75 protein-coding genes (1 of these 75 running past the window's edge) are annotated in these 85,748 nt (G+C 65.2%); 39 read left to right on the forward strand and 36 right to left on the reverse strand.

Going from position 1 to position 85,748, the window contains the following annotated elements; translation table 11 throughout:
* On the forward strand, window positions 1-683 hold the final stretch of the coding sequence (locus N826_RS02575; RefSeq protein WP_044425709.1) for a sigma-54-dependent Fis family transcriptional regulator. It extends 1,273 nt beyond the left edge of the window; 683 of the gene's 1,956 nt are visible here — the last part of the coding sequence; its start codon lies beyond the left edge, outside the window; its stop codon occupies window positions 681-683.
* Here N826_RS02575 and N826_RS02580 read toward each other — a convergent pair whose 3' ends face one another.
* Complete coding sequence (locus N826_RS02580) at window positions 684-1,817, reverse strand: serine hydrolase domain-containing protein (protein WP_044425710.1); 1,134 nt, start codon at window positions 1,815-1,817, stop codon at window positions 684-686.
* A 20-nt stretch (window positions 1,818-1,837) separates the two neighbouring features.
* Window positions 1,838-3,118: an adenylate/guanylate cyclase domain-containing protein gene (locus N826_RS39615; protein ID WP_052830773.1), complete on the reverse strand. Its 1,281-nt coding sequence runs from the start codon at window positions 3,116-3,118 to the stop codon at window positions 1,838-1,840.
* A gap of 280 nt (window positions 3,119-3,398) precedes the next feature.
* On the opposite strand from N826_RS39615, the gene N826_RS02590 reads away from it, so the two are divergent.
* Genes N826_RS02590 through N826_RS02615 form a run of 6 tightly spaced genes read left to right on the forward strand, consistent with a single transcriptional unit; the run spans window position 3,399 to window position 8,287 of the window.
* Window positions 3,399-3,884, forward strand: coding sequence for a YHS domain-containing (seleno)protein (locus N826_RS02590; RefSeq protein ID WP_211099188.1), 486 nt, complete (start codon window positions 3,399-3,401; stop codon window positions 3,882-3,884).
* 16 nt (window positions 3,885-3,900) lie between these two features.
* Window positions 3,901-4,401, forward strand: coding sequence for a DoxX family membrane protein (locus tag N826_RS02595; RefSeq protein WP_044425711.1), 501 nt, complete (start codon window positions 3,901-3,903; stop codon window positions 4,399-4,401).
* A 4-nt stretch (window positions 4,402-4,405) separates the two neighbouring features.
* Complete coding sequence (locus tag N826_RS02600) at window positions 4,406-5,659, forward strand: tetratricopeptide repeat protein (protein WP_044425712.1); 1,254 nt, start codon at window positions 4,406-4,408, stop codon at window positions 5,657-5,659.
* Entirely contained in the window at window positions 5,656-6,498 is an 843-nt protein-coding gene (locus N826_RS02605) for an alpha/beta fold hydrolase (RefSeq protein ID WP_044425713.1), read from the forward strand. Before N826_RS02600 ends, N826_RS02605 begins: the two co-directional genes overlap by 4 nt.
* On the forward strand, window positions 6,492-7,130 hold the full coding sequence (locus N826_RS39620; protein ID WP_052830774.1) for a DedA family protein: 639 nt from the start codon (window positions 6,492-6,494) through the stop codon (window positions 7,128-7,130). The genes N826_RS02605 and N826_RS39620 overlap by 7 nt, the downstream gene beginning before the upstream one ends.
* Entirely contained in the window at window positions 7,127-8,287 is a 1,161-nt protein-coding gene (locus N826_RS02615) for a D-alanine--D-alanine ligase (RefSeq protein WP_247870460.1), read from the forward strand. The genes N826_RS39620 and N826_RS02615 overlap by 4 nt, the downstream gene beginning before the upstream one ends.
* 10 nt (window positions 8,288-8,297) lie before the next feature.
* Here the strand turns inward: N826_RS02615 and N826_RS02620 are convergent, their stop codons facing one another.
* The gene (locus N826_RS02620; protein WP_044425714.1) at window positions 8,298-9,827 is read right to left on the reverse strand and encodes a helicase HerA domain-containing protein; all 1,530 of its coding nucleotides are present in this window, start codon (window positions 9,825-9,827) and stop codon (window positions 8,298-8,300) included.
* 263 nt (window positions 9,828-10,090) lie between these two features.
* Here N826_RS02620 and N826_RS02625 point away from each other — a divergent pair, with 263 nt between their 5' ends.
* On the forward strand, window positions 10,091-10,933 hold the full coding sequence (locus N826_RS02625) for an Hpt domain-containing protein (protein ID WP_084720434.1): 843 nt from the start codon (window positions 10,091-10,093) through the stop codon (window positions 10,931-10,933).
* A gap of 84 nt (window positions 10,934-11,017) precedes the next feature.
* Window positions 11,018-11,803: an enoyl-CoA hydratase gene (locus tag N826_RS02630; RefSeq protein ID WP_044425716.1), complete on the forward strand. Its 786-nt coding sequence runs from the start codon at window positions 11,018-11,020 to the stop codon at window positions 11,801-11,803.
* Window positions 11,804-11,839: 36 nt separating this feature from the next.
* Here N826_RS02630 and N826_RS02635 read toward each other — a convergent pair whose 3' ends face one another.
* Both N826_RS02635 and N826_RS02640 read right to left on the reverse strand, forming a co-directional pair.
* The gene (locus tag N826_RS02635) at window positions 11,840-13,294 is read right to left on the reverse strand and encodes a hypothetical protein (RefSeq protein WP_147039985.1); all 1,455 of its coding nucleotides are present in this window, start codon (window positions 13,292-13,294) and stop codon (window positions 11,840-11,842) included.
* A gap of 134 nt (window positions 13,295-13,428) precedes the next feature.
* Complete coding sequence (locus N826_RS02640; RefSeq protein ID WP_147039982.1) at window positions 13,429-14,616, reverse strand: DUF2336 domain-containing protein; 1,188 nt, start codon at window positions 14,614-14,616, stop codon at window positions 13,429-13,431.
* Between the two features lie 282 nt (window positions 14,617-14,898).
* On the opposite strand from N826_RS02640, the gene N826_RS02645 reads away from it, so the two are divergent.
* From N826_RS02645 to N826_RS02685, 9 genes are all read left to right on the forward strand, one after another.
* Complete coding sequence (locus tag N826_RS02645; protein WP_052830775.1) at window positions 14,899-15,993, forward strand: AbrB family transcriptional regulator; 1,095 nt, start codon at window positions 14,899-14,901, stop codon at window positions 15,991-15,993.
* A 6-nt stretch (window positions 15,994-15,999) separates the two neighbouring features.
* On the forward strand, window positions 16,000-16,407 hold the full coding sequence (locus tag N826_RS02650) for an acyl-CoA thioesterase (RefSeq protein ID WP_044425719.1): 408 nt from the start codon (window positions 16,000-16,002) through the stop codon (window positions 16,405-16,407).
* A 21-nt stretch (window positions 16,408-16,428) separates the two neighbouring features.
* Complete coding sequence (locus N826_RS02655; RefSeq protein WP_044425721.1) at window positions 16,429-17,103, forward strand: response regulator transcription factor; 675 nt, start codon at window positions 16,429-16,431, stop codon at window positions 17,101-17,103.
* Complete coding sequence (locus N826_RS02660; RefSeq protein ID WP_244619374.1) at window positions 17,090-19,618, forward strand: sensor histidine kinase; 2,529 nt, start codon at window positions 17,090-17,092, stop codon at window positions 19,616-19,618. Before N826_RS02655 ends, N826_RS02660 begins: the two co-directional genes overlap by 14 nt.
* A 117-nt stretch (window positions 19,619-19,735) precedes the next feature.
* Window positions 19,736-20,281, forward strand: coding sequence for a thioredoxin family protein (locus tag N826_RS02665; RefSeq protein ID WP_044425723.1), 546 nt, complete (start codon window positions 19,736-19,738; stop codon window positions 20,279-20,281).
* 147 nt (window positions 20,282-20,428) lie between these two features.
* Window positions 20,429-21,118 carry a tetratricopeptide repeat protein gene (locus tag N826_RS02670; protein ID WP_044425724.1) on the forward strand — a complete coding sequence of 230 codons (690 nt, stop codon included), beginning with the start codon at window positions 20,429-20,431 and terminating at the stop codon, window positions 21,116-21,118.
* Between the two features lie 53 nt (window positions 21,119-21,171).
* On the forward strand, window positions 21,172-22,479 hold the full coding sequence (locus N826_RS02675; protein WP_063772181.1) for an outer membrane protein assembly factor BamB family protein: 1,308 nt from the start codon (window positions 21,172-21,174) through the stop codon (window positions 22,477-22,479).
* A gap of 51 nt (window positions 22,480-22,530) precedes the next feature.
* Window positions 22,531-23,901, forward strand: coding sequence for a ribosome biogenesis GTPase Der (der, locus tag N826_RS02680; protein ID WP_044425725.1), 1,371 nt, complete (start codon window positions 22,531-22,533; stop codon window positions 23,899-23,901).
* Window positions 23,902-24,064: 163 nt separating this feature from the next.
* Window positions 24,065-25,753: a methyl-accepting chemotaxis protein gene (locus N826_RS02685; RefSeq protein WP_044425726.1), complete on the forward strand. Its 1,689-nt coding sequence runs from the start codon at window positions 24,065-24,067 to the stop codon at window positions 25,751-25,753.
* A gap of 46 nt (window positions 25,754-25,799) precedes the next feature.
* On the opposite strand, the gene N826_RS02690 is transcribed toward N826_RS02685, so the two are convergent.
* From N826_RS02690 to N826_RS02725, 8 genes are all read right to left on the reverse strand, one after another.
* On the reverse strand, window positions 25,800-26,306 hold the full coding sequence (locus N826_RS02690) for an arsinothricin resistance N-acetyltransferase ArsN1 family A (RefSeq protein WP_044425727.1): 507 nt from the start codon (window positions 26,304-26,306) through the stop codon (window positions 25,800-25,802).
* A gap of 34 nt (window positions 26,307-26,340) precedes the next feature.
* Complete coding sequence (locus N826_RS02695) at window positions 26,341-27,048, reverse strand: SDR family NAD(P)-dependent oxidoreductase (protein ID WP_044425728.1); 708 nt, start codon at window positions 27,046-27,048, stop codon at window positions 26,341-26,343.
* A gap of 58 nt (window positions 27,049-27,106) precedes the next feature.
* Window positions 27,107-28,567, reverse strand: a complete 1,461-nt coding sequence (gene purF / locus N826_RS02700; RefSeq protein ID WP_044425729.1) for an amidophosphoribosyltransferase — start codon at window positions 28,565-28,567, stop codon at window positions 27,107-27,109.
* Between the two features lie 37 nt (window positions 28,568-28,604).
* Entirely contained in the window at window positions 28,605-29,315 is a 711-nt protein-coding gene (locus N826_RS02705; protein WP_044425730.1) for a CvpA family protein, read from the reverse strand.
* 30 nt (window positions 29,316-29,345) lie between these two features.
* Window positions 29,346-30,755 carry a DNA repair protein RadA gene (gene radA, locus N826_RS02710; protein ID WP_044425731.1) on the reverse strand — a complete coding sequence of 470 codons (1,410 nt, stop codon included), beginning with the start codon at window positions 30,753-30,755 and terminating at the stop codon, window positions 29,346-29,348.
* Window positions 30,756-30,994: 239 nt separating this feature from the next.
* Complete coding sequence (locus N826_RS02715; RefSeq protein WP_044425905.1) at window positions 30,995-31,804, reverse strand: ABC transporter ATP-binding protein; 810 nt, start codon at window positions 31,802-31,804, stop codon at window positions 30,995-30,997.
* Between the two features lie 8 nt (window positions 31,805-31,812).
* Window positions 31,813-32,583 (reverse strand): MlaE family ABC transporter permease, encoded by a 771-nt coding sequence (locus tag N826_RS02720; RefSeq protein WP_044425733.1) that lies wholly within the window; start codon window positions 32,581-32,583, stop codon window positions 31,813-31,815.
* A 257-nt stretch (window positions 32,584-32,840) separates the two neighbouring features.
* Window positions 32,841-34,358: a replicative DNA helicase gene (locus tag N826_RS02725; protein WP_044425734.1), complete on the reverse strand. Its 1,518-nt coding sequence runs from the start codon at window positions 34,356-34,358 to the stop codon at window positions 32,841-32,843.
* Between the two features lie 219 nt (window positions 34,359-34,577).
* Here N826_RS02725 and N826_RS02730 point away from each other — a divergent pair, with 219 nt between their 5' ends.
* Both N826_RS02730 and N826_RS02735 read left to right on the forward strand, forming a co-directional pair.
* The gene (locus N826_RS02730) at window positions 34,578-34,985 is read left to right on the forward strand and encodes a hypothetical protein (protein ID WP_147039980.1); all 408 of its coding nucleotides are present in this window, start codon (window positions 34,578-34,580) and stop codon (window positions 34,983-34,985) included.
* Window positions 34,986-35,057: 72 nt separating this feature from the next.
* The gene (locus N826_RS02735; protein WP_044425736.1) at window positions 35,058-35,243 is read left to right on the forward strand and encodes a hypothetical protein; all 186 of its coding nucleotides are present in this window, start codon (window positions 35,058-35,060) and stop codon (window positions 35,241-35,243) included.
* 117 nt (window positions 35,244-35,360) lie between these two features.
* On the opposite strand, the gene rplI is transcribed toward N826_RS02735, so the two are convergent.
* From rplI to rpsF, 4 genes are read right to left on the reverse strand one after another with little or no spacing between them, the layout of a single operon-like run.
* Complete coding sequence (gene rplI / locus N826_RS02740; protein WP_044425737.1) at window positions 35,361-35,936, reverse strand: 50S ribosomal protein L9; 576 nt, start codon at window positions 35,934-35,936, stop codon at window positions 35,361-35,363.
* A gap of 2 nt (window positions 35,937-35,938) precedes the next feature.
* Window positions 35,939-36,889 carry a DUF2232 domain-containing protein gene (locus tag N826_RS02745; RefSeq protein WP_044425738.1) on the reverse strand — a complete coding sequence of 317 codons (951 nt, stop codon included), beginning with the start codon at window positions 36,887-36,889 and terminating at the stop codon, window positions 35,939-35,941.
* Window positions 36,890-36,941: 52 nt separating this feature from the next.
* Window positions 36,942-37,208, reverse strand: a complete 267-nt coding sequence (gene rpsR / locus N826_RS02750) for a 30S ribosomal protein S18 (RefSeq protein WP_044425739.1) — start codon at window positions 37,206-37,208, stop codon at window positions 36,942-36,944.
* On the reverse strand, window positions 37,205-37,672 hold the full coding sequence (gene rpsF / locus N826_RS02755) for a 30S ribosomal protein S6 (RefSeq protein ID WP_044425740.1): 468 nt from the start codon (window positions 37,670-37,672) through the stop codon (window positions 37,205-37,207). The genes rpsR and rpsF overlap by 4 nt, the downstream gene beginning before the upstream one ends.
* A gap of 392 nt (window positions 37,673-38,064) precedes the next feature.
* Between rpsF and fabD the strand changes: the two genes are divergently transcribed.
* The 5 genes from fabD (at window position 38,065) to mltG (ending at window position 42,589) form a co-directional block, all read left to right on the forward strand.
* Window positions 38,065-39,006 (forward strand): ACP S-malonyltransferase, encoded by a 942-nt coding sequence (fabD, locus tag N826_RS02760; RefSeq protein ID WP_044425741.1) that lies wholly within the window; start codon window positions 38,065-38,067, stop codon window positions 39,004-39,006.
* 66 nt (window positions 39,007-39,072) lie between these two features.
* Window positions 39,073-39,810: a 3-oxoacyl-[acyl-carrier-protein] reductase gene (gene fabG, locus N826_RS02765; RefSeq protein ID WP_044425742.1), complete on the forward strand. Its 738-nt coding sequence runs from the start codon at window positions 39,073-39,075 to the stop codon at window positions 39,808-39,810.
* A 180-nt stretch (window positions 39,811-39,990) separates the two neighbouring features.
* On the forward strand, window positions 39,991-40,230 hold the full coding sequence (locus N826_RS02770) for an acyl carrier protein (protein WP_044425744.1): 240 nt from the start codon (window positions 39,991-39,993) through the stop codon (window positions 40,228-40,230).
* 93 nt (window positions 40,231-40,323) lie between these two features.
* Complete coding sequence (gene fabF, locus N826_RS02775; RefSeq protein ID WP_044425745.1) at window positions 40,324-41,589, forward strand: beta-ketoacyl-ACP synthase II; 1,266 nt, start codon at window positions 40,324-40,326, stop codon at window positions 41,587-41,589.
* Window positions 41,590-41,596: 7 nt separating this feature from the next.
* Window positions 41,597-42,589 (forward strand): endolytic transglycosylase MltG, encoded by a 993-nt coding sequence (gene mltG / locus N826_RS02780; RefSeq protein WP_044425746.1) that lies wholly within the window; start codon window positions 41,597-41,599, stop codon window positions 42,587-42,589.
* A 24-nt stretch (window positions 42,590-42,613) separates the two neighbouring features.
* Here mltG and N826_RS02785 read toward each other — a convergent pair whose 3' ends face one another.
* The 4 genes from N826_RS02785 to N826_RS02800 are packed head-to-tail and all read right to left on the reverse strand — an operon-like array spanning window position 42,614 to window position 46,248.
* Window positions 42,614-43,315, reverse strand: coding sequence for an HdaA/DnaA family protein (locus tag N826_RS02785; protein ID WP_308518057.1), 702 nt, complete (start codon window positions 43,313-43,315; stop codon window positions 42,614-42,616).
* Window positions 43,312-44,400, reverse strand: coding sequence for an AI-2E family transporter (locus N826_RS02790; protein WP_044425748.1), 1,089 nt, complete (start codon window positions 44,398-44,400; stop codon window positions 43,312-43,314). The genes N826_RS02785 and N826_RS02790 overlap by 4 nt, the downstream gene beginning before the upstream one ends.
* Window positions 44,397-44,957 carry a CDP-alcohol phosphatidyltransferase family protein gene (locus tag N826_RS02795; RefSeq protein WP_044425749.1) on the reverse strand — a complete coding sequence of 187 codons (561 nt, stop codon included), beginning with the start codon at window positions 44,955-44,957 and terminating at the stop codon, window positions 44,397-44,399. The genes N826_RS02790 and N826_RS02795 overlap by 4 nt, the downstream gene beginning before the upstream one ends.
* Window positions 44,958-44,976: 19 nt before the next feature.
* Window positions 44,977-46,248, reverse strand: a complete 1,272-nt coding sequence (locus N826_RS02800) for a DUF2066 domain-containing protein (protein WP_052830777.1) — start codon at window positions 46,246-46,248, stop codon at window positions 44,977-44,979.
* A gap of 49 nt (window positions 46,249-46,297) precedes the next feature.
* Between N826_RS02800 and purM the strand changes: the two genes are divergently transcribed.
* From purM to N826_RS02815, 4 genes are all read left to right on the forward strand, one after another.
* Window positions 46,298-47,449: a phosphoribosylformylglycinamidine cyclo-ligase gene (gene purM, locus N826_RS02805; RefSeq protein ID WP_373866618.1), complete on the forward strand. Its 1,152-nt coding sequence runs from the start codon at window positions 46,298-46,300 to the stop codon at window positions 47,447-47,449.
* The gene (purN, locus tag N826_RS02810) at window positions 47,437-48,090 is read left to right on the forward strand and encodes a phosphoribosylglycinamide formyltransferase (protein ID WP_044425750.1); all 654 of its coding nucleotides are present in this window, start codon (window positions 47,437-47,439) and stop codon (window positions 48,088-48,090) included. Before purM ends, purN begins: the two co-directional genes overlap by 13 nt.
* Before the next feature lie 107 nt (window positions 48,091-48,197).
* Window positions 48,198-48,338: an aa3-type cytochrome c oxidase subunit IV gene (locus tag N826_RS41480; RefSeq protein WP_211099189.1), complete on the forward strand. Its 141-nt coding sequence runs from the start codon at window positions 48,198-48,200 to the stop codon at window positions 48,336-48,338.
* Window positions 48,339-48,405: 67 nt separating this feature from the next.
* On the forward strand, window positions 48,406-49,359 hold the full coding sequence (locus N826_RS02815) for a lipid II:glycine glycyltransferase FemX (protein WP_044425751.1): 954 nt from the start codon (window positions 48,406-48,408) through the stop codon (window positions 49,357-49,359).
* Between the two features lie 24 nt (window positions 49,360-49,383).
* On the opposite strand, the gene ndk is transcribed toward N826_RS02815, so the two are convergent.
* The gene (gene ndk, locus N826_RS02820) at window positions 49,384-49,806 is read right to left on the reverse strand and encodes a nucleoside-diphosphate kinase (protein ID WP_044425752.1); all 423 of its coding nucleotides are present in this window, start codon (window positions 49,804-49,806) and stop codon (window positions 49,384-49,386) included.
* A 196-nt stretch (window positions 49,807-50,002) separates the two neighbouring features.
* Here ndk and N826_RS02825 point away from each other — a divergent pair, with 196 nt between their 5' ends.
* Window positions 50,003-51,895 (forward strand): ABC-F family ATP-binding cassette domain-containing protein, encoded by a 1,893-nt coding sequence (locus tag N826_RS02825; RefSeq protein ID WP_044425753.1) that lies wholly within the window; start codon window positions 50,003-50,005, stop codon window positions 51,893-51,895.
* A 28-nt stretch (window positions 51,896-51,923) separates the two neighbouring features.
* On the opposite strand, the gene N826_RS02830 is transcribed toward N826_RS02825, so the two are convergent.
* Complete coding sequence (locus N826_RS02830; protein WP_044425755.1) at window positions 51,924-52,685, reverse strand: SDR family NAD(P)-dependent oxidoreductase; 762 nt, start codon at window positions 52,683-52,685, stop codon at window positions 51,924-51,926.
* Window positions 52,686-52,806: 121 nt separating this feature from the next.
* Here N826_RS02830 and N826_RS02835 point away from each other — a divergent pair, with 121 nt between their 5' ends.
* Together N826_RS02835 and gmk are read left to right on the forward strand one after the other, a co-directional pair.
* Window positions 52,807-53,673 carry a YicC/YloC family endoribonuclease gene (locus tag N826_RS02835; protein ID WP_044425756.1) on the forward strand — a complete coding sequence of 289 codons (867 nt, stop codon included), beginning with the start codon at window positions 52,807-52,809 and terminating at the stop codon, window positions 53,671-53,673.
* A 14-nt stretch (window positions 53,674-53,687) separates the two neighbouring features.
* On the forward strand, window positions 53,688-54,341 hold the full coding sequence (gene gmk, locus N826_RS02840) for a guanylate kinase (RefSeq protein WP_373866617.1): 654 nt from the start codon (window positions 53,688-53,690) through the stop codon (window positions 54,339-54,341).
* A 141-nt stretch (window positions 54,342-54,482) separates the two neighbouring features.
* Here gmk and rsmA read toward each other — a convergent pair whose 3' ends face one another.
* The 5 genes from rsmA to lptF all read right to left on the reverse strand — a co-directional run bounded on the left by rsmA (window position 54,483) and on the right by lptF (window position 59,871).
* Window positions 54,483-55,316, reverse strand: coding sequence for a 16S rRNA (adenine(1518)-N(6)/adenine(1519)-N(6))-dimethyltransferase RsmA (rsmA, locus tag N826_RS02845; RefSeq protein ID WP_044425758.1), 834 nt, complete (start codon window positions 55,314-55,316; stop codon window positions 54,483-54,485).
* Window positions 55,313-56,350 carry a 4-hydroxythreonine-4-phosphate dehydrogenase PdxA gene (gene pdxA / locus N826_RS02850; RefSeq protein WP_044425759.1) on the reverse strand — a complete coding sequence of 346 codons (1,038 nt, stop codon included), beginning with the start codon at window positions 56,348-56,350 and terminating at the stop codon, window positions 55,313-55,315. The genes rsmA and pdxA overlap by 4 nt, the downstream gene beginning before the upstream one ends.
* Window positions 56,347-57,522: a peptidylprolyl isomerase gene (locus N826_RS02855; protein WP_147039974.1), complete on the reverse strand. Its 1,176-nt coding sequence runs from the start codon at window positions 57,520-57,522 to the stop codon at window positions 56,347-56,349. Before N826_RS02855 ends, pdxA begins: the two co-directional genes overlap by 4 nt.
* A 122-nt stretch (window positions 57,523-57,644) precedes the next feature.
* On the reverse strand, window positions 57,645-58,739 hold the full coding sequence (gene lptG / locus N826_RS02860; protein WP_044425760.1) for an LPS export ABC transporter permease LptG: 1,095 nt from the start codon (window positions 58,737-58,739) through the stop codon (window positions 57,645-57,647).
* Window positions 58,740-58,749: 10 nt separating this feature from the next.
* On the reverse strand, window positions 58,750-59,871 hold the full coding sequence (lptF, locus tag N826_RS02865; protein ID WP_044425761.1) for an LPS export ABC transporter permease LptF: 1,122 nt from the start codon (window positions 59,869-59,871) through the stop codon (window positions 58,750-58,752).
* A 209-nt stretch (window positions 59,872-60,080) separates the two neighbouring features.
* Here lptF and N826_RS02870 point away from each other — a divergent pair, with 209 nt between their 5' ends.
* Window positions 60,081-61,577, forward strand: a complete 1,497-nt coding sequence (locus N826_RS02870) for a leucyl aminopeptidase (protein WP_044425762.1) — start codon at window positions 60,081-60,083, stop codon at window positions 61,575-61,577.
* Between the two features lie 72 nt (window positions 61,578-61,649).
* On the forward strand, window positions 61,650-62,099 hold the full coding sequence (locus N826_RS02875) for a DNA polymerase III subunit chi (RefSeq protein WP_044425763.1): 450 nt from the start codon (window positions 61,650-61,652) through the stop codon (window positions 62,097-62,099).
* Between the two features lie 13 nt (window positions 62,100-62,112).
* Here N826_RS02875 and N826_RS02880 read toward each other — a convergent pair whose 3' ends face one another.
* The 3 genes from N826_RS02880 to N826_RS02890 all read right to left on the reverse strand — a co-directional run bounded on the left by N826_RS02880 (window position 62,113) and on the right by N826_RS02890 (window position 66,326).
* Window positions 62,113-64,086 (reverse strand): M1 family metallopeptidase, encoded by a 1,974-nt coding sequence (locus N826_RS02880; RefSeq protein WP_044425764.1) that lies wholly within the window; start codon window positions 64,084-64,086, stop codon window positions 62,113-62,115.
* Between the two features lie 24 nt (window positions 64,087-64,110).
* Window positions 64,111-65,736 (reverse strand): CYTH and CHAD domain-containing protein, encoded by a 1,626-nt coding sequence (locus tag N826_RS02885; protein ID WP_147039972.1) that lies wholly within the window; start codon window positions 65,734-65,736, stop codon window positions 64,111-64,113.
* A gap of 65 nt (window positions 65,737-65,801) precedes the next feature.
* Complete coding sequence (locus N826_RS02890) at window positions 65,802-66,326, reverse strand: SixA phosphatase family protein (RefSeq protein WP_044425765.1); 525 nt, start codon at window positions 66,324-66,326, stop codon at window positions 65,802-65,804.
* Between the two features lie 163 nt (window positions 66,327-66,489).
* Between N826_RS02890 and N826_RS02895 the strand changes: the two genes are divergently transcribed.
* A complete protein-coding gene (locus N826_RS02895; RefSeq protein WP_044425766.1) occupies window positions 66,490-68,640 on the forward strand; it encodes an RNA degradosome polyphosphate kinase in 2,151 nt (716 codons plus the stop codon).
* A gap of 45 nt (window positions 68,641-68,685) precedes the next feature.
* Entirely contained in the window at window positions 68,686-70,194 is a 1,509-nt protein-coding gene (locus tag N826_RS02900) for a Ppx/GppA family phosphatase (RefSeq protein ID WP_044425767.1), read from the forward strand.
* A 148-nt stretch (window positions 70,195-70,342) separates the two neighbouring features.
* On the opposite strand, the gene rnd is transcribed toward N826_RS02900, so the two are convergent.
* Complete coding sequence (rnd, locus tag N826_RS02905; RefSeq protein WP_044425768.1) at window positions 70,343-71,512, reverse strand: ribonuclease D; 1,170 nt, start codon at window positions 71,510-71,512, stop codon at window positions 70,343-70,345.
* 179 nt (window positions 71,513-71,691) lie between these two features.
* Between rnd and aspS the strand changes: the two genes are divergently transcribed.
* A complete protein-coding gene (gene aspS, locus N826_RS02910; RefSeq protein ID WP_044425769.1) occupies window positions 71,692-73,551 on the forward strand; it encodes an aspartate--tRNA ligase in 1,860 nt (619 codons plus the stop codon).
* A 93-nt stretch (window positions 73,552-73,644) separates the two neighbouring features.
* Here the strand turns inward: aspS and N826_RS02915 are convergent, their stop codons facing one another.
* The 4 genes from N826_RS02915 to N826_RS02930 form a co-directional block, all read right to left on the reverse strand.
* Window positions 73,645-74,883: an OmpA family protein gene (locus tag N826_RS02915; protein ID WP_044425770.1), complete on the reverse strand. Its 1,239-nt coding sequence runs from the start codon at window positions 74,881-74,883 to the stop codon at window positions 73,645-73,647.
* Between the two features lie 58 nt (window positions 74,884-74,941).
* Window positions 74,942-76,225 (reverse strand): caspase family protein, encoded by a 1,284-nt coding sequence (locus N826_RS02920; RefSeq protein ID WP_169789277.1) that lies wholly within the window; start codon window positions 76,223-76,225, stop codon window positions 74,942-74,944.
* Between the two features lie 83 nt (window positions 76,226-76,308).
* Window positions 76,309-77,862 carry a GTPase family protein gene (locus N826_RS02925; protein ID WP_044425771.1) on the reverse strand — a complete coding sequence of 518 codons (1,554 nt, stop codon included), beginning with the start codon at window positions 77,860-77,862 and terminating at the stop codon, window positions 76,309-76,311.
* Window positions 77,859-79,100 carry a YcjF family protein gene (locus N826_RS02930; protein ID WP_044425772.1) on the reverse strand — a complete coding sequence of 414 codons (1,242 nt, stop codon included), beginning with the start codon at window positions 79,098-79,100 and terminating at the stop codon, window positions 77,859-77,861. The genes N826_RS02925 and N826_RS02930 overlap by 4 nt, the downstream gene beginning before the upstream one ends.
* 386 nt (window positions 79,101-79,486) lie before the next feature.
* On the opposite strand from N826_RS02930, the gene treS reads away from it, so the two are divergent.
* Together treS and glgB are read left to right on the forward strand one after the other, a co-directional pair.
* Window positions 79,487-82,801, forward strand: a complete 3,315-nt coding sequence (gene treS, locus N826_RS02935; protein ID WP_044425773.1) for a maltose alpha-D-glucosyltransferase — start codon at window positions 79,487-79,489, stop codon at window positions 82,799-82,801.
* Between the two features lie 50 nt (window positions 82,802-82,851).
* Window positions 82,852-85,056 (forward strand): 1,4-alpha-glucan branching protein GlgB, encoded by a 2,205-nt coding sequence (glgB, locus tag N826_RS02940; RefSeq protein WP_044425912.1) that lies wholly within the window; start codon window positions 82,852-82,854, stop codon window positions 85,054-85,056.
* Window positions 85,057-85,748 lie beyond the last annotated feature (692 nt).

The raw sequence follows: 85,748 nt of genomic DNA on the forward strand, positions 1-85,748 counted from the left end.
TCGACGGCGCCTTCACGGGAGCGCGGCGCGGCGGCGTGCGCGGCAAGGTGCAACTGGCCGACGGCGGGACCCTGTTCCTGGATGAGATCGGCGACATGCCGCTGATGGCCCAGACCCGGCTCCTGCGCGTGCTGGCGGAACGGGAGATCCTGCCGCTCGGCCACGACCGGCCGATCGCGGTGGACCTGGACGTCATCTGCGCCACCCATCAGGACCTTCAGCAACTTGTAGCCGAAGGCCGGTTCCGCGAGGACCTGTATTACCGTCTCAACAACCTGTCGCTGACGCTGCCGCCGCTTCGCGACCGCACCGACAAGGCCGACCTGATCCGGTCGTTCTGCGCGCCGGCCCGGATCGACCCGCCGGCGCTGGCCGCTCTGCTCGCCTGCCGCTGGCCGGGCAACATCCGCCAGCTTCAGAACGTGATGCGCGTCGCCCGAGCGCTGTCGGACGATGGCGTCATCCGTCTTGCGGATCTGCCGCCCGAGGTGACGAAACCAACCGAAACGCCGCACCGGCACGAGACGCTACCCGCCGGCGAAGCCGGTATCCTGCTGTCGGTCCTGCGCCGGCATCAGTGGTGCGTGACCCACGCCGCGGAGGAACTGCACATCAGCCGCTCGACGCTCCACCGCAAGATCAACCGCTACGGTCTGGTGTCGCCGGCGCACATGGATGGGTGATCACCGGACGACGCCATAGACGGCGTCGCGAATGCCGTCCGGGTACGGTCCGTTCATGCCGGCGATGGCGGTGTTGGTCAGCGCGACCATCGACAGCCGGCGGACGGGATCGACGAACCAGGAGTGACCATAGGCGCCGCCCCAGCGCCAAGTTCCCGGCGACTCCGGTGTTTCCGCCAGCACCGGGTCCTTCAATACGGCGACGCCCAGCCCGAAGCCCCAGCCGGGTCCGACCGCATTGACCCGAAGGTCGCCAATCGCATTCGTGGTCAGCGCCAGGACGCTTTCCGGCTTCAGGACCGGTGCGCCACCCGTCCGCAACACTTCCAGGAACGCCAGGAAGTCGGGAGCCGTGCCGACCATGCCGCCGCCTCCCGACGGAAACGAAGCCGCATCGAACGCCCGGGCGGGCGAATACAGGACGGCGCTGCGTCCGAACAGGATTCGGTGCGGCTCCGCCATCGGTACCGGCCGCGGATCACCGTCGCCATAAGGGTTCGCCAGCGCAACGCCGTCTCCGACACGGAAGCTGGTATTCCGCATGCCCAGCGGTCCGGTGACAAGCCGCTCGACCAGATCGGGAAGGGGGATGCCGGCGCACCGGGCGATCACCTCTCCCAGCACGTCGGTAGCGACTGAGTAGTTCCAGCGCCGGCCCGGAGTATGGTTGAGCGGCACCGAAGAGATCCTCCGCAGGTTTTCCTCCATCGACAGGCCCGGCTGGTCGAGACCGTCCGAGACGCCCGCCTGGTGGAACCTGCTGTCGGGCAGTTCCATGAAGCCGTAGGTCAGCCCCGACGTATGCGTCATCAGGTGGCGCACGGTGATGACGGACTCTTCTTCATCGCCGAACCGGGGCCGGAACGACGGGATCCAGTCCGTCACCGGTCCGTCGAGCCGCAAATCGCCCCGCTCGATCAGCGCCAGGGCCGCTACCGACACGATGGCCTTGGTGAGGGAGGCGAAGCGGAAGACCGTATCCTCCCGCACCGGCACCCCATCCTCCCGGTCGGCAAAGCCCGCCGCGCGCCGGTAGACGACCTGTCCATCCTCGGCCACCAGGACGACCGTACCGACGATGCGCTCCTCCTCGATGGCCCGGTCGATCACGGTGTCCAGGCGCTCATTCATCATTGGCTTGCTCAATTATCAAATTATCCCACCGGTCCGGAGCCGAGCCGCCATATATCGACCGATCCTATGCCCTTCAACTCCGCCGTTCCCACCGACTCCACGGAGAAGCGTCCGCCGAGCGCATTCAGTGTGCTGGCGGAGATCGCAATGGTGCCGGGAACCGCCCTCGATTCCAGCCGGCTCGCCAGATTGACGGTATCGCCCCAGACGTCGTAGGCGAACTTGTGCGTCCCGATCACGCCCGCAACCACCGGCCCGGTGTTCAACCCGACCCGCAGGCCCAATTCCGGATGTTCGCGCACCGTCTCCGCCATCGCCGCCATCATGCCGAGCGCCACCCTGGCCGCCGCCCCGGCATGGTCGGGCAGGCCGGACGGAGCACCCGCCACCGCCATGTAGCCGTCGCCGATGGTCTTCAACTTCTCCACGCCATGCTCGGCGCACAGCGCGTCGAAGCGGGAGAACAGGCCTCCCAGTACATCGACCACCTCGGCGGCATTGCGGTCCGCCGCAAAGGCGGTGAAACCGGCGATGTCGGCGAACAGCACCGTAACGTCCTCCAACCGGTCGGCGATCCTGATCTCGCCGGCCTTGAGGCGCCCGGCCACGCTTGCGGGAAGGACGTTCAGCAGCAGCGCATCGGACCGCGCGGCTTCGCGAGCCGCCGTTCCCCGCGCGATCTCAGCCGACCAGTAAAGATAGACAACCAGTACACCGACACAGGCGGCCACGAACACCACGCCGGTCCGGACCTCCGCAAGGTTGGATGCGGTGGCGGGAGCGATGGGGGGATGGCCCTGGCGGATCCAGATCTGCATGAAGGCGATGACGCCGAGACACAAGGCGCCGCCGATTGCCAGCGCCAGCTTCTCGGAGCGGGCGAACAGCAGCGCCGGTCCCGCCAGCAGGCAGGTCGCGGCAAGCACGTCGATCCCCGTGCCCGGTCCCAGGATCACGGTCATCGCCGAGACCACACCGCAGCCGTACAGAACGATTCCCATTCGTCCGGCCAGCATCCAGCCGGACCTGACGCAGACCAGCGAGCCGACGGCAAGCGCCAGCAATCCGCTGGCGATCCAAGCCGACAGTCGGTTGAAAACGGCGTACTCTTCGCCTGGCCAGGGAAACCCTATGGTGTCCACGGCCATGAAGACCGCCAGCACGGTAATCAGCCAGGCGAAGATCCGCGCGTTGCGTATTGGGCCGGGAGGCGTCTTCCGGCGAGAAGCGGTGGCAGCAGCCGGTGCCTGCACCTGCGGCGTCAGAACAGCCGGGAAATGCGATTGCTCATGCGTGGTCACGGACGGAACACTCCCAACTGGATGATCGGAACCGCCCGTGTCGAGCGACGACCCTGCGGATCATACAGTTTTTTCAGCGTTCCGGCAGTTCATGCCTATGAAAACAGAAAGTTCTGTTTCCAATGATTCGATTGTAAACAATTCCACCTCTTCACGAATTGGCAACGCAATAATCACGATCATGTGAACACGTTCACGCTTTAGTGAGCCGAATTGAGTTCTCTAGATCCATCAACAGGAACATCGTGGATGAATGTTCAGAACTTGAAAGAGGTTCGCGGTGTTTGAAAGATTGGTGCTTAACCGCCTGCTGCGCCCGTTGATCATCGCACTGGCGGTCTTCATGGGCTTCGTGTCCCTCGCCGCGCCTGCCTCGGCGAAGGAGTCCGCCATCTACACGGGCTTCTTCAGCCGTCTCGCGGTCGGCGGCTACGATCCCGTCGCGTATTTCACCAAAGGTCAGCCGGTCGAGGGGAAGAAGGAGTTCCAGACGCGCTGGAGAGATGCCGAATGGCGCTTCGCCTCCGCCGAAAACCGGGACCTCTTCATCGCTTCGCCGGAGAAATACGCTCCCCAGTACGGCGGCTACTGCGCCTGGGCCGTGGCGCAGGGCTACACGGCGTCCGGCGATCCGCAGCGCTGGAAGGTCGTCGGCGGCAAGCTGTACCTGAACTACGACGATGAGGTCCAGCGGAAGTGGGAGAAGGATATTCCCGGCTTCATCGCCAGTGCCGACCGCAACTGGCCCACTGTCCTGGACAAGTGATAAAGGAGCCGCCGCGATGACCGACCGCAAACGCCGGTTCCTTGCCGGAACCCTGTCCCTCTACATTGCCTTCGTCTTCATCCAATCGCTGTTCTTCAAGTTTACCGACAGTCCGGAAACCCAGTACATCTTCGGCACTCTGGACGCCTGGGCCGCCAACCTCGGCTTCGCCGGCCTCTTCGCGCCCAATGGTCCGTTCAGCCAGTACGTCGTCGGCTCCGCCGAACTCGTAGCGTCGCTTCTGCTGCTGGCCGGGCTGTTCACCGGCCGGGTGCCGTTCCAGGCCGCCGGGGCCTTGCTGGCGCTTGGTGTCATCAGCGGCGCCATTTTCTTCCACCTGTTCACGCCGCTCGGAGTGCAGGTGGTCAACACCGACGGCAGCCTGGACGGCGGACAGCTTTTCGCGCTTGCCTGCGGCGTCTGGATCGCTTCGGCCGGAATCCTGGCGCTTCGCCGGTCCCATGTCCTGGCGCTGTTGCCCTTCGGGCGCTCCCATACCGGCTTGAGAAGGAGTTGAGACGATGCCCATCCGGCACGACCGCTTCGGGCATCCCGTGACGACGGCGACATCCGCCACCGTCGAAGCGATCGACCGCTTCACCCTCGAAGTCCTCAGCCATGGCAAAGAAGCCGGCGCCCTGCTTGCCGCCGCCGAGGCCGACCCGGACTGCGGATTGCTCCAGGCCTATGCCGGCGCGCTCTACCTGTTCCTCCAGACAGCCGAAGGGATGGACAAGGCCGCACCGTACCTGACCCGAGCCCGCACCGTCGTCAGCACCGCATCCGAACGGGAGCGGCTGACGGTGGCGGCGCTCGATGCCTGGGGAACGGGTGAACCCGAACGGGCGCTCGACCTTCACCGCCGCATAGCGCTGGCGTGGCCGCGCGACCTGCTGAACCTGAAGCTGGCCCAGATCCACCAGCTCAACCGGGGCGACCGTGCCGGGATGCGGGCGCTTGCCGAAGCGGCGCTGCCGCATGGTCGGGAGTACAGCTACGCCTGGGGCATGCTCGCCTTCGCGCTGGAACAGGCCGGGGCGCTGGATGCCGCAGAGGACGCGGGACGCCGCGCGGTCGGCATGAACCGGGACGACCCATGGGCCCAGCACGCCGTCGCCCATGTGCTGGAAGCCCGCCGCGATCCGGACGGCGGCTTGGCGTTCCTGGGGCCGCTGTCCGGCACCTGGGACCGCTGTTCCAGCTTCATGTACACCCATAACTGGTGGCATGCCGCCCTGTTCCGGCTCGATCTGGACGATGCCGCCGCCGCGCTGGCGCTGTTCGACGCCCGCGTCTGGGGCGTCCGCAAGACTTATGTCCAGGACCAGGTCAACGCGGTCTCGCTGCTGTCGCGGCTGGAGCTGCGGGGCGTTGACGTCGGAAGCCGCTGGGCCGACGTTGCGGTCCATGTCGGTCCTCGCATCAACGACCGGCAGAACGCCTTTCTCGACCTCCACTACCTCTACGCCCTGGCGCGGGCCGGCGAGGACGACGCGGCGGCGGAAATGCTGGCGGGGATGCGCGCCCATGCAGTGATCGCTTCCCCAGCCAGCCGTGTCATCTGGAGCGAAATCGCCATTCCCGCCGCTAGCGGCCTCGCGGCCCATGCGCGTGGCCGCTGTGCCGAGGCGGCATCCGCCCTCGGCTCCGTGCTTCCGCGCATGTTCCTGCTCGGCGGCAGCACGGCCCAGCAGACGTGGTTCGAGCAGCTTTATCAGGACAGCCGCAGGCAGCTCGAGTCCGCTCCAACCCTTTGGCCAGGGATATGCGCGTGACCTGCAAGACCGCGATACGCGCCGCCGGAATGATCGTCGCCGCCTTCGGCATCGCCGCCTGCGACATACCGGGACCGGTGACCCTGCCCGAGACGATGGCGCCGTTCCGGCACACCCTGCTGCTGGACAGGGCCCCGCAAGATGCGGAGCCGGTCACGATCAGCTATCTGGCGTCGGGAGATGCCACGGCCCCCCGGCTGATCCTGATCCACGGTACTCCCGGTTCCGCCGCCGGCTGGGCCGACTTCCTGGCCGAACCGCCGTCGGGCCTCGAAGTCGTGGCGCTCGACCGTCCCGGTTTCGGCGACAGCGGTCCGGAAGGAGCGCTCACCAGCCTGGACCGTCAAGCCGATGCGGTGGCGGCCTTCCTGCCATCCGGCCGCGGCGCCATCCTGCTGGGCCATTCGCTGGGAGGGCCGATCGCAGCCCTCGTCGCCGCGCGCCATCCGGAACAGGTGAGGGCGCTGATCCTGCTGGCGGCCTCGCTCGATCCGGAAATGGAGGAGGTGCATCCGCTCCAGTGGGTCGGAGCCTGGGCTCCTGTCCGGGCATTCCTGCCGCGCATGATCCGCAACGCGAACGCCGAACTGCTCGACCTCAAGCCTCAACTTGAAGCACTCCGTGCCGAGTTGCCGCTGATCCGCTGCCCGGTGCTGATCGTCCACGGCACCAGGGACGATCTGGTGCCCTTCTCGAATGCCGCCTATTCGGCCGCCAAGCTCAGCGGCGCCTGCTTGGTCGAAACCGTCGTGCTGGAGGGGGCCGATCACTTCCTCCCCTGGAACGCCACCGCCGCCGTGCGTGACGCCATTGCCCGCGCGGGAGACATGACATGCTGACAATGCCTGCCGACTGGCTGGGCGGGCTTTCCGCCATCCTGGCGTTCTCGACCGAGCCCTGGCTGCTTCTGCCGTCGCTGGTCCTGATTACCTTCCTGCTGGAAGATGCTGCGATAGCAGCCGGTGTCGCACTCGCCCTCAACGGCACGATCGGCTGGGAGGCGGCGTTCGCGGCCGTGGCCGGAGGGATAGCGCTGGGCGACATCGGCCTCTATGGGATGGGACGCCTGGGTGTCCGCATTCCGGCACTCCGCCGCCGCCTGAACGACGCACCCGTCCAGCGGGCTCGCGCCGTCCTTGTCGGCCGGTTGACCGCAGCCGTCCTGATCGCCCGCATCGTGCCGGGCCTAAGGTTCGCGACCTACACGGCGGCAGGGGTCCTGGGAGTATCGTTCCCCAGGTTCGCTGCCCTGGTCTGCGTCGCGGTCGCCGTCTGGACGGCGGGCCTCTTCTGGCTTGCGGCATCTTTGGGACGCACGCTCGGCGACGCATTGGGGAGAGCGACCGGCCTCGATCCGACCACGGCCGTAATCCTTGCCGTCCTGTCCCTGGCAATCCTGGCGACCGGGACGCCGCGCCTGCTGCGCTGCTTCTCATCGGCCAAATCGGTCAATACCGGAGCCTCATCATGACCATGCTCGCCGAAGCGCCAATCCAGGACCGCGCCGCACCGGAAAGCACAGCATGGCCGATTCCGCATGCCGGAATGCCGCCGCTGGATCTATCGGGAGACCAGCTCAGCGATTTCGAGTTCTGGTCGATGCGGCGGTTCTACTGGCCGGTAGCGCTCTATTCGCTCTGGCTGATGGTCCGCTATCGCGGCATCACCCTGCCGACCGCCGCCAACCCGTCCTTCCCCGGCGGTGGCTTTTCCGGCGAGTCGAAATCCGCGATCCTCGACCTCGCCTGCGCCTCTGCTCCCGGCCATATCGCTCCGTTCATCCCGATAGACCGTCCGGAACAGCCCGACGATCCGACAGCCGAAGCGCTGGCGGCCGAGGCGGCGATGAAGGCCGGCGGTCTCGGCTTCCCAATCGTTGCCAAGCCGGACCTTGGATGCCGGGGCGCCGGGGTCCGACTGGTCCGCGACCTGGGGCAATTGGCGAAGTACCTGGAGGGCTTTCCGCCCGGAGCGCGGCTGATCCTGCAACGCTATGTCGCCTTCGAAGCCGAAGCCGGCGTCTTCTATGTCCGCATGCCGGGGGAGGCCAAGGGGCGCATCGTATCCCTGACCCTCAAATACTTCCCCTACGTCTATGGCGACGGCCGCTCGACCCTGCGCCAACTGATCCTGGCCGACCCGCGCGCCGGCCGCGTACCGCACCTATACCTGCCGCGCCACGCCGACCGGCTGGATCACGTCCCCGAAGCGGGCGAGCCGGTACGGCTCGCCTTTGCCGGCAGCCACAGCCGGGGCAGCATCTTCCGCAATGGCAGCCATCTCATTACGCCGGCCATGACCGCCCGGTTCGACGCCATCGCCCGTTCGATGCCCGAGTTCTGGTTCGGCCGCTTCGACATCCGCTTCGCCGATATGGAGCGTCTCCAGGCCGGCGAAGACTTCACCATCATGGAGATCAATGGTGCCGGGGCGGAGATGACCCATGTCTGGGACCGCTCGACCCCGCTCCGGCGGGCTCGGCGGGACATCATGGAACAGTACCGCCTGCTGTTCGCCATCGGCCGTGCCAACCGTGACCGGGGGCACCGGGGCCAGGGCCTGCTGGAGTTCTGGCGCGCCTATCGCCGCGAAAAGACGCTGACGCCGCTCTATCCGCCGACGCAGTGATGGCGGCGCCTTACGCCACGTCGAACAGGTCGCCGCCCTGGGGCGCCGCCGGATCGTCGGCGGCATTGGGGTCTCCCGGCGCGGTTTCCCAGCCCAATCCGGGAAGCGCTATGATCCGGTTGCCGCCCCGGTCGTTGCGTGTGACGACGAACCCGCGCTGGTCCATGTAGCTCAGCAGGCGCCGCGCGCGGCCGTTCGACCGGCTGCCGACGGCGCGGGCCAGCTCGGCATCGGACGGGCAGGGTGCCTTCTCGATCGCGGCGCGGGCGATCAGCAGGAAGACGCCCTGGATGTCCTCCGGCAGGCCGGCGGCCAGGACGGTCGCCTGTTCCCATTCCGGCCCGTCGGCTGTTTCGTTGCGCACGCCGGCCCGCGCCGCGGAAAGCCGGCGCTTGAAGGCCGCCAGATCCAGGGGGGCTCCCGGTACCTTGTGGATGCGGCAGCGGACCAGGAAGTCCTGGTACAGCACCGCGACCGACCGGAAAGCCGCCTCCTGGTCCTCCAGGATCTTCCGCAGGATGTCGTCGAGCAGCGGTTCGCGGTCGACTTCGGGTCCCTGTTCCTCGACTTCTTCGGGCGGCGCGCTCAGCACCGGCCTCGACTGCGCCAGCTGGAACAGGATATCCATGTTCTGCGGCGGCGGGGGCATCGGCTTCCGCACGCTGGGCCGGACCAGCGGCTCGGGCTCGCCTGGTGCCAGGATCAGGTCGCGGGCATCCTCCGGGGCTGTCGAGGGTAGGGGAGTCAGCTTGGGGCTTCCGGTCCGTCCCGTCGTCTCGACGCTGCCGATCCGCAACGGCAGCGGCCGTCGCGACAGGGCAGGGCCAAGGGCTATGAAATGACCGCGCTCAAGGTCGCGGAACATCTCGGCCTGCCGCCGTTCCATGCCGAGAAGGTCGGCCGCGCGCGCCATGTCGATGTCGAGGAATGTGCGGCCCATCAGGAAGTTGGATGCCTCGGCCGCCACGTTCTTGGCAAGCTTCGCCAGGCGCTGGGTCGCGATCACGCCGGCAAGGCCGCGTTTGCGGCCCCGGCACATCAGGTTGGTCATGGCGCCCAGCGACACCTTGCGCGCCTCGTCGGAGACTTCGCCGGCTGCGGCGGGCGCGAACATCTGCGCCTCGTCCACCACCACCAGCATCGGGTACCAGAAGTCCCGGTCGGCGTCGAACAACCCGCCCAGGAAGGCGGCGGCGTGGCGCATCTGAAGCTCGACGTCCAACCCCTCCAGGTTGACGACGACGGAGACCCTGTGTTCCCGGACACGCGCGGCGATCCGCTGGAGCGCCCCTTCGGAATGGGCGGAGGCGTCGACCACCACGTGGCCGAACTTTTCCGCCAGCGTCACGAAATCGCCTTCGGGATCGAGGATCGCCTGCTGGACCCAGGAAGCGCTTTGTTCGACCAGGCGGCGCAGCAGGTGTGACTTGCCGGAACCGGAATTTCCCTGCACCAGCAATCGGGTAGCCAGCAACTCCTCCAGATTGAGCGTCGCCGGTCCACCGTTCTGCGTCGACCCCATGTCGATGCTGACTTTCATCACCTCTCCTCTGCCCCGTCGCGGCTCGACTTCCCGCTCCGGATATCGTGTCCCCTCCTATACCTGAAAACCGCCGCATCTCAAAACGGCGACCGACGGCCGTACGCCGTCCTTGCCCACGCGCCACCGCCGCCGACAGGAGAAGGTGCGGCGCCGGCACCGGACAGGGGTTCATGATTAACCGTAAAATAGCGAAGAAAATAATTAACCAAAACTATAAGTAATCATTCGGTGCGGCATTTTTTTACATCGCTTGGTGGAGGATGAATGTCAGCCCGGTAACTTGTATGTTGGCTAGGTATTCCACCCTGAGGCAACAGATGACGAGCGAGAAGGATATAGATGCCGATCTGGTTGCCGAACTTCTGCCATTTTTTATCGATGATGTTGTGGAGCGGCTCGGCAATGTCGAGCAGATGGTTGTATCGTTTTCTAAGAATCTGAACGTCAAGCCGGATTCATTCGAATTACTGCGCAACGTCCATAGCATCAAAGGGTCGGCGGCGAGTTTCGGCTATCCCACTATTGCTTTGATTTCGCATCATCTTGAAGATTACATTATTGCGACCGGAAACTTCAGCGAAACCGCAGTCGACGGCATGCTGGAGCATGTCCACGCCATCGGCGCGATCGTGGAGGCCCGGCGCGATCCGGGAAGCGAGGAAGGCCGGCGGATACTCAAGTCGCTGCCCGATTTCCATCCCACGCAGACCCAGCGGCGGGCGCAGGGGCAGAAGACGGTATTGTTCATCGGTCCTCGCAACATCCAGTTGCGCCTGATGGAGCCGGAGATCCGCGCCGGCGGCTTCCGGCTGGTCGTCCTGTCCAATTCCTTCCAGGGTATCGAGAGCGCCATCCGGACCCGCCCCGACCTGATCCTCATCAGCAACATCATCGACATCCTGGATGGCGTGGATGTGGCCCGGATGATCCATGCGGCCGAGATGACGCATCATGTCCCTCTCGTCATCGTCGCATCCAAACTCGATGCGGAGCCGGTTCGAAACCGGCTTCACCGCTTGAACGAAAAAGTCCTGGTCGTGCGGAAGGGGGAGGATTTCTCCGCCGATTTCGCCTATGCGATCGTCAAGCTGGGGGTGGTCTGACGCGACAGGACTTGCGGGCGCTGCCCCGAGAGGCCTAACTCCACCCCTTGGCGCAGCGGCGTGACATCGTTCAGGGGAATACACATGACTGATCGCTTGATCGCCGAACGGCAGGGGCCGGTCGGCTGGATCACCTTCAACAATCCCGAGCGTCACAACGCGATGAAGCTGGAGATGTGGGAAGCCTTGCCCCAGGCGCTCTCCATGTTCGAGGCCGACGATGGGATCAAGGTCATCGTCCTGCGTGGGGCGGGCGACAGCGCCTTCGTCTCCGGCGCCGACATTTCGGAGTTCGAGAAGCATCGGGCGTCGTCGGAGGAAGTGGCAGCCTATGACGACTTGGCGGCCGCGTCGATGAGAGCCCTTCAGATAATTCCCAAGCCGACGATCGCCATGATACGGGGCTATTGCATCGGCGGCGGCCTTGGGCTGGCCATCAGCTGCGATCTGCGGATCGCGACCGAAGGCTCCATCTTCGCGCTCCCGGCGGCACGGCTCGGCGTCGGCTACAGCTTCGACGGCGTCAAGCGCCTGCGCGATCTGGTCGGTCCCGCCTTCGCCAAGGAAATCTTCTTCACGGCCCGCCGGTTCCAGGCGCCGGAAGCCCTGCGAATGGGCTTGATCAATCGGATGACGGACGATGTCGGCCTGGAAAGCGCCATCGACGAGCTCTGCGCCTCGATCGCGGACAACGCGCCGCTGACTGTCCGATCCGCCAAGCTGATGATCGAGGAACTCGACAAGCCGGCGGGCGAGCCGGACTACCGGCGCTGCGAAGACCTCATGAAGGCCTGCATCGCCAGCGACGACTATGTCGAAGGCCGAACCGCCTTCATGGAAAAGCGGAAGCCGGTGTTCCGCGGCCGGTGAAGTCTCGACGCAGGTTCCCGAGGGAACCTGCCGTCCTCACTTCGCCAGACTGTTTATGCAGCGCCCGAGGTTGCGCAGATCGGTCATGAAGCCTTCCGCGATCCCGGCAAACGAATTCTGCGGCGGCTTTGCGGCACCCGAGCCTTCGCGGCAGACGTCCGACGGGTTCTCAGCTCTGGCAGGTTGTGGCGGAACCTGTTCCTGCCGAGACGGCAGTTGGGATGACGGGACCTGGGCCTGCTGCTGAGGTTGCGGCGTCAGGGGAGTGGGAGCCGACATCACCGGACGCTCCACGGGCGGTGCGCTCCCCGCAGCGGGCAAGCTTCGCGTCGCGGCCGGAGGCTGGCGCTCGACCGGCGGCTGTTTCCAGTCCGGAGGAAGGGCGGCCCCTGTGGACCCTGACGCTGCCGGTGGACTGGCCGGCGGAGCGGAAGCCTGCGGTGCCTGCGGTGGTGCTGGCGTCGAGCCCTCCGGCACGGGAGCCGGATCCGCTGGTTCCTGCCGCTCTACCGGCTGTAAGGGTGCCGTGAGGGACGGCGCGCTCGGCAGGTTGGCGGTCAGGGCCGACAAGCCGTCGCCCTTCAGCAGTTCGGTTGCGCTCTTGGGGGCGAACGGCCAAAGCGCATTGGTCACGAAGCCGGCCGCGAAGGCGAACAGGATGCCGATTACAAGTACCCAGTAGACCCGCTTCGACGACTTCGCCGGCTCACGGTACTCCGGGCGTGGGTCGGACTGGATATCATAGGCGTGGACGGCGCGAGGCTTGCGGAGCGGACGCTGTTCCGGTACCGGCCCGGAAACCGGAAAATCCTGTTGCCGTTCCGCCCTGCGCCGGGTGAAGGCCGATTGCTCCGTCTTCGGCCGCGCCGGCGACCGTGCCGGCTGCGCACCCTTTCCGGGAGCCGCCAAGGGGATCGGAGCCTGCCGTTCGACGACGGGAGGGCTGGCCAGCTCCTCCTCAGCCTCTTGGCCGTCACCTTCGATCCGCCAGCGCGACGACGCGACAAGCCGTGCTGCATTGGCAAGGCCCGGCTTCTCGAACTGCGCATCCAGTCCGGGACCGCCGGTCAGCAGGACCTGCATATACAGACCGCTTTCCGTGTCGCTGCCCGACAATTCGCACAGATCGCCGATCACCGGGGCGGACAGCAGATGGGCATCGAAGATGACCAGCAGTCCGGAGCCCGCCGCATCCAGCGACCGCTCCAGCGAAAGCGCCAATTCCTCAAGGTCGTTGGAGCGCTTCAGCCCGATACCGACCGCCGCTTCCGACAGCAGGTCTTCCAGGCGGGCGCCCCGGTACCCCGTGGCGGTCAGAGCTACGCCACCCGACGAATTCATGTAATCGGCCATCCTGCGGCCGGGCAAGGCACCGTTGCCGCCGGTGTAATCGGTGACCACCATGGTCCGCCGGCCGGCCATGGCCGCCATGAGCACGCGATTGTAGACCGCATCCTCCATCGGATCGGTCGCTCTCGCTGAACTGTCCATACCGCTCGTCATCATCCGCCTGGCGGAGAGCGCGTCCTGTCTTGCGCTGTTCATAGCGGCGTTGTTTAACTCAACGCCCCATATCGAAGGAATGGAAAGGCGGTGGTAATCCTCTCTGAAGGCTTAGGGCAGGGTTAGCACGGGCGGGGCGCCGGCAGGTTCAGACGGTCGCGGGCCTCCATAACGGTCCGGTCGGCGCGCAGGTCGAAGACCTGAAGGATCAGGTCGCTTACGTCGCGTTCCTCGGTATCCGCGCAGTGTTCGAAGACGCGCGCCAGCACCTCTAGCTGATAATCGCGCCGCTTCGCCGCGATCATCGGGCGCGACCAGCGGCGCGCGACCGTCAAGGCGACCCGGAACGGCTCGATCAGCCACGCTTTCATACCGGCCTGATCGAAGGCGGCGGTCAATCCGACCGGGCGCTCGTCCATCACCATCATCGCCGCCGCTTCGCGGGTGATGCCGCACCGCACCGCCATGCCGGTGATGAAGGCCTCGAGGTCGCCGGCGCACAGCATTCGGAATAGGATATCGGTGGTAAGCTGCTTTTGCCAGTGCATCTGCTCCATGAACCCACGCAGATGCGTGCCGTCCGCCAGCATGGGCCGGATCATGATCATCATCGCCGCTTCGCGGCCGCGGGTGATGCAGCGTTCCAGTACCAGATCCGGGATCTTATGCCGCTTCGCCAGGTCGCGCATCAGTGCGGCCGAGACGCGGCCGAGCAGCTTCCAGGCGACCGGGGCCGGCAGCATCGGGTGACCGGCGACCATCGTCGCGATCGACTGCGTATCACCATGCCGGTCCACGATCCGGCCCAGCCCGTCCGGCGTTATCTCGGCGCCGGAATTGGCGAGCAGGCAGGTCATGACGGCCACGTCGCCCGCATCGATCAAAGCGTCCGATACGATCGTCGATACCGAGCGGCGGACGGCGATCGCCGCCATCTTGAGCTGATCGCCCGTGCCGATGACGTTGGTCAGGAACGCGTCCTCGAACCCGGCATGGTAGCTCAGCACCGGAGCGGCGACCTCCGCAACGTCTTCGGCCAGCCGGACCGCCAGCGCCTCGGGCAGCCGGTCGTTGTTGCGGAACTGCCAGGCGACCGCCTGACGGACCGCCGCTTCCGCGTCCTGAGCGAAGCGCATCAGGATGTCCTTGGCCATGTCCTCGGCTGGCCCGGTCAATTTCCCTGTCCGAAGCTGCTCGGCCACCTTATCGGCAGTGTCGACCCGGTTGGCGACCGAAGGCTGATCCATCAGGCGAGCGACATCGGCCAGTGACAGACCATTCTGCAAGGCGGAGGGCAGGGAGGGTTGCACGGTCAATCCTTCGGCTGGAACTACGGCAAGGTTGCCGAAGCCTGCGCTGCTGAAGGTTGACGAAGGATTGCGACACCTGACTTCAGGCTGTGACAAAATTAGGTCTCTAAGGACATTGGGTACTGAGAGGCTTCGCTGCGCAGGCACAAGGCGGCCGAATGACAGGTCGGCGACAGGTTCCGCTGCTACGCTTCGGCCACAGCGGTACGGGATCGACGCGGATTCCGTTCCATAACAATAAGAACGCTGTCCTGGAGGAAGCCCGGTGAGAGTATCTCCGGAATGATCGCCTTCTGCCTGACCGTGGCGCTTGGTGCAATCGGCGGTGGAATCTTCGCCTTGGCCGGCGTGCCGGCCGCATGGCTGTCGGGTGCTATGATCGCCGTGGCCGTGGCCGCTACCGCGGGCTTCAAGGTCCATGTGCCCGACGCTTTCCGTACCGTTGTCTTCGTCGTCCTCGGGACTTCGATCGGCAGCGCCGTGACGCCGGGAACGATCGCCCAGCTCGGCGCCTGGCCGGGCAGTCTCGGCATTCTGGCCGTGGCGGTGATCGCGATGATCGGGGTCAGCACCACATGGCTGACGCGGGTCTGGGGATGGGAACGGGCCACCGCGCGCTACTCGTCGATACCGGGCGCCCTTTCGCAGGTGCTGATCCTGGCTCTGCGCAGCGGTGCCGACCTGCCGCGCATCGCCTTCGCCCAGGGTCTCCGCCTCTTCGTCCTGGTCGCCCTGCTGCCCTGGCTGCTCCCAGGCGAAACCGTCTTCGTGCCGCCGGGCGACGGATCGCACCTGTCGCTTCCCGAAACCGCCGTCACCCTTGCCGGAGGCTACGCCGCCGGACTGCTGCTGGAACGGATTGGCGTTCCCGGCGGGGCGCTGCTCGGCGGAATGATCGTCAGCACCGGCCTGCACGCGACCGGCATGGTCGAAGGGCGTCTGCCCGGCCCGCTGCTGATCCTGGGCTTCGTCGTCACCGGCTGCGTGATAGGGGTCCGCTTCGGCAACACGTCCTTCTCCTCCATGCGCACGGCCTTCCGGGGCGCGCTGGAAAGCGTAGGGCTGGCGCTGGGCGTTTCCGCCGTCTTCGCCTACGCGGCCCATATCCTGCTGGCGCTGCCTTTCGGACAGCTCTGGCTCGCTTATGCCCCGGGTGGTGTCGAAGCCATGACCATCATGGCCTTCGCCCTCGGGCTCGACCCTGCATTCGTTGGCGCTCACCATGTCGTGCGCCTGATCGTCCTCAACCTGATCGTGCCGCTATGGCTTTACCGCGCTGGACCGCAGTCGGCGGCGCCCGGCGGGCAGGCTGCGCCTCATGCATCCAAAATCCCCGATAGAAGCAGAACCCCCGATAGAAACAGAACCAAGGAGTGACTGGGAATGCCGCAGGCCAATGCCGTCCCGATCGGAGAACCGGTCATCCGCACCGTCGCCATGCCGGCCGACACCAACCCCGCTGGCGACATCTTCGGCGGCTGGTTGATGGCACAGATGGATCTGGCCGCTGGCAACGCGGCGGCCCGGCGGGCGCGGGGCCGCTGCGCCACCGTCGCCGCCGACAGCATGGTCTTCCATTCCCCGGTCTTCGTCGGCGACGAAGTCAGCCTCTACGCCGATATTATCCGGGTCGGGCGAACCTCGCTGAGCATCCGCATCGAAGCATGGCGCCGTAGCCGGGACGGCGATGATTGCTTCAAAGTGACGGAAGCGACCTTTACATTCGTCGCGATAGACGAGCAGCGCCGTCCACGTCCCGTTCCGCCGGCTCAGCCGCAACCTCAGTCCTGAAGAAAGTCCTGGTGCCGTCCCATGCGCATATTGATGGTCGAGGATACCGAGGATCTTGCCGATGCCGTCGTCCGCCGGCTGCGTCATCTGGGCTATGCGGTCGATTGGGCGCCCGACGGCGAAGCGGCGGAAGAGCTGCTTGCCCAGGAGACCTATCAGCTCGTCATCCTGGACATCATGCTGCCCGGCGTCGACGGCCAGACGATCCTGACCAAGCTGCGCCGTCGGCGCGACCATACGCCGGTGCTGGTCGTGACCGCCCGGTCCCAGGTCAACGTCAAGGTCGACCTGCTCGATCTCGGCGCCGACGACTTCATCGTCAAGCCCTTCGACCTGCGCGAGCTGGAGGCGCGCTGCCGCGCCCTCCTGCGGCGCTCGCACGGCATGGCGTCGTCGGCGACGCGGTTCGGCAACCTGCTGTTCGACATGGCGGCGAAGCGGGCTTCCGTCGATGGCCAGGCGCTCGACCTCAGCGGCCGCGAGTTTCGCCTGCTAGAGCTTTTTCTGACCAACCTCAACAGCGTCATGGGCAAGGACGACCTGCTGAACCGCCTGTTCAGCCTGGACCAGCCTGCCGCCCCCAACGCGATCGAGCTGTACGTCTCCCGGCTGCGCAAGAAGCTGGAAGGAGCGTCGGTCGAAATACGCACCGTACGGGGCCTTGGTTATGTGGCGGAAGTCAGTGCCGAGCGCTGAGGCCGCCGGCCGGGAAGGCTACTCGCTCCGCAAGAGGCTGCTGATCCGCCTGTTCGGCGCGCTTGCGCTGCTGACCGCCGGCCTGTTCGCCTTCGTCGATGCCTATGCCCAGCGGGCGGCCGACAGCGCCTACGACCAGCTGCTTCAGGCGGCGGCGCTGTCCATCGCCGATACGATCAGGGTGGAAAGCGGTCGGATCGCCGTCGATCTGCCTTATTCCTCGCTCAGCATCCTGGCGATGGCCCGCCGCGACCGCATCTTTTACCGGATCGACGCGCCGGACGGCGATCTGGTCACCGGCTATGACGACCTGCCGGTGATCCATCGCGAAGCGGGGGAGCGGAACACCACGTTCCAGAATGCGACATACCGGGACATGCCGATCCGTCTCGCCGTGCTCGACCGGCTGATCGCCCATCCTCAGCTGTCCGGCTGGGTTCGGATCGTTGTCGCCCAGACGCGGGAGGAGCGGGAAAGCCTGGCACGCGGTATCCTCACCAACGCCTTCCTGCCGATCGCCCTTGCGGTCCTGGCAGGGGGCGGCCTGATCTGGTTCGGAGTAAGACAAGCCCTTGCCCCGCTGGCGTCGCTCGAGCGGCTGATCCGCGCCCGCCAGCCCAACGACTTCCGTCCGATCGATATTCCGCCGCCAGCCGAGGTCTCCCAGCTCGTCCACGCGATCAACAGCCTGCTGACACGCCTTCACGGCAATCTCGATACCATGCAGACGTTCCTGGCCGACGCGGCCCATCAGATCCGCACGCCGCTCGCCAGTTTGCGGTTGCAGGCGGAACTCGCCGCGGACGAGGACGATCCGGAAAGTCTCAGAAGATCGGTCGGACGCATCCACCGCAATGCGGTGGAAGCAAGCCAGTTGACCAGCCAATTGCTCAGCCATGCCATGGTGATCCACCGGAGCGAGGCGCTGGAACCGGAGACGATCGACCTCGCCGCCTTGCTGGACCATGTGGTCCAGCGCGCACGGCCGATCTGCGACGATGTCCTGATCCATCTCGATATCGACGAGGCGGCGGAGCATGGGGTCATCGCCGGCGACCCCATCAGCCTCACCGAAGCGATGACCAATCTTGTCGACAACGCCGTCAAATATGCGGGGGAGGGCGGTGCGGTCGCGGTCGGCCTCGGCCTTCGCCCCGACGGCGACGGCTTCCGGATCGACGTGGCCGATCGCGGACCCGGCATCGCGGACGGGGAGAAGGACAAGGTGCTGCAACGCTTCGGGCGCGGCAGCGCCGGAGCGGGGACCATGGGCAGCGGCCTTGGTCTCGCCATCGTCAAGGCGGTTGCCGATGCCCATGGCGGCGTCCTGTCCCTGCTCGACCGGCCCGGCGGCGGCCTGATCGTCCGCTTGGAGTTCCCCCGGCTGGCGGTATCGCCAATGGCATCCGCAGTCCATGCCGCTGCCGCTTCCACACCGTCCCCGTACGCCGGCCTGCTGTTCATCACGGTGCTGGCGACCGGCCTGCTGTCGTTCGTTTCGCCGGGTTCGGCGCTGGCGGTCGAGCCGGTCGTCTACCCGGCACCGGCGGGAGAGCGGCAGGTGCTGCTGATCGACGCCGCGACCGACCGGACGCTGATGGAACCCCTGATCCTCGACTTCCAGCGCCTGGCACCGACCGTCACGGTCTCATATTCGGATTATTCGACGCGTGATCTCTACGAACGGACCGCTTCCGGACAGACCGGGGCCGATCTCGTCATCAGTTCTGCCTCGGACCTTCAGGTCAAGCTGATCAACGACGGCTTCTCCCAGCCTTACGAATCGACGGCCACCCTGGCTCTCCCGGACTGGGCCAAGTGGCGTGACGAGGCTTTCGGCTTCACCGTCGAGCCCGCCGTGATCGTCTATAACCCTGACCTCGTCCCGGAGACCGAGGTTCCCCGGTCGCGCAACGACCTTATCCGGCTGATCCGGGACAACGGTGCCCGGTACAACAGGCGGGTGGCGACCTACGACGCCGCGACCAGCGGCATCGGCTACCTGTTCGCCACCCAGGACTCTGTCCTCTTCAGCCAATACTGGCAACTCATGGTGACCCTTGGGGCGGCACAGGCGCGGCTTGCTTGCTGCACCGGCGATATCCTGGAGATGATCGAACGGGGCGAAGTCCTGATCGCCTACAACATGCTGGGATCCTATGCCCGTGCCCGGATGTCGGCGGGCGCCCGGATCGGCATCGTGCTGCCGGAAGACTACACCCTGGTCATGTCCAGGGTCGCCATCATCCCGGCGGGGTCGAAGCGGGCCGATCTTGCCGGCAGCTTCATCGACTATCTTCTGTCCGAGCGCGGCCAGGAGATCATCGCCGGCCAGTCGGCTCTCTTCGCCTTGGCGCCCGATATCCATGGGGAACTCGCCGCCGGGACCGAAACGGCGGTGACGGCCGGCCCGATCGTCCCGATCACCCTCAGTCCGGCGCTTCTCGTCTTCCTCGACAAGTACAAGCGGGAGAGCTTTCTGCGTCAGTGGCATCTCGCTTTCGGGACCCCTTGATCGCGCGTGTTGGATGCCGTCATTTCCCGCGTTACAATCCCGGACCAACAATGAAGAGGCCGCAGCCCCGGCGCTACGGGACGCTGGCCGAACAAAAGTCTAGGGAGTTACACGCCTATGGCAGCCCAGTCACCGATTTGCGACTTCGGTTGGAAAGCCGTGGATTTCAACCTGCCCGGTACCGACGGCAGGACGTGGAGCCTCGCCGACGTGAGGGGATCGAACGGCACGCTCGTCATGTTCATCTGCAATCACTGTCCCTATGTGAAGGCGGTGATCGACCGGATCGCCCGCGACTGCCGCGAGTTGGAGCGTCACGGCGTCAGATCGGTCGCCATCATGTCGAACGACACCGAACGCTACAGGGATGACGACTTCGGGAACATGAAGCGGTTCGCGGCCGAACACGCGCTTCCGTTCCCTTACCTGCTGGATGAGACGCAGAACGTGGCAAAGGCGTACGATGCGGTCTGTACGCCGGACTTCTTCGGCTTCAATGCCGATCTTGGTCTGCAATACCGCGGACGTCTGGACGTCTCGAAAGTTCAGCCTGTGCCCAACGCCCGGCGCGAGCTGTTCGACGCCATGGTGCGAGTCGCGGCGACGGGGCAGGGACCGGCGGAGCAGATCCCCAGCATGGGCTGCTCGATCAAGTGGAAATAGGCTTAAAACCTGGGTCCGGGCCGGTCGAAAGCCGCAGGCGCCGACCGCAGGGCGTATTGCCGCCTTGACCTGTACCGGGGCGTCTGGTATCCGGCCCAACCCGCACGCATGAGGACGGACAGGCGCTGCCTGCCCGGATACAGCCATATGAGCGATATTTTTCGCGAAGTCGATGAAGACCTTCGCCGCGATCGACTGGAAATGATCTGGAAGCGGTACGGCGCCGCCATTGTCGGCGCCGTGCTGGTCATCGTCGCGGGTACTGCCGGCTTCGTCGCTTGGCGCAACCATCAGCACGCCGAGGCGGAAACGCAAACGGCGCAGCTTGCGGACGCCCTGCGCCTTGCCGGCAATGCCGCAGGGCCTGCCGCCGGCGATCCCAACGCCAGCGGCGACCCCAAGGCTGCGGCGGACGCGCTGTCGGCCTTCGCCGCGCAGAACGGCGCCGGCCCCGGCACCCTGGCCCGCTTTTTCGAGGCGGGGCTGCGTGCCCGCGAAGGCGACTCCGCCGCCGCGGTCAAGATCTACGACGAGCTGACGCAGTCCTCGAAGCTTGAACCCGTCTATCGCGACCTCGCCACCGTATTGTCGGTGATGCATCAGGTCCAGACCGGCGATCCGGGCCAGCTCACGGCCCGCCTTCAGCCGCTCGTGGCCGACAGCAGCCCGTGGCGTCATTCCGCCCGCGAGTTGACTGCCCTTCTCGCCATCCGCTCCGGCGACAAGGCCGCAGCCGGACGACTTTTCACGCAAATTCAGAACGATCCCGCCGCTCCCGCCGGTGTCCGCAGCCGCGCCACCGAACTTGCAGCCCTTTATTCAGCCGAGCCGCAATGACATTTTCCCGAACTGCTTCCCGGCGGGCCTCCCGGCCCGTAGCCGCACGCCTGATGACGGCGGGTCTGCTGACCATGACGCTTGCCGGCTGCGGCGGAGGAAGCTGGTTCGGCGACAGCGAACCGCCGCCTTTGCCGGGCGAGCGGATCTCGGTCCTGCGCCTGGAGCGGCAGCTCGAGCCCGATCCCCGGCTGGCCGACCTGCGGGTCGAGCTGCCGGCGCCGGTGGCCAATCCATCCTGGCCGCAGGCCGGCGGCAATCCCGACCATGCGATGGGGCATCTGGCGCTGTCGGCGCAGCCGCGCGAAGTCTGGCGGGCGGATATCGGGTCAGGCTCTTCCAGCGATACCCGGCTGCTCGCCCGCCCCGTCATGGCCGACGGCAGGATCTATACGCTCGACACCGATTACGAGGTAACCGCGTTCGATCCCGCCAACGGCAAGCAGATCTGGCGCACCAGCGTCGAGCGTGAGAATGAATCGGGCGGGGCACTGGGCGGCGGCGTGGCCTTCGCGGATGGCCGGCTGCTCGCCACCACGGGCTTCGGCGAACTGCTGTCGCTCGATCCCGCGACCGGCGCCATCTCCTGGCGCACGCGCGTTCCGGGACCGGTGCGCGCAGCGCCTACCGTGATCGGCAACCGCGCCTTCGTCGTCACCGTCGACAACCAACTCGTGGCCTATTCGGCGACCGACGGTGCCACGCTGTGGACCCATACAGGCATCCTTGAAACCGCTGGCCTGCTGGGTGCTGCAAGTCCGGCGGCCGACGGCTCCATCGTCGCCGTGCCCTATTCGTCGGGCGAGCTTTTCGCTCTCCGTGCCGAGAACGGCCGTGTCGCATGGTCGGACAATCTGGCCGCCGTCCGGCGCGCCGGGGCACTGTCCAATCTTGCCGATATCCGCGGCATGCCGGTGATCGACCGCGGCCTCGTGGTAGCGGTCAGCCACAGCGGGCGGATGGTCGCCATCGACGAGCGGTCAGGCGGACGCGCCTGGGAGCAGGAGATCGGCGGCGTCAATACTCCCTGGACTGCTGGAGACTTCATCTTCGTGCTCAGCAACGAGGGCGAGGTGATGGCGCTGACCCGTCAGTCGGGCCGCATCCGCTGGGTCGCTCCGCTTCCGCGCTACGAGAATCCCCAGGAGCGAAGCGGTTCCATCATCTGGACCGGTCCCGTCCTGGCTGGCGGCCGTCTGTGGCTCGCGAACTCCGTCGGTGACTTGGTATCGCTGTCGCCGGACGATGGGCGCGAGCAGCAGCGCCTGGAACTCCCCGGCGGTGCTTTCATAGCTCCCATCGTGGCCGACAATACGCTTTACGTTCTGACCGATGACGGTACCCTGGTCGCCTACCGTTAAGGCGACCTAATTGAGGTGGTGGAGCCGGCATCGGCTCCCTACATGGAAGCAATGTCTCTAACTGTCGCGATCATAGGCCGGCCCAACGTCGGCAAATCCACCCTGTTCAACCGGCTGGTGGGCAAGAAGCTTGCCCTGGTGGACGATACTCCCGGCGTCACGCGCGATTGGCGCGCCGCGCCGGCCCGTCTGGCCGGCATCGACCTGACGGTGATCGACACCGCCGGGCTCGAGGAGGCGTTCGACGACAGCCTGGAGGCACGCATGCGCCGCCAGACCGAGCGCGCGATCGAAGAGGCCGACGTGGCGCTCATGCTGATCGACGCCCGCTCCGGCGTGACGCCCCTGGACCATCATTTCGCCCAGTGGCTGCGCAAGGGCAAAACGCCGATCATCCTGCTTGCCAACAAGTGCGAGGGCAGGGCGGGCGCTCCCGGCCTGTACGAGGCATTCGAACTCGGGCTGGGCGAGCCGGTCCCGATCTCGGCCGAGCACGGCGAAGGTCTGGCGGAACTGGTCGAAGCCCTGCTGCCCTATGTCCCTCCGGAAGAGACCGCGGAAGCCGAGGAAGGTGCCGATCCGGCCGATGGGGGAGAAACCGCGCCGGTCATCAAGTCCCTCCAACTGGCGATCGTCGGACGGCCCAATGTCGGTAAATCGACCCTGCTGAACAGCTTGGTCGGTGAGGACCGCGTCTTGACCGGCCCCGAAGCCGGCATGACCCGCGATGCCATCGCGGTGGAGTGGACCTACAAGGACAAACCGATCCGGCTGGTCGATACCGCCGGCATGCGCCGCAAGTCGCGGGTCGATGAGAAGCTGGAAAAGCTGGCGGTAGCCGACGCCCTGCGCGTAATCCGCATGGCCCATGTGGTCGTGCTGGTGGTCGATGCCGAAGCCATCCTGGATCACCAGGACCTGACCATCGCCCGCATGGTGCTGGACGAGGGCCGGGCGCTGGTCATCGCCGTCAACAAGTGGGACATCGTCACCGACCGCGCGGGTACGCTGAAGCAGATCGAAGACAAGCTTCAGGCACAGCTTGCCCAAGTGCGTGGCATCCCCGTCGTAACGCTGTCCGCCCTCCGCAGGCAGCGGCTCGACAACCTGCTCGACGCCGTCTTCGACATCTACGATGTCTGGAACCGGCGCGTCAGCACCTCCGATCTCAACCGCTGGCTCGCCGGCATGACGGAAGCCCATCCGCCGCCGGCGGTCGAGGGCCGCCGCATCAAGATCCGCTACGCCACGCAGGTCAAGGCACGTCCGCCGACCTTCGCCTTGTGGGTCAGCAAGCCGCTCGATCTGCCGGAAACCTATATCCGGTATCTGGTGAACGGGATCCGCGAGAGCCTGAACCTCCCCGGCGTGCCGATCCGCATGCTGACCCGCAAGGGCAAGAACCCCTATGCGGAGGAGTAAGCGTCAAGTTTAGGAAAACTTGCGGCAAAGCGTTGATTTAGTTACGTCTTTCGAAACCTTCGTTAGGTATGGGTCAGATAGCCTGCCCCATCGGATGCCGCTGTTGCACAGCGCATTCGGCGGTCAGGCCACCGACCGCCTAAGGGAAGAGTTCAAGAGACCAATGACAAAGCTTATCAATCTCAAGATCCAGACGAAGGTGTTCATTTCCTTCGCTCTGGTCCTCGTCGTCTCCGCAAGCCTTGGGCTTTTCGCCCTCGCCCGCCTTGCCCAGATGAACGCCATGACCGAGCAGCTTCGGGACCGATGGCTGCCCAGTACCGGCTATGTCGGTGAATTCCTGACCGGAGCCAACGAATACCGCACCTACGAATCGGGGCACGTTTCTGAGGTTAAACGCGACCTGATGCTGGAACGGGAGCGATTTGCCCAGAACCTCGTCGAACGGCTGCAAGCGACCCGCAACCGATACGAAAACTTCGAGTTCTCGAATCAGGAGCGCGAAGCCTATGACCGCTATACCAAGGCTTGGGACGGCTATGTCACCGCAACCCGCAAAGTCTTCGAGCTTTCCCGTCAGGACAAGAAGGACGAGGCATCCGCGGTCTTCCTGAACGAATCGAGGAATGCCTTCCGTGAGATGAAGAAGCAGGCCGAGGATCTGGTCCGCGTGACCATCGCCGCCGGCCAGGCCGTGGGCGATGCATCCTCGGCGATCTATAGTGTCACATGGAAGATGATCGTCGGCGCCCTGGTCTTGGCCCTTCTCCTGTGCAGCGTCGCGGGTCTCTTCCTCGTGTCCTCGATCTCCCGGCCGATCAAGGCCCTGTGCGAAACCATGCGGCTGCTCGCAAAGGGGCGGCTCGACGTCACCGTCGCGGGGACGGGCCGCCGTGACGAGATCGGCCAGATGGCCACGGCCGTCCAGGTGTTCAAGGAAGGGCTTGAGAGTGCCCGCGACATGCAGGCGGCGCAGGCAGCCGAACAGGAAGCCAAGGAGTTGCGTGCGGTGCGGGTCGAAGACCTCATCCGGCAGTTCGAGACTCAGACCGTCGCGGTGCTCGGCGGCGTCACATCAGCCGCGCGGCAACTCGACGATACCGCTCAGAGCATGTCCGCCGTCGCCGACCTGACGATGCGCCAATCGACCGCGTCGGCTGCCGCCGCCGAACAGACCTCCGCCAACGTGCAGACCGTCGCCAGCGCCACGGAGGAGATGACTGCCACTCTCCACAGCATCTCGCAGCAGGTTTCCAAGTCGAGCACCGTTGCGACATCGGCGGTTGCCGAAGCGAGCCAGACCAACGATACGGTCCGCGGCTTGTCCGACGCTGCGCAGCGGATCGGGGAAGTGATCGGCCTGATCCAGACGATCGCCGAGCAGACCAACCTGCTGGCCCTCAACGCGACGATCGAGGCCGCCCGCGCCGGTGAGGCCGGGAAGGGCTTTGCGGTCGTCGCCAGCGAGGTCAAGAGCTTGGCCAACCAGACCGCCCGTGCGACGGAGGACATCACCACCCAAGTCGCCGGCATGCGCGAGGCCACCGGCGGCGCCGTCAACGCCATCCAGGGCATCGGCAAGACCATTTCCTCCATCCATGAGATCGCAACCAGCATCGCTGGTGCGGTGGAGGAGCAGAATGCCGTGACGCATGAGATCGCGCGCAACGTCCAGCAGGCGGCCCAGGGAACGCAGGAGGTTTCCGCCAACCTGTCGGAGGTCTCGCAGGCGGCGACCCAGACCGGGGCGGCGGCCGGGCAAGTCCTTGGCGCCGCCAAGGAACTCGGCAAGCAGGCGATCACTCTGCGGGAGGAGATCGAGCGGTTCCTGTCGGGAATACGGGCCGCCTGAGCTAAGGACGACCGGGTCGGACGGGACGGTTGTGCTGTCCGACCTATCAGTCAATATTCTCTTCGATCAACCGTTCGACCACGACCACGTCGCGCCATGCACTATCCAGCTTGGCGTGCTTCAGGTTGGTCCCGACTTCACGGAAGCCGACGGCGGCGCAGGTTCGCCGGCTGGCGACGTTCTCGGCGAAGACGCGCGACAGCAGCTTCCAGAAGCCCGCTTTGGTGGCAGCCTCGATCAAACCCGTCAAGGCGGCACGCCCGGCGCCTTGTCCGCGCCGGTCCCGTGCGACATAGACCGAGAACTCCGCGATGCCGCGGTAGCAGGCGCGGGAATGATAGGCGGATGTCGCCGCATAGGCGACGATCCGGCCTTCATCCTCGGTCACGACGATGGGAAAGCGCCCGAGCGGCCCGACGGCATCGAACCACGCGAGGATCTGTTCGACAGTCCTGGGCTCGGTCTCGAAAGTCCCGATCCTGTCCTCGATACCCTGATTGTAGATTTCCGTGATCGCTTCGGCATCGGCCGGGGAGGCGGGGCGGGTCAGCATGGCGGCTCTGGTCGGAAATCCTTGGGGGAAGAGTTCAGGCGGACAGGATCTCACCGTGATAGCGGCAAGCGGGCTCCGCCAGTTCGACAAAGCGCTCGGTGATTTCCTCAGGCGCTGGGTGGACCATCGGGTCTTCGCCGGGGAAGCCTTGGGCGCGCAGCTTGGTCCGCACGACGCCGGGATCCAGCAGGTTGACCTTCGCCGGCGACGTCGCGATTTCCAGCGCGTACATCTTCACCATCGTCTCCAGCGCCGCCTTGCTGGCGGCATAGGCGCCAAAATAGGCGACCGCGTGACGGGCGACGCCCGACGTGACGAACACCGCCCGCCCCGCGTCGGACCCGCGCAGCAGCCTGTCCATGCTGCGGATCAGCCGATAGTTGGCCGTGACATTCAGCGCGAAAACCCTGTCCCATGTCTTCGGAACGAAATGCGATACCGGGCTGAGGTCGCCCAGGGTCGCGGCATTGCCGACGACGATGTCCAGCCGGCCGAACCGGTCGAAGATCGACTGGCCGAGCTGGTCGATCTTATCGAAGTCGGTCAGATCCAGCGGGACCAGGGTGGCGGTGCCACCCTTGGCCTTGACGCGGTCGTCTACTTCCTCCAGGCCGCCCACGGTACGCGCCACCAGGATGACATGGGCGCCTTCCTCGGCGAAGCGTTCCGCCACGGCTGCACCTATGCCGCGGGATGCGCCGGTAATCAGGGCGACGCGGTTCGATAAACGGGGGCTGGACATGGAAGACGGCTTTCAGAGCAGGCGGTAGTCGGTCAGGGTTCAGGCGGTAGCGGGGAGGTTAGCCCCGCGCCTCGGCGCGATATGTGACTTCGGAGCCTTCGCCCGGTGTATCGCGGTCCAGCAGGGGGATCGGATAGTCGCCGGTGAAGCAGGCGTCGCAGTACTGCGGCTTGGCGTTGTTCCGCCCCTCGGGCTCCTTCACCGCCTTATAGAGGCCGTCGATCGAGATAAAGGCGAGACTGTCGGCGCCGATATACTTCGCCATTTCGTCGATCGAGTATTTGTGCGCCAGCAGCTTTTCCTTCTTGGGCGTATCGACGCCGTAGAAGCAGGCGTGGCTGGTCGGTGGGCTGGAAATCCGCATATGGACTTCCTTGGCGCCGGCCCGGCGCACCATCTCGATGATCTTGATGGAGGTGGTGCCGCGCACGATGCTATCGTCAACCAGGACGACGCGCTTGCCCTCGATCATGTGGCGGTTGGCGTTATGCTTCAGCTTGACGCCCAGGTTGCGGATCTGGTCGGTCGGTTCAATGAAGGTGCGGCCGACATAGTGGTTGCGGATGATGCCGAGTTCGAACGGAATGCCGCTCTCCGCCGCGTATCCGATGGCCGCCGGCACGCCGCTGTCGGGAACCGGAATGATGACGTCTGCGTCGACGGCGCTTTCACGCGCCAACTCCATGCCGATGCGCTTGCGCGCCTCGTAGACCGAATGACCCTCGACCACGCTGTCCGGCCGCGCGAAGTAGATGTATTCGAAGATGCAGAAGCGACGGTTCTGCGGCAGGAACGGGCGCAGGCTGTGGACGCCCGAGCTGTCCAGGACGATCATCTCGCCCGGCTCGACGTCGCGGACGAACTCCGCGCCGATGATGTCCAGCGCGCAGCTTTCACTACAGAGCACGTTGCTGTCGCCGACCTTGCCAAGCACCAACGGACGTACGCCCAGCGGATCGCGGACGCCGATGACCATGTCGTTGGCCAATGCGATCAGCGAATAGGCGCCCTCGACCTGACGGAGCGCTTCTACCATACGGTCGATGACCGAGCCGCTGCGGGCGGTCGCCATCAGATGGACGATGACCTCGGTGTCGGTGGTCGACTGGAACAGGCAGCCTCGGCGCACCAGTTGCCGGCGGAGCATGAGGGCATTGGTCAGGTTGCCGTTATGGGCTAGCGCAAAGCCGCCGAACTCGAAATCGGCGAACAGCGGCTGTACGTTCCGGAGTACCGTATCGCCGCTGGTGGCATACCGGACATGCCCGATTGCGGCGTGGCCCTTCAGCTTCGCGATCACCGACTGCGAGCTGAAATTGTCGCCTACCTGTCCCATGGCATGCTGGATGTGATAGTGCTCGCCATCGAAGGTGACGATACCCGCCGCCTCCTGTCCACGGTGCTGAAGGGCATGAAGCCCGAGCGCCGCGACAGCGGCAGCTTCACCATGGTTGTAAACGCCGAACACGCCACACTCTTCGCGTAGTTTGTCGTCGTCGAACGGATGGGTCGTCAACATGGGAACTAAACCCTTTCGCGGGGTCGGATGTGGTAGGCTAACGGGCAGTTTCAAACAATCGGTCGAGGTCGGACCTGTCACGGTCCTTATACCCTGACTCCGGCGCGGGCGCATCCGCGTTCGTTGCATTGGCGGCAGTCGGTCTCGGCACGGATAAACGCCGAAGGGCCTCTTCCTGGATCGCCTTGTTCGTCTGCTCGATGGCGGCGCCGGCCGCCGAGTTGGCGGCCGATTGGGCGGAGGACGCTGCATTCGAGCGTGTCTGGTCTGGGACCAGATTGCGAAGCATATCCGCACCCGTCTGAATGACCGGCATCGTCCGAGCATCCTTCAGCCAGCGGGGCTGGTCGGTCGGCGGAAAGACCCAAGCCACCGATAGATAGGCAAGGCAAACGATAACCGCACCCCTCGCGATGCCGAAAACGAACCCGAGGGAACGATCGACCGCACTGAGCGCCGAACCGCGCACGCCTTTGGAGATCTGATGGCTGATTATCGACAGCAGGATCAGCGATACGACGAAGACGCCGATACCAGCCACCGCCTTGGCGACGAGATCCTTGGCAACGACTTGCTGGACCATCGGAAGCACGTGGGGAAACAGGTAAAGCGTTGCGAAGGCGGCGCCGACCCAGGCGCCGACCGAGAGAACTTCCCGTACCAGTCCGCGTGCGAAGGCCAGGAGGGCCGACAGCAGCAGAATGACGATGACGGCGATATCCGTCGGATTGATCGAAGTGGTTTCCATCGTCGGTGACCCGTCACGTCAACTTGTGGATCATGTCCGTCCACGACCGGCAGGGCCGGCGGAGCGGGGTTCCTGGAACATCGGGATAAGGTCTTCCAGATGCGCAAGCTCAATCTGCCGGATACCCGGATCGCTCCGGCTGCCCTTCTTCCGGCCCCGCAAGGTTGGCATCAACGACTTCTCGAAACCAAGCTTGGCAGCTTCCTTGAGGCGGACGTCGGTCTGGCTGACCGCCCGGATCTCTCCGGACAGCCCGATCTCACCGAACACGACGGCGTCGGACGGAACCGGCTCACCCGTCAAGGAAGACACGAGGGCCGCCGCCACCGCCAAGTCGGCGGCAGGTTCGCCGATCCTTAGCCCGCCCGCGACGTTGAGATAGACGTCGTTGGCGCCGATCGCGATCCCGCAGCGCGCCTCCAGAACGGCCAGCACCATTGCAAGCCGGCCGCTGTCCCAGCCGACCACCGCGCGACGAGGAGTGCCAAGGGGGGAGGGCGCGACCAGCGCCTGAATTTCCACCAGCACCGGGCGGGTGCCTTCAAGTCCGGCGAAGACGCAGGCTCCGGATACGTCGCCCCGCCGCTCCGCCAGGAACAGTTCCGATGGATTGGATACTTCGCTCAAGCCCGCATCGGTCATTTCGAACACGCCGATCTCGTCGGTCGGACCGAAGCGGTTCTTCACCGCGCGCAAGATACGGAACTGATGGCCGCGCTCGCCTTCGAAATACAGCACGGTATCGACCATGTGCTCCAGGACGCGCGGGCCGGCAATGGTGCCTTCCTTGGTGACATGGCCTACCAGTACCAGGATGATGCCGCGCCGCTTGGCAACCCGTATCAGTTCCTGGGCCGAGGCGCGCACCTGGGCGACCGTGCCGGGCGCGCTGTCCAGCGTGTCCACATACATGGTTTGGATTGAATCGATGATGCACAGCCCGGGTGCGTCGCCGCTGTCCAGCGTCGCCACGATGTCGCGGACATTGGTTGCCGTCGCCAGTTCGACCGCCGATTCGGCCGTACCCAGACGCGCGGCGCGCATCCGAACCTGATCGACCGCTTCTTCGCCCGAGATGTAAGCGCACCGTAAAGTCTTGGCGAGGCTGCAAACCACCTGGAGCAGCAGCGTCGACTTGCCGATTCCGGGATCGCCGCCGACCAGCAGGGCCGAACCCGGCACCATGCCGCCGCCGCATACGCGGTCATATTCGGCAATGCCGCTGATCCGGCGGGGCGCCTTCTCCGAAACGCCTTTAAGATCGACGAAGTCGATTCTCCGGCCGGCGCCCGACGCCCGGCCGAGCCCCTTGGGCGCGCTTTCGGGTACCGCCTCCTCGACCAGAGTGTTCCACTCGCCGCACGCGTCGCACTTGCCGCTCCACTTAGGAGAGCTGGCGCCACAGGCTTGGCAGACATACCGGGTGTTTGGTCGAGCCAATGTAACTAAAACTCGTCGTGTTGCGATGCAGCATGATTAGCACGTCGGCGTTCCCGATCCTATCGGGGAAACGCCCCACACCGGATCTTGTCCGCCGGATGGCCACTGGGTGCGACCGATGCTTATCTGGACAAGGTTTATTTAATGTGAACAGAACCGGAATACCAGAGGCTGCCAACGGCTTGGAACCGCAGGGCTGGGCTGCACAGCGGGCTCCGCCGTGGCCACGGGCCGCCCGGTCAGGACTGGCTGACTTCCATCTGGATCGGTCCGTCGGCGCGGCCATGGATGAACTGGTCGACGTAAGGATTACCGGAGTTGTCGATCTGGCTGACGGGGCCGTGCCAGATGATCTTGCCCTTGTAGATCATGGCGATCCGGTCGGCGATCTTGCGGGCGCTCGCCATGTCGTGGGTGATCGACAGGGCGGTGGCGCCCAGATCCTTCACGCATTTGACGATCAGATCGTTGATGACGTCGGCCATGATCGGGTCAAGTCCGGTCGTCGGCTCGTCGAAGAAGAGGATCTCCGGCTGGGTCGCGATGGCGCGAGCGAGACCGACGCGCTTCTGCATGCCGCCGGACAGTTCGGCGGGGAACAGGTCCGCCACCCGCCGTTCCAGCCCGACGGCGGCCAGCTTTTCCAACGCTATGTCCTTGGCCTTCGACCGGCTCATCTTCTCGCCCTGGATCAACCCGAACGCGACGTTTTCCCAAACCGGCAGGCTGTCGAACAGGGCGGCGCCCTGGAACAGCATGCCGAACTTGCGCATGACGCGCTCCCTGTCGCGCGGCTTCAGGTTGGCGGTCTCCTCGCCGTCGATCCGGATCGATCCGCTGTCGGGGTGCATCAGGCCGATGGCGCATTTCAGCATCACCGACTTGCCGGTGCCCGAACCGCCGATGACCACGAGAGACTCGGCGCGGCCGACACTCAGGTCGAGACCGTTGAGCACCTGCTTGGTACCGAACGCCTTGCGCAAGCCCGTCAGCTTCAGCTTCGGCGTATCCAGCTTGGTGCCGTCGGGTGCGTCGGACTTCTGTTGCATGGTGCTCATCATGAGAAGAACAGGCCGGTGATCAGGTAGTTGAACACCAGGATCAGGATCGAGGAGGAGACGACCGCATTGGTCGTGGCGGCGCCGACGCCCTGCGCGCCGCCCCTCGACTGGTAGCCGTGATAGCACCCCATCAGCGCGATGACGAAGCCGAACATGGCGGCCTTGACCAGCCCGGAAATGACGTCCATCGGCTCCAGGAATTCCCAGGTGCGGCTGATATAGGCGGCGGCGTTGAAGTCCAGGCGATAGACGCTGATCAGGAACCCGCCGAACACACCGATGATGTCGGCCACCAGCACCAGAAGCGGCAGCATGGTCAGGCCGGCGATCAATCGCGGCACGACCAGATACTTGAATGGATTGGTGGCGAGCGTCGACAGCGCGTCCACCTGTTCAGTCACCCGCATGGTGCCGATCTCGGCCGCCATCGACGCGCCGATCCGGCCAGCCACCATCAGTCCTGCCAGGACGGGACCCAGCTCACGGGTGATCGACAGAACAACGACCGTTGCGACCGCTCCCTCCGCTTGGAAGCGGGCGAAGCCGGTGAAGCTCTGGAGCGCCAGCACCATGCCTGTGAAAAGCGCCGTCAGTCCGACCACGGGCAGCGAGTAGTAGCCGATGTCGATCATCTGCCGCCCGATCAGGCGCAGATAGAACGGCGGGCGGAAACAATGTGAAATTGCGACGCCGGTAAACAGCATCAGCCGACCGGTCGCTTCCAGAAATATCAGGAAGGCGCGGCCGGTCGTGGTCAGAAAACCCATTGATCCCCCGTGGCAGCCCACTCGGCGGCAGTTCCGCTCACCGGCGATGCCGTGCCGGACACGACGATAAGGCCGGAATTGGTGAGGCAAGTTCCGTAGCGATACGCATAAGTCCCTGCGTCCGTTGCAACTTTGCCCATGCGCGCAACCTTGTGCGCCGCACCCTAGCCAACCGCCATAACCCTGTCAATCTAATGGAAAAAGGCGGAGCGGCCGCATATGGCCACACCACCCTTTCGATATCGTCCGTTCCGGCTTTATTCGTAGTCGCCACCACCGCCGGCGCCGGGATGGCTTTGGTCCAGATCGCCGAACTTGGTGTACTGGCCATCGAAGAACAGGCGGACAGTGCCGATCGGTCCATGACGCTGCTTGGCGATGATCACTTCGCCGGTGTTGTGGACCTCGCCCAGCCGCTGCTGCCAGCGCTGATAGCGGTCGTTGAACTTGTCGTCGGCCTCGTCGGGGCGGCGGCTCGGCTCGGAGCGCTCCAGGTAATACTGTTCGCGGAACACGAACATGACGACGTCGGCGTCCTGCTCGATCGAGCCCGATTCGCGAAGGTCGGAAAGCTGGGGCCGCTTGTCCTCGCGCTGCTCGACCGCACGGGAAAGCTGGGACAGCGCCACGACCGGCACATCCAGTTCCTTCGCGATGGCCTTCAGGCCCCGGGTGATCTCGGAGACTTCCTGCACCCGGTTCTCGCTGCTCTTGCCACCCGTGCCGCGCAGCAATTGGAGATAGTCGACTACGATCAGGCCCAGATTGCCCGAAGTCCGTGCCAGCCGGCGGGCACGGGTGCGGACGGCGGCGATGCTCAGCGCCGGGGTGTCGTCCACGTAGAACGGCACACGGGACAGGATGCTGCTGGCCTCGGAGAAGCGCTGGAAATCCTCCGGCTTCAGGTCGCCGCGTCGGATCTTCTCGGACGCGACCTGCGCTTCGTCGGCAAGAATACGGGTGGCGAGCTGTTCGGCCGACATTTCCAGCGAGAAGAACGCGACGCCCGCACCCTCGCTGCCGTTCGTCCGCATATGCGCCTTGGCCGCCGCGAAGGCGATGTTGGTCGCCAGCGCCGTCTTACCCATGGAAGGACGGCCGGCGAGGATCAGCAGGTCGGAGGGATGGAGGCCGCCCAGCTTGCGGTCCAGGTCGATCAGCCCGGTCGTGACGCCGGTGACCTGGCTGTCGCGCTTGAATGCTTCCTCCGCCATGTCGATGGCGACCCGGAGCGATTGGCTGAACGGCTGGAAGCCGCCCTGGATATCGCCGGTCGTCGCCAGATCGAACAGCTTCTTTTCAGCTCCTTCGATCTGATCGAGCGCCGCACCCTCCAGGTTATGGCTGTAGGCCTCATTGACCATGTCCTCGCCCATGTCGATGAGCTGGCGGCGAAGGTACAGGTCGTGGATGATCCGGCCGTAATGCTCGGAGTTCACGACCGAGATCACGCTGCCGGCCAGTTCACCCAGGTATCCGGCGCCGCCGACGCTTTCCAGCGCCGGGTCGGTCTCGAAATAGGCCTTCAGCGTAACCGGATCGGCGATCTCGCCGCGCTGGATCAGCGCGTGGATCGTCTCGAATATCCGGCTATGGACGGGGTCGTAGAAGTGCTCCGGCTTCAGGAACTCGCCGACCTTCTCATAGGCCTTGTTGTTGGTCAGGATGGCGCCCAGCAGTTCCTGCTCCGCCTCCGCGTTGTGCGGGGTGACACGGTAGCTGGAACGGCGGCCGGACGCGTCCGTAGTGCGGGCAGTGCGAGGATCTGTGGTCATGGTTTCCATGAGCCGGAGACTACCAGAGCAATGGTTACTGTCATAGTCATGGCGGCTGTGCACAGCTTGTGGAACCCGGCTAATGAAGTTATCCACAGCCTGTTAACATGAAGGAAATTAACGCTCGCAATGACGTTTGGCGGGTGCCAGTATGGCGTTGGGCGGCGGTGCATTAACTCTGTCGCCCGACCGGACAGGCAATAATGGGATATGTTCGACGTGGCCCGGAAATCTGGAGATGGTGAAGATCGTCCGACGCCGGCTCAGATCGAACTGGCGCGGCTGATCGCAAATCGGCACGAGGTGCAGTTGCGATTCGGGTTTGAGAGCGACGGTGCCTGGACCCGCAAGTTCCTCGACGTGTTCGCCTACGATCCCGAGATGGAGGAAGACGTCTTCCGCCGGCTTCGCAATGTCGCGCAGTATGTGCGGGAAGGGCGCGACATGCCGGAGATGGCTCGGAAGATCGGTCTGCGGGCCGATCAGGTCGAGTTCATGATCGAGGTGCTTCGCGACTCGGACTACGACATGGACGAGGTCGTCGAGGATTTCGATACCGATCCCGAAGACGCCGCTTGGCGCGACATGGAGCGCGACTACGAAGCGCGTCAGGTCGAATACTACTAAAAATCGCCCATTAGGCCGATCGCAACATCTGACTGGCAACCCTGTTTGTCAGACAGTTGCAGAGAGGCATTGATGAAGTACGACGAGCAGAAATCCACCGAATCCGAGAGCGGCGGTCACCTTGGCGCCGTCGCCGGCCTGATCATCGGGATCATCCTAGGTTCCCTAATGCTGAACGCTCCCGCTTCGGGCCAGGATACCCAGCCCGCGGCCCAGGACGAGACGATCGGGTCCTACATGGCCATAGCCCACGGCTAGGGCTTCGATTGCAAACCTTCCCCAGCCAAAAGCTGGATGCGAAACACGAAAAAAGCGCCGGCTGCCACAGCCGGCGCTTTTTCCATGTCGGAGTTAGGTACGCGAAAACCTGATCGATCAGGCTTCCGTGTCCTCCTCTTCCTCTTCGGCGGAAGCAGCAGCGGCAGCCGCCTCGGCTTCTTCCTCTTCCGCCAACAGGTCGGCCGCGGTGACCATGCCGCCACGCTGTGCCTGCATCTGCGCCTCTTCCAGCGAACGGGCGACGTTCACCTTCACGTTGACGCTGACTTCGGGGTGCAGGATGACGCGGACGTCGAACAGACCCAGGCTCTTGATCGGGTCGTTGATCGCGACCTGATTGCGCTCGATCACGAAGCCTTCGGCAGTCACGGCATCGGAGATGTCGCGGCCGTTGACCGAACCGTACAGCATGCCCGATTCGGCGGCCTGCCGGGTGATGATGACCACGAGGCCCTTCATCTTCTCAGAAACCTGCTCGGCTTCCTTCCGGCGCTCCAGGTTGCGGGCCTGAAGTTCGGCCTTCTGCGTCTCGAAGAACGCCAGATTGGCCTTCGTGGCGCGCAGAGCCTTCTTCTGCGGCAGCAGGTAGTTACGCGCATAGCCGGGCCGCACGTTGACGACCTGACCCATTTGGCCGAGCTTCTCGACCCGTTCCAACAGAACGATTTCCATCACTAGCTCTCCTGATCCGGGCCGGTCCGGGCGAACCGCCGGCGCAGCCCGGCCCATTGCTCAATCACACCAAGGCCGATAACCAGTGCTATCGGCCAGCCGGACACCAGCAGAAAGAAGTAAAACACCACAAGCAACAGGGTCCGGGCCTGTCGCCCGCCGGCAAAGGCGTGAACCACCGCCAAACCGGCGAAGAAGAACGGCACCAGCAGCACGATCACGACATTCAGCGCCAGATAGCCCAGCTGTCCATCGCCACCGACCAGAGCCAGCAGGCCGGCAGCCGCCAGCAGCATCGGCATCCAGTGCGGCAACTCGACCTCGGTCACCCGCATCGGAGGCCGCAGGTTGCGGCCGAACCGCATCAGGACGCCCTGTGCCAGGGCGGCATTGATGATCGCCATGGTCAGCCAGGACACCACCACCATGCCCGGAAAGATCTGCGAGAAGCTGTCGATGACTTGCGTCACCCCCGACTCCGCATCTCCGCCGGTGCCCGCAGCGGCGTCGCCGAAGCCCATAACCAGGAACTGCCGTACGCTGCCTTCAAGTCCGCCTGGATCGCCAAGCGTCAGAAATGCCGCCACCAGCAGACCGCCCAGTCCCAATCCGGTCATCACGACCAGCAGAAGACCGGGCGGATACCATTCCAGGCTGCCATCGGGATTGGCTCTCGCCAGCAAGGTCTGCCGAACGATCACCGCAACCAGCAGGCCGTTGGCCACCGCGTAGGTCATCCCGAACAGGATGCCGCCGAAGATACCGACCACGACGACAGCTGCGGTAGCCGCAGCGGCGAATGGCCTCAGCCCGGAGCCCAGTCCGACCATCAGCAACGGCAGCGGCGCCAAATAGGCCAATATCAAGGCCCCCATGCCGCCGGTAACGACAGACAAATAGAGTAGCGCGCTGAGCACGCCACCGCCGATGGACATCAGCAGGGCCTTGGTCATAGCACCGCTCTACCTTCGTCGCCGTTGTTCCGAACCCATGTCTTGTGGATGCTTACTTCACCACGTAGGGCAGCAGGGCCAGGAAACGAGCGCGCTTGATCGCCCGTGCCAGCTCGCGCTGCTTCTTGGTGGAAACCGCGGTGATGCGGCTCGGCACGATCTTGCCGCGCTCGGAAATAAAGCGCGAGAGCAGCTTGATGTCCTTGTAGTCGATCGCCGGAGCGTTCGGACCCGAGAACGGGCAGGTCTTGCGACGGCGGAAGAACGGACGACGCGGACCGCCACCCGAGCGGCCACCAGCGGACGGTGCGGCACTCATGCCTGCTCTCCTTCGAATTCAGTGCGCCGGGGGGGACGGGGGCCACGGTCGCCGCGGTCACCACGATCGCCGTCGAAGCGGCGGCCGCCACGATCGCCACGATCACCGCGGTCGCCGCGATCACCACGCTCGCTGCGCTCGTTTCGGCTCTGCATCATGGCGGACGGGCCGGCTTCCAGCTCATCCACGCGCACGGTCATGAAGCGGAGGATGTCTTCGCTGATGCTCATGTTCCGTTCCATCTCGGCGACCGCGGCTGCGGGAGCATTGAGATTGAACAGGACGTAATGGCCCTTGCGGTTCTTCTTGATCTTATAGGTGAGGGTCTTGAGGCCCCACTGCTCGGTCTTGGCAACTTCGCCACCGTTGTCGCGAATGATCGTCGCGTAGGTTTCGGTGAGCTGCTCGACCTGTGCGGACGAGATGTCCTGGCGTGCGATGAACACGCTTTCATACTGCGCCATTTGGTCTCCCCATGGCTGTTACACGGTCTGGCGCTGCGATCCCGCGAAATGCGCGATTCAGCCGCCCAGGCCTAGCCGGACGCTTGGCGTGCGCCGGCAAGGAGCTTTGGAAGCGGCGCACTATACACATGAGCACCCTTTCGGCAAGAAAATAACGGGTGTCTGTGCAAGGCGTCGCGCGGGGAACGTTTAGGCGGCCCGATTACTGGCGTTGCCAAGTGCAGTGCAGCATACCGGACCGGCCTTTTCGCGCGGAGCCTCGCTTCCACCCGCCCTTGACTTCGCTTTTGCAGGCGGTATGACTATCGGCCATTTTGGCGCCATGCGATGGCGCCGGTCCGTTGGTCCGTTATACGGCCAGACAGTTGACCAGGCAGTTGATAGGTAGGGTGATGACACGCGCATTCGTCTTTCCGGGACAGGGTAGCCAGGCGGTAGGCATGGGCCGGGATCTGGCCGGCGCCTTCGAGATCGCCCGCCATACCTTTCAGGAGGTGGACGAGGCGCTCCAGCAGAACCTCAGCCGTCTGATGTTCGAGGGGCCGGAGTCCGACCTGACCCTGACCGAAAACGCCCAGCCGGCCCTGATGGCGGTGAGCATCGCCGTGCTCCGGGTGCTCCAGCAGGAAGGCGGCATCGAGATCCACAAGGCGGCCAGCTTCGTAGCCGGCCACTCACTCGGCGAATACTCGGCGCTTGCCGCCGCCGGCACGTTCAGCCTGCCCGACACCGCGCGCCTCCTGAAGCTGCGCGGCCAAGCCATGCAGAAGGCGGTTCCGGTCGGGGAGGGTGCCATGGCGGCCCTGCTCGGGCTCGATCTGGCCGTGGCGCAGGAAGTCGCCGCCGAAGCGGCGGAAGGCGAAATCTGCTCCGCCGCCAACGACAACGCCCCTGGGCAGGTCGTGGTCAGCGGCCACCGCGCCGCCGTCGAGCGCGCGATCGCGCTGGCACCATCGCGCGGCGGCAAGCGCGGCATCCTCCTCCCGGTCAGCGCTCCCTTCCATTGCGAGCTGATGGCACCCGCCGCCGAGGCGATGGCGAAGGCGCTCGCCAATGTCGATTTGCGCAGCCCGCTGGTCCCAGTCGTCGCCAATGTTACGGCCCAAGCCGTCGTCGCTCCCGACGAGATCCGCCGCCTCCTGGTCGAACAGGTCACCGGTCTCGTGCGCTGGCGCGAATGCGTCCTGTTCATGAAGGAACAGGGTGTGGACAGCTTGGTCGAACTCGGCTCCGGCAAGGTGCTGAGCGGTCTCGCCAAGCGGATCGACAAGGAGGTTTCCGGCCAGTCGATCCAGGGACCGGCCGACATCGAAGCCTTCCTCAAGACACTTTGATCCGCCGCTCCGCGTAATTCACCAAACCTGCCGGAAAATGCCCGGCGGCTAGCTTCGAGGCCCAAGATGTTCGATTTGACCGGCAGATCCGCTCTCGTCACCGGGGCCTCCGGCGGCATTGGCGCGGCGATCGCCCGTGCCCTCCATGCTCAGGGCGCTAAGGTGGCCCTGTCGGGTACCAAGGTCGAGGCGCTCGAGGCACTGGCCGCCGAACTGGGGGACCGCGCCTTCGTGACGCCGGCCAATCTCAGCGACACCGCCGCCACCGAGGGCCTCATCAAGAGCGCCGAGGCCGCGATGGGGCAGGTGGATATCCTGGTCAACAACGCCGGGCTGACCCGCGACGGCCTTGCCATGCGGATGAAGGACGAGGACTGGCAGCTTGTGCTCGACGTCAACCTGACGGCGGGCTTCCGCCTGTCCCGCGCGGTGCTGCGCGGCATGATGAAGCGCCGCTGGGGCCGCATCATCGGAATCACGTCCATCGTCGGGGTGACCGGCAATCCGGGGCAGGCCAACTATGCGGCGTCCAAGGCCGGCATGATCGGCATGTCCAAGGCGCTTGCCGCCGAGGTCGCCTCGCGCAACATCACCGTCAACTGCGTGGCGCCGGGCTTCATCGCAACAGCGATGACGGATGTCTTGCCCGACGAGCAGAAGGGCAAGCTGACCGCCGCCGTTCCGGCTGGGCGACTCGGCGATCCAAAGGATATCGCTGCCGGTGTGGTTTACCTCGCCAGCGAACAGGCAGGCTACGTCACTGGGCAGACATTGCATATCAACGGCGGCATGGCCATGATCTAGGGCAGGCTATCGGCGGCCGTTGAACGGTTGTGTGCGGGGGTGCTGGTCAACCCCGTTCAAGTGTGTTATGTGACGGCTCTTTTCATGGGGCCGACACTAACGGGTTGGGCCGATAATCTCTGGTGTCCAGACGTCGGGGCTCACCCCAATCAAACGAAAGATTTGGGAAGGTTTGTAAAGATGAGTGACATCGCCGAGCGCGTTAAGAAGATCGTCATCGAGCATCTTGGTGTCGAAGAAGCCAAAGTGACCGAGAATGCCAGCTTTATCGACGATCTGGGCGCCGACAGCCTCGATACGGTCGAGCTGGTGATGGCGTTCGAAGAGGAATTCGGGTGCGAAATTCCTGACGACGCCGCTGAAAAGATCCTGACCGTCAAGGACGCGATCGACTTCATCAAGGCGAACTCCGCGGCCTAAAGGTCCGGTGCGCCTAGGGGGCGGCCAGGTCATCGACCTGGCCGGCCAATCCCCCCATTGTCCTATCCAAGGCAGAGCAGTTCAGGAAATATCATGAGACGTGTCGTCGTAACCGGTCTCGGGATGGTCTCGCCCCTGGGGGTTGGCGTTCAGAATAACTGGGAACGTCTCATAAAGGGCGAATCAGGCCTGCGCGCGATCACGTCGTTCGACGTTTCGGATCTGCCAGCCAAGGTCGCCGGGCAGGTTCCGCGTGGTCCGACCTCCGAAGGACTGTTCACCGCCGAGGACCATGTCCCCACCAAAGACCAGCGCAAGATGGACGAGTTCATCGTGCTGGCCATCGCGGCGGCTCACGAGGCGATCCGGGACAGCGGCTGGCAGCCGCAGACCGACGAGGAGCGTGAGCTGACAGGCGTGATGATCGGTTCGGGCATCGGCGGCCTGAACGGCATCTACGACGGTTCGATCACCCTTCACGAGAAGGGACCGCGCCGCATCTCGCCGTTCTTCATCCCGTCCGCCCTGATCAACCTGGCCTCCGGCCATGTGTCGATTCTTTACGGTTTCAAAGGCCCCAACCACTCGGCCGTCACCGCCTGCTCTACCGGCGCGCATGCCATCGGCGACGCGGCGCGCCTGATCATGTGGGAAGATGCCGACGTGATGGTCGCCGGCGGCACCGAAGCGGCGATCAGCCGTCTCGGCATCGCCGGTTTCGCGGCGGCGCGTGCGCTGTCCACCAGCTACAACGATCGTCCCAGCGCCGCCTCTCGCCCCTACGACAAGGGGCGTGACGGTTTCGTGATGGGCGAGGGCTCGGGTGTCCTGGTTCTCGAGGAACTTGAGCACGCCAAGCGGCGCGGGGCGAAGATTTACGCCGAGGTGACCGGCTACGGCCTGTCCGGCGATGCCTTCCACATCACTTCTCCGCCGGAAGACGGCAACGGCGGCTTCCGCTCGATGCGGGGCGCTCTCAAGCGGGCCGGTCTCGATCCGTCGGAGATCGACTACATCAACGCGCACGGCACATCGACGCCGCTGGGCGACGAGATCGAACTTGGCGCCGTCAAGCGGCTGTTCGGTTCCGCGATCGAGACGGTGTCCATGTCCTCGACCAAGTCGGCGATCGGCCATCTGCTCGGCGCCGCCGGAGCGGTCGAGGCCATCTTCTCGATCAAGGCGATCAACGACGGCATCGTGCCTCCGACGCTGAACCTCGAAGACCCCTCCGACAGCTGCCTCGGGGTCGATCTCGTGCCCCGGGAAGCGAAGGAGAAGCGGGTGAGGGCTGCCTTGTCGAACTCGTTCGGCTTCGGCGGCACGAACGCATCGCTGGTCTTCCGAGAGTTCAAGTAGGTTCGACATGGGTCTCGCCGTCCGGATTCTGGTCGGGGCGGTCGTCGTCGTCGGCATCGCTGCCGGCACCGCGTTGTGGGGGGTGGTCCTGGTCAATCGAGACGGCCCCCTCGCTGCCGACACCGCCGTCGTCGTACCCAAGGGCAGCGGACTGGAGGCGATAAGCTTGGCGCTCTCCGACGCCGACGTCATCGACAGGCCCTTCCTGTTCGCGACGACGGCCAAGATCACCGGCGCCAATCGGGCGCTGAAAGCGGGCGAATACGCCTTCCCCGCCCATGTCAGTATCGCCGAAGCCCTGCGCATCCTGCAGAGCGGCAAGACCGTGGTCCGGCGCTTCACCGTGCCGGAGGGCCTGACTTCGGCCCAGATCGTCGCCTTGATCCGCGACGAGCCGGCGATGTCGGGGGAAATCAAGGACCCGCCCGCCGAGGGCACCCTTCTTCCCGAGACTTACCATTATTCATGGGGCGACAGCCGGGCCGACTTGCTGAAGCGCATGCAGACGGCCATGCAGACGACGATCAAGGCGGCTTGGGACAAGCGGTCGCTCTCGCTCCCGATCGACAACGCGAAGCAGGCGCTTGTGCTGGCCTCGATCGTCGAGAAGGAAACCAGCGTTCCTGCCGAGCGGGCCAGGGTCGCCGGCGTCTTCGTCAACCGGCTGATTGCCAATATGCGGCTCCAATCCGACCCGACGGTCGTCTATGCCCTGACCCAGGGCAGCGGTGCCCTAGGCCGGACGCTGACAAGGGCCGACTGGAAGTTCGAATCGCCCTACAATACCTACGTGATCGATGGTTTGCCGCCGACGCCGATTGCTAATCCGGGCAAGGCATCGATCGAAGCCGTCGTCAACCCGGAGCAGCACGACTTCGTCTACTTCGTCGCCGATGGTTCCGGCGGACATGCCTTCGCCAAGACGCTGGCGGAGCATAACCGCAATGTCGCCCGCTGGCGCGACATCATGAAGCAGCAGGGTGAATCCGTCGGCGATTAGATGGCCTGTGACCGGATAATCCCACTACGGCGTCCCGGAAAATCCTTCCCGCTCCAGCACCCGCCGGGCTAGCGGCACAGTGATGCGCCGTCTGGCGGCCAACGCCGCCGCGTCAAGATCCGCCACGAGCCGCCGGGCGGCGTCGAACGAGCGCTCCATATGGGTGACGAGGAATCGGATAACATCGGTTCCGACCCGCACCTGCCGGTCCATGAACAGCTTGACCAGAATAGCCGCGAGCAGCGCGTCGTCGGGCAGACCGACCGCGACCGTCGGCGCGGCTATCATCCGCGAGCGAAGGTCCGGCAGGCGGATGTTCCAGTGGGCGGGCGCGGTCTCCGCCGTCAGGAGCAGGTGTCCGCCGCTCTCCCGCGCCAGATTGTAAAGGTGGAACAAAGCCCGTTCGGTTTCCGCATTGCCGGCCCCGTGCTCGGCGTTGTCGATCACGACGGCGCGGGCCTTGTCGAGCAGGTCCGGCACCGCCTCCACCTTGAGATCGGATGGAGCGATCCTGGGAGCATTGGTGCGTGCACGCCATACCTGCGCCAGATGGGTCTTGCCGCAGCCGGCCGGACCGAAGATCACCAGCGCAGGGGCCGGCCAGTTGGGCCATAGGTCGAGCCACGCGACCGCCGCCTCGTTGCTTGAAGCGACAAGGAAATCGTCCTCTCCCATGGCGGGCCGATGGCCCAAATCGAGGGGAAGCTGTGCCGGCGTTTCCGTCACGGCCGCCACGTCTCTTCTGAAGATGCATCGCGGCCACCGGCGTAATAGGGGCTGGCGATGTATTGCTGAAGCGCGAACCGGATCAGGACTCCGATGACGGCGGCGACCGGAACGGCAAGCAGCACGCCGAGGAAGCCGAACAGACTTCCGCCTGCGAGCAGTGCGAACATGACCCAGACGGGATGGAGCCCGACCTTGTCGCCGACCAGCTTCGGCGTCAGGAAATTGCCCTCCACGGCCTGACCGATCACGAAGATCGCGATCACGATCAGCACCGGCGTCCAGGTATCGTACTGCACCAGCGCAACGCCGACGCTGGCGACGAACCCGATCAGCGAACCGACATAGGGGATGAACGACAGCATGCCTGCGACCGACCCGATCACCAGGCCGAAGTTCAGTCCGAAGATCGACAGGGTAACGCCGTAGAACAGCCCCAGCACGAGGCAGACGGTCGCCTGACCCCGGACGAAGCCCGCCAGCGTATCGTCGATCTGATTGACCTGATCCAGGATCGTCCCGACATGCTGGCGCGGCAGCCAGCCATGGATCGTATTGATCATCAGGTCCCAGTCCCGAAGCAGATAGAAGGCGACGACGGGCGTGATGAACAGAAGGGTCAGCACGTCGAACAGGGCGAACCCGCCGGTAACGATGCCGCGCAGCACGGTTCCGAGCCAGCCGACGGCATCGCCGGCGAACGAATTCACGGCATCCTTCAAACGTTCGATGTTCTCGACCGAAAGCTCGGTGAGCATTCGCTCCACCGTCGGGATGCCGACCGTGCTGACCCAGTTCACGATAAGCGGCAGCGTATCGACCAGCTGCACGATCTGGGACTGGATCAGCGGCACCAGAAGCAGGACGGCAAGGACCAGCATCAGGACGAAGAACAGCAGCACGCATGTCGTCGCCAGCCAGCGAGGCGCTCCATACTGCTCGAGCCGGTCGGCTACCGGGTCCAGGAAATAGGCGATCGCCATTCCCGCTACGAAGGGCAGCAGCACGTCACTCAGGACGTAAAGCGACAAGACGACGACCAGCAGCGTGATCAGCCAGAATCTGAGCTGCCGGCGTTGCGTCATTTCGTACCGCCAAGCCGGCTCAGCAGCCGGCTCCCCGTGACTATATAACCCAGTCCCGACCAAGCCGTCGTGACCGCGACGACCCACATCATCCCGGCCGTGACCCATTTCAGATCGAAAGGCGGTTCGGTCAGGTCAAGACCGAAGGTCGACAGCACCAGGGCGACCAGCACGATTTGCATGGTTGTATTGATCTTGCTCATGAAGGAAGGCTGGATCGCGAACGGCTCCTTGAGCGTGTAGAGCAGCAGCACCCCGCCGACGATCAGTATATCCCGGAACACCACTAGGATTACCAGCCAAACCGGTAGATATCCCTCATGTCCCAGGGCCAGATAGACGCTGACCAGCAGCGCCTTGTCGGCGATCGGATCGAGATACCCGCCCAGGGCGGTGCGGGAGCGGAAGGCGCGGGCGACGAAGCCGTCGATCGCGTCCGACAATCCGGACGCGACGAACAGCCAGAACGCCCAGCCCAGTTCGCCTTCCAGGATCAGCCAGACAGCCAGGGGCACCGACAGCAGGCGCCCCAGCGATATGAGATTGGGAATGCTCATCCGACGTGCCTCCGCACCGCTAGGGTGCGGCGCGTCCGAAGGTGCGTCCGCCGTTGCCCTGGGCCGTCGAGCCCGTCCAGCGCAGCTGCCAGACCGGACCCGGCTGATAAACGCCGACCGGCTGTCCGGCCTGACCCATGACCGGCACGGGCGAAGCCAGCGTTCCCGGCGTGGCGGGCAGGCCTGCCTGGATGGCCCCTTGGTCGAGAGGCGGCGCTTCGGTCAGGCTGAGATCCTGGAGCGCCAGGGCATTCGCGAGAACCTCCGGGCTGCCCCGATAGTAGAGCTCGACCTTCGCGGCACCCCGGGTCAGCGTCATAAGGTCTGCCCGCGATATGGTCGGCACCTGGGCGATCCGGCGCTTCGTCTGCACCCAGTCGTCCAGGCTGCCGATCGGAACAGCCACCTGCATCACCTGTTCGGGGCCGGCCGCCACGGTATTAGCCTGCCGCCACTTCTCCTCCAGCGACCGCACGACCGCGGCGACTCCGCCCGCCAGATAGGCGTCGACCGTCTGGCCGGGAGCCGCGGGAACGGTGACGGTGTCGCCGCGCTTGGTGCCGTCGGCGGCATAGCGGGTCAGCTTGACCGTATTGGGAGCGCTCGGGTCCGGTTCGGCTCCGCGCACTCCCAGCAGCGCCACCAACACGTCGCCGGCCTGATAGCGCTCGGCGATGGCCGAAAGCCCCGCCTGATTGCCCTCCAAGGCCGTCGAGGCGCCGATATCGGCGATGTCAGCCAATTCGCCATAGGGAACGACGACCGGCACCATCCCTTGCGGCGGCGGGAAGTTCTCCCACGCGGCCCGCCAGGGCGTGCGGTCTTCCCACAGCACAGGACCCTTTCCGGACGCCTGATAGACCGGCAGCACCAGCACCGGCTTGCTGCGCGTCTCGACATAGCTGGCGCCCTTGGTCTGGAGCAGGGTGCGCACATTGGCCGGACGGAAGCGTACGGTCAGGGTCGCCAGATACCGCACCGCCGAGCTGCGCTCGCGCTGCACTTCGAAGTCCTGGACCAGCCGAGCGACCTCGATATCGCTTAGCGCCGGAGACTTGGCCCCGGGTTCCGGGCTCAGCCGGCCGTAGAGGGTGTCGAACGCCTTGCGCTGGGCCTCCGTGATCGCCTTGTCGCGCGCGGCGGCGGAACTGTCGGCGGTCACGTCGACCTCGACGTCGCGGACGGTGTAGATATCGCCTGATTCCTGCGCCTTCAGCGGTGCGGAAACAGCCAGCAGGACGATGCCAACGGCAAGCCCGAACAGGCGTGCCAGCGGACGGCGGTGAAGCATTGCAAAGCCTTCCGTTTCGAGTATGTTCGGCCCATGATGCCGGCCCGTGATGCTGTTCTCGATGCGTCTCTCGAACTGGGACCGGCCCGGTTTATACCCCAGCGCACGTGAGGACGCCATCAGCACCACACCGAATAACACCGGCGACGCCTATAAGGATGCCGGTGTTGACATCGACGCCGGCGCTGCTCTCGTCGATGCGATCAAGCCGCTGGCGAAAGCCACCGCACGGATCGGCGCCGATGCCGGTCTGGGTGGATTCGGCGCCCTGTTCGACCTCAAGGCCGCCGGCTACAAGGACCCGATCCTGGTCGCCAGCACCGACGGCGTCGGCACCAAGCTGAAGATCGCCATATCCGCGGGCAAGCACGACACGATCGGGATCGACCTCGTCGCGATGAGCGTCAACGATCTCGTCGTCCAGGGTGCCGAGCCGCTGTTCTTCCTGGACTACTTCGCGACCGGCAAGCTCGATGTGGCCGCCGGCCGCGACATCGTATCCGGCATCGCCGAGGGCTGCCGCCAGGCCGGCTGCGCGCTGATCGGCGGCGAGACGGCCGAGATGCCGGGCATGTATGCCGGCAAGGATTACGACCTCGCGGGCTTCGCGGTCGGCGCCGCGGAGCGCGGCCAGATCCTGACCGGCGCCGATGTCGCCGCGGGCGACGTCATCCTTGGGCTGGCTTCCAGCGGCGTCCATTCCAACGGCTATTCCCTGGTCCGCCGGATCGTCGAGAAGGCCGATCTGTCCTACGAGGACGACGCGCCGTTCCAGCCGGGCACCAAGCTGGGGACGGCCCTTCTCACACCGACCCGCATCTACGTAAAGCCGGTGCTCGCAGCCGTCCGCGCCGGGGTGGTAAAGGCGCTCGCCCACATCACCGGCGGCGGCCTGACCGACAACATTCCCCGCGTCCTGCCCGAAGGATTGGGCGTCACACTCGATGCCTCCGCGTGGCCGCTGCCCCCGGTGTTCCGCTGGATGGCCGAGTCGGCTGCCATCACCGACGACGATCTGGCCCGTACCTTCAACTGCGGCATCGGCATGGTCGTCATCGTCTCGCCCGACAAGGCCGACGATGCGCAACGCATTCTCGCCGAGGCCGGCGAGTCGGTCTATCGCATCGGCGAGGTTCAGCCCGCCATCGGCGATGTCGACCGCGTGGTGATCGACGGAGTGGACACAGCGTGGCACGCCTGAAGGTCGGCGTCCTGATCTCGGGCCGGGGGAGCAATCTCCAGGCCCTGATCGACGCCTGCGCCGATTCCGCCTTCCCGGCTGAAATCGTGCTGGTGCTGTCCAACAGGGCCGATGCCTACGGGCTGGAACGCGCCCGCCGAGCGGGCATCCCCGCCGCCGTGGTCAGCCACCGCGACTTCGCCGACAAGCCCGGTTTCGAAGCGGCGATGGACGACGCGCTCAACGCCGCCGGCGTCGAACTAGTCTGCCTTGCCGGCTTCATGCGCCTTCTCACGGCAGGCTTCGTGGAGCGCTGGCACGACCGGCTGATCAATATCCACCCGTCGCTGCTGCCGTCCTTCAAGGGGCTGGACACCCATGCCCGCGCCATCGCGGCCGGCGTCCGCTTTACCGGCTGCACCGTCCATTACGTCCGCCCGGCGATGGATGAAGGCCCGATCATCCTTCAGGCCGTCGTCCCGATCCTGGAAGGGGACGACGACCACGCGCTTGCCGACCGCGTGCTGGTAGCCGAACATCGTTGCTATCCCGGCGCGCTGAAGCTGATCGCGGAGGGCAGGGCGCGGGTGGATGGCGACCGCGTCTTGATAGCCGGCGGACCGGCCGATGCTCCCGAACCGATCCTGAACCCGCCGGTATGAGCCCTGCGGATCGTTATAGTCGGCGGTTTGAGCTTGCCAGGATGCCGGTAACCCCTTAAATCGGACCGACCTGGGATCGAATAAGAAAGCAGAGGTTGGAGATGGCCGTGGCCGATCAGAATGATGAATTCCGGCGGGAAGAATACCGGACTCATATGGAAACCTACGAGCGCTTCACGTCATTGACGAAGTACAGCGTCATCGCCGTGGTCGTGCTGCTGGTTTTGATGGCTATCTTCCTGGTCTGATGCGGGGAGCCGGGAGGCGTTCGTCGATCTGACCAAACCTTCGGCGCAGCGGACGCTCCCGGCTCTTATGGCTCCCCCCTTCAATCCGTTCCGGATCGACTGGAACACCTGCACCTTCGGCGAGTGGGAAGCGCTCTTGGCCCGCTGCAAGCGCCCAACGCTGCTTCAGACCTGGCAATACGCCATGGCGCTGGCGAAGACCGAGGGCGGCAAAGCCGATTTCGGCATCATCCACTTCGAAAACAAGCCGGTCGGCCTCGTGCAGGTCCAGACTCGGCGCTGGCTGCCTTTCCTGACGACCTGCAAGATCCATCGCGGGCCGCTCTGGATCTATGACGAGATCCCGGGGGAAATGCTCAAGCTGGTGCTCGGTATGATCCGGCAGCGCTATCACCTGTTCAAGGGCAGGCCACTGGTCTTCCATCCCGAAATGCGGGATACGGAAACCGCGCGCAAGCGGCTGAAAGCCACCGGCTTCTATCGACGTCAGGACGGCTACGAATCGGTGTGGATGGATCTTGCGCCCGACGTCGCGACTTTGCGTGCCGGCCTCGACCGCAAATGGCGCAACAAGCTCAATCAGGCTGAACGCAATGGGCTGGTCCTGGAAGCCGACACGACGGGGCGCGCCTTGGACTGGCTGATGGAGCCCTACCTGGAAGACAAAATGGCTCGCAACTACCGGGGGCCGTCTCCCGCGTTCATGCGGGTCCTCCAGCAGGTTTCCGCCGATACGGCGCCACCGGTCGTCCTGCGGGCGTTTCATCAGGGGCAGCCGGTCGCCGGGGTGCTGCTGGTGCGGCATGGCGTCGCGGCGACATATCAGGTCGGCTGGAACGGCGAAGCGGGCAGGGACCTCAAGGCCCACCACTTCCTGCTCTGGCAGTCGGTGCTGTGGCTCAAGGAGAGCGGCTATACCGGGTTCGACCTTGGTGGCCTCAACGAGACCACTCCGGGCATCGCCCGGTTCAAGACGGGCATGGGCGGCCAGCCGTTCCGCCTTGTCGGCGGATACGTCTGACCACCCGTGCCGGAAACTCCCCTATCAGGGGACGATTTCGCTCTTGCTGAAGAAGAACTTGATCTCGCTCGCGGCGTTTTCCGGGCTGTCCGAACCGTGGACCGAGTTGGCCTCGATCGATTCGGCGAAATCCTTGCGGATAGTGCCGGGAGCGGCGTTGGCCGGGTTGGTGGCGCCCATGATGTCGCGGTTGGCGACGACGGCGTTCTCGCCTTCCAGGACCTGGACGACTACCGGGCCGGAGGTCATGAAGGAGACCAGTTCACCGAAGAACGAACGCTCGGCGTGGACTTCATAGAACTTCTCGGCCTGCTCCTTGGTCAGGCGGATACGCTTCTGCGCAACGATCCGCAGCCCGGCTTCCTCGAAGCGGGCATTGATCTTGCCCGTAAGGTTCCGGCGGGTCGCATCCGGCTTGATGATGGACAAGGTCCGTTCGACGGCCATGTTGGAAGGCTCCTGTGTGCTCTCGCAAAATTCGCGGCGTTATATACGCGCTTTGGCCGGGTAGCAACGGGACATTTTTTTGCGGGTCGGCCATGTCCCAGCAACGGGGCCTTGGGAACATCCCGCCGCATTCCTATAAATTCAACGCCGCATCCCTTCAAAATAGGTCCTTCGACGTGCTATCACCAGCCTCGGCATGCTGCACATCAATGAACTGACTTTCCGCTTCGGCGGGCGTGTGATCTTCGACCACGCCACCGTCGCCATTCCCAAGGGCCATCGCGTCGCGCTGGTCGGTCGCAACGGCACGGGTAAAACGACCCTGCTCCGCCTGATCGCCGGCGAGATGGTGCCCGATGGCGGCGCCATCACGATGCCGGCCGAAGCGCGTCTTGGCATCGTCGCCCAGGAAGCTCCCGGATCAGACGTCAGCCTGATCGACACCGTGCTGGCCGCCGATGTCGAGCGCACCGCCCTGCTGGCCGAGTCGGAAACCGCGCACGATCCGCACAGGATCGCCGAGATCCACACCCGGCTGGCCGACATCCACGCTCATTCCGCCCCGGCGCGGGCCGCCCAGATTCTGTCCGGACTGGGCTTCGACGCGGAGTCGCAGACACGGCCGTGCAGCGATTTCTCTGGCGGCTGGCGCATGCGCGTGGCCTTGGCTGGCGTCCTCTTCGCCGAGCCCGAACTGCTGCTACTCGACGAGCCGACCAACCACCTCGACCTCGAAGCGACGATCTGGCTGGAAAACTACCTGCGGAACTATCCGCACACGATCCTGCTGGTCAGCCACGACCGCGAACTGCTGAACAAGGTCCCGACCACCACGGTCCACCTCGACCAGGGCAAGCTGGTCTCCTACGCCGGCGGCTACGACCAGTTCGAGCGCACCCGCCGGGCCAACCTGGAGCGTCTGGCCGCCAATCAGACCAAGCAGATCGCCCAGCGCAAGCACATCCAGTCCTACATCGACCGGTTCCGCTACAAGGCGTCCAAGGCCCGTCAGGCCCAAAGCCGGATCAAGATGCTGGAGCGGATGGAGCCGATCATCAGCATCGTCGAGGACCACACGGTCAGCTTCGACTTCCCGTCGCCGGAGGAACTTGCGCCGCCGCTGATCCAACTGGAAGGCGTCGATGTCGGCTACGACGGCAAGGCGATCCTGCGGAACCTGGACCTGCGCATCGACATGGACGACCGGATCGCGCTGCTCGGTGCAAACGGCAACGGCAAATCGACGCTGGTCAAGCTGCTGGCAAGCCGGCTGGCGCCCATGACGGGCGAGTTCCGCAAGTCGTCCAAGCTGAAGGTCGGCTACTTCGCCCAGCATCAGGCGGAAGCGCTCGACCTCAGCCTGACCGCCGTCGCCCAGGCGAAGCTGTGGATGAAGGACATCCTGGAGGAAAAGGTCCGTGCCCATCTCGGCCGGTTCGGCTTCCCCCAGCAGAAGGCCGATACCCAGATCGCCAAGCTGTCCGGCGGCGAAAAGGCGCGCCTCCTGTTCGCCCTGATGACGCGCGAGGCTCCTCACATCCTGATGCTGGACGAGCCGACCAACCATCTGGACATCGACAGCCGCGAGGCCCTGATCCAGGCGATCAACGGATACGAGGGGGCCGTGATCCTCATCAGCCACGATCCGCACCTGATCGAGCTGACGGCCGACCGGCTCCTGCTGGTCGATGGCGGCGCCTGCCGTGCCTTCGACGGTGATCTCGAGGACTATCGCAAGCTGCTCCTGGAAAAGCGGCGGGCGGAACGTTCCGACGGGACGGAGCGCGAGACCGGACCGAGCAAGAAGGACCAGCGCCGCGCCGCCGCCGAGTTGCGGGCAGCCCTGGCTCCATTGAAGCGCAAGGCCGACGACGCCGAGAAGCTGATCGCCAAGCTGACGCGCGACCGTCAGGCGCTGGAAGCCAAAATGGCCGATCCGGAACTTTACAATGGCCCGGCCGACAAGGTGACCAAGCTCCAGAAAGACCTGGGCGACATCCAGAAGAAGCTGTCCTCCGCCGAGGACGCCTGGATGGAAGCGCACGAAGCGCTGGAAGCGGCCGAAGCCGAGGCGACGGGAGTAGCCTGAGCTTAAGGAAAAGCGGCGAGCCGGCCGCTTACTCCTTCGCCGGCGTATGCGCCAGCAGAGCGTCCGCCAGCGCTGCCGGCAGAACCGCCACCAGCCAAGCCATCAGGTAGGTCGGCAGCGGAAAGGCGATCCGCCCCCGGTTCCGCTCCAGTCCGCGCTTGATGATCGAAGCCGCACGGTCCGCATCCATCAGGAACGGCATCGGGAACCGGTTGCGGTCGGTAATCCTGCTTTTCACGAAGCCTGGGCAGATCACCGACACCTCGATTCCCGCCGGACGCAGGTCGAGCCGCAGCGATTCGCCATAGCTCCTGACCGCCGCCTTGCTGGCGCAATAGGCCGGTGCTCCCGGATAGCCCCTGAACCCGGCAAGTGAGCTGACCAGCGCCAACTGTCCCCGCCCGCGCGCCGTCATGGGACCGATCAGCGGGTGGATGGTGTTCAGCACGCCGTCGACGTTGACCGCGAGGATTCGCCGTGCCTGCTCCTCGCTTTCGCCCCGCCCGCCGGTGCCGCCGCTGATCCCGGCATTGGCGATGCACAGGTCCACCGGTGTCGCCCGGTCCACCAGCGCCAGCCAGTCGGCCATCGCGGCCCGGTCGGCGACGTCCACCGTGGCGGCGCGGACATCGGCTCCACGCTCCGTGCAGCGCGCCGCCACGACGTCCAGGCGGTCGCGGTCCCGGCCCGTCAGCACCAGGGTAACGCCCGGACCGGCATAGGCTTCGGCCATAGCCTCCCCGATGCCGCTCGATGCGCCTGTTATCAGTATGGTCTTCGGATCGCGCATGGCATGGCTCCAGGGCACCAAGCCCTCTGTTGCTTGTTGTCGTCACGTCTCAGGGGTATAACCACCGCCATACTTTCGTACCAGCGAGGCAGCGTTGAGCGCTCACCATCAAGTCGCCAGTATGACCGGGTTCGCCCGCGCGGACGGGTCGGGCCACGGCCATGTCTGGACCTTCGAGATCAAGAGCGTCAACGGCAGGAACCTCGATCTGCGGTGCCGGGTCGCTCCGGGGTTCGACGCGCTGGAGCCGGTGGTCAAGGCCGTCGTTCCCCAGCGCCTTCGGCGCGGCAACGTCAACGTCACACTCACGGTGACCCGGACCGGCACGGGCGGCGAGTTGCGGATCAACCGCCCCTTGCTCGACCGCCTGATTGCACTGGGCAACGAGCTTGGCGGAGTGGCCGAAAAACCGCGTCTCGATGCCCTGCTCGCCGTTCGCGGCGTCGTGGAAACGATCGAGGACACCGATCTGGGCGATGCCCGCGAGGCAGTGGAAGCCGCGATGGCCGTCACGCTGAACGAAACCCTCGACCGCCTCACTGCCGCAAGGTTCGCCGAAGGCGATCGGCTCGTCCGTGTCCTGACCGAGCATCTGGACGAGATCGCGCGCCTGACGGAGCAGGCATCGCGCTGCGCCTCGCTTCAGCCGGAAGCGATCCGCCATAAGCTGCGCGCTCAGGTCGCGGCGCTGCTGGACGCGATCCCGAGTCTCACCGAAGATCGTCTGGCTCAGGAAGCCGCCCTCCTGATTACCCGCGCCGATGTGCGGGAAGAGCTGGACCGCCTGCGCGCCCACATCGCCGCCGCCCGCGACATGCTGTCCAAAGGGGGCGCCATAGGCCGCCAGTTGGACTTCCTCTGCCAGGAATTCAACCGCGAAGCCAATACCCTATGCTCCAAGTCGGCCGACGTGGAGCTGACCCGCACCGGCCTGTCCCTCAAGGCCGCCATCGAACAATTGCGAGAGCAGGCTCAGAACATCGAATGACCATACCCATGGACTTGCAGCCCGCCGGTCCGGGGCCGGCCAAGATCGGACGCCGGGGTTTGATGCTGGTGCTGTCGTCGCCGTCGGGCGCCGGCAAGACCACGATCGCGCGGCGCATGCTTCAGCGCAACAGCAGCCTGACGATGTCGGTTTCCGTTACCACCCGACCGCCGCGTCCAGGTGAAGTGGATGGAGTCGATTATCACTTCATCGACCATGCCGCCTTCGAGCGGATGGTCGTCGACAAGCAGTTGCTCGAGCACGCCCGCGTCTTCGGCAACTATTACGGCACACCCCGCGCGCCGGTCGAACTGGCGCTGTCAAAGGGCCGCGAGATCCTGTTCGACATCGACTGGCAGGGCACCCAGCAACTGGCGGAGAACGCCCGCGACGACCTCGTCAGCATCTTCGTGCTGCCGCCGTCGTCGAAGGAGCTGGAGCGCCGGCTTCACACCCGCGCCCAGGACAGCGTCGAGGTCATCGCCGGCCGCATGGCCAAGGCGGCGGACGAGATGAGCCACTACTTCGATTACGAATACGTGATCGTCAACTACGACGTCGAGAACAGCGTCCATCAGGTCCAGTCGATCCTGGAAGCGGAGCGCCTGAAGCGCCGCCGCCAGATCGGCCTGTCCGACTTCGTCCGGCAGCTTCAGGAAGGCGCCTGATCTATTCGATCGGTTGCGCTCCGGAAATGTTGGACCACGGCCCAACCTACGAAGCAGGAGCCTGTAGGTTGGGCCGTGGTCCAACAAACACCGTCCTCACAATCCCAATGTCTTCGGCCCCTGATATTAAATGCCGTTGCCTTACGCCCGGCTGGCCCGCCAAGCTCTTGCCAGCGCCGCGAACCCGGCCACCGGGACCTCCTCCGCCCGCTGGGTCGGGATCAGCCCGCATTCCTCGATCAGCGCCTCGGAATTGCCGAGCGACTTCAAGCTGGCGCGCAGCATCTTGCGGCGCTGGCCGAAGGCAGCCGCCGTCACCGCTTCCATCGCAGCGAACTCCGCCGGCTCCGGTGCTTGACGCGGGATGAACTGCACGACCGTCGACTCGATCTTCGGCGGCGGCGTGAAGGCGCGGGCGGGCAGGTTGAACAGCGGGCGGACTTCGGCCCGCCACTGGGATATTACCGACAGCCTGCCATAGGCCTTGCTCCCTGGCTTGGCGGACAGACGGTCGGCCACTTCCCGCTGGAACATCAACGTCAGGCTGCGGAACTGCTCGATCCGCTTCAGCCAGCCGATCAGCAGCGGTGTCGCCACGTTGTAGGGCAGGTTGGCGACGATGGCGCGTGGGGCAGGGGCGATGGCCTCCGGATCTACTTCCAGCGCATCGCCCTCGATCAGGCGCAGCCGGCCTTCGGCGGCCGCCACCAGATCGGCAAGAGCCACGATACAGCGATTGTCGCGCTCGACCGCGACGACCGCGGCGGCATCGCTGTTGAGAAGCGCGCGCGTCAGACCGCCGGGTCCTGGACCGATCTCGATCACCGTAACACCGGAAAGATCGCCGGCCGATCGGGCGATTCGTCCCGTGAGGTTGAGGTCCAGCAGGAAGTTCTGGCCGAGCGCCTTGCGTGCGCCCAAGTCGAAGCGGGCGATCACCTCCCGCAGGGGCGGCAGGTCGTCGATCCGGCTCATCGTACGGCCTGCCGCGACGCCCGGTATCCAGCCATCTCTACCGCCGTCTTCATGGCCGCGATCAGGCTCGATGGGTCTGCCTTGCCGGTGCCGGCGATGTCCAGCGCCGTCCCGTGGTCGGGCGAGGTGCGGACGAAGGGAAGGCCGAGCGTGATGTTGACGCCTGTATCGAAATCCACTGTCTTCAGCGGGATCAGCGCCTGATCGTGGTACATGCACAGGACGGCGTCATAGCGGCTGCGGGCGGCCGCGTGGAACAGGGTGTCCGCCGGCAGCGGTCCGATGACCGAATAGCCCTCCCGCCTGAGGATCTCGGCAGCCGGTGCGATGATCTCGATCTCTTCCATGCCCAGGGATCCGCTCTCGCCGCCATGCGGGTTGAGAGCGGCCAATGCCAGCCGCGGCTGGGCGATCCCGAAATCCTCCCTCAGGCCCGCCGCCGTGACGCGCCCGCACTGGACGATCATATCGGTAGACAGCGTCTCGATCGCGTCGCGCAGCGGCAGGTGAATGGTGACCGGCACGACCCGCAGCCCGCCGCCGGCCAGCATCATCACCGGCTCGGTATCCATTCCCGCGAGTGCCGCCAGGTACTCGGTATGGCCGGGATAGCCGAAGCCCGCCTCGTAGAGCGCACTCTTCTGGATCGGATTGGTAACCATGCCGGCGCACTCACCGGCATGAACCAGCGCCACCGCCTGCTCGATGCTGTTCAGCACGGCGGCGCCGTTGGACGGATCGGGCAATCCCAGCTCAACCGAATGGTCCAGCGAGGTCGGCAGCACCGGAAGCGCGCGGCTGAAGACCCCGACCGCTTCACCGGCGCTGCCGACCGCCTCCACCGGGACATCCAGTCCGATCCGCCTCGCAAGTGCGGCGATACGCTCCGGATCGTCCAGCAGCACGAATGCCGGCACCGCCTTCACGGACCGGCAGCTCCAGGCTTTCAGCGCCAACTCGCCGCCGATGCCCGCCGGCTCGCCCATCGTCAGGGCGAGCGGCGCCAGACCCGGCCTCAGCCCGTCGGCCGTCATCCGACGCGCAGATCCACGAACGCGGCGCGGCGCAGGTCGCGCAGGAGCCGGCGCTGGAGCATGTCCAGCTTCTCCTGGCCAAGCGAGTTCATGATCTGCTCACGCGGGGGCAGGCTGTTGGCGGCCCCGACCGTCCGCTCGTCACGAAGCATCAAAATATGGTAGCCGGTGATGCTGCGGATTGGGCGTGTCGCCTGACCTGGACGAAGCTGCTTCAGGGCGCTGTCCAAGTCTTCCGGAAGCTGGCCCTGCTGGACCCAGCCGAGGTCGCCGCCGTTGGCGGCACCTGCCGACTGCGAGAACTGGCGCGCCACGGCCGGGAAGCTGGCGCCTTGGCCGATCTGCTCGTAAAGCCGGTCCGCCAGCCGGCGCACGTCGTCCTCGCGCTCCGGCGTATCGACCGACAGGAAAATCTCGGCCGCAAGATATTCCGGCTTGCCCGCGTTGGCCTGGATACGCTGGATGACCTGATCGATCTCGTCCTGTCCGATCTCGATCGACGGCCGCAGGCGGCGCTGGACCAGCTTGCCCCAGGCGATGGTCGAGCGGATCTGGTCTTCCAGGGTGCTGCGCGGCACACCCTGGCTTGCCAGCATCTTCTCGAGCTGCTCGCGCTCCATGCGGTTCTGTTCCGCGACCCGGCCCAGGGCGTCGCTGATTTCCTTGTCCGTCACCGAAACATTGGTCCGCGACGCCTCCTGAAGCTGAAGCCGTTCGTCCACCAGGCTGCGCAGGACCTGCGGGGTGAGGCGCTGGCGGGTCTCCGGCGTATTGGGCAAGCCCGAGGACACCAGCGCAAGCTGGAGCCGGGCGGTCAGGTCGGAGATCGAGATGATGTCGTCGTTGACGACCGCCGCGATGCCCTCCGTCGAGCGGGCGGGCGGCGGGGCGAGCGGGGCCGCCACCGGCGGGGAAGCGGGCTGCTGCGGAGCGGCACGAGGCGCCGCCTGCGGCGCCGGCCGGGGCGCTTGCTGCTGCGGAGCCGGTCTGGGAGCCTGCGGTTGGGTCTGCTGCTGTTGCTGACCGCCCTGAGGCATCGTCTGCGGAGTGGCGAACTGGGCTGAGGCCGGCAAGGCTCCGGCAAGGCCGACCATGGCTGCGACGACCGTTGCGGCGATCTTGTTGGCCTGTGGGATGCTGCGGACAATCGAGGAATGCATGGTTCTGTACACTGTCGGCCCTTCCAAAGCTTTGGGCGTTCGCGGTTTCGGATACGGGTTCAAATGCGGCTTGGTCTTATACGGTTCGGACTTCCTTTGGAAGCACGGGCATCGAAGGCGTGAGCATTGCCGACCTACCCGTCCTCAAGATGCAGCAGCGCCGTGATGCCAAGCAGAAGGCTCGCCCCGGCGGGCGCCCACGCCGCCAGCGGCACCGGTATCGTCTCGGAGATGCCGAAGGCGCGGACGATGTCGCTGAACAGGAACAGCACGAAGCCGGTCACCACGCCGCCCGCGACCATGACCATGGTGCCGCCGCGCCGTGTCTGCCGGAGCGAGAAGGCTGCGGCGAAAAGTACCATCGCACAGAACAGCAGCGGCGTGGACAGCAGCGACTGGAAGTGCAGCCGGTGCCGGGTTGCGGAGAATCCGGTGTTCTGGAGCGTCTTGATGAAGCCGGGCAGTTCCCAGAACGATAGGCTGTCGGGTGAAGCGAAACTCTCCTGGATGCGCTCCAGCGTCAGGTCGGTGGGGAGCTTGTATTCGCCGAAGCGCTCCGCCGGTCCATTGCCGGTGTTCAGCCAACCGTCGCGGATGGTCCACGATCCCGGTTGCAGGGTCGCCGACGCCGCGTCGATCCGGTTTACGAAGACGCCCTTTTCGTCAAACGTGAAGATGTTGACCGGTTGCAGCCTTGTCGTCCCGGCCTCGACGGAATCGGCATGGATCAGGACCTGCCCGTCATCCTGGATCTGGCGCAGCCACAACCCCGACCCCGACACCACGAGCGAGCTGGTCCGTCCGCGCAGGTAGCGGTCCTCCAACTTCTCGTACCGGGCGACCAGCACCGATCCCACCGGATTTATGACGGTGACCTGGATCACCGCGATCAGTGGCGCGACCATCAGCACCGGCCCCAGGAACTGCCAGGCCGAAACTCCCACGGCACGCGCCACCACCAGCTCCTGACTGCGCGTCAATCGCCAGAAGGTGAACATGCCGGCGAACAGGATCACGAAGGGGAAGACCTGCTGGCCGATCTCCGGCAACTTGAACATCGCCATCTGGATCACGATCGAAAAGGTCGCGTCCGGCTTGCCGGCGGCGCGGCGCAGCAGCTCCACGGTATCGATCAGCAGGATGACCGACAACAGGATGCCAAGCAGCATGCAGAAGTAGAAAAGGAACTGCCGCCCGATATAACGGGAAAGGGTGCCCGAAGTTCGCATCGCGCTGTTCCTATCCCGCCGTCGGCCGCAGATGGCCGGTGCCGCGCCCGCGGATACCCTGTCTCAGCATCATGAAGATGCCCACCAGGACCGGGATCGTCACCACCACGTAGAGCAGCGGAATGAAGGCGTTGTTGTTGACCGACAGGTTGGTGATGCCGAGCGACGCGCTCTGGAGCACCAGGACCGCCGCCACCGCCGCGACGATGCGCCGGCTCTGTCCTCGACGGTTGAACTCGCCCACCAGCAGGATCGCCACTCCCATCAGCGTGAAGCCCAGTGCAAAGATCGGGGTGGTGTAGCGCTGGTGTAGCTCGGCGGTCAGCCGCGCCTTGAAGGGAGCCAACTCCGGGATTTCGTCAGCGTGCATCAGCTCGGCGGTAGACCGCTCGCGCGCGTCGGGTAAGCGCTCCGACAACTGGCGTTCGAAGACACGCAGATCCACGGCGTAACGGTCGAAGAAGAGTTGCGACATGCGGCCGGTTGCCAGATCCATCTCCTGCCGGTTGCCGTCGAAAACGACGACGCGCGCACCGGCGCCGCCTTCCACCGTCCGGCCTCGGTCGGCCATGATCGTGACGGGCTTGCCTTCGATCCGGGTATCGTGGATCAGCAGTCCCTGAAGCTCGCCATCGTTCATGCGGCGGCGGACATAGACGGTCAGGCCGTCGCCGGCCTCGTTGAAGACGCCTTCGCGCAGGAAGACGGTGGAAAACTGGCTCTTCGCCATGCCCTCCAGCCGCGCCAGCTCGCCGTAGGACGCCGGTGCCAGATACAGGGTCAGGACATAACATATCGTCATGACGATCAGGCCCAGCAGGACCGCCGGCTTGGCCAGCCCCCACGGGCCGAGGCCCGCCGCACGCATGACGACCAGTTCCGAATCCATCGTCAGGCGGTTATAGGTGAACAGGACGGCCGCCAGCAGCCCGATCGGCAGGACGATGGACAGGAATGTCGGGAGGGTCACCAGCATGAGCTGGAGGAACAGATAAATGGGAGCCCCGCCGTCCACCACGAGTTCCAGCAAGCGCAAGGACTGGGTCAACCAGATCACCAGCGTCAGGCCTGCGGTGACGAACAAAGTCGCCACCATCAGGTGGCGGAAGAGGTAAAGCGTCAACCGTTTCATGGACTCGTCATATCCAACTACCGTTCCCGCCAATCGCCCGGCGGACGGCAGTAGCGCATGAGCCGTGGTCGGCGTAGCTTGACAGCGTATGGTCGGTGTTCTTTATCGGACACGCGCCGCCGAAACAACCATCCGATGCCGGAACGGCCAAATTGCCGCCGGGCCAATCGGCCCTATCTGGCCGACTATGATAAACCAAGAGGGTAGACATGAAATTCACGTTCTCCGATCTGTCGCTGCCCCAGGCCGGCTCGATCGCCCTTCCGGTTCTGGCCGATCGGACGCTGACGAAAACCGGGACCGACCTGGATGCCAGGACAGGCGGCATCCTGACCCGAGCCATGGCCGCCAACAAGTTTTCCGGCAAGGCCGATGAAACCCTCACCATCGTCGCCCCCGGCGGCGTCGACCTGAACCACATCCTCCTGATCGGTCTCGGCAAGCCCGACCAGATCAAGGACACCACGGTACAGGATGCCGGTGGCGCCATTGTGGCGGCATTGGGCAAGAATGCGGCGGAAGTCTCCGTCGTGATCGACGACTTGCCCGGCAGCAGCTTGGCCCCCGCCCAGGTCGCGGCCGAAATCGCCTTCGGAGCGCTCCTGCGCTCCTACCGCTTCGACAAGTACCGCACCAAGGAGAAGCCGGAGGCGAAACCTGCTCTCCAGTCGATCGCCGTCCTATCCGGCGATGCGGCAGCAGCCCAGGACATCTTCGCCAAGCGCGAGGCGCTTGCCCATGGCATCTTCCTGGCCCGCGACGTCGTGTCGGAACCCGCCAACATCCTTTATCCCCGTACCTTCGCCGAGCGCTGCCGCGAGCTGACCGAAATCGGCGTCGAGGTCCAGGTGCTCGACCAGGAGCAGATGGCCAAGCTCGGCATGGGCGCCATCCTTGGCGTGGCGCAGGGCAGCGTCCAAGAGCCGTATCTGGTCGTCATGAAGTACGACGGCGATCCCGGAGCCGCCGACAAGCAGCCGGTCGCCTTCGTCGGCAAGGGCGTCACCTTCGATACCGGCGGCATCTCGATTAAGCCCGCCGCCGGCATGGAAGACATGAAGTGGGACATGGGCGGCGCCGGCGTCGTTCTCGGCCTGATGAAGGCGCTGGCCGGCCGCAAGGCGAAGGTCAACGCCGTCGGCGTGGTCGGATTGGTCGAGAACATGCCGTCGGGCAACGCCCAGCGTCCCGGCGACATCGTCACCAGCATGTCCGGCCAGACGATCGAGGTGCTGAACACCGACGCAGAAGGCCGCCTCGTTCTGGCCGATGCGCTGTGGTTCACCCAGGACACCTTCAAGCCGCGCGCCATGATCAATCTGGCGACCCTGACCGGCGCCATCATCGTGGCGCTGGGGACTGAGCATGCCGGCCTGTTCTCCAACAATGACGGGTTGTCGGAGCAATTGACGGCGGCAGGCCTGAAGGTCGGCGAGAAGCTGTGGCGGATGCCGATGAACGACGCCTACGACAAGGCGATCAACTCCGACGCCGCCGACGTCAAGAACATCGCCGGCAGCCGCGACGCCGGCAGCATCATCGGCGCCCAGTTCATCCAGCGCTTCGTCAACAATGTTCCCTGGGCTCACCTGGACATCGCGGGCGTGACCTGGGCCAAGAAGGACAGCGGTACCGTGCCGAAGGGCAGCACCGCGTTCGGCGTCCGCCTGCTCGACCGCTACGTCGCCGACGTGTTCGAGGGCTGACGGAAAGTCCTTGAACCGTAAGCCTGAACGAAAGGATTGCGCGGGGGCCGTGCTCCCGCGTAAACCGCCGTCATGACAGAGGTCCGCTTCTACCACCTCCAGCGCAAGACGCTGGAAGACGCCCTGCCGCAAATCCTGGAGAAGACCCTGGAGCGCGGCTGGCGGGCCGTCGTCATGGCCGGATCGGAGGAACGCGTCGAAGCGTTGACTCAGCACCTCTGGTCCTACAAGGAGTTCGGCTTCCTGCCGCACGGCAGCGCCCGCGACGGCGATGCCGAGCACCAGCCGATCTGGCTGACGACGGAGGACGAGAACCCCAACGCCGCGACCGTCCTGATCCTGACCGACAATGCCCTCTCGTCCCGGTTGGAGACCTTCACCCTCGTCTGCGAGATGTTCGACGGCAACGACTACGACGCCGTAACAGCCGCCCGAGCACGCTGGAAGACCTACAAGGCCGCCGGCCATGACCTGACCTACTGGCAGCAGACCGACCGGGGCGGCTGGGAGAAGAAGGCGTAAGCGCAGGCGCCGGTCAGTCGACCTTCACCGCCCGCCGCGACGGGCTGTCGCCCGAGGGCCAGACCCCCCGCTCGACGGCTTCCCGGCCCTGGAACACCAGGAAGCTCTGACGCCCGTAATGGGGCAGGGGGCGCATCAGTGCCTCAAGGGAGGCCTTGTCGTCCGCCGCAATCGCCAGAACGGTGGAGCCGGCGTCCGACCGTGCCGTCCAGACCCGCGCAGTACCCTTGCCCGCCAGCGACGCCGGCATCGGCGGAAGGCCCTGGTCGGCCAGCGCCTTGACGACGGCTTCCGTCGTGCCGACCACTGCAACCGGGCTCGTCCGGTAAACCGTTCCGCCCCGCGATCCCGCATCCATCAGCCGCTCCGCCAAAGCGCGGGCGGCGTCCTGCTCCGGTCCCGCGAACACCATGCGGGTCGTCGGATCGAGCGTCACGTCGCGCAGGATCGGGGGAGCTTCGCCCGGAGCCAGCCGGCGGAACAGCCGATAGTCCGGGTCGAGCGTGATCCATCGAGGTTCGGCATCGAGCTTCAGCGTTGCGACGGTCTGTGGTCCGGTCACCTCGACGTGGTGCCCGGTAGTCCCGGCGGCCGTTTCCACCATCAGCGGGACGGCGAGCCGGTAGAACGGCTGTCCCTGGCCGATCCGGACCGTCATCTCATAGGCGTCGCCCACCCGCTTGGCGGTGATGGTCTCAAGCTGCACGGACAGGGCACCCCGGCGCTCAACCCATTGCTGGAAAAAAGCTTCCAGGTCGGTTCCCGAAGCTTCCTCGAAGGCGCTTCGCAACTCCGCCCATCCTGCCCGCTTGAACCGATGGCGCTCCCAGAACAGTCGGATGCCGCGATCGAAGGCATCCTGCCCCAGCAGATCGTTCAGCATCAGGAACAGGTAGGCCGACTTGTTGTAGCCGACGATCTGTGCCGCGCCATGGACGCGCGCCTTGAAGTCCGCCAGCGTACCGTCCCGCTCCGGCGGCAAGGCGGCCACGTCGCGCAGCCATCCCAGCCGCATCTCGCGTGCGGCCTCGGGACTGCGCTCCTCCGTCAGGCCGTAATCGGCCATGTACGTCGTCAGCCCCTCCGACCAGTTGCCGGTTTCGTAATCGACCAGGACGCCGTTGCCCCACCAGTTATGCAGGATTTCATGGGGTAGGGACTGCCCGCGCATGAAGGGCAGCGGAAGTACCTGCCGGCCGATATAGGTCAGGCTTTCGAAGCCTAGCCCGACCGGCAGGGGCGCCGACAGGATCGAGAAGCTATCAAAGGGATATTGCCCGATCCGCTCCGAGAACCGCCTGATATAGCCTTCCGAAGCTTCCAGATAGTCGTCCGACAGCCTCTCCAGATCGGGTTCGAAATATGTCCGCAGCCGCAACCCGTCGGCCATGCGCTCCCGCACGTTCCACCGACCGGCAAACAGGGACGGTTCTTCCGACGCGCCGTTGAATGTGAAGACGGCGCGTCCAAGAGCCTCGTCCTCCAATCGGCCCGTCATAACCGGGCGGTACCCCTTGGGAACCGTGATCGCGACCCGGTAATCGGCGAGTCCCGGATCGTCAAAGCCGGGCAGCCAAGCCGTGCCGCCGGGTAGGTAGCTGCCGTCCTCCCCCGACCCCGGATCGGTACCCCCGAACGGACTTCCGCCGGAGTCCAATTCCGCCAGGACGCCCTCATACCGAATGACGAGCCGTTTGGGTCCGCGCCCACCGGTAGGGACACTCCAGCCCTCGGGTCCGCTGGACGGCGTGACCCGCACGCCATCGACTTCGACCAGCGACGGACGGAGAAGCCGCGAGAGCCGGAAACGCACCGTCTCTCCCGTCGCCTCCAGGTCGATTTCGTCCGTAACCTGAATGTGCCGGATAGTAGGCTCCAGGCGTACTTCGGCTTTGTGGCGCAGTGTACTCGCCGCTTCGGCGGATTCGCAGAAACCCCCACCGGGAACTGCTGCAAGCAGGGCGAGGCAGAGGAGTTTCGTTCTCATCGACTTCGCCCAACCCTCATCTCGTCACTCCCAGAACGGTTTCGCCTTCTCGAACTCGGCCCACTGATCGGGCAGTCCGTTGACGCGGCGCCGGGCATGGCGCTCCAGCCATTGGCACAACCCCTTGGCCGCCGTCCTCACGTCCTTCGAGGCATCGTCCACCAGAGCCTTCAACAGCTGGTTGGAGACATCGGCATCGTTCAAGTCGCCCAGACTCTCCTGAAGAGCCTCGACCTTCTCCAGATAGGGACGAACCGATCCCGCCGCATAGACTCCGCGAAAGAACTCAACGCCGTAGCGTAGCTTCTTGAAGCTGATCCGCAACCTGTGCCGCTGTTCGCCATCAATCTTCCGGATCTGCCGGCCTGCCTTGCGGAATTTCCGGTGCCGCTCGCCAAGCCACGCGCCGGCCATTTCCTGCAACGGCTTCGCCGCAGTTTCCAGGACATCCCGATCGGCGTCCTCCTGCCAGCGTCCCGATTCCAGCCAGCTTCCCAGCGCAAGCATCAAGGTCGTATATCGGGGCGAGTACAAGGCTTCGCTGGCGCGGGCGTGGGCCGAACGGCGGGAGGAGGAAATCGCCTGTCCCAGCCGACGGATCGCGTCGTCGTGTCCGTGCTTCTCTGCATAGGGCTGGAAGAAGCGATGATGCAGGATGTCCCAATCGCGCGCCGGTCCCAGGCGGTCCATCAGCCAACGCACCTCATCCTTCAGCGCCTTGACGTCCCCCGAAGCGATGATGTCGTCGAACAGGCCGAATGCCGACCGCAGCCGCCGCAAGGCCACCCGCATCTGGTGGATGCCTTCGTCGTTGCCGCCGGCCAGGACGCAGGCCTCGTTCGCCAGGACATGGCTCATGCAGTTCCGCACGATGTGGCGGAAGCCGTCCGCGACCGTGGCAGCCGGCGTCAGGCCCAGCGGCGAAGCCTTCGCGGGCTCGGGCATCCGTCCCGTCACAAGCGCGAAGCCTGCCAAAGCCTTGTTGTCCGCCGAGATCCGCATCGGCACGATCCGCTGAAGCTCGCGCGCCAGATCGAACAGGGCCGTCACCGGACCCGCTTTCAGTTCCAGCTCGATCTCGCTGATCGGCCGGTATGTCGTCCCCGCCCGGATCTCGCCGGTATCCAGTGCCACTTCGATGGCTGTCAGCGGATCGGGCCGCAGCACCAGGGTCGTGCGCTGAAAGTCGGTCGTGAACAAGGGCCGGATTTCCGGCAGCGCGTCCTGCGGCACCAGGTCCCGGATTCCGTCGAGCGTCAGCAGCGATATATCCGGGTCCTCGCCCGCGATCGGCCAATCCCACTCCCGCCTCACCGCCACGGCGGCGGCATCGCCCGAGTTGCCGCCGCCCAGCGTCTTCACGGTCTGGATATACTGCACCCCTTGCCGGCGCACCCGCAACGCCACCCCGAAGCTCGCCAGCCGCAGGTCGGGAGTGTCGAAATAGACCGTGTATAGCCGCGTGCTGGCCGCCGTACCCTGCTGAAGTCCGACCAGCGCCGGATGACGGGCCAGCCGCGCCAGATCGCTGGGCGCCACATGCAGCTTCAGTTCGATCTCGCGCCCCACCGTACCGGCGGAAGCCCGGACCTGCGGCGGCGGCATCAGGGCGGAAGCGTCGTGCTTGATCGGATGGGTGTTCTGTGACACTGGCTGCGGCGCCTCGCTGATCGTGCGTTCCGGTACCACGTGATAGCCGACCGCTCCGCCGCTCGTTAAGTTAATTTTTTTGGTATCAGGAAGCGGATCAGCGTTCCAGTCCGCGGCTCTATGTCGCTCCACCTCGTCACCGGGAACTCCAGCACCGCCAAAGCCGCCGTCGGGAACTTCGCCGCAAGGTTCCTCAAGTCTTCATCCGATCCGAAGCCGGCAAGGTCCTGGGCAAGGTGATGCAGGTCGGGGTTGTGTCCTACCAGCATCGCCGTCCTGACCTTGTCCGGCAGCAGGCGCAGCCGGTCCAGCAGCGCTTTCTCCCCGGTAAGGTAAAGCCCCCGCTCCTGGTGGACCGGCATTTCCAGCGCGTGGCCGTCCAATTGCGCCGTGACGAGTTCCAGCGTGTCCACCGCGCGCCGCGCCGTCGAACACAGGATGCAGTCGGCCCGGAAGCCGTCCAGCCGAAGCTGCCGTCCGATCAGAGTCGCGGATTTGGCGCCCCTCGGCGCCAGCGGGCGGTCATGGTCGGACAGCGTCGCATCGTTCCAGGCTGATTTCCCGTGCCGCAAAAGGTATAATGTCTTCATGGTCTTGACGCAGGCTCCGTCGTCTCGATCTAAGCCCGTATGAACGGGCGTGGCCCATGCTTGTTGTAAATTCTGTCGGCCGCCATCCGTTCGCTTGCCAAAGCGTAACCGAAACCCGCTATCCTTGACCATTCCTCATCACGCCCCGTAACCAGAGGCAGCCGTGACCAGCGCGCAAGAGATCGAGTTCCCCCAGGTCGACCCGTCGTCATCCCCGGACCGGTTCATCAACCGAGAACTCTCGTGGCTCGCCTTCAACCAGCGTGTGCTCGAAGAGTCGGCGAACCACGCTCACCCGCTGCTCGAGCGCCTTCGCTTCCTGTCCATCTCGGCGAGCAACCTGGACGAATTCTATATGGTTCGCGTCGCGGGCCTGAAGGCGCAGGTGCGCGCCGGCGTGACGACGCTGTCGGATGACAACCTGTCGCCCAACCAACAGCTGGCTGCCGTCAATCAGCGGGTGATCGAGCTGATGCGCGATCAGCAGAACGGCTGGCGCACGCTACGCCAGGATCTCCGCGAAGCCGGCATCACCGTGGTCGACCCCAGCGAGCTGACCGACAGCGAGATCGACTGGCTGGAAACCCGCTTTCTGGAAGAGATCTTTCCGATCCTGACGCCGATTGCGGTGGATCCGGCCCATCCGTTCCCGTTCATCCCCAATCTCGGCTTCAGCCTCGCCCTCCAGCTCTATAATCCCGACCGCAGCCAGAACCTCGACGCGCTGCTGCCGATGCCGTCCCAACTCGAGCGCTTCATCCGGCTGCCAGGCAACGACGTCCGCTTCGTGCTGCTCGAGCAGTTCGTCCTGCTGTTCCTCGACCGCATCTTCCCGGCCCCCTTCAAGCTGACAGGCCACGGCGTCTTCCGCATCCTGCGCGACAGCGAGATGGAAATCGACGAAGAGGCGGAAGACCTCGTCCGCACCTTCGAAAGCGCCCTCAAGCGCCGCCGCCGCGGCAGCGTGATCAGGCTTGCGGTCAACATCGGCATGGCGCCCGACCTGCGGGAGTTCCTGCGCAACCAGCTCCACGTCTCCAGCGACGACGTCTTCGTGCTGGAAGGCCTGATCGGCCTGTCCGACACCAAGCAGCTCATCGTGGAGGAGCGACCCGACCTCGTCTTCCCGCCCTACAACGCCCGCTTCCCCGAACGCATCCGTGACTTCGGCGGCGACTGCTTCGCCGCGATCCGGCACAAGGACATCGTCGTCCACCACCCGTACGAGAGCTTCGACGTGGTGGTCCAGTTCCTCCGGCAAGCGGCGCGCGACCCGGCGGTCGTCGCGATCAAGCAGACGCTGTATCGCACCAGCAAGAACTCCCCCATCGTGGCCGCCCTGATCGAAGCCGCCGAGGCCGGCAAGACCGTCACCGCCATGGTGGAACTGAAGGCGCGGTTCGACGAGGAAGCCAACATCCAGTGGGCACGCGACCTGGAGCGCGCCGGCGCCCAGGTCGTCTATGGGTTCGTCGATCTGAAGACCCACGCCAAGGTATCGCTGGTGGTCCGGCGCGAGACCAAGGGCCTGCGCAGCTACGTCCATTTCGGCACCGGCAACTACCATCCGATCACCGCAAAGGTCTATACGGACCTGTCGTTCTTCACCTGCGACCCGGCGCTCTGCCACGACGCGGCCTTCATGTTCAACTACATGACCGGCTATGCTACGCCTAAGTCATTGGAGAAGATCGCGATAGCGCCGCTTGGGATGCGCGACAAGCTGGTCGAGATGATCGAGCGGGAAATAGCCTTCGCCAAGGCCAAGAAGCCTGCCCATATCTGGCTCAAGCTGAACTCGCTTGTCGATCCGCAACTGATCGACAAGCTCTACAAGGCGTCGGCCCACGGCGTCCGGATCGACATGATCATCCGGGGCATCTGCTGCCTGCGTCCCGGCGTGCCGGGATTGTCGGACAACATCCGGGTCAAGAGCATCGTCGGCCGTTTCCTCGAACACGGGCGCGTAATCTGCTTCGGCAACGGCCACAGCTTGCCGTCGCCCGAAGCGAAGGTCTATATCTCCTCCGCCGACTGGATGCCGAGGAACCTCGACCGCCGGATCGAAACCCTGGTGCCGATCGAGAACCCGACCGTCCATCAGCAGATCCTCGACCAGATCATGGTCGCCAACCTCAAGGACGAGGCGCAAAGCTGGTATCTGGCATCCGACGGCGTTTATCACCGTGCGGTGCGCGACAAGGACGCCTTCAGCGCCCACACCTACTTCATGACCAATCCGAGCCTGTCCGGCCGCGGCAGCGCTACGTCGGGGGCTCGTATTCCTCCCCGGCTGGTTCTGCAAACGCGTTAGCCGACACTCGACGCAACACGACAAAGGCCCGGTGACTACTTCATCATGACCTTAACTCTTCAACGGCGTTCGTCGATCGAGGCCCGCGCGACCAGCAGGGTCGCCGTCATCGATATCGGGTCCAACTCGATCAGACTCGTTGTCTATGACGAACTGAACCGGTCGCCGGTGCCCCTGTTCAACGAGAAGATCATGTGCGGCCTTGGCCGGACGGTCGAAAAGACCGGCCGGCTGAATCCGGAAGGCGTCACCTTGGCGCTCGACAACATAGACCGCTTCGCCCGCCTGATCGACGGCATGGATGTCGGACAGGTGGAGGTGCTGGCGACCGCCGCCGTCCGCGACGCGTCCGACGGTGCGGCCTTCGTCTCGGCCATCGAGCAGCGCACCGGCCTGACTGTCCGCACCATAGCGGGCGAGGAGGAAGCGCGCCTGTCCGCCCTTGGCGTCCTCTCCGGCACGCCGGGCGCCGACGGCCTGATGGGCGATCTTGGCGGCGGCAGCCTGGAACTGGTCGGCCTTGACCGCGGCGTCATCGGACCGCAGGTGACCATGCCGCTGGGTCCGCTCCGTTTGCTCGAATCCTGCGGCGGCAAGGTTTCCAACGCCAACCGCATCATCGATCAGCACCTTGAAGCCCTGCCATGGCTGTCCGGCCATAGAGACCGCCCGTTCTATCCCGTCGGCGGAAGCTGGCGCGCGCTTGCCAAGCTGCACATGGAACAGGTCGGCCACCCTCTGCATATCATCCATCACTACTGCGTACCCGGCGCGCAGATGCGCGACTTCGCCGGCGTGATCGCCCGGCAAAGCCGGTCGTCGCTCGACAAGATGTCCAGCGTCTCGCGACGTCGTTCCGATACGCTCCCCTTCGCGGCCTTGGCGATGGAACGGCTTCTGCGCCACGTCCAGCCCTCGATGGTCGTGTTCTCCGCTCATGGCCTGCGCGAAGGGCTGCTGTTCGACATGCTCAGCCCGGAGATCCAGCGTCAGGACCCGCTGGTCAGTTCCTGCGCCTCGCTCGCCAAGCGGATCGGCCGCTTTGCCCAGGGCGAAATCATGGCGGGATGGACCACCTCCCTTTTCGCGGGAGAAGACGAATCAGCCGGCCGCCTGCGCCGCGCCGCCTGCCTGCTCAGCGACCTCGGCTGGTCCGAGCACCCCGATTACCGGGCCGAACATGCCTATCTCCGCGTTCTCCGCATGCCGTTCGCCGGCATCGACCACGACGAACGCGCCTTCCTGGCGCTGACGCTCTACATCCGCTACGGCGGACGGATGGAAGATCCCCATGTCGCCATGGCCCGCAGCCTGCTCGACAGCGCCAACGCGGCCAAGGCCAATATCCTGGGACTGACCTTGCGCCTGGGCCAGACGCTGACCGGCGGCGTGGTGACGATGCTTCAACGGACCGCCTTGAGTCTGGACGAGGAAACGCTGTACCTGATCCTCCCGGAAGACGTCCGAGCCCTGATCGGCGACACCGTCCAGCGCCGTCTCGACTCCGTCGCCAAAAGCCTCAATCGGCGCGGCGCCATCGTGTCGAGATCGTAGTTTCACAGAGGGATGTCGGGCTGAAGAGGCCCGACCTACGACTCGACCACGCGTCGGCATCAGCGTTTCACGCTGGCGTCACCCGTAGGTCGGGCCTCTTCAGCCCGACACCTAACTTTCCACACACACATCAATCTTCATTTCCCCCTCAGTCCGCCGCCTTGTCCTCCTCCAGCGGCACCAACTGAACCCGCTTGTCCTGGATAGCCAGCGCCAGCCGTCCGTGTTTCAGGGCCAAGGCCGCCTCGCCGAACAACTCTCGCCGCCAGCCCTTGAGGGCAGGAACCGGAGCCTCGTCGTCAGCCGCGATGGCTTCCAGATCGCCGGAGTTAGCGACCAGTTTGCTGGCGACCTGCTCGTCCTCGCATTTCATCTTCAGAAGAACGCGAAGCAGTTCCACGATCGGCGTCAGGCCCGGCGGCAGCTCCACCCTCGGCTCGCCCGTCGGGCATTCCGCCACCGGCGTCGCGATACCGCGCTCGACGGCGGCCAGCATCTCGGTTCCCCAGCGCCCTTCCGCGACGCTGCGCCCCAGCCCGCGCGTTCGGGCAAGGTCGTCCACCGTTGTCGGAGCGTGCGACGCGATCTCCAGCAGCGCCTCGTCCCGTAGGATGCGGGAGCGCGGCAGGTCCTTCCGCTGAGCTTCCCGCTCGCGCCAAGCCGCAATCTCCTTGAGGATCGCCAGGAAGCGGGGCTTGTCGGTCCGTACCTTCAGGCGCTTCCACGACTCTTCCGGTTCGATCCGGTATGTCGCCGGGTCGGTCAGAACAGCGACCTCCTCCTCAAGCCAGTGCTCCCGGCCGGTCCGCGCCAGCTTGCGCTTCAGCTTTTCATAGGCCGGCCGCAGATGGGTCACGTCGGACAGCGCGTAGACCAGCTGACGCTCGGTCAGCGGCCGTGCCGACCAGTCAGTGAAGCGCGACGACTTGTCCACGCGGGCGCCCGCCAGCCGGGAGATCAGCGTCTCGTAGCCGACGCTGTCGCCGAAGCCGCAGACCATCGCCGCGATCTGGGTGTCGAACAGCGGCTTTGGCACGTCGCCAGTCAGGTTGTAGAAGATTTCCACATCCTGCCGGGCGGCATGGAAGACCTTCAGCACCCCCGGATCGGCCATCAGCCGGAAAAGCGGGGCGAGATCGATGCCGTCCGCCAGCGGATCGACCGCTGCGGCTTCTTCGGGACCGGCGATCTGGACAAGGCACAGCTTGGGCCAGAACGTCTTCTCCCGCATGAATTCGGTATCGACGGTGATATATTCCGCCGCTTTCAGGCGCTCGCAGAACGCTTCCAGGTCGGCTGTGGTCGAGATCAGGTTCATAATACACTCATACAACACCGGAGGGCTGCGGAAAAGCGGGGCTGCTTAAACTTGACAATCACCTTGCATCCATGTGCTTCTGCGCCCAAAAACACCAATCTGGTGACCCCCAGGCCGAACCGCCGCCGGACCCCATCGTGTCACGGTGGCCATAACTGTTATTTCAAGGTGCGCCCCTAATGCATCCCTACCGGACCCATACCTGCGGTGCCCTGCGCGATACCGATGCCGGCAAGATCGTCCGCGTTTCAGGCTGGATCAACCGCAAGCGCGACCATGGCCAGCTGCTGTTCATCGATCTGCGCGACCATTACGGTCTGACCCAGGTCGTCGTCGACAGCTCCAACCCGCTGTTCAAGGTGGTCGAGGGTCTGCGGCTGGAATCCGTCATCACCGTCACCGGCAAGGTTGTCGAGCGCACGCCCGAGACCACCAACGACAAGTTGCCCACCGGCAGGATCGAAGTCCAACTCCAGGAGCTATCGGTGCAGAGCGCCGCCGACCCGCTGCCGCTCCAGGTCAACAGCGATGCCGATGCCGGTGAGGAAATCCGCCTACGCTACCGCTTCCTGGACCTCCGGCGCGAGAAGATGCAGCAGAACATCCTGCTGCGCTCCAAGGTCATCTCCTCGGTCCGCCGCCGCATGATCGAGCAAGGCTTCAACGAGTTCCAGACGCCGATCCTGACCGCCAGCAGCCCGGAGGGTGCTCGCGACTTCCTCGTCCCCAGCCGCATGCATCCCGGCAAGTTCTACGCCCTGCCGCAGGCGCCGCAGCAGTTCAAGCAGCTCCTGATGATGGCGGGCTACGACCGCTACTTCCAGATCGCCCCCTGCTTCCGGGACGAGGACAGCCGCGCCGACCGCAGCCCCGGAGAATTCTACCAGCTCGATTTCGAGATGTCCTTCGTCACCCAGGAAGACGTCTTCGCCGCGATCGAACCCGTGCTGCACGGCATCTTCGACGAGTTCGGTGGCTTCCGCCGCCCTGCCAAGCCGGACATCACGCCGTACCCGTTCCCGCGCATCCCCTATGCCGAATCGATGCTGAAATACGGCAACGACAAGCCGGACCTGCGCAACCCGCTGGTCATCACCGACGTGACCTCGGTGTTCGAGCGCGACGATGTCGAGTTCAAGGCCTTCAAGTCGGTGATCGCCAAGGGCGGCGTCGTCCGCGCAATCCGTGCCCCGAAGGTCGGCGACCGGCCGCGCAGCTTCTTCGACAAGCTGAACGACTGGGCCAAGGGCATGGGCGCCCCAGGTCTCGGTTACATCCTGTTCGAAGCCGCCGGCGGCAAGGGTCCGATCGCCAAGTTCGTGCCGGAAGCGGCACAAGCGGCATTGCGCGAAGCGGCCGGCCTGGATGTCGGCGACGCCGTGTTCTTCGTCTGCGACCAGCCCGCCGCAGCCGCCAAGCTGACCGGTTTCGCCCGCACCAAGATCGCCGAAGACCTCGACATCGTCGAGAAGAACGCCTTCCGCTTCTGCTGGATCGTCGATTTCCCGATGTACGAGCGCGACGAGGAAACCGGCAAGATCGACTTCAGCCACAACCCGTTCTCGATGCCCCAGGGCGGCTTGGACGCGCTGGAAAACCAGGACCCGCTGACGATCAACGCCTACCAGTACGACATCGTCTGCAACGGCATCGAACTGTCGTCGGGCGCCATCCGGAACCACCTTCCGGAAGTCATGTACAAGGCCTTCGCGATCGCCGGCTACCCGCCGGAAGAGCTGGAAGCCCGCTTCGGCGGTATGCTGTCGGCGATGAAGCTCGGCGCCCCGCCGCACGGCGGCTCCGCCCCCGGCATCGACCGCATCGTCATGCTGCTGGCGGACGAGCCGAACATCCGCGAGGTCATCGTCTTCCCGCTCAACCAGCGCGCCGAAGACCTCCTGATGCAGGCCCCGGCCCCCGTGCCGGCGGAACGCCTCAAGGAGCTGTCGATCAAGCTCGACCTGCCGAAGCCGAAGGTCACGGCGCCGCAAGGCGCTCCCGCGACCCCGGAAGGCACGGTCTCGCCGAAGGGCGCGTAAACCATCGACAAATGCCGGACTTAAGATCCCCGACCTGCAAAGAGCACGCTCACGTAGGTCGGGCCTCTTCAGCCCGACATCTAACGCTCCCGATCAGCACCCGCCGATCACTTTGAATTCAACCCGCCGGTCGAGCGCGTCTGTCGCATCGTCGCGTCCCGTGCCGATCAGGTTGTCGCGCGATCCCATGCCGTTGGCGATGGTCCGCGCCGTCAGCGCCGGTTCTTCCTGGCCAAGGCGCGTCTTGACATATTCCGCCCGCAGCAGCGACAGCCGGTCGTTCAGCGGAGCCGGGCCGGTCGGGCTGGTATGGCCGGCGACCTCCAGGCATGACGGGCTGCGGACGGCACGCTCGGCGATCTCGTCCAGCCAGCGGTCGTAGTCGCCGCTCACCGGGGAGTCCGAGACGAACGCCGTCGATCCCGGACGGAACAGGAACTTGACCGCCAGCCTGTTGTTGCGCAGCCCGTAATCGACGATGTCGCCGAACGCCTGTGCCGCGTCGTCGCGCAGGCCCAGCTTCAGGTTGGCCAGATAGAGCCCGTTATAAGCCCGCAACTGGTCGCCCGCCCGTGTCTGAACCGCTGCCCTGTAAAGGTCCAATGCTTCTTCGTAGCGGCCCGCGTCGTAGGCTTCGATGGCGTCGCTGACCAGGGCGGCGGTCAAGATTCCGTCCAGGTAACCGGCGGCGATGGGATCTCCGACCTTGGTTCCCTGGCAGGTGGTGATATAGCCTTCCGTCGCCTTGTCGTTCGTCCAGGTCGGGCTGTCCTGGAAGAACGGCGTGGGCGTCGTGTCCACTCCCTCCATCCGTGCGCGGGCAACGCCCTTGGAGACGGTCCGGCCCGACTTCAGGTCGGCCAGCACCAGGCAGAACCGATAGGCTTCCCGCATGCCGGCCGTCTTGCCCTCCTTGCTGACCGGGGTGAAGGTCCCCACCAGGACCAGCGGTGCTGCCGCGACGTTCTCGCTGGTGAAGGGCTTGATCTCGAACTGGGGATACTGCTGCCCGACCAGTTCGGTGATCCTCTTTTGGATCGCTCGCGTCGCCGCCGACTGTGATCCCGTCATGCCGTCCACCAGCGGGTCTATCACGACAGGGTATCGTCCCGACGGCCCAGGAGGCGGCAGCGTCTGACTGGTGAACACCGTGGCCGTCGCCTTCGCCACCGCTTCGTCGAACGGCACCGGCTCGACCAGCGGGGCAGGGGCGGGAGGAACGGCGGTAGTGCCGGGAATTGCTACGGCGGCGGCAGGCGGCGGTGTTACGGCCGGCGCCTGGGTGTTGCCTTGGGGACCGGCGCAGCCGCTTAGCACCAGTGCGGATAGCATCAAAAGCTTGAAGCTATCACGACACAAGCTGGTGCCCGGCAAAAGATCGGAGAAGCCGTCAACAGTTGTTCCGAAGAAACGACTTATCCGCATCGGTTAAACCCTCGCCAAGTTGCGCACGTTCCATAATAGTGGCACAGCGCGGTTCCTTGGCTCCAGACACTCTCTCGCGCAATTTGGTTTGTCTTTGGAGTATCGTATCCTTGGCTAAAGGGACATCGCTTTCAATGGATACGATCGCGGGGGTGGGCGTCGTCGTCGCCGTGGGCTTCCGGGGAGGTGCCGGCGGCGGTAAAGCCGGTGCCGGCTCGGCAGCCGGGATCTCCGGCGTATTCGGCAGGGCCGCGACTTCCGGCTTCCCGCGGTCCCCCGACCCTTGAAGGCGGCGCAATGCCTCTCCCGCATGCGGGCCGTCCGGAAAGTACTTCAGATACAGCAGCATATCGGCAGGTTCCGTGCTGCTCTCCAGCGCCTGCCAGAATAGCGCTTCCCGCTCCGGCGCGTTGCCTGGCGCAGGTGCCCTGGTACCGCTGACGTCGCTCGGCGGGATCAGGTAGAACGGATCGCCACCGAGCGAACCGTAGGTGAACGGCGTCTGTCGTCCCGCCGTCGCCTCGAACACGCTGTCGCGGACGCGGCCGAACAGCAGGTTGATCTCCAGCCCCGGCGTTTCCAGGTGCTTCAGCAGCGCCGTGGTGTATGGACTGTGACTGTCGCTGCCGTCGTCCGCCAGGGCATTGGCCGCCGTCGCATAGGCAACCAGAGTGTCGCGCCCGACATTTCCAACCTGGGCCAGACCTTCCGAAACCTGAAGCGCCCGCGTGGTTCCGCCGGCCCGCGCGATCCGAGCGGCAAACGGGTTGTCGCGGCAGGCGTCCAGGATGACGATCCGCAGGTCGCGTGCCGGTTCCGCTTCCCGCAGGATCATGTCGAGCGAGATCGCGTCATACGCTAGATCGCGTTCTCGCTGGACCTTGGCATCGACCGGCAGGAAATAGTTGGTCCCCTGCATCTGCAAGCCGTGGCCGGCATAGAAGACCACGGCGACCGAAGCCTTTTCCGCCGCCCGCCCGAAGGTCTTCAGCTTTTCCGCCATCGCCGTGAAGCTCAGATCGTATCCTTCGACGACCGAGAATCCGATCCGCTTCAGCGCCGCCGTCACGGCGCGCGCATCGTTGACCGGGTTCGGCAACTCGGCCACATTCTCGTACCTGCCGTTGCCGATGACCAGGGCAAGCCTGTCGCCGGCTGCCGGCATTCCGGACGCGCCGAATGCCGGCCCGGCCAGAACCTGACCTAGGAGAATGAAGGCGGCGGCGACCACGGCGGCGAACCTCGACACAGCCAACTCCCGCATCGTTGCGATGGGTCAAGGTTAACAGTTTCGGCGAAATCCAGGAATGATCCTGTTCACTTCTTCACTGGTCATTTCTTCCCGACGATGCCGTCGATCACCAGCCCAGTCAGCAGCCGGCCGCCCCTCACCGCCTGCCGCGCCACCTCCGATATCCCGCCGCCCTTGCCGGCCAGCCGCAGCAGCCGGATGAGCTGGCCCTGCCGGGCCTCGTCCAGCCGGGCGGCCACAGCGGCCCATAAGGCGTCCACGTTGTAGAGCGCTCCCGCGTCCAGCCGTACGGGAACCACGTCGTCCGGCCCGACGCCCAGCGCCTCCGCCGTCGCATCGACCGCTCCCCGGATCGCCTCGGCCTTGCGTCCCGACGGCGCCGCGATGTCGTAGGGAGGCGTCCACTCGGTGAAGGGCCGCAGCCGGTCGATATGCGACAGCGCCACCAGCACCGGCGGCGCCTTCAGGCTCGGGTGCGCGGCGAAATGGGCGCGCACTGCGTCCAGCAGGCGCCGGTCCAGGTCCCTGGCTCCGTCGTTGGCGGCAGCCGCCCACAGGATCAGGTCGCAGGCCTGCGCGATCTCTGTCAGCTTCGGGATCGCCGCTTCGCGGTCCAGTCCAGCGCAGTCGATCAGTTCAAGTTCCGGCCGGTCGCCAGTTCCGCCGACCGCATGGCTGGTCGCCCCATCGCCCACCGGCAGAACGTCGACCGCCGCGACCACCTCGCCGCACAGCGCGTTGACGAGGCTGGACTTGCCCGCATTGACCTTGCCGCCGACCATGATCCGCAACGGTAGCGGTCCAGCCGCCGACGGCGCCACCGCAGCCGGCTGCAACCCCGCCAACTCGTCCAGATCGGCGCGCAGCCGCCCGCTGTAGAGGTTGATCGCCTCCCGCCCGATTTCCTCGATCACTATCCGGGCGATCCGGTCCAGCATCAGGCTGGACAGCCCAGCCGCCGCGAAACCGCGCACCCGCTGGTTCAACTCGGCCGCCAGCGCCTGTACCGGGTTGATCGTCATCCGCCCGATCCGCCAAGGCCCGGAGAACATGCCGGCCGCTGCCGCGACCGACTGCTTGGCCCGGTAGAGCCGCATCACGTTGTCGAGGCGGATGCTGCGGGAGCCGGGCACCGCCTCGACCGTCAGCGTCCGTGTCCGCTCCGCCACCCGTTCCGCCAGCAGCAGCGCTTCCGGCAGCGTGAAGTGCCAGACCGCCTCCGTCCGGTCGGGCCAGTAGTGCCGCGCCACGTCCTCCATGACAGCGCCGGCGACCGCCATCAGCGAATGCTGGTCCATCAGCATCGCGCCGGAAGCCCGCCGCGCGAAGCCCTGCACCCGCTGCCACGCGATCTTGTCCGCCGGCGTCCATTCCGCCTCGGGCGGCGTGTCGTCCGAAGCCTCGTTCCCGCTCCCGTTCCCACTTCCGTTTGCGCCTGAAAGCGGCCGCGCCGCGCGCCGGAACAGCACGCCCGCCGCCACGAAGCAGGCCGAACCTCCGACCAGCCAGACGCCCAGTTCCTCCCGCTGCCACAGCCATGCAAGTCCCAGCGGAACCAGCGCCGCGAAGGGCAGGGCGCCCAGCGCCATCGCCGCCGCCCATAGCAGCCGCCGAGGCCCGACGATGCGCTTCATGTGCTGGAAGTCCCGTCCTTGGAAAACATGCGGCTCGCCTTGGCAGCACCTGTCGCCTCCGTCATGGCGCGGCGAAACTCGGCCGCCACCGCTTCGGCGTCGAACTCGTTCCCCGCCCGCCGCGTCGTCAGGTACAGCACGGCGGCATGCCCCAGCCCGTATGTCGTGGCAAAGCTTGCGATACCGGCGGCGGCTCCCCCGATCAGCGTTCCGTATCCCGGCACCAGCTTGACCAGTTGGCGCACGCCGAACTGCGCGCCGAAGCGCAGCAGGGCGCCGGCGCCCAGGCAGCCGGAGAACTCCGCCAGCGTCGTCCGCGTCCAGGTCACGCCCAGGATGCCGGCAAGGCTGTGCAGCATCTTGCCCTGGACGACCGGTACGGCCAGCGCTCCGGCCACCGGCAGCGTGTCGATCGCTCCCGCCGTCGCGGCATAGCCCCAGACATGCGACAACGCGCGTCCGGCCCCCGGCCCGCCGGCGTCTTTCAGGCTGCGCCGCGCCATGGAGACGACGCCATTGGTCGACGCCGCCTCCAGCGCAGACCACAGCGCGTCGACGCCGTAGTCCTCCGGCTCCAGCCCGTCGCCCGCCTGCGTGAAGTCGATCGGCACGAACGAAACGGCGCCGCTGCCCGGCAACGCCTTGAACGCCGCCCGCTGCGCCGCGAGGCTGCGGTCCAGCGCATCCCCTCCGATCCGCATCCCGCCCAGGAACGGGTAGGGCAGGGGATGCGGTTTTCCGGGATAGGCATCGTGCAGGGTGGTCTGGGCGACCACCACCGGCCAGTCCGGATGACGCCGCCGCACCTGGACCAGTGCTTCGAGCACCGCCGGCGGCACCGGCCCGACGGCCTTCACGACAGCCAGCACCAGATGCGCCTGACTCTCGCACAGCGCCAGATCCTCGGACGGATCGTAGGCAACTTCTCCCAATCCTCGAGTATCGAGGAACCGGATGACCGGCGCTTCCGGCGGAAATTCGTAGACCCGCGCCGTCGCGGTGCAGGGACGGTAGCCGGTTCCGACCTCCGCCTCGGTGCTGCCGGTCAGCGTTCCGACGATCGAGCTCTTGCCGGTCCCGACCATGCCCAGCAGCCAGATCACCGGCGCCTTGGCCCGCGCTTCCTCGGCGACTTTGATGTCGCCGGCCGGATCGGGCCTGGGGTTCAGCACGGTGTCGTAGACGTCGCGCCACCAGCCCGACAACTGCTCTCCAGTCCGATTGAGGAACGTCAACATGGGAGCCATCCGCTGTGATCGGCGAGCAAGAGTGGTACAAGACATGGTGCTTGCACGCAAGTTTGCCGTAAAGACGCTAATAGGATGAAAATCTTAAGAATGCACGTGTTATACCGGTTCCGCCGAAACAGCAGCCGCCCCGAAACCCGCCACCAACCCCACGTTGTCCGTGATGACATTCGATTACATTCACCTACGGGAAGGGAGATGTCGTCATCCCAGCCGCAAAATGACCGCCGGCCTTGTGCCTTCCTGCGATCTCACGTGTTACCTGCATTAGTTCAGCGCCCTCGCGAGATTCTCAGTCCCGCCGCGCCGACCCGACAACCATACCGCCAAGCCCGAATTAAACGGGCGCCCAGATCCTTGCAACAGCCCGAGATACCATGATCGATCGCAGCGACCGCCTCTGGTATAAGGATGCCGTCATTTACCAGCTCCACGTGAAGGCTTTCTTCGATGCCGATAATGACGGCATCGGCGACTTCGCGGGACTGTCCCGAAAGCTCGACTACCTTCAGGAACTCGGTGTCACGGCACTGTGGTTGTTGCCCTTCTATCCGTCGCCGCTGCGCGACGACGGGTATGACATCGGCGATTACCGCAACGTCAATCCGTCCTATGGCAACATGCGCGACTTCCGGCAGTTCGTTCGCGAATGCCATGACCGCGGCATGCGAGTCATCACGGAACTGGTCATCAACCACACCTCCGACCAGCACCCCTGGTTCCAGCGTGCCCGCAACGCCAAGCCAGGCTCCAACCATCGCGACTTCTACGTCTGGAGCGACAACGACCAGAAGTACCAGGGCACCCGGATCATTTTCCTCGATACCGAGAAGTCGAACTGGACCTGGGACCCCGTCGCCAAGTCGTATTTCTGGCACCGCTTCTACTCGCACCAGCCGGACCTGAACTTCGACAATCCGGCCGTGATGCGCGAAGTGCTGAGCGTGCTGCGCTACTGGCTGGAAATGGGCGTCGACGGTCTCCGGCTCGACGCCGTGCCCTACCTGATCGAGCGCGAGGGCACCAACAACGAGAACCTGAGCGAGACGCACGACGTCCTCAAGAAGATCCGCGCCGCCGTGGACGAAGGTTACTCCGACCGCATGCTGCTGGCGGAGGCCAACCAGTGGCCGGAAGACGTGCTGCCCTATTTCGGCGACCTGTCCAAGGGCGGCGACGAATGCCACATGGCGTTCCACTTCCCGCTGATGCCGCGCATGTACATGGCGATAGCGCAGGAAGACCGGCACCCGGTCACCGACATCATGCGCCAGACGCCGGAGATCCCGGAGACCTGCCAGTGGGCCGTCTTCCTGCGCAACCACGACGAGTTGACGCTGGAGATGGTCACCGACAAGGAGCGGGACTACCTCTGGAACTTCTACGCCAAGGACCGGCGCATGCGGATCAACCTCGGCATCCGCCGCAGGCTGGCTCCGCTGATGGACAACGACCGCCGCAAGATCGAGTTGCTGAACAGCCTGCTGTTCTCCATGCCCGGCACGCCGGTCGTCTATTACGGCGACGAGATCGGGATGGGCGACAACGTCTATCTCGGCGACCGCGACGGCGTCCGCACGCCGATGCAGTGGTCGCCCGACCGTAACGGCGGCTTCTCCCGCGCCGACCCCGCCCGCCTCTACCTGCCGGCGGTCGCGGATTCGATCTACGGCTTCGACGCCGTCAACGTCGAAGCGCAGGAGCGCAGCCCGTCGTCGCTGCTCAACTGGATGAAGCGCCTGATCGCGGTGCGCCAGCAGCAGAAGAGCTTCGGTCGCGGCACCCTTCGCTTCCTCTACCCCGGCAACCGCAAGGTGCTGGCCTATGTGCGCGAGCATGAAGGCGAAGTTATCCTGTGCGTCGCCAACCTGTCGCGCTCGGCCCAGGCGGTCGAGCTCGACCTGTCGCGCCACAAGAACTGCGTGCCGGTCGAGCTGCTCGGCCGCAGCACCTTCCCGCCGATCGGCGACCTGCCCTACCTGCTGACCCTGCCGGCCTACGGCTTCTACTGGTTCGGCCTGACCAACACCGCCGAACAGCCGGCCTGGCACGAGCAGGTTCCGGAAGCCATGCCGGAGTTCGTGACGCTGGTCGTCACCGACGCGTGGCGCAATGTCAATGGCCGCGCCGCGACCGAGTTCGCCCACGAGGTCCTGCCCAACTACCTGCCGAAGCAGCGCTGGTTCGGCGCCAAGGACGAGGTCATCAACTCGACCCGAGTCCACATGACGGCCGAGCTGACGGGCAGGGGCGACGGCTTCATGCTCGGCATCATGGACGTGACGCTTTCCGGCGTGGACGAGCCGCAGCAATACTTCATGCCGCTGGCGGTATCGTGGGACGAGAACGCCGCGACCCCGGCGTCCCCGCTGCTGCCCTACACGATGGCCCGCGCCCGGCGCGGCCCGCGTCTCGGCGGCCTCTACGACGCGATGCAGTCCGATCACTTCCTGCTCGCCGCCATCGATGCGATCCGCCAGGGCCACTCGATCAAGTCCAACTTGGGCACGATCGAGTTCAAGTCGACCCAGCGGATGGCCGAAGTCGAACTGCCGGACGACGCGGAAATCCGCCGTCTCGGTGTCGAGCAAAGCAACACGTCCGTTTTGGTCGGCGACCTGATGGTGGTCAAGGCTTACCGCAAGCTGGTGCGCGGCGAGCATCCGGAGCTGGAAATCGGCCGCTTCCTGACCGAAGTGGCGGACTACCGCAACACCCCGGCGTTGCTGGGCGCCGTCCAGCATGTCGAGGACGGCGGTGCCACCACGGCGCTGATGATCGTCCAGGCCTTCGTCCGCAATCAGGGCGACGGCTGGACCTATACCCTCGACCAGCTCGTCCGTTACCTGGACGAAATCCGGCTCGGCGGTTCGGCGGCGGACACCCCGGCCGGGGATTCGACCGAGGAAATGGCGTTCTACCTGTCGCTCGCCGGCACGCTCGGCCAGCGGACGGCGGAACTCCACCGCGCGCTCGCGGTCGAAAGCGGCGATCCGGCTTTCGAGCCGGAGCCGGTGACCGAAGAAGACACTGGCCGCTGGGTCGAAGACGCCAAGGCGCAGGCCGATCGCGCCTTCGCCAGCCTGGAGCAGGCCAGCGCCAAGCTGACCGGCGAAGACCATGACGAGGTCGAAGCCCTGCTGGCCCGCCGCCAGGAATGCCTGGACCTTATCGGCTCGCTCATCGCCGGGGGTGTCACGGCGTCCAAGACGCGCTATCATGGCGACTATCACCTGGGGCAGGTGCTCAAGGCGCAGAACGACTGGTTCATCATCGACTTCGAGGGTGAGCCGGCCAAGTCGCTGGATCAGCGTCGCGCCAAGCATTCGCCCCTCAAGGACGTGGCCGGAATGCTTCGGTCCTTCAACTACGCGGCTTGGGCCGCGGTGAAGCGGGTCGAGGACCTTCAGGCCGATGCCGGTCCGAAGGTAATGGGATCAGCGCTGGAATGGGAGCAAAGGTCAGCCGACACCTTCCTGAGCGCCTATCACGACGCGATTGCGGGTTGCTCCAGCTATCCCGCCGATCAGGACGTTGCAAAACGCCTGCTCGACCTGTTCACCCTGGAGAAGGCGTTGTACGAAATCGCTTACGAGTCCGCCAACCGGCCGGCTTGGCTGGGCATCCCGATCAAGGGGGTGACCGGCATTCTCGACGCCCATGCCGCCAGCCCACAGACCGGGGAAGTTTGATGACTGCCAACATCCAGAACCCCACCAAGACCGAATCCACCGCTGAATCCATCAATGCGGAAGCCCTGCGCCAGGAAATCGAAGCGGTTGTGCGGGCGGAGCACGGCGATCCGTTCGGCATCCTGGGAATGCACACCGACGGCCCCGACGGGGCCGTCACCGTCCGGACCTTCATCCCCGAAGCGCGCAAGATTACGCTGATTGACGTCGGCACGAACGAGCCGGTCGCGGAGCTGGAGAAGGTCCACTCAGACGGCTTCTGGTCGGTTACGCTGAACGACCGCAAGACCATGTTCCGCTACCGGTTCCGGATCGACTTCGCGACCCATACCGGCGAGTTCTCCGACGCCTACAGCTTCCCGCCGGTGCTGGGCCAGCTCGACGTTCACCTCCTGGCCGAAGGCACTCATCTCCGCAGCTTCGAGCGGCTGGGCGCCCATCCGCAGGAGATGGAAGGCATCGCGGGAACCGCCTTCGCGGTCTGGGCTCCCAACGCCACGCGCGTCTCCGTGATCGGCGATTTCTGCAACTGGGATGGTCGCCGGCTACCGATGCGGAAGCGTCACGAATGCGGCGTTTGGGAACTCTTCGTCCCCCATGTCGCCCGTGGCGACCGCTACAAGTACGAGATCAAGGGACCGTCCGGCAACCTCCTGCCGCAGAAGGCCGACCCCTACGCCTTCCAGGCCGAACTGCCGCCCCATACCGCTTCTGTCGTCCACGGCCTCAACAGCCATCCCTGGAGCGATCAGGACTGGCTGCGCGACCGTGCCCGGACCGACTGGCGGGCCAAACCCGTCTCGATCTACGAATGCCACATCAGCTCATGGCGTCGTCCCGATGGGGAAGGGGGCAACCGCTACCTGACCTATGACGAGCTGGCCGACCAGCTTGTGCCCTACGTCAAGGACATGGGCTACACCCATATCGAGCTTCTGCCGATCACCGAGTTCCCGTTCGACGGTTCCTGGGGCTACCAGCCGATCGGCATGTTCGCGCCGACCAGCCGCCACGGCGACCCGGAAGGCTTCTCCCGCTTCGTCGAGCGCTGCCACCGCGAGGGCATCGGCCTGCTGCTGGACTGGGTCCCTGGCCACTTCCCGACGGATCAGCACGGTTTGGGCCTCTTCGACGGCACCCACCTTTACGAGCACGCCGACCCGCGCCAGGGCTTCCACCAGGACTGGAACACCCTGATTTACAATTTCGGTCGCCGCGAGGTCTCCAGCTTCCTGCTCGGCAGCGCGCTCTACTGGATGGACCAATTCCATTTCGACGGCATCCGCGTCGATGCCGTGGCCTCCATGCTGTATCTCGACTACAGCCGTCAGGCCGACCAGTGGGTGCCCAACCAGTACGGCGGCAACGAGAACCTGGAAGCGGTCGCTTTCCTCAAGCGCATGAACGAGCTGGTCTACGGCAACCACCCCGGCGCCATGACCGTAGCCGAGGAATCGACCTCGTGGCCCGGCGTCTCGCGCCCGGTCTACCTGGGCGGCCTGGGCTTCGGCTTCAAATGGAACATGGGCTGGATGCACGACACGCTCAGCTTCATGTCCAAGGACCCGATCCATCGCCGGTATCATCACCACTCGATGACCTTCGGCATGATCTACGCCTTCAGCGAGAATTTCGTCCTACCGCTGAGCCATGACGAGGTCGTCCACGGCAAGGGCTCCCTGCTCAACAAGATGCCGGGCGACCGCTGGCAGAAATTCGCCAACCTGCGGGCCTATTACGGCTTCATGTGGACCCATCCCGGCAAGAAGCTGCTCTTCATGGGCGGCGAGTTCGCCCAGGAACTCGAATGGAACCATAACAAGGGCCTCGACTGGCACCTGCTGGAAGACGGCAACCACCAGGGCATCCAGACGCTGGTCCGCGACCTAAACCACCTCTACAAGGACACGCCGGCCCTCCACGAACTCGACAACGAACCCGCAGGGTTCGAGTGGATCGAGGCCAACGACAGCGACAACAGCGTCTTCGCGTTCCTGCGCTACGGCAAGGACCGCGAGCACCCGATCGTTTCCGTCAGCAACTTCACCCCGCTCCCGCGCGAAGGCTACCGCGTCGGCGTCCCGGCCCCCGGCTTCTACCGTGAGCGCCTGAACACCGACGCCGGCATCTACGGCGGCAGCGACGTCGGCAACAACGGCGGAGTGGAGGCGGAAGAATTCCCCCACCACGGCCGGCCCTACTCGATCCTGCTTCGGGTGCCGCCGCTGGGGACTTTGATCCTGGAACGTCAGTAACATCGGACGGATCGACCCCGGTTACAGGAAACCGGGGTCGATCAATTTACGGTATAAAATCCTATAAATCTCTTTATAACTATCGCAAAAGCCTCAAACATCTGATACATTGTCCGCATCAGTTGATTTCGACTTATTAAGGCATCAGACGGCGAGGCGACACGTGGGCAATCAGTACGACATCTTCTTCAGCTACGCCCACACGTACCAGAAAGCGGTAAAACCGCTTCTGGCTGCTCTCGCCGTCAAAGGCATAAAGGTTTTCCACGACGAAACCGAAATGCCGTAATCGATCGAATGAAGGCGGCTGTTGCCATCCGCAACCATCCAAAATTGTTGCACCTGATGGCTCACGCTCGCGCCTTGTCCGTGCGTCCGCTGCACGTGGCAACCGCCACAATTCTGTTGTCGCCTGGCCGCTAACGCTTGCTTATTTGAGGAAAGCTGAGGCGGCGCGAGCGCTTATTGAAGAGGCATTGCCTATTGCACTTGGGAAGTACGGAATGGAACCCAATTTTTCGAAGGCATTGCTGAATACTGCCGCCTATTTGAGCGTGCCCCTCCTGCCCAACGCGTTGCCCTAATCATGAGTTTTCCTCGGCCCTTGCAGTCCGCATTGGCAGTTACCTTGATGCCGACAATCAGCGCAGCCCTATGGAACGTCCCACCCTCACCCTCCCCCCCCCTCTCCC

The sequence above is a fragment of the Skermanella aerolata KACC 11604 genome, assembly GCF_000936425.1.
Classification (GTDB): domain Bacteria; phylum Pseudomonadota; class Alphaproteobacteria; order Azospirillales; family Azospirillaceae; genus Skermanella; species Skermanella aerolata.

Excerpts from the sequence above, each read along its gene's own strand:
- N826_RS02580 (WP_044425710.1), bottom strand. The coding sequence starts at position 1,817 with ATGATGAATGAGCGCCTGGACACCGTGATCGACCGGGCCATCGAGGAG.
- N826_RS02595 (WP_044425711.1), top strand. The coding sequence starts at position 3,901 with ATGACCGACCGCAAACGCCGGTTCCTTGCCGGAACCCTGTCCCTCTAC.
- N826_RS02600 (WP_044425712.1), top strand. The coding sequence starts at position 4,406 with ATGCCCATCCGGCACGACCGCTTCGGGCATCCCGTGACGACGGCGACA.
- N826_RS39620 (WP_052830774.1), top strand. The coding sequence starts at position 6,492 with ATGCTGACAATGCCTGCCGACTGGCTGGGCGGGCTTTCCGCCATCCTG.
- N826_RS02615 (WP_247870460.1), top strand. The coding sequence starts at position 7,127 with ATGACCATGCTCGCCGAAGCGCCAATCCAGGACCGCGCCGCACCGGAA.
- N826_RS02620 (WP_044425714.1), bottom strand. The coding sequence starts at position 9,827 with ATGAAAGTCAGCATCGACATGGGGTCGACGCAGAACGGTGGACCGGCG.
- N826_RS02625 (WP_084720434.1), top strand. The coding sequence starts at position 10,091 with ATGAATGTCAGCCCGGTAACTTGTATGTTGGCTAGGTATTCCACCCTG.
- N826_RS02630 (WP_044425716.1), top strand. The coding sequence starts at position 11,018 with ATGACTGATCGCTTGATCGCCGAACGGCAGGGGCCGGTCGGCTGGATC.
- N826_RS02635 (WP_147039985.1), bottom strand. The coding sequence starts at position 13,294 with ATGGACAGTTCAGCGAGAGCGACCGATCCGATGGAGGATGCGGTCTAC.
- N826_RS02645 (WP_052830775.1), top strand. The coding sequence starts at position 14,899 with ATGATCGCCTTCTGCCTGACCGTGGCGCTTGGTGCAATCGGCGGTGGA.
- N826_RS02650 (WP_044425719.1), top strand. The coding sequence starts at position 16,000 with ATGCCGCAGGCCAATGCCGTCCCGATCGGAGAACCGGTCATCCGCACC.
- N826_RS02655 (WP_044425721.1), top strand. The coding sequence starts at position 16,429 with ATGCGCATATTGATGGTCGAGGATACCGAGGATCTTGCCGATGCCGTC.
- N826_RS02665 (WP_044425723.1), top strand. The coding sequence starts at position 19,736 with ATGGCAGCCCAGTCACCGATTTGCGACTTCGGTTGGAAAGCCGTGGAT.
- N826_RS02670 (WP_044425724.1), top strand. The coding sequence starts at position 20,429 with ATGAGCGATATTTTTCGCGAAGTCGATGAAGACCTTCGCCGCGATCGA.
- N826_RS02675 (WP_063772181.1), top strand. The coding sequence starts at position 21,172 with ATGACGGCGGGTCTGCTGACCATGACGCTTGCCGGCTGCGGCGGAGGA.
- der (WP_044425725.1), top strand. The coding sequence starts at position 22,531 with ATGTCTCTAACTGTCGCGATCATAGGCCGGCCCAACGTCGGCAAATCC.
- N826_RS02685 (WP_044425726.1), top strand. The coding sequence starts at position 24,065 with ATGACAAAGCTTATCAATCTCAAGATCCAGACGAAGGTGTTCATTTCC.
- N826_RS02690 (WP_044425727.1), bottom strand. The coding sequence starts at position 26,306 with ATGCTGACCCGCCCCGCCTCCCCGGCCGATGCCGAAGCGATCACGGAA.
- N826_RS02695 (WP_044425728.1), bottom strand. The coding sequence starts at position 27,048 with ATGTCCAGCCCCCGTTTATCGAACCGCGTCGCCCTGATTACCGGCGCA.
- purF (WP_044425729.1), bottom strand. The coding sequence starts at position 28,567 with ATGTTGACGACCCATCCGTTCGACGACGACAAACTACGCGAAGAGTGT.
- N826_RS02705 (WP_044425730.1), bottom strand. The coding sequence starts at position 29,315 with ATGGAAACCACTTCGATCAATCCGACGGATATCGCCGTCATCGTCATT.
- N826_RS02715 (WP_044425905.1), bottom strand. The coding sequence starts at position 31,804 with ATGCAACAGAAGTCCGACGCACCCGACGGCACCAAGCTGGATACGCCG.
- N826_RS02720 (WP_044425733.1), bottom strand. The coding sequence starts at position 32,583 with ATGGGTTTTCTGACCACGACCGGCCGCGCCTTCCTGATATTTCTGGAA.
- N826_RS02725 (WP_044425734.1), bottom strand. The coding sequence starts at position 34,358 with ATGACCACAGATCCTCGCACTGCCCGCACTACGGACGCGTCCGGCCGC.
- N826_RS02735 (WP_044425736.1), top strand. The coding sequence starts at position 35,058 with ATGAAGTACGACGAGCAGAAATCCACCGAATCCGAGAGCGGCGGTCAC.
- rplI (WP_044425737.1), bottom strand. The coding sequence starts at position 35,936 with ATGGAAATCGTTCTGTTGGAACGGGTCGAGAAGCTCGGCCAAATGGGT.
- N826_RS02745 (WP_044425738.1), bottom strand. The coding sequence starts at position 36,889 with ATGACCAAGGCCCTGCTGATGTCCATCGGCGGTGGCGTGCTCAGCGCG.
- rpsR (WP_044425739.1), bottom strand. The coding sequence starts at position 37,208 with ATGAGTGCCGCACCGTCCGCTGGTGGCCGCTCGGGTGGCGGTCCGCGT.
- rpsF (WP_044425740.1), bottom strand. The coding sequence starts at position 37,672 with ATGGCGCAGTATGAAAGCGTGTTCATCGCACGCCAGGACATCTCGTCC.
- fabD (WP_044425741.1), top strand. The coding sequence starts at position 38,065 with ATGACACGCGCATTCGTCTTTCCGGGACAGGGTAGCCAGGCGGTAGGC.
- fabG (WP_044425742.1), top strand. The coding sequence starts at position 39,073 with ATGTTCGATTTGACCGGCAGATCCGCTCTCGTCACCGGGGCCTCCGGC.
- N826_RS02770 (WP_044425744.1), top strand. The coding sequence starts at position 39,991 with ATGAGTGACATCGCCGAGCGCGTTAAGAAGATCGTCATCGAGCATCTT.
- fabF (WP_044425745.1), top strand. The coding sequence starts at position 40,324 with ATGAGACGTGTCGTCGTAACCGGTCTCGGGATGGTCTCGCCCCTGGGG.
- mltG (WP_044425746.1), top strand. The coding sequence starts at position 41,597 with ATGGGTCTCGCCGTCCGGATTCTGGTCGGGGCGGTCGTCGTCGTCGGC.
- N826_RS02790 (WP_044425748.1), bottom strand. The coding sequence starts at position 44,400 with ATGACGCAACGCCGGCAGCTCAGATTCTGGCTGATCACGCTGCTGGTC.
- N826_RS02795 (WP_044425749.1), bottom strand. The coding sequence starts at position 44,957 with ATGAGCATTCCCAATCTCATATCGCTGGGGCGCCTGCTGTCGGTGCCC.
- N826_RS02800 (WP_052830777.1), bottom strand. The coding sequence starts at position 46,248 with ATGCTTCACCGCCGTCCGCTGGCACGCCTGTTCGGGCTTGCCGTTGGC.
- purM (WP_373866618.1), top strand. The coding sequence starts at position 46,298 with ATGCTGTTCTCGATGCGTCTCTCGAACTGGGACCGGCCCGGTTTATAC.
- N826_RS02815 (WP_044425751.1), top strand. The coding sequence starts at position 48,406 with ATGGCTCCCCCCTTCAATCCGTTCCGGATCGACTGGAACACCTGCACC.
- ndk (WP_044425752.1), bottom strand. The coding sequence starts at position 49,806 with ATGGCCGTCGAACGGACCTTGTCCATCATCAAGCCGGATGCGACCCGC.
- N826_RS02825 (WP_044425753.1), top strand. The coding sequence starts at position 50,003 with ATGCTGCACATCAATGAACTGACTTTCCGCTTCGGCGGGCGTGTGATC.
- N826_RS02830 (WP_044425755.1), bottom strand. The coding sequence starts at position 52,685 with ATGCGCGATCCGAAGACCATACTGATAACAGGCGCATCGAGCGGCATC.
- N826_RS02835 (WP_044425756.1), top strand. The coding sequence starts at position 52,807 with ATGACCGGGTTCGCCCGCGCGGACGGGTCGGGCCACGGCCATGTCTGG.
- rsmA (WP_044425758.1), bottom strand. The coding sequence starts at position 55,316 with ATGAGCCGGATCGACGACCTGCCGCCCCTGCGGGAGGTGATCGCCCGC.
- pdxA (WP_044425759.1), bottom strand. The coding sequence starts at position 56,350 with ATGACGGCCGACGGGCTGAGGCCGGGTCTGGCGCCGCTCGCCCTGACG.
- lptG (WP_044425760.1), bottom strand. The coding sequence starts at position 58,739 with ATGCGAACTTCGGGCACCCTTTCCCGTTATATCGGGCGGCAGTTCCTT.
- lptF (WP_044425761.1), bottom strand. The coding sequence starts at position 59,871 with ATGAAACGGTTGACGCTTTACCTCTTCCGCCACCTGATGGTGGCGACT.
- N826_RS02870 (WP_044425762.1), top strand. The coding sequence starts at position 60,081 with ATGAAATTCACGTTCTCCGATCTGTCGCTGCCCCAGGCCGGCTCGATC.
- N826_RS02875 (WP_044425763.1), top strand. The coding sequence starts at position 61,650 with ATGACAGAGGTCCGCTTCTACCACCTCCAGCGCAAGACGCTGGAAGAC.
- N826_RS02880 (WP_044425764.1), bottom strand. The coding sequence starts at position 64,086 with ATGAGAACGAAACTCCTCTGCCTCGCCCTGCTTGCAGCAGTTCCCGGT.
- N826_RS02890 (WP_044425765.1), bottom strand. The coding sequence starts at position 66,326 with ATGAAGACATTATACCTTTTGCGGCACGGGAAATCAGCCTGGAACGAT.
- N826_RS02900 (WP_044425767.1), top strand. The coding sequence starts at position 68,686 with ATGACCTTAACTCTTCAACGGCGTTCGTCGATCGAGGCCCGCGCGACC.
- rnd (WP_044425768.1), bottom strand. The coding sequence starts at position 71,512 with ATGAACCTGATCTCGACCACAGCCGACCTGGAAGCGTTCTGCGAGCGC.
- aspS (WP_044425769.1), top strand. The coding sequence starts at position 71,692 with ATGCATCCCTACCGGACCCATACCTGCGGTGCCCTGCGCGATACCGAT.
- N826_RS02915 (WP_044425770.1), bottom strand. The coding sequence starts at position 74,883 with ATGCTATCCGCACTGGTGCTAAGCGGCTGCGCCGGTCCCCAAGGCAAC.
- N826_RS02925 (WP_044425771.1), bottom strand. The coding sequence starts at position 77,862 with ATGAAGCGCATCGTCGGGCCTCGGCGGCTGCTATGGGCGGCGGCGATG.
- N826_RS02930 (WP_044425772.1), bottom strand. The coding sequence starts at position 79,100 with ATGTTGACGTTCCTCAATCGGACTGGAGAGCAGTTGTCGGGCTGGTGG.
- treS (WP_044425773.1), top strand. The coding sequence starts at position 79,487 with ATGATCGATCGCAGCGACCGCCTCTGGTATAAGGATGCCGTCATTTAC.